The following is a 110,495-nucleotide window of genomic DNA, read 5'->3' on the forward strand; positions in this document are numbered from 1 at the left end:
TCGGAGTACGAGCAACTCCGGCTCGGGCAATCGGTCGCGGAGGTCGAGGCGCTCCTGCCGGCGATGCAGATGCTGGACGCACCCAGTGACAGCCTGCCGGCGGCTGACAGTTGGTCCTGCCGCTACTACCGGCCGGACGCGCCGTTCTCGACCAACTATGCCTATCGGTTGTGCTTCGCGGACGGCGTACTGGTGGCGAAGGACGTCGTCCAGACGGGTTCGGTCGAGCCGACGGAAGAGGGAACTCCGCGATGATCAGGGTCTTGCTGGCCGACGACGAGGCGATGGTCCGGGCCGGGGTCCGCGCGATCCTCGGCTCGGACGACACGATCGAGGTCGTTGCCGAGGCAGCCGACGGGCAGGAAGCCGTCGAGGCGGCCCAGCGGCATCGGCCGGACGTCGCGGTACTGGACATCCGGATGCCGCGGATGGACGGGCTGGCAGCCGGCGCCGAGATCCGGCGGACCGTGCCGGAGACGGCGGTGGTGATGCTGACGACCTTCTCCGAGGACGCGTACATCGCGAAGGCGCTGGGCGACGGGGCGAGCGGCTTCCTGCTGAAGTCGGGGGATCCGCGGGAGTTGATCGCGGGGCTGAAGGCTGTCGCCGAAGGTGCGGCCTATCTGTCGCCGAAGATCGCCCAGCGGGTGATCGCGGAGCTCAGCGCGGGCTCCGGGGGTGGACGGATGTCGCGGGCCGCGGCGGCCAAGGAGCAGGTCGACGCGCTCACTCCCCGGGAACTGGAAGTGCTCTCGCTGGTCGGGGCCGGGTTGTCGAACGCGGAGATCGCGCGGCGGCTGTTCCTGGTCGAGGGAACGGTCAAGGCGTACGTGAGTGCGATCCTGACCCGGCTCCAGGTGAAGAACCGGGTGCAGGCCGCGATCGTCGCCTACGAAGCCGGTCTGGTCACGGACTGATGCTCCTGGGAGCACCCGCTGGCCGGTTGCTGTCAGTCAGGGGCCCGGCAGGTCGTCCGGAAGGCAGGATTCCAGTGACCGGACGACGCTCCGGCGGGTGACATCGCGTGGACACCCGGTCATGGGATAGTGGTGCCTCCCAGGTGGAGTGTGCCTGGGATGTATCCAGCAAACCCCAGGGGAGCGGCAGCCCCGCCCCCTCTCACAGAATCGGGGGATCTAGGTCGTGACCGACTCGCACAACTCCGGACAGCACAAGGACCGGGAAGCGGCGGCCGCCGAGGTCCGGAGGATGTGGCAGCCGACCCCGTCCTGGACCCAGCCGGATCCCAATAACCAGCCTCCCGCGCCCAGTCACGCGGCGCCACCGCCGCCGCCGAGCAGCCGGGCCACGCCTGACCCCGAGTTCGAAGAAGAGCATGACGTCACCGAGGAAGAGCAGCCTGACGCTCTGTCGGAGGACTTCCCCGGTGACTCGTGGTCACAACCGGCTCCTGCCCAGCAGGCGGCCGCCGACCCGTGGGCCCAGCCGGCTCCCGAGCCCGAGCGGGCCGAGTCGCACGGCACGGCGCAGCAGCTGTCGCCGGCCGCCCAGCATTTCTTCCCGCAGGGCATCCCGGGCCAGCACGCGCCGCAGCCCGAGCGGCAGGTGTCCTACCGGGCCGACGAGCTGTTGCAGGCCCTGCCGTTGCCCCGGGAAGCTCCGGCCGAGAAGGGTGTCCGAAGTGTCCTGCGGTTGCGCCCGGGCACGGCCGAGAGGCTCGAGCGGATCGCCCGGGCGACCGCGGCGACCGCATTCCGGCGTCCGGTGACCATCACCATCGCCAACCCCAAGGGTGGCTCGGGCAAGACGCCGACCACGCTGCTGCTCGCCGGTGCGCTCGGTCAGGCCCGCGGTGGCGGGGTAGTGGCCTGGGACAACAACGAGCTGCGCGGCAACATGCACCTGCGCACGCACGACACGAACAGCCGGTCCACGGTGACGGATCTGCTGCAGGCCATGCAGATGCTCACCCAGCCGGATGCCCGTCTCGGTGACGTCGGCGCGTACCTGCGGCACCAGGTCTCGGGTCAGTACGACGTGCTGACGTCGGCGACCACGACGTACGCGCAGATCGAGGCCAGGGACTTCGACCAGATCCACCGGCTGCTGAGCCGCTTCTACAAGGTGCTGGTGATCGACACCGGCAACAACGAGGGCTCCAGCAACTGGCGCGAGGCGATGAAGGCCTCGGACGTCCTGGTCATCCCGATCAAGTGGAAGAGCCTGTCCTGCGCCGCCGCCGTGCAGATGCTGGAGGAGCTCGACCACCAGGGTCCGGATGCGCAGCGGTTGATCAGGCGTGCGGTGATCGCCGTGAGCAACGGTCCTGGCGATGTGAACAAGGAGGTCGAGAAGCAGCTCCGCCCGTACTTCGAGTCGCGGGCCGCCGCCGTCGTCGACATCCCGACCGATCCCCACATCGCCGCCGAGGGTCCGCTCGACCACTCGGCCCTCCAGCCCTCGACCCGTCGTGCGGCGCTCGAACTGGCCGCCAAGGTCGCCGAGCAGGTAACCATCGCCCTGAACGTCCCGCGCTGACCTAACCGACAAGTCCCCGGCCTCGAGCGATCGAGGCCGGGGACTTGTTCGTGCTGGGACTTCGATGGTGAACCTGAGGACGCGGCCCGGCTCAGGCGTCGCGGCGTTGGAGAACCTTCAGGCCGAATGCGAGCCCGCCGACGGCCCACGCGATGAGCACGATGAAGCTGAGGGTCGGAGACAACGGATCGGTCGACCCGGACAGGAAGTCCTGACCGGCTCCACCGGGGAGGAACGCCGCTAGCCAGACCAGTGCGCGCAGACTGCTCTGCCCGAGCATCATCGGCAGCACCAGCAGCATCAGGAATGCCGCCGTCAACGTCCCCGCCGTACTCCGGATGACGAACGCGATCCCGAGGGTGAACAAACCCCCGAGCGTGAGGTAGGCGGCGATCGAGACCAGGTCGACCACCAGCGTGGCGAGGTCCCAGTCGGCCCATTCGCCCATCGCGAGTCCGCCGCTCACCGCCGCGATCGCCCCGAGCAGCAGCCCATAGGCGAACAACACCGGCCCGAGCACGACGGCTTTCCCGAGCACCACGTTCCGGCGCACCGGGGTCCACTGCAGCGTGGAGCGGATGCTGCCGGTCGAGTACTCCGACGTCACCTGGAGGAGCGCGAACGCCGCGACCACCACCTGCACGATGATCATCGCGCTCACGCCGACACTGCCGACGGCAGCCTGCTCGGCAACGTGTCCTGGCCGGAGGTGGGTGTTGTCGTAGGCGGTGCTGAAGCCGAACTGCACTCCGAGCAACGCCGTCAGCAGAGCCGCGGCGACGATGTTCAGCCAGCTGGAGCGGACCGACCACACCTTGGTCCACTCCGACGAGACCGCCCCCGCGAGTCCGCCGTGGCTCGACCTCTGCCCGACCGTGATGGTTGCCGTGGTCATCTTTCTCCTGCCTTCATCAGTTCGGCCTCAGCCTCGAGCTGAGGTTCAGGGGTACGGCGTTTGCGGCGCTGGTGCCGGACGACCTCGACGATCAACGTCACGGTCAGGGCGAGACCGATGCCGAGCGCGACGCCTTTGAGCGGGTTGTCCTCGAACGCCTTGCCGCCGAGGTAGCCGACGAGGGAGCAGTAGAGGCCCCAGGAGATGGCCGCGAGTCCGGCGAAGAGGGAGAAGTTGCGCGCCGGGTAGCGAACCGCGCCCATCGTGAGCGTCACCGCGGTACGACCGCCCGGGAGGTAGCGGGCGACCACCAGGACCAGGCCGCCCCGTTCGGCAAGGGCGTTGCGGGCCCAGACGGTCATGGCGTGCCGCTTGGTGCCCGGCTCGAACCGGTCGAGCAGGCGACCGCCCGCGCCTCGGCCGAGTACGTAGGAGACGTGGTCCCCGACGAAGGCGCCGGCCGCGGCGATCGCGATCACGCCGTACAGGTTGGGCTCGCCGGTCGCGGCGAACACTCCGGCCGTGACGACGAGGGTCTCGCTCGGAATCGCCGGGAAGAAGCCGTCGAGCGCTGCGAACCCGAAGAGGGCGAGATAGATCCACCACGACGACATGAGTTCCTGGGTGAAGTGCAGGATCGCCTCGCTCACGACGCCGCCGCCACGCCGTACTGGACGCTGTCGGCGGTGAGCTCCATGTACGCCTCTTCGAGCGACGCCCGCTCGGTGTAGAGCTCATGCAGCCGTACTCCGAGCTCGTGCGCGAGGTCGCCGACCCGCTCTGCGGACAGTCCGGTCACGATCAGCTGGTCAGCCGCCTGTCCGGGTGGAGCCAGCGCTGACACCGACTCGACTTGCTCAGCCTCTTCCGCGAGCCGCTCCCGCAGTACTGCGAGGTCGGCGCGCACGGGGACTCGTACGCGGACAGTGGTGCGGGACGAGCCGGCGATCACTTCCGCGATCGGGGCGTCGGCGATCAGCTTGCCGCGGCCGATCACCACGAGTTGGTCGGCGGTCAGCTGCATCTCACTCATCAGGTGACTGGACACGAACACCGTGCGCCCCTCCGCCGCCAGGGAACGCATCAACTGACGGACCCAGCGGACGCCGTCCGGGTCAAGGCCGTTCACGGGTTCGTCGAACATCAGCACCTCGGGATCGCCGAGCAGGGCGCCCGCGATGCCGAGCCGCTGGCCCATGCCGAGGGAGAACTGGCCGGCCTTCTTCTGGCGGACCGTGTCAAGGCCCACGATCGCGAGCACCTCGTCGACCCGGCTGACGGGGATCCCGTTGCTGCGGGCCATCGCGATCAGGTGGTTGCGCGCCGTCCTGCGCGGGTGGAGAGCCTTCGCGTCGAGCAGCGCTCCCACCTTGGCGAGCGGAACGGGCCACGCGGAGTACGGGCGTCCGTCGACGAGCGCGGAGCCCTCGGTCGGGGTGTCGAGGCCGAGGATCATCCGCATGGTGGTGGACTTGCCGGCGCCGTTCGGGCCGAGGAAGCCCGTCACCCGGCCGGGGGAGACGGTCAGGTCGAGCGCGTCGACGGCACGGGTCTCGCCGTAGCGCTTGCTGAGTCGTTCGAGGGTGATCACACGGAGCCTTCCTGGTTCGGAGTGTGACTACGAACCTAGGAATCCGGGCGGTGCGGCACATCGGACTTCCGGCGTCACCGACCCCCGACTTTCGTCAGGTCCTGGGGTCGCGCGAACCGGCCTCCGAGGGGTTGACCCCCGAGGCGCAGGGTTGCCCCGTCGGGGGCTCAGGGGGCTACCCCCAAGCTCGGAGGTCAACCCCTCGAAGGGCAGGGGCTTCCGGGGGGCTGTGGATGGGCTGCGCGGGTGCGGAGCGCGAGTCGATACCATCTGCGGTGTGATGGCCCGCGCACGGCGGGTCGGCGTACTCGAGGAGTGAACGTGTCGGAAGTCAAGGTCCATCTGATCGGCGTCGAGGGCGAGGCTGAGCGGAGTGTGACCGAGACGACGACCGTCGGGGAGCTGTTCACCGAGATCTTCGGTCAGGACCGCTCCGCGATCGCCGCCAGGGTCAACGGAGAGCTCCGCGACCTGGCCCGGGTGGTGTCCGACGGCGACGAGATCGAGCCGGTGAAGGCATCGTCCCTGGACGGGCTGGCGATCATCCGGCACTCGACCGCGCACGTCCTCGCGCAGGCGGTGCAGGACCTGTTCCCCGATGCCAAGCTGGGCATCGGCCCGCCGGTCGAGAACGGCTTCTACTACGACTTCGATGTGGAGACTCCGTTCACCCCGGAGGACCTGACGAAGATCGAGAAGAAGATGCAGCAGATCATCAAGGAGCGGCAGCGGTTCAGCCGCCGGGTGGTCTCGGACGACGACGCCCGTGCGGAGCTGGCCGACGAGCCGTACAAGCTCGAGCTGATCGGGATCAAGGGGTCGGCGTCGGCGGACGCCGCCGAGGGTGCGTCGGTCGAGGTCGGCGCCGGCGAGCTGACGATCTACGACAACATCCGGCGCGACGACTCAGTGGCCTGGAAGGACCTGTGCCGCGGGCCGCACGTGCCCGCCACGGGGTATCTGGGCAACTTCAAGCTGATGCGAGTCGCCGCGGCGTACTGGCGGGGGAGCGAGAAGAACCCGCAGCTGCAGCGGATCTACGGGACCGCGTGGGACACCCGCGACGCGCTGAAGGCGTACCTGACCCGCCTGGAGGAGGCCGCCAAGCGCGACCACCGCAAGCTCGGCACCGAGCTCGACCTGTTCAGCTTCCCCGACGAGATCGGCTCCGGCCTCGCGGTCTTCCACCCCAAGGGTGGCGTGCTCCGCAAGGTGATGGAGGACTACTCGCGCCAGCGCCACGTCGAGGACGGGTACGAGTTCGTCTACACCCCGCACATCACCAAGGCGCACCTGTTCAAGACCTCGGGCCACCTGGACTGGTACGCCGACGGCATGTACCCGCCCATGCACCTGGACGAGGAGCGCGGGCCGGACGGGGAGCTCCGCAAGCAGGGCCAGGACTACTACCTGAAGCCGATGAACTGCCCGATGCACAACCTGATCTTCGCCGCGCGCGGTAGGTCTTATCGGGAGTTGCCGCTGCGGTTGTTCGAGTTCGGCACCGTGTACCGGCTGGAGAAGTCCGGCGTCGTCCACGGCATGACCCGGGCCCGTGGCTTCACCCAGGACGACGCGCACATCTACTGCACCCGCGAGCAGATGCGCGACGAGCTGCGCGACCTGCTGACCTTCGTGCTCGGCCTGCTCGCCGACTACGGGCTGGACGACTTCTACCTCGAGCTCTCGACCAAGAACCCGGACAAGTTCGTCGGGTCGGACGAGGTCTGGGAGGAGGCCACCGAGACGCTGCGCGAGGTCGCCGAGGGGTCGGGGCTGGAGCTCGTGCCCGATCCGGGCGGCGCGGCGTTCTACGGGCCGAAGATCTCCGTGCAGACGCGCGACGCGATCGGCCGGACCTGGCAGATGTCGACGATCCAGCTGGACTTCAACCTGCCGGAGCGGTTCGAGCTGGAGTACACCGCGTCCGACGGCTCCCGGCAGCGTCCGGTGATGATCCACCGCGCGCTGTTCGGCTCGATCGAGCGGTTCGTCGCGGTCCTGACCGAGCACTACGCCGGCGCCTTCCCGCCCTGGCTCGCGCCGGTCCAAGTGATCGGCATCCCGATCACCGACGGCCATGTGGATTATCTGTACGAGGTCGCCGCGCAGCTCAAGGCGCACGGGATCCGGGTCGAGATCGACTCGTCCGACGACCGGATGCAGAAGAAGATCCGCAACGCCCAGAAGTCGAAGGTGCCGTACATGCTGATCGCCGGCGACGAGGACATGGCCGCCGGCTCGGTCTCCTTCCGTTACCGCGACGGCACCCAGAAGAACGGCATCCCGATCGCCGAAGCCGTCGCCGAGATCGTCGACACAGTTCAGAAGCGCGCCCAGGTATGACCGACCTCCCCGGCGACAACCCGCCCGGCCCGGGCGGGTCTGCCGACGCGGGCGGCTCGGCCGGCGGTGCCGTCGGTGGTTCGGCGGGTGCGGCCGGCGGGGCGGGTTCGGCGCCGGCGGGTTCGCCGTACGAACCGGAGGAGCTGGTGCAGCAGGACGGGATGGGCGTGCCCGACCCGTTCCTGCGGCTCTGGACCCCGCACCGGATGGCGTACATCGCCGGGGAGAACAAGCCGACCAGCACGTCGTCGGGTGACGACTGCCCGTTCTGCCGGATTCCGAGCCTGCCCGACGCCGACGGCCTGATCGTCCACCGCGGCCCGGCGGCGTACGCGGTACTGAACCTGTACCCGTACAACCCCGGCCACCTGATGGTCGTCCCGTACCGCCACGTCGCCGACTACACCGACCTCACCCCCGAGGAAGTCTCCGACGTAGCCAGCCTCACCCAGCAGGCCATGCAGGCAGTCCGCATCGCCTCAGCGGCCCACGGCTTCAACATCGGCATGAACCAGGGCGAAATAGCCGGCGCAGGCATAGCCGCCCACCTCCACCAACACGTAGTCCCACGCTGGGGCGGCGACACCAACTTCATGCCAGTAGTAGCCCAAACCAAAGTCCTCCCCCAACTCCTGACAGACACCCGAGCCCTCCTATCCAAATCCTGGCCAACCCCCTGACCGAAGCCACCAACGGAGGCCCGAGCGGCGGCGAGTTGCCGGGGGCACCAGTTGGGGCTCAGCCGGTCGCTACCTCGACAACTGCTGCGGTCGTTCGTGGCTTCTTCAGGCAGCTAGACGCGGGGGCTGATGCGGGGTTTCTGGGCGGTGCGTTGCCAGATGTCGTGCCAGTGGGTGCCGGCTTGGGTGCTGAGGCCGGTTGGCAGGGGAGCGGCCGGGCCGCGGGGGTCGACACCGCAGGCTGTGCAGTAGGCGTCGACCGGCCGGGGAGTTCCGCAGACGGCGCAGGTCGGTTGGGGTTGCGGGTTGGAGAGATTGGCGTCGACCAGGCGGTGGAGCACGGTGACCAACCGCTCCTCGGGATGACGCTGCGGATCGGGGCAGTAGGCAAGCGTCTGCTCGGTGAGCCAACGGTCGGCAAGAGTTGGTTGCCGTTGGCCCGCAGCCTTTTCCCGCCGACGACGAGCGGCGAACGTCGCCTGAAGAAGACGCCAGTGCTGCCGGGCTTCCTCGAGCTCATCGATCGCACGGATCAGAGACTCAGGATCCTCGGAAAGTTGCTGCGGCACCCCAGCCCTCACGGTCAGGTGATGCCAGGTGGCGCGAAACCCGTACAACGGGAAATGAAGCGAGCATTCCCGCAGCGCCCAGAAGCGAATGACAGGGTCCTCCGCACTGTCACGCACTCGTCTCGCGGCCGCTGGAAAGCTGCTCACAATCGCAATGTAGCGTGCAAACTCCCGTTTCCACCTCCCCTGAACACCCACTGATTTGATCAAACCCCGCGTTCGGCCCCGACTCAGGCCCGTCGACGGGCCTTTGATGAAGCGGCCGGTCCGTCGGCGGGCCCCTTTGATGAAGCGGCGGGCTATTTGATGAACAGGGGAAGCATCGGTTCGACGATGTCCAGCAGGGTTTCCATCGGGACTACGCGGGCCGGGTTGGTCAGACCTGTCACGCGGACTACTCGACGGCCCTTGCGGAAGACGAGTTCACCCTGGTCGGGGAGGTAGTAGCCGGGGCTGCCGATCGGTGCCGGCTTGGCCGCGGGAGACTGCTTCGCCTCCGGGATGGTGTCCGTGTGGAAGGACTCGACGATCGAGACGGTCGCGTCGAAGGTCCCCCAGATGCAGGTCAGCGCCCCGTTCACCCGGTAGTCCCGCCGCAGTTGCACAAGCGCCCCGACGAACCGCTCGGCCGCCGAGTTGGACAGCTGGCACGCCGCGTCAGACTGCCGCGAGTTGCGCACAGCCCTCGGTACGACGTCGCGCACGGCCCGGCTGATCGCGACGGCCTTGATCCGGTCGATGCCATCGGGATAGCCGAGGTTGATGCCGCCCGCCGAGCTGACCCGGACGACCCGGTCGCCCACCGGGAACACGACGCGCGAAGTACTGAGCCTTGCTTCGGGGCCGAGTTCGGGGAGGAGCTCGATCTGGCCGGAACCGGCGATCAGCCGATCCAGGGAGTCGGGCTGTCTGGGGAGTGCGGTGACTCCGACAACGACCGGGCGATCGTCGAGGACCAACGTGCACAGGTCGAGCACGGGCAGGCCGCCGTCGCTCCAGGAGTTCGGCTTGGCCGTGACGGTGAACCCGAGTTCCTTGCTCAGCCTTTCCGTCACCAGCGAACACACCTGCGGCCCGGGCGCTCCGGCGGTACCGTCCAGCCCTTCCGCCTGAGGAGGCGCCACCGCGGTAGGCATCACCGCGGGCGGCGCAGGCGGCGTCGGCCGAGCCTCGTTCGCCTTCCGAGCCACCGAACACCCCGCCACCAACGAAATCACCACCACCCCACCGACCACGGCCCGAAACCCCGCGCGTGCCCGCTCGAGGAGGGGCGGACGTCCAGCACTCATCAACTGCTGCTGGTTGGGGCTCACCAGGCGTTGCGAGCGGCGCCGGCCACTGGAATCCGCCGGTTGGTGAGTGGTGGCGGTCCGGAGGATCAGCCGACGGACATCGCTGGAGGTAGTCCGGCGGTGGGTGGCGGGCGTGATCAGGCGGTGAAGGGTGGCGGGGAGGTTCGCTAGCGCGGCGAGGTGGTGGAGGGTGGTCCGGAGATGGGCTAGTGCGGCGAGGTGGGGGTGGAGGGTGGTCCGGGGGGTGGTCATTGGACCTCCCTTCGGCGGTGGGGGAGACCGGATCGGTGAGGCCATGGTGCGGCACCGGCGGGGGCACGCGGAACCCTTCCGGGTGGCGCTGTCACCCGATGGTGATCCGGCTGGACTACGATCGCGTCGCCATGCTTAACAGATTCCGGCAGTTCTGGACCAAGGTGATCTCGCCGATCGCCAACCTCCTGCTCAGGCTCGGTGTGAGCGCCGACGCCGTCACGCTGGTCGGCACCATCGGCGTCTGCGCCGGTGCGTTGATCTTCTTCCCACGCGGCCACATCTGGCTCGGCGTGGTCGTGATCACGTGCTTCGTCTTCTCCGACCTGATCGACGGCTACATGGCCCGCACCTCGGGCACGTCGTCGAAGTGGGGCTCCTACCTGGACTCCACCCTGGACCGCCTCGGCGACGGCGCGATCTTCGGCGGCCTCGTCCTGTACTACGCGGGCAGCGCGGGCGACACCCCGTGGATGGCGGCCGTCACGCTGTGGGCGCTGGTGATGGGCGCGACCACGTCGTACGCGCGGGCGAAGGCCGAGAGCCTCGGCCTGCAGGCGAGCGGCGGTATCGCGGAACGCTCGGACCGGCTGGTATCGGTGCTGGTCATCGGGTTCTTCTCCGACGTGCTGAACCTCCCGATCCTGCTGGAGATCGTGCTCTGCGCGCTCGCCGTCGCCAGCACCATCACGGTCGTCCAGCGCACCCTCTCCGTCCGCAAGCAGGTCCTCGCCGACCCCGCCAACGCCGGCCTCACCCCGCCGACCACCCCAGGTACGGCGACCCCGGGCGCGGCGACCCCGCCGACCTCGGAAACCCCGGGAACGGGTACGGCCGGCACAGGCACGACCGGCACGGGCACAACCGGGACCAGTACGACCGGGCCGGACTCCCAGGGCGGGGCTGACGTGCCGCCCGCGACGTCCTGAGTCGTGGAGGGTCTGCGGCAGCGGGCGGTTGATCTGGCGTTCGCGGGCGCCTGGGCGCTGGTACGGCGGTTGCCGGAGCGGGTGGTCACCTGGATCTTCCAGCACGCGGCCGACTTCGTAGCACGGCGCGACGGGCGGGGGGTACAACGCCTGCGCTCCAATCTGGCGGTGGTCCGCCCGACAGCCAGCCCTGCCGAGCTCGACGCGCTGACGCGAGCGGGACTGCGGTCGTACCTGCGCTACTGGCAGGAGGCGTTCCGGCTGCCCGAGTGGGACGACGAGCGCATCGTCGGCCGGGTGCGGACGGTCAACGAGGAGGTACTCCGCGACGCCCACCGCGCCGGCAAGGGAGTGATCTGCGCCCTCCCACACCTGGCGAACTACGACCACGCGGGCGCCTGGGCGGGCCGGACCGGGATGCCGGTGTCGACCGTGGCGGAGCGACTGCGCCCCGAATCCTTGTTCGACCGATTCGTGGCCTACCGTGCGAAACTCGGCATGGAGGTGCTTCCACTCACCGGAAGCGACGAGCACGTGTTCGGAGTACTGGCGGAGCGGCTCCGCGCGGGCGGATTCGTCTGCCTGGTCGCGGACCGGGATCTGTCGGAGCGAGGAGTGCCGGTGAAGTTCTTCGACCGGCACTCGCGGATGCCGGCCGGCCCCGCGGCTCTCAGCGTCCGCACTGGAGCGCCGCTGATCCCCGCGACGCTGCACTACGACGGTCCCGAGCTGGTGATCACGTTCCATCAGCCGATCGACCGGGCCGGGGGACCGGCGCAGATGACGCAGCGCTGCGCCGACGCCTTCGCCCAGGGCATCGCGGAACACCCGCAGGACTGGCACATGCTGCAGCGAATCTTCCTGGACTGATGAAGATCGGCTTGGTCTGCCCGTACTCGCTGGGCACCCCCGGCGGGGTCCAGAACCACGTCCGCGACCTCGCCGAGGCGCTCCTGGCCCGCGGCCACCAGGTCTCGGTCCTTGCCCCGGTCGACGACAACGAGGCCCCGCCGTACGTCGTCTCTGCGGGTCACGCCGTCGGGGTTCCCTACAACGGCTCGGTGGCCCGGGTGACGTTCGGGCCGCGTACGGCGGCTCGGGTGAGATCGTGGCTGGCGGACGGCGCCTTCGACGTGGTCCACGTGCACGAGCCGATGACCCCGAGTGCCTCGATCATCGCGCTGTGGGCGGGTGATGGGCCTTTCGTGGCGACCTTCCATACCTGGCAGGTCCGCTCGCGGGCGATGAGCGCCGCGGCCGGTCTCCTGCGCCCCGCGCTCGAGAAGCTCGACGCGCGCATCGCCGTCTCGGAGAACGCGCGCTCGATGATGGTCCAGCACATCGGCGGCGAAGCCGTGGTGATCCCGAACGGCCTCTACACGAAGCGCTTCGCCGGCCGGATCCGTCCGGACTGGCAGGGCAGCGACGGCACGATCAGCTTCCTCGGCCGGATGGACGAGCCGCGCAAGGGCCTCGGCGTACTGCTCTCCGCCGTGCCGCGACTGGTGGCCGAAAGGCCTGGCCTGAAGGTGCTCGTGGCAGGCACCGGTCAAGCGGACGACGTACGCCGGTCGTTGCCCTCGTCGTGCCGGGACAACGTGCTGTTCCTGGGCGAGATCGATGACGCGGCGCGGGCGGACATGCTCACCGGTTCGGACGTGTACGTCGCGCCGCATCTGGGCGGCGAGAGCTTCGGCATCGTGCTGCTTGAAGCGATGGCCGCGGGCGCCCCGGTGCTCGCGAGCGACCTGGCAGCGTTCCGACAGGTGCTCGACGGTGGGCGGCTGGGGGAACTCTTCGAGCCCGGCAACGCGACGGCACTCGCTGACCAAGCTCTGCGGCTTCTCGGCTCGATCGACGAGCGCGACAAACTGCGTGCGACAGGGCTCAGCGCAGTACTGCGGTATGACTGGGACGCGCTGATCGACGAGATCCTGGCGGTTTACGACCTGGTCGCACGCTGAGACTCAGGTCTGCGAGCGGAAGGCGTCGAGGAGGGCTGTGCGGGTGGTTGGGGAGATGGAGTCGGCCGGAAGCCCCTCGAGGGCCTGCACTGTCTGGCGGACCTGGTCGAGGTAGCGGTCGCAGCCGTCGCACAGCGCGAGGTGGTCGATGAAGCGCTGCTCGGCGTCGGGGCCGAGGTCGCCCTCGAGGAAGGACGTCACCTGCTCGACGAACTGCTGGCAGTCGAGATCGTTCACGGGGTCGCCTCCTGGGTGTAGTACTCCTCCAGTTTGCCTCGGACGAACGCCCGGGCGCGGTGCAGCAGCACCCGCTGGTTCGCCGCCGAGATTTCGAGCAGCTCGCAGACCTCCTCGGCCGCGTAGCCCTCGACGTCGCGCAGCGTGATCACCAGTCGCTGCCGATCGGGCAGAGCAGCGAGCGCCTCGGCCAGCAACGCCCGTACCTCGGTGCCGAGCAGGCCTTGCTCCGGGTTCGGCCAGGCCGGCGGGAACTCCCACCAGTGACCGGAATACGGCTCACCCGCCGGGCGGAACCGGGCCGGGTCCACCGTCGGCCCGGTGTCGTCCACGCTGCTCAGCGGTACGACGCGATGCTCGCGGGTGCCCCGGCGCTTGGCGGTGTTCGTGAGGATCCGGTAGACCCAGGTCTTCAGCGAGGACCGTCCCTCGAACCGCCCGATGCCCTCGATCACCGCCAGCCAGGTCTCCTGGACCACCTCGGCGGCGGACTCCTCGGTCGACACGAACGACCTCGCCAGCCGCAGCATGCCGCCGGACCAGCTGTCCAGGAGCAGCGCGAACGCGGTCTCGTCACCCTGCCGCAGCCGAGGGTTGAGCACCTCGTCCGGCGGGAGCCCCTCCATCGGCTCAGAGTAGTCACGGAGCGGGCCGTGCGCCGTACATGCGCGCAGTCCTTCACTGCCGGTACGCCGGGTCGGCACGAGCAGGCCGATCGTCATTTCCGGACCGGGCGGAGGACGACCCACAGCAGCGCGGCTCCGGCGAGAGCGGTGGCGGCGGTGATCATCCAGCCGGAGACATAGACGCCGGACTGCTTGCTCACGGCACCGAAACCCAGCGCGAACGGCAGGAACAGCATCCACGACACCGCGCTGATCCCGGAGGCGACGCCCGTCCGGATCGTCGAAGGCACCGCGTCGTGCATCAGCTTGCTGACATGGATCCCGGCGACCAGGACGAGCAGAGTGAGCAGGATCATCGCGATCGTCACCACCAGCAGGTTGTGGCTGGTGGTCAGCGTGAAGCAGGCGCCGAGCATCACGATCACGACGACCACGACGGTGATCGGCCGGTCCAGCCGGAGCCGACCGGCGAGGAGTCCGCCGAGACCGAGCGTCGAGACCAGGCCGGCCCAGAACGGTCCGTAGAGCACCGCGGACGCAGACAGCGCGATCAGCCAGAGCGGCCCGAACTCGAAGACCGCCTGGACGATCATCGCGGACATGATCGAGGCGGCCGCGATCGGGATCAGCCGGCCGCGGTGCACAATCGCGCCGTACGTGGTCCTGAGGTGTTCCCACAGCGGAGAGCGCTCACTCGTTTCGTGCAAGCGCGGCTCGCGGAAGCGGCTGAGGACAATCAGCGAGACCACGATGAACGGCACGGTCAGGAAGTAGGTCAGGCGGGTCGACGTCGCGCCGGCGATCCAGCCGCCGGCCAACGCGCTGAGGACCAGGGCGACCGCCTCGATCGAGCGAACGCGACCGATCTGGCGCTCGTACGCGTCACTGCCGCCGGACTCCTCGAGCACAGTGTCGTAGACGATCGCCTCGACAGTGCCGGAGTACATCGCGAAGTAGATACCGAGGATCAATGCGGCCGCGATGTAGGTGATGACGTTGTGGCTGAAGCCGCCGATCAGGACGCTGACGAGCATCGCGAGACAGGCGGTCATCAGCACGGCGCGCCTCGACCAGCGATCCGCCAGCACGCCGGAGACGACCTCGACGAGCGGTACCACGGCGGCGTACGCGGCGGCCATGATGCCGATGGTGGCGGCGTCGAAGCCGATCTCGGTCATGAACAGCTTCTCGATCGGCACCCAGAAGCCGACCCCCTGCAGGAAGATCCCCACTTGCAGCGGCAACAACCGCCGCCCCAGCGCCGGCCGTACTCCGGCCGGCAGCTGGTGCCCGTTCCCGGTACCGCGAGCGTCGGTCTCGGGCCTGAGATCCGTCGCGCAGGTGGGCTTGGCGGCCGGGACAGCCGCGGTGGCGGGCTGCTCGCTGGCGGGTGCGGCTGTAGCGTTCGGCATGATAACCCCAGGTGCTCTCGGCGAAATCCTTCCGCCCCTGCAGTGTCACGAGCCCCCGCGGCGTTACACCGCCAGGCTCACTCCGGCGCTCCGATCACTCTCGCGGTTCGGTCGTTTCGGCGACGCGCGCGATCAGCGGAGTTCGGCCGCGGTGGCCGTGATGGCGTCGGCGTCGCCCGAGGTGGGGTGCCAGGGGAGTTGGAGCGGGTCGTCCTTGTAGCGGGGGATGACATGCAGGTGGGTGTGGAAGACGCTCTGCCAGGCGTCGGCGCCGATGCAGCTGAGCAGGTTCGCGCCGTCGGCATCCAAGCGCTCGATCACGCGGCCGACCAGGGACTGGGCCAGCAGGGTCGCGGCGATGAGATCCTCGGGAGCGCTCTCCCGCAGATCCGTCGCGTGCTCGCGGGGAACCACCAGCAGATGTCCACGGGTGGCCGGATTGATGTCCATGAAGGCGATCGCCCGCTCGTTCGAGGCGACCTGCTCCGACGGAATGGCCCCGGCCACGATCCCGCAGAACAGACAGTTTTCACTCATCGGGCCAGCCTAGTGGTGCGCCCTCCGGCGCCGATCCCATCCTTGCGTCCGCTGGGGAGCAGCCTCTGCTCAGAGACCTTCGGATCCCAGGTAGTGGGGGACAACGGGGTGGGGGCTGGCCTAAGATGCGCGGGCCTGATCAATTGAGGGAGCCACATGCCGGACGAACTGCTGCGCCCGACCATCGGCGCCGGCGTCGACATGTCCGCGCGGCCCTGGCGGTTGGTGTCTCAGACGTACGTCGCGTTCTTCGGCGGCGTGATCGCCTCCACGGTGATCGCCTTCCTCAACGCCCGGCGCCTCGGAGTCCCGACCGACAAGCGCAGGCTGATCCTGGTCATCGGCGCGATCGGCCTGGTCCTGGCCGCCGTCGTGATCACGTTGCTCGCCGACGACACCTCCACCTCCTCCGGCATCCGAGTGGCGGTCCGCCTGGTCGCGGTGGTCGCCTGCCTCGCCCAACTGCGGATCCAGCAGCCGATGGACCGGGCGTTCCAGTTGCGCGGCAGCGAGTACGGCTCGCTCTGGGGTCCGGGGATCGCCGCGGTGATCGGACTCGGCCTGCTCGAAGCGCTCCTGCTCGCGCTCGTGGTGGTGGCACTGTGACCGAACCAGCCGATGCAAGACTGCAAATGGCCGGTCACTGGCTGCAGATCGGACACCCCGAGCGCACCCTCGACGAACTCCAGGGCCTCTGGGGCGACGCCGCCCTCGACTACCGGGCGTACCTGTTCCGCGGTGCCGCCCTCCACGCGCTGAACCGCCACGCAGAGGCAGCCGACGTACTGCGGGACGGCTTGTCCCACCACGGCCCGTTCCTCCCGCTGCTCCAGGTTCTGGGCTCAAGCCTTCGCGCGGTGGGGAATCTCCCCGAGGCCGAGGCGGCGTACCTCCAAGGCCTCAGCCTCGACCCGAACGACCCGGACCTGCTGATCGGTTACGCGATGGTGTGCCTCGCGGCGGGGCAGACCGAGAAGGCCGCCGCCCTCGTCGAGCGCGCCGCCTCCCAGGCTCCGGAGAGCGCCGCTGTCTCCGCGGCCCGGGCGCAGATCGCGTTCGCCCAGGGCCGGCACAAGGACATGCACCGGCACAGCCAGGAAGCGCTCTCTTACGATCCCGAGGATCCGGGCGCCAGGGCACTGCACGGAGCGTCGTCGATGCTGACCGGCGACTCCAAGTCGGGATACCGCTCTCTCGCGTCCGCGGCGTCCTCGCATCCGGGCGACCAGGACCTGCGCGAGGCCGCACGCGAGGCGAAGCTGATCAACCACCCGCTGCTGCGGCCGCTCCGCCCGTTTCAGCGGTTCAACCCGCTCGTGATCTGGGTCTGCGCGGTCGCCGTGATCTACGGCTTCCGTATCGCAGGGCTCGGCCCGTTGGCTGCGGTGGTTGCCGTCGGCTGGTTCGCGTTCTGCGTGTACTCGTGGGTGGCGCCGCCCCTGGTCCGCCGCTGGATCAACCGGAAGTGGGGTTCATGAGCAACGACCGGATCTCCGCGCTGCGCAAGGCGGTCGAGGCCAGCCCGGACGACGTACTGCTCCGGCTCGTGCTGGCCGAGTCACTCGTCGCCGCCGGTGAGACCGAGCCCGCGCTCGACCAGTACGTCGTACTGCTCGATCAGCAGGGGCTGCCGGATGATCAGCTGGTGGTCGTCGGTGAGCTGGCGGCGGTGAACGGCCGGCTCGCGTTGCTGCGGAGCTGTCTGGAAGCCGCGCGGCAGGCAGGCGTCGTCGAGGGCACCGGGCGACTGCAGCAACTGGCGGACGAGCTGATCGCCGAGCGCAGCGGCGTCAAGATCAAGGTCGGCCCCGAGGACGAGGCTCCGTTCGAGTTCGACACCCCGAAGGAGTCGACCACCTTCGACCAGGTCGGCGGGATGGACGAGATCAAGCGGGTCATCCACCGGATGGTGATCCTGCCGCTGAGCCGCCCTGAGCTGTACCAGAAGTACGGGCGGAAGTCCGGCGGCGGCGTGATGCTCTACGGACCGCCCGGCTGCGGCAAGACGCTGCTGGCCCGGGCGACCGCGGGGGAGTGCGGGCTGCCGTTCGTCAACGTGCGCATCGAAGACGTGATGGACCCCTACCTCGGGGTCTCCGAGCGGAACCTGCACGCCGCCTTCGAGCGAGCCCGGGCGAACGCGCCCTGCGTGTTGTTCCTCGACGAGCTGGACGCGCTGGCCTTCGCCCGGCACAAGCACGGCGGCTCGGAATCACGCCGGCTGGTCGACGTACTGCTGCAGGAGCTCGACGCGATCGGCTCCGAGAACGAGGGTCTGCTGGTCCTGGCGGCGACCAACGCGCCGTGGGACGTGGACGAGGCGATGCTGCGGCCCGGGCGGTTCGACCGGGTGATCTTCGTGCCGCCGCCGGACGAGCCGGCCCGCGCCGACATCCTCTCGGTGCTGGTGAAGGAGGTGCCGTCCGCGGGGCTGGACCTCAAGGCGCTGGCGAACCAGACGCCGATGTTCAGCGGCGCGGATCTGCGCGCGCTGGTCGAGCGGGGGGTGGATCGGGTGATCGACGAGGCGCTCACATCCGGCGGAGAGCCGCCTCTGTCGATGCAGCACCTGACGACGGCGCTCCCGACGGTGAAGCCGTCCACGCTCGACTGGCTGCACCGGGTCCGCTCGTACATCGAGTTCGCCAACCAGTCCGAGCGGTACGACGACGTGGCCGCCTATCTCCGCAGCAAGGACATCCGCCGCCGGCTCAGCTAGGGGCCGGCGGTGCCGATGTCGTGTCGGTGGCGGTCGCGGTGCCGCCGTCGGTGTCTGTCGCGTTCGCCTTCGTGGCGTAGCCCATGTAGGAGATGTCGGTGCGGTCCACCTGGCCGACGTTCATCCTTCGGCTCAGCTCGCCGAAGGTGATCCGGCCGAGGCGCTGCTGTACGTAGTACCGGAGCAGCCTCGCCATACTCGCTCGGGGGCCGAGGCCGACGATCTCGTCGAGGCTCAGCCGATGCCGCCGCAGGTGGGCGCCGAGCTCGGACGGCGTGATGAACATGTCCCAGTTGTGCAGATCGGTGTCGATGACCCTGGTCAGCCGCCACTTCTGCAGCAGGCTGATGGCGAAGATCTGGCTGGCGGCAGTGTGGTTGATCGTGTCGAACAGGTAGAGACCGCCCGGCTTGAGCACCCGGGCCGATTCGCGGATCACCAGCTCGACGTCGGCGACGTGCTCGAGGACATCGCAGCAATAGGCGAGATCGAAGAACGCGCTCTCCAGCGGGAGGTGCTCGCCGGACGCGACGACGTACTCGATCTTCAGATCGGACGACGTGGCGTGGCGCCGGGCGGTCGCGATGGACACTCGCGAGGGGTCGACCCCGACGACCTGGCAGCCGAGCCTGGCGAACTCCTCGGCCAGGAAGCCACCGCCGCAGCCGACGTCCAGGGCTCGCAGTCCGGCCGGGTCCCGCCCGGTGCGTTCGAGCACCTCACGGAAGTAGGCGAGCCGCCCGGGCGTGAAGCTTCCGTGCAGCACGTTGAGCGGGTTGTCCTCGTCCCACCAGGTGCCGCCGAGGCGGTCGTAGATCTCGTTGTCGATGTGGTTGTCGATGGTCATTGCGGACACCTTCGGCCGGCACCGCAGTACGGAAGGTCAGGCCGTGGACTTCATCCGGGCGGCGGCCGACTCGGGCATCGCCTCGTAGCGGGCGAAGCTGCGGGTGAAGGACGCGGCGCCGTGGGACAGCGAGCGCAGGTCGATCGCGTAGCGGGTGATCTCCACCTGCGGGACCTCCGCCTTCACCAGCGTGCGGTCCTCGCCGACGCGCTCGGTGCCGAGCAGTCTGCCGCGACGGCCGGACAGGTCGCTCATCACCGCGCCGACCAGGTCGTCCGGCGTCAGGACGGAGACGAGATCGACCGGCTCGAGCAGGTTCACCTTGGTCGCGGTGGCGGCCTCGCGGAGAGCGAGTCCACCCGCCATCTGGAACGCCATGTCCGACGAGTCGACGCTGTGCGCCTTGCCGTCGAGCAGGGTGACCCGGATGTTCACCATCGGATAGCCCGCGCCGACCCCCTTCTCCATCTGCGCGCGGATCCCCTTCTCCACGCTCGGGATGAACTGCCGCGGCACCGCGCCGCCGACCACCTTGTCGACGAACTCGAACTCCATGCCCTCCGGCAGCGGCTCCACCTCGATGTCGCAGACGGCGTACTGGCCGTGGCCGCCGGACTGCTTCACGTGCCGGCCGTGGCCCTTCGCCTTGCCACCGAAGGTCTCCCGCAGCGGCACGCGCAGTTCCACGGTGTCCACCGTCACGCCGTACCGGTTCGCCAGTGCGTCGAGCACGACGTCGGAATGCGCCTCGCCCATGCACCACAGGACGATCTGGTGGGTCTCGGGGTTCTGCTCGATCCGGAGCGTCGGGTCTTCCGCGGCCAGCCGCTGCAACCCGACCGACAGTTTGTCCTCGTCCGTCTTCGCATGAGCCTGTACTGCGACCGGAAGGAGCGGCTCGGGCATCGTCCAGGGCTTGAGCAGGAGTGGATCCATCCTGTCGGACAGGGTGTCGCCGGTCTCCGCGCGAGTGAGCCGCCCGATCGCGCACAGATCACCCGCGACGACCGTGGTGGCGGGTCGCTGTTGCCGGCCCAGGGGGAACGACAGCGTGCCGATGCGCTCGTCCTCGTCGTGGTCCGCGTGGCTGTTGCCCTCACCGAAGAAGGACGTGAAATGGCCCGACACGTGAACCGTCGTGTCGGGCCTGATGGTGCCGGAGAACACCCGCACCAGGCTGACCCTGCCGACGTACGGGTCCGACGTCGTCTTCACCACCTCGGCGAGCAGTGGTCCCGAGGGATCGGTGGCCAGCTTGTTGCGCGGTACGCCGTGCGGGGTGAACACCTCGGGCAGCGGGTGCTCCAGTGGCGACGGGAAGCCGCTGGTCGCGACCTCGAGCAGTTCGTGGGTGCCGAGGCCGGTGCCGCTGCAGACCGGGATCACCGGGAAGAAGGAACCACGGGCGACCGCTCTCTCCAGGTCCTCGATCAGCACCGCCTGGTCGATCTCCTCGCCGCCGAGATAGCGCTCCATCAGCGACTCGTCCTCGGACTCCTCGATGATCCCCTCGATCAGGATGCCGCGGAGTTCCTCGATCTGATCGGCGTACTGCGGGTCCGGGGCGTGCGTGCTGCGGTTGCCGCCGTCGTACTCGTAGTACGTCTGGGAGAGCAGGCCGATCAGCCCCTTGCCGGCCGGGAGGTAGAGCGGCAGGACCTTGTCGCCGAACGCGTTCTGCGCCGTGGAGAGCGCATTCTCGTAGTTCGCGCGAGCGTGGTCCAGCTTGGTGATCACGACAGCCCGGGGCATCCCGACCCGGTCGCACTCCTGCCACAACGCCTTGGTCGGCTCATCCACGGCCTCGTTCGCCGCGACCACGAAGAGAGCGCAGTCCGCCGCGCGCAGGCCGGCCCGGAGCTCGCCGACGAAGTCTGCGTACCCGGGGGTGTCGATCAGGTTCACCTTGATGCCGTCGTGCTGCAGAGGCGCCAGCGCCAGTCCGACCGAGCGTTGCTGCCGGATCTCCGCGTCGTCGCAGTCGCACACCGTCGTACCGTCCACGACGCTGCCCGGTCTTGTGAGCACGCCGGAGGCGACCAGCAAGGCCTCGACGAGGGTGGTCTTGCCCGCACCCGACGGGCCGACGAGCACCACGTTACGGATGGCGGCCGGGCTCTCCGCGACAGGAGCAGCACCGGCGCCCTGGGAAGTATTCGTCTTGTCTGCCATGACGTTCCTCCTGGTTAAGCCACCATTCCCCCAACCCCCGCCCCAGCACAACCCCAACCCGCCGACAACCCCGCCTGAGCGGACTCTCCCGGGGCGCGCGGCCCTGGCCCCGCCCGCGAGCCGCTCGGCGCGCTGGCCCGCCGGTGTGGCTGGCCGCAGCCGGTACCACGCGGAGGTTGCTGCCGCGATGCCAGCAGCAGCCGGTACTGCGCGGAGGTTGCTGGTGTGGACTGGCAGCGGCCGGTACTGCGTGGCAGCCGGTGGGGTGGCCAGCGGCGGAGAGTGTTGGCGTGGTGCTTGCAGAGAGGGCTGTGACAGCCGGGTGGGGTGGCTACGGGGTGGAGGGGGTTGGCGTGGTGCTCGCAGCTAGGGCTGTGACTACTGCGTGGAGGTCGTCGGGGTGGAGGCGTCGGTCGCGTGTCCGCTCGGCGGCCAGTTCAGCGCGCAGTACTTCGAGGTCGGCTCGCCGCTCGGCCTCGCCGGCTCGAGCAGCGTCGCGCTCGGCTGTGCCTAGCTCAACCGCGGCCGCCAATCTCCGGAGCTCATTCTCAACATCTGCCTGCGTCTTGCGGGCATCGGCCTCGGCAGCTGCAAGCGCCTCGGCTGCCTCTGCCCTCGCGGCGGCTACAGCCCCCTGTCCCGCCCGCTCGGCGGCGGCGACGGCTTGCTGGGCCTCGTGTTGGGCGGCGGCTACCGCTTCCTGCTTCTCGCGGTTGGCGGTGGTGAGGGCTTCGCGAGTCAGGTGCTCGGCGGCTGCAAGTGCTTGGCGGGCCTGGTCCTCGACGGCTGTGGCGCGTTCTGATTCTCGGGTCAGCTGTACTTCGGCGGCTTGGCGGGCGGCGATCGCGTCCTGAGCCTGTTGCCGGGCGGCTCCCAGAGCCTCGGTGGCTTCGAGGGCCTGTCGCGCCGCAGCGTTCGCCCGCTCGACAGCCTCGGCGCGCTCCTTGGCAGCACGCTCAGCGGTGGTGACGCTCTGCCGGGTCCGGTGTTCGGCGGTCGCCCGGGCTTCCTCGGCAGCGACCCGGGCTCTCTCGGCCTCGGCGACCTGGGTGTGAGCAGCCTCGACAGCTCCCACAGCAGCCGCCTCAACCTCGTCCAGCCGCGTTGTCACCGCATGGAGTGCAGCCGTCAGCGCGTCCACCGGCCCGCGGATCGTGTCGAGGTGCTCCCGCAGCCGCTCCGCATCCAGCCGGAAGGTGCTGCTCCCGGCATCCAGCCCGAGCGCTCCCAGCGCTTCCCGCTCAGCCCGCGCCAGCTGCGCACAGGTCCGCCCGCCCTCCCACCGCGTATCCCGGCAGAAACTTCGCGGCCGCCCACCCTGCACCCCAGGTCCCGGCAACTCCGCCCGGCACTTGCTGTATCCGCACCGTCCAGCGTCCTCACTCATGCCCGTGAGCGTAGAAGTTAGCGGTATCAAAACCTGGTAACTGATTCGGCGTTTCCAAAACCAAACCTAAACCCCACGAAACCTGTGTTTTGTTGGACAGTTTGGGTTGCTTGCCCCGGAGCTTTCCCTTGGCTTTGGCCACGGCCATCCCTTCTCGGGTCCGCAACCGCAGCAGGTCGACTTCGAACTCGGCGAAAGTGGCATGCGCGGATGGTTGGGCGGTAGCGGCGCACCCGGCAACGAGGCAGGCGTCGCGTCCACTGCAGCGGGCGGCTCAGCGACGACCGGATTCCATGTACTTCTTGAGCCCAACCCAGTTCCGGCGCTCCCAACCGGGGCCGAAGAAGCTCAGCACCGGGGACAGCACCCGCATCGGGCCGAGCAGAACCATGTCCCAGTCCCACCTCAGGCGCGTCCCGCCCTCGACCCCGTCGAATGTCAGCGTTCCGTCGACCCGCAGGTACGACGAGCGCACGACATTGTGAAGGCCATGCGGTCTGTCGTACTCCACGATCTCCAGGGCCATCTCGCCCTTCGCGCCCATGCCCTTGGGCGCGGCTACGAATCGCGAGCCGATGCCGATCGGTCCTTCGCTCACCTTCTCGGCACGCACGATCCGAGGGTTGTACCTCGGCTCGTTCCGCTCATCGGCGACCAGGTCGAAAACCTCGTCGACTGGCGCGTCGATAGTGACCTCTCCGTAAATGTGAGTCATCGCGATGCCCTCCCCGGTCGCGGTTGCCCTCGCGGACCACCATGCTGACTCGCAAGAAGGCGGACGAACCAGGGCCGTTGGTCAGGATCGGCTACTGGCGAATGTCCCCTCGATCGCGGCGCGGGTTCGGAGGCAGAGCAAGGGTGGGTGCCGTTCGACCGCTCATCGGCTGACCGGACGTGTGGCACTTCAGCAGCGGTCCTATCGGCCCGCTTTGAGGCGGTGCGGGACACAACGACCCCTCGCACGTTGGGAGCACGCGGCGCACACGGCTCCAGTCGAACCCCCTAGAGGTTCTTCTCCCGGATGTAGTAGATGAGCCAGTAGACGAGAGCCGCAGGTGGTGAGGTGCACAACAGGATGATGAGTAGGCGGGAGTCGATTTCATACGTGGGTGACGCAGCTGCTTTCGGCTCGCCCGGCAGATCGCTCACGAGGGCATCGAGTTGCTCGCGGGTTCGTGCTTCGTGAGCCCCGGCCACGCGTTCTTCGAGCTCGGGCAGGGTCAGCCGGCCAACCGCGTAGTGGTGTTGCAGCTGCGCCGCGACCTGGTCGCGCTCGGCGTCCGAGGCCCGTACCGCAGGGCTGTTCGCGCGCTCCTCGCTGCCATTCAAGACGACCTCGCTGCTGTTCGTGACGGCCTCGCTGTTGTTCGTGCCGGCCTCTCTGTTGTTCATGGCGACCTCTCAGACTCGGGTGCGACGGCGTCCGCAGACGGGCGGTCTTGCAGGTCGACTACCGCGACGACCAGTCGCGTCCAGACGCCGGGGGCATCTTGGTCCGCGAACCGGGTGGTGAGCCGTTCGACGTCGTCGCGCAGTTCGGCGAGCGCCTCCTCGGTCAGCCGCAGCACACCGCGGTACAGATCGACCTCCCGCCGGCCGCCGGCCTGCTTGGACCGATAGGCGGCGTTGATGTCGGCCCGGGTGGCATCCAGCATCGAGCCGAGGAACTCGGCCATCTCCTCGGGGCTCACGGCATCGTCGGGGGGTTCGGTGACCGCGGGGGCGTAGACCCGCTCGACCTTGCCGCGGGCTAGCGGCCGGTATTCGGCGATCTCGATCAGCCCGGCCTTCTCAAGCTGACCTAGGTGGTAGTAGAGCCGGTCAGCCGGAACATCGGTGCGTCCGGCGAGCTCACGTGCGGACTGCGGCAGCTCCCACAGCACCTCCAGGAGCCGGATGCGCAGGGGATCGGCGAGTGCCTTGTGCACGCCCTGCCATCGCCGGGGCGACGCACCAGAGCCGTGTGTACTCATCGACCGACCACCGTTCATTGCACTGATTTCCGTTGGTTGGAAGATTTTACAATCAAAAGGGTGCATGCGGCCGGTTGGACCAGGGCGCGCATCCGGCCGAACGCCTTCGAGCGTTCCGTCGCTCAGGACCCCTGGCGGGCGCGAGTCGGTCCGGAACGGCGCGGCGTGGGAGCCCCAGAGCTCCTGCCGAGTGGACGAAAATCAGCAGATGCCGCCGTCGGAACCGCCGCCCTCGGAGACGTCGCCCTCGGCACTGCCAGCCGTGGAGAAGGCGCCTGCGGAGTTGGCCGACTCGTCAGCGCGAATGCCCGCCCACGGCTCCGACGCGCTAGCAGTCCTGGAGGCCGCGCGAGCAGCAATCACAAGCGCACGAGTTCCGGCGATGGTTGGCCCAACAGGTGGCCGCCGCCCAGGCACGGCACCCGGCACGGCCGACGGATCCGGCGCGGACGAGGGGTCGTGGCCGGGGGTCGTGGATCCGGAGGGGTTGCGAGAGCAACTTGCTGACTGGCTCAGCCAGTACGCGAACGCCGGCACTCGCCGGACCTACGCCTACGCACTCGGCCTCCCCGTCGAGTGGGTCGACTCCCTGGGACGCGCCGGCAGCGCCGAGCGGACGCCTGGCCATGCATCTGGCCCGCCAGACCCAGTACCGGGCGATGCACCCGGCCGGGCGCCAGGTCAAGCACCAGGTCAGGTGCCAGTCGGCAAGACGGGGCCGCTACACCAACTGGCGTGGTTCAGGTGGTGTGCGGGCCGAGGGCTGGATCCGCGGGCGGCTACTGGCAACGAGGTGAAGGCGTGGCTGCATCAGCTGGACGCGGCCGGAGCCGAGAAGCGGACCAGGCAGCGGATGCTGTCCACCCTCTCCGCCTTCTACGGCCACCTCACTGAGACCGGCGTTGTCCCAGCCAACCCGGCCGCCCTCAACAGGAGCCGCCTCGGCCTTGGCAGCACCGCCCGCGACGCCTCGCCGACCATCCGGCTCACAGCGAGCCAACTGCGTGCACTTCTAGACGCAGCAGCCCGACTGCCCAACCGCACACGCCACCGCGACCTGTACTCCGCCCGCGCGGTGGCCGTGGTCGCGCTGCTGACCCTAGGCCTCCGAGTCTCCGAACTGGTCGGCCTGGACCGCGAGAGCCTCGTCGTGTCCGGGGGAGAGCCGATGCTGCGAGTCCTCGGCAAGGGCGGCGTCCACCGCGAGGTCTACCTGACCCAGCTAGCAGCCAACGCCCTCCGCGACTACCTGACCGAGCGGGACCGCACCAGCGAAGCATCCACCCCAGCCCTCCGCGGCCGAACCAGCGCCGGACGAACACCCCTGATCGCCACGCGCGACGGAGGACGCTGCTCCCGCTTCGACGTCAACACGCTGCTCCGGCGGATCGCAGTACAGGCCGGTCCTGCGCTAGCGGATGTCGCCGACCGCGTACACCCGCACGCCCTGCGGCATGCCTACGTGACCATTGCCCTCGAGCAGGACGCCCGCATCCAGCACGTCCAGGCGGACGTCGGCCACGCCACCATCTCCACCACCCAGTACTACGACCGAGGCCGCCGCACCAGGGACACCACAGCCGCGGATCTGGTCGAAGCCGCCATCAACGCGGCCGGCGACGTACCGCCGAGCTCAGGTTGACCGCCGCGGACCCCCGGCATCGGTACATTCGCCGCATGCGTAGGGGATTCTTCACCGCCATCGTCTCGATCTTCGTCGGGTTCGTGCTGGCCGGGTTCGCGGTACCGACGGTCGCCGCCTCGTCGCTCAGCGACGACGTGATCGATTCGATGCGGTTCACCTACGAAGTGACTCCGGACGGTGTGCTGCAGGTGCGCGAGGAGATCGTCTACCGCTTCGGGCCGAGCTCCGGCCGGCACGGCATCGTCCGGGATCTCGTCACCCGCGAGCCGTACGTCGACGACGACTCGAAGGACCAGCGCTACGACATCTCGAACGTGCGGGTGTCCAGCCCGTCCGGTGACAGCGCCGAGTTCACCCAGACCGTGAACAAGACGAACAACGACCGCGACCAGAGCCTGCAGCTGAAGATCGGCTCGGCGAACCGGACGGTCACCAACCCGACGGCGACGTACGTGATCGAGTACGAGGTGCGTGGCTCGTTGCGGCACTTCGACGACCACAGCGAGCTGTACTGGGACGCCACCGGCACGCTCACCGAGGCGGTCACCAAGAACGTCTCAGTCAGCGTGACCGTCCCGCAGGGCGTGCAGGCGGCCACTTGCTTCGCCGGTCCGCAGGGATCGACGACACCTTGCGACAGCGCGACGGTGTCGGGTGGAGTCGGTCAGTACAGGCAGGCACTGCTGGACTCGCGCAACGGACTGACGGTCGTCGCGTCGATTACGGCCGGTGCGGTCACCAACGACACCCCGCTCCTGTCCGATGCGCCAGGGTTGCTCGAACGCCAAGGGCTCACGGTCGGCGGGCTCATCGGCTCCGGCGTCGTCACCATCGGGGCGATCATCGCGGCGGTGCTCTACGGCAGGAACGGCAACAAGGACCAACGCTTCGCCGGTATGCCGCCGGGCACCTTCCCGCCCGACGGGATGGCCGCCCAGGTGGTCACGGACGACCTGAGGGAGGACCAGATCCCGGTAGCGTTCTCGCCGCCGCGCATCCCGGTCGCCGAAGGTGGTCTGCTGATCGACGCGAAGGCGAACACGACCGAGACCGCGGCGACGCTGATCGACCTCGCGGTACGCGGCGCCGTCCGGATCGACAACAACGGCCCGGAGCAGAAGGCCGTGCTGCTGAACCCGGCCGCCGCCACCGTCCCGCACGAACAGGTACTGATGCAGGGGCTGTTCCCGACCCTGCAGCCGGGTTCGGAGATCGTCCTCGAGCGCAGGCCGACCGGCGACACCTCCATGCGCCAGGCCCACGACGCGATGATCGGCCAGTTACGTCAGCAGATCCAGCAGCGCCAGTGGTACCTGCGGATGCCTCGCGCAGGCGGTGGTTCCAGCTTCGCCAGCGGCGCTCGCTGCGCATGTATCGCGATGGTCGGCTTCTGGGTGTTCGGTGCAGGCTTCGCCGGTACTGCGATCGCGGCCGCCACAGGTGGTCTGGGTCGTGCCGCGAGCATCGCGATCCCGGTGCTGGCGGTGATCGTCGCCATCGGGCTGTGGATCGGCAAGCGGTCGCAGGGCCAGCGCAACCCGGCCGGCCGGGCGGTGACGGATCAGCTGATCGGGTTCCGGACCTATCTCGCCACGGCCGAGGCCGACCAGCTCCGGTTCGAGGAGGGCGAGGACATCTTCAGCAAGTACTTGCCCTGGGCAATCGCCTTCGGGCTGGCGGACCGCTGGCAGCGGGTCTGCGCGCAGCTGGTCGCCGCCGGCCGGATCACGCCGGATCCCTACTGGTACTCCGGTCCCGCGTACTACAGCTCGGGATTCGCGGCCGGAAGCATCAGCCAGACCGTGGCGAACACCTTCGACCCACCCCCGGCACCGGCCGGCAGCGGCGGGGGAGGCGGCAGCTCGTCCGGCTTCAGCGGCGGATCCTCCGGCGGAGGCGGCGGAGGCGGCGGCACCAGCTCCTGGTAACGCCGGCGGCCAACCGGGCCCGCCGTACACACGGCGCCCGCTCGTGGTGACCGTTGGGCGCGCGGCCGGGCCGCCGCGCGCATCGCTGCGGCCCGGAGTGCGGCGGTGGCGCCGGTCAGACGGAGCCGGTGGTGCGGGTCAGACGGAGCCGCCGGCCGCGGTAGGGGCGGTGGGGTCCGCGCCGTTGTCACCCACCGTCTCGCGGGCGAGGAAGTCCTCCAGGTGGAAGAGGTTGTCGCCGGCGCGCTTGGCGACGTTGACGAGCGTGGTCATCGCGGCCACTTCCTCGACCTGCTCCTTGAGGAACCACTGCATGAACTGCTCGCCGACGTAGTCGCCGTCGTCGCGCGCGGTCCTGGCCAGCGTCTCGACCTGCTTGGTGACGGTGATCTCCTGCTGCAGCGCGAGTTCGAGCGGCTCCAGCGCGGTGTCGAAGTCGTTCACCACGTCGCCGACACCCGGGATGTTCGGCCGGATGTCCTTGTCGAGCAGGTACTGAACCATCATCATCGCGTGGTTGCGCTCTTCCAGGGACTGCTTGTAGAAGTGCGACGCGAGTTGGGGCAGATCCTGATCGTCGAACCAGACAGCCACTGCCGTGTACTGCTGTGACGCCGTGAATTCGTTGCGAATCTGTTCTTGAAGGAGTTTCTGGTACGTGCTCATCAGGTCAATGTAGTGCTCGAACGCCCCGATAACATCGTTGGTGAGCCTGACCTGACGGCGTGTCACCGACCACCCTGCACATGCGAACGGATCGCGGGCAGGTTGCCGAGCGGAGCGAAATAGCCGGCCACTCCGTGGTCGAAGGTGATCGCCGCGATGCCCTGCTGCAACCACACCGGTGCCTGGGCTACCGCGTCCTCGGGAGCCAGCGCGAGCACCTGGACCTCGGCGTCCGCGGGCACGAGCCCGTTGTCGATCGCGAATCCCCGGGCCCGTTGCGCGGAGGTGAAGGCCATCAGGAACGGCTGGTCCTGGTGCACGCCGACGAACGGCTGCGGGTTACCAGGCTCACCGCGCTGGACGAAGTACCAGCGGTCCAGCAAGAACGTTGCCTCCCACAACTTCTCCTGGTTCTCGGTGCTGGGATCGGCCGCCACCGCCTGGGCCAGCGCGTCGGTGACACTGGGTTCGAGTGCTTCGGTCATACCTAGACCGTACGAGATCAGTGGTCCCCGAGGCGCACTGTCTCAGTGTCGTCACCGGGGAATGTGATCGTGATCTCGTGCCCGGCGACGGCGACCTGGATTCCCTCGGCGAGTGCCTCGGGGCGGATCGCGTCACGGGTCAGCAACACCGCGTGAACGAGCACCAGCGGCTCACCTCCGTGGCTCACCGTCAGGTACGGCGTGGCGGAGTGCGGGCCGAACGGGTTCGCCCCGAGATCGCGGTGCAGGCCGGCCTCGTCGTACCCGTGCAGGTTGACGACGGCGGACATCAGCCCGTCCGCGTTCCGCGCCGCGGACCAGGCGGGCGACCCGCCGACGGTTGCTGTAGGCAAGGAATCCCCGGCGACGGCGTACCCGCCGCTGCGGACCAGCGCGCCGGCCGGTCCTTCGACCAGCGAGCAGCGGATCTCCCAGCCGCCGTGCACGACCGAGGCGGTCTCGATCCGCCACGGTCCCTCGCTGCCGAGCCACGCCTTGTGCCAGGACGCCGCCGACCGCGTGCCGACCCCGAGGCGGCGGATCCGGCCGCGGTGGCTGGACCTGCCGTGCTGATCGACGAGCGAGGTGAGGTTGTCGACCCGCTGCAGTGACGCCGCGTCGGAGATCTCCGGCCCCGCATGGTTCGCGTACGCCAGGCGGTCGTAGTGCGGGTCAGCCGCGGGCTCCACACCTTCCGGCTCGGCGGGCGGTGCGTGGTCGGCGCCGTGGTTGATCAGCCGCACCACCTGATCGTGCCGGCTCGCGTGCACGAGCCAGCCGGGCACGGGCATCGCCCGGACCTGGTCCGCCTCGTCGAGCGGCACCGTCTCCTCGGAAGCCGTCCACACCGCGTGCTCCGGCGGCAGCAGCAACCCGATGAACCCCTTGCTGGCCCAGTACGGCGAACCGGGCCCGGAGTACGCCTGAGTCGTCGGCAGGAACGTGTCATACCACCCGAGCGTCAGCAGCCCGCGCTCATCCGGTACGCCGTGCTGCACGAAGTGCCGCGCGATCCCCGAGCACAGCCGCCGGGTCTGGCCCGGGGACAGGGGAGTGGCGTCGAGCACGGCCCCCATCCAGTACGGCGCGGCCGCAGCCATCCGGTACGTGAGCGACCTCCCCTGGTAGACGGGTGCCCCGTCGTTCCCGACCAGGTGCACCGCGTCCTCCAGGAAGAGGCTCAGCCGCTCCCGGTAGACCTTCAGACGATCGTCGTACTCCGTACCGGAGGTTGCGGCGGCCATCCGGGTCCACAGGCCCGGGTAGAGGTGCATGGCCCAGCCGATGTAGTTGTCGAAGTTCTGCCCGTCGCCGTCGGAGTACCAGCCGTCGCCGACGTACCAGTCCTCTATCCGGTCAAGGCCGCCCTCGATGTCGTCCTTGGAGTACGGCGCGCCCACGGACGCCAGGAACTGCTCGCTGACGACCTGGAACAACCGCCAGTTGTTGTCGTGCGTGGTGGACCCGATGAACCCGCCCAGCCACTCCGCGACGTGCTCCTGGGCGCGGGTGTCCAGCCGGTCCCAGATCCACTCGCGGGACTCGTGCAGCGCGACCGCAATCGCGGCGGCCTCCACCATCTGCTGCGAGCGCGGGGTGAGCCGCAGCCACGCCTCGGGGTGGTCCGGGTTCGCGCCGTTGGCGACACCGCGGGCATACCGCTCGATCAGCTTGTCGCAGCCCTCGCCACGGACGCCCGCGATCCGGAAGGCGGCGAGCATGAAGGAGCGTGCGAACCCCTCGAGTTCGTCCGAGTCGGTGCCGGACCGGCTCGGCCGCCCGGGCAGCACGACGCGGGCGGCGCCGGGGGAGAAGTACGGCACCAGGGAGTCGAGCAGGTGGTCGGCGAGCGCCTCCCAATGCCCACGAGTCCAGCCGGTTTGACGGGACAGCACGCGGTCGGTGTCGGGCAGGACGAGGCGGGTCATGCGATTCTCCCAAGCTCGGCGGCGGTGATGACGTGATGAAGAGGGGCCCCGGCGGCAAAACGTTCCAGCTCACCCACGGCCAATTCGCCCAATCTCGCGACCTCGTTGCCGACCGCACCGGCCAGGTGCGGCGTGAGGAACACGTTGGGCAGTTCCAGCAGCGGTGAATCGGGCAGCAGCGGTTCCGGATCGGTCACGTCGAGCACCGCGTCGATGCGCCCCGAGCGGCATTCGGCAATGAGCGCGTCCGCGTCGATGATCCGGCCGCGGGCGGTGTTGATCAGGACCGAGCCGTCCCGCAGCAGTCCGAGCAACCGCGCATCGACCAGGCCGACGGTCTCGGGTAGCAGCGGCGCGTGCACGCTCAGGATGTCGCTGCGGGTGAACAGTGTGTCCAGGTCGACCAGGCTCGCGCCAAGCTCAGCCGCCTCGGCCTCGGACAGATACGGATCACTGATCAGTACTTCGAGGTCGAACGCCCGGAGTCGCTCAGCCACCATCCGGCCGATCCGCGACGCGCCCAGCAGGCCGACCGTGCTGCCGTAGTTGCCCGACACGTTGCTCGGATCCGGCCGGTGCTTGCTCAGCTTGTACTCCGCGCCGAGGCGGAACGCCCGCTTCCCGCTCAGGATGATCGTGGCGACGGTGAACTCGGCCACCGGCAGCGCGTTCGCCACGACGGCCGAGGACACCTGGATCCCGCGTTCGAAGGCGGCCGGGTCGACGAAATGCTTGACCGAGCCTGCCGCGTGGATGATCGCCCGGAGCCTGGGGGCAGCGTCCAGCACCTCGGGGGTGATCGACGGGCAGCCCCAGCCGGTGAGCAGGGCGTCGACCTCGCCGAGCGCCTTCCGGACCTCGGGATCGGCGAGGAAGGCGTCGCCGGGGCCGACCGGGAGCACGGTGGCGACGCGCTCCAGACGGTCGCGCACCTGGGGGACGAGTACCCGGGCCCGGCTGGACTCGTTCATCGCAAGCATCACGGTCGGCTGGGCGGCGGTGGTGGAGGCCATGGTGGAGCCTAGGGCAGTCGGTTCGGATTCGGTGCGCACAGGAGCACGCTAGCAAGCGCTTTCCGAATCCGCTCGTCCTCCCCGCGTCGTGTCTGGATCCGGACACCCGCGGGCCGGCCTGGACTCACGCCGCAGGCCTGCTTGGACTCACCCGGCTGCCGGGCTGTGCGACGCCTGGTGGCTTGTAAGGCGTCATCGGTCGAACCACCCGGCAGCGAGCGGCGTACCGAGAAAAGATCTCGCGGAGCGGAATTACTGCCCAGCGAGGTGACGTTCTCATTGGAGAAGGCAGGATAGAGGGGCCTACCCGCCTGTTGGCCAGTGAGAAGGAGACGAAGATGCTGCGACCGGACGACCTCTACGAGATCGTCGACGAGTCGGTGGCGACCGGCCCGGCGGCGACGCCGAAGGTGCTGGTGCATTCGCTTGACGGGTTCATGGACGCCGGCCAGGCGGGCCGAGTGACGGCCGACCACTTGCTGGAGGTGCTGGACCACCGCCTGCTGGCCAGGTTCGACGTGGACCTGTTGCACGACTACCGGGCCCGCCGTCCCGAGGTGACCTTCGCCGAGGACCGGTTCATCGACTACACCCCGCCGCAGCTGTCCCTTCACCTGATGAAGGACGACGCCGGCGTGGAGTTCCTGCTGCTCGAGGGTGTCGAGCCCGACAACCACTGGAACCGGTTCGCCGGCGCAGTACGGCAGCTGATCGAGCGCTACAACGTCACGCTGACGGTCGGCGTTCACGGCATCCCGATGGGCGTTCCGCACACCCGGCCGCTGGGCCTCACGGCGCACGCCACCCGGCCCGAGCTGGTGACGCGGTCGAACATCTGGGACGGCGAGATGCGCCTCCCGGCGAGCGCCGCCACCATGCTGCAGGTTCGCCTCGGCGAAGCCGGCAAGGACGCGATGGGCTTCGCGGTCCACGTGCCGCACTACCTGGCCGAGAACCGCTTCCCGGGCGCAGCGCTGGCTCTGGTGCACGCGATCTCCGCGGCGACTGGCCTGCTGCTCCCTAGCAAGGCGCTCCTCGACGAGGCTGCCGTCACCGGTCGCCTGGTGGACGAGCAGGTGGAGGCCTCTGAGGATGCGTCCGCCGTGGTGAACGCCCTCGAAACGCAGTACGACGCCGCGGCTGGTTCGGTCAGCCGGGGGAGTCTGCTGGCGGGGTCGACGCCGTCGGCTGAGGAGCTCGGCGCTGAGGTCGAGCAGTTCCTCGCGGAGCTGAACCGCGACGACGACAACTGATCCGCGACCTAACAGCAACGCCCGAAGAGCCTCAGGGTTCTTCGGGCGTTGCTGTTCGTACGGTCAGGCCGTGGCGTAGTGGGTGATTCGTGCGGTTGATGGGAGCGTTCATCGAGTTACCGAGTGCGACCGAAAGCTCTCCTAAACAGCTGAGGTGACAACAACCACATCCCGTACGCCGGTTGGCCGCCGCCCGGGTGACCCGTCTTGACAGCTGAAGCTGTCAGGATGAGACATGCCTGAGTCGCTGGAGGATCTGGTCGAGCTGCTCGACCTGGAGATGATCGACGTCGACCTGTTCCGTGGCCGGCAACCGCAGACCTCCGCACAGCGGGTGTTCGGCGGGCAGGTGCTCGGCCAGGCGCTGGTGGCGGCCAGCCGGACGGTAGATCCCGAGCGGATCGTGCACTCGCTGCACGGGTACTTCCTGCGCCCAGGCGACACCTCGGTACCGATCGTCTACAAGCCCGAGCTGATCCGCGACGGGCGGTCGTTCAGCAGCCGACGGGTGGTCGCGTCGCAGAACGGCAAGACCATCTTCTACATGTCCGCCTCCTACCAGGTGCCGGAGCCAGGGCTGGACCACTCGGACCCGATGCCGACGGACCTCCTCCCGCCGGACGAGGCGCCGACCCTCGCGTCGGTCTTCGAGGCAGCGTCAGGGCGCAAGGCCGAGGACTGGAACAAGGAGTGGGCCGCGCTCGACGTACGGCTGGCCGGGCTCACCGGGCGGCAGTTCTGGATCCGGGCCGCAGGCAAGCTTCCGGACGAGCCGGCCTTGCACGCTTGCGTTCTGGCCTATGCGAGTGACCTGACGTTGCTCGGGGCAAGCTTGCTCCCGCACGGCATCATCATCGGCGACCGCCGCATCCAGCCGGCCTCCATCGACCACGCCCTCTGGTTCCACCGCGACTTCCGCGCCGACGAGTGGCTCCTGTACGACCAGGTCTCCCCGTCCGCCTCGGGCGCCCGAGGATTCGCTACCGGCCGCCTCTTCAGCCAAGACGGCCGCTTGGTCGCCTCAGTAGCCCAGGAAGGCCTTATCCGCCCCGTCGGCCTGGACCTGGACGACTAGTTCCAGACCCGCGAAACGCCTCGCCTGATCCACCCACCGCCGCATGTCACAGGTGGCCGTGCTGTCTCGTCTCGGGTGTCGAAGACAGGTTCTGAGAAGAACACACCACCTGATAGCAAGGACTGGTCATGAGTGAGAACACCCACCAGAAGATCGCGCTGGTCACCGGGGCAAACAAGGGGATCGGCCGTGGGGCTGCCGAGCAACTCGCTGAGCTGGGGATGACGGTTCTGATCGGCGCCAGGGACCCGCGGCGCGGCGAGGAGGCTGCCGCGGCGCTGCGCGCGGCCGGCGACGTGCACGCGGTCACCCTGGACGTCACCGACCCGTCCACCGTGCAGGAGGCTGCGAAGCAGGTCGAGGAGCGCTTCGGCCACCTCGACGTGCTGATCAACAACGCCGGCATCACCGGTTCCGGGCAGGTCTCGCCCCAGGACGCCTACGATCAGGTCCCCAGCTCCGTCGACCTGGACATGGTCCGGGCGGTGTTCGAGACCAACGTCTTCGGCGTGATCGCGGTGACCAATGCCATGTTGCCGCTGCTGCGGCGGTCGCCGGCGCCGCGCATCGTCAACGTCAGCAGTCATGCCGCGTCGCTGACCATCACCAGCGACCCGGACGGCCCGATGGCATCACTGCTGTCGTCGGCCGCGTATTCGCCGTCCAAGACCGCGCTGAGCGCGCTGACCGTGCAGTACGCCAACGAGCTGCGGAAGGACGGCATCCTCGTCAACGCCGTCGCCCCCGGCTACGTCGACACGGACAGCAACAACCACACCGGGTTCCTCACGGTCGCGCAGGGCGCCGAGGTCTTGGTGCGCCTGGCCACACTCGGCGCTGATGGACCGACCGCCGGGTTCTTCAGCGCGGAGGGCCCCCTGCCCTGGTGATGCCGGCCCTGATGTCACAGCTGGGAGGGGCTGTCTCGTCTCGGGTTCGAAGGCAGTTCTGAGATCTGGAAAGGTGATGGTCATGCGGGTGTTCGTGGCTGGTGGGTCCGGGGTTCTGGGGCGGCGGCTGGTGCCCCAGCTGGTTGCCCGTGGCCACCAGGTGACGGCAACGACGACGAGCTCGGCCAAGCTGGGTCTGGTGGAGCAGCTGGGCGCCGAGGCGGTCGTGATGGATGGGCTGGATGCGGCATCGGTCGGTGAGGCGGTGGCCAAGGCCCGGCCAGAGGTGATCGTGCACCAGATGACCGCGATCTCCGTGGCGCATGCCGGCAAGCCCGACATGAAGCACATGGATCAGTGGTTCGCCGGCACCAACCGGCTGCGCCTCGAGGGGACGGACCACCTGCTGGCCGCCGCCGAGGCGACCGGCGTGACCAACTTCGTCGCGCAGAGCTACGCCGCTTGGAACGGCATCCGTGAGGGCGGCTGGGTGAAGACCGAGCAGGACCCGACCGACCCGATGACGGGGACGCCGGCGGAACCCGGGATGAAGGCGATCGGTCACGTCGAGGACGTGGTCCTGAAGGCCGGCGGCGCAGTACTGCGGTACGGCTGGTTCTACGGGCCAGGCGCCACCGACGACCTGGTCGAGCCCGTGCGCAAGCGGCAGTTCCCGATTGTCGGGGGCGGCGCCGGATACTGCTCATGGGTGCATCTCGACGACGCGGCGAGCGCTACCGTTCTGGCCGTGGAGAAGGAGGCCAGGGGTGTGTTCAACATCGTCGACGATGAACCGGCCCCGGCCGACGAGTGGCTGCCCTACCTGGCCGCATGCGCGGGAGCGAGGCGGCCGATGCGGGTCCCCACCTGGCTAGCGCGACCGCTGGCCGGGGAAGTGGCGGTGACGATGATGACCGAGGGGCGTGGCTTCTCGAACGCCAAAGCCAAGCGGGAGCTCGGCTGGGAGCTGCAGTACCCGTCGTGGCGGCAGGGATTCAAGGCTGAGCTGGCATGACCCGCACCGAGGAGTTCGAAGACCTGCGGCCGCTGCTCTTCTCGATCGCCTACCGGATCCTGGGCAGTGTGGCCGAGGCCGAAGACGCGGTCCAGGAGACCTGGCTGCGCTACGAGGCCTCCCCGACACAGCCCGCCTCGGCCAAAGCCTTTCTGTCGGCCGTGGTGACCAGAATCTCGATCGATGTACTGCGGTCGGCCCGCGTCCGGCGGGAGGAGTACGTCGGGCCGTGGTTCCCGGAGCCGCTGCTGACCGACCCCTACCAGGACCCGGAGCGTTCGGCGGAGCTGGCCGACTCGCTGTCGATGGCGGCCCTGTTGTTGCTGGAGCGGCTCAGCCCGCTCGAACGGGCGGTCTTCGTATTGCGGGAGGTGTTCGGTTTCGGCTTCGGTGAGGTCGCGTCGGCGGTGGGGCGCTCTGAGGCGGCGTGCCGCCAGCTCGCCGTACGAGCGCGCCGACACATGGACGCGGGCCGACCCCGGTTCGATGCCGACCGAACCGAGCGCGAGGAGCTCGCCGGGCGATTCCTCGACGCCTTCCGGGACGGGGATGTCGACGGGCTGACCGAGTTGCTGGCCGCCGACGTACAGCTGGTCGCCGACGGTGGCGGCAAGGCCCCGCAATGGGCCGACCGCTTCAGCGGTACCGAAAGCGTGGCCCGGGTGCTCGCCAGGCTCGTCTCGCTGTTCGTTCGGATCGGAGCGAAGGTGGAGCCGCACGAGGTGAACGGCCAGCCGGGCGCGATCTTCCGCGACCGGGACGGCAAGATCCTCAGCACCTGGGCGCTCGACGTCCTCGACGGACAGATCCAGACGATCCGCACAGTCAACAACCCCGACAAGCTGGGCCATGTGGGTCCCGGGGCGGACCCCTGGGCGGCCCTCCGCGAAGCGAACCAGGCCCGCCGTCCCACAGACCCGGAATAAATCGGTTCCCTCGTCTGCTAACTTATTCATCATGATCAAGCGCGTAGTGGTGACGACGACGTCGGAGTTTGTCCCGGCGCGCTGACAGCTGACTGTTGATCGAAGCCCCGGGGCGAGTGCCCCGGGGCTTCGTCGTGTGGGCACTCGTCTCGACCATCTGAGGAGTGTTCACATGTACGACCATCGCAAGCTCGGCCGGGAGCTCGGCCTGTTCGACTCGGACCCGTTGATCGGTGCCGGTCTTCCGTACTGGCTGCCTGCTGGTGCGGCGATCCGGCAGGCGATCGAGCGGTACATCGTCGACGTCGAACGACGAGCCGGCTACCAGCAGGTGTATTCACCCGTGCTCGGCAAGCGCGAGCTCTACGAGATCTCCGGCCACTGGGCGAAGTACAACGAGGATATGTATCCGCCCATGGACGTCGGGGGAGAGCAGGTGGTGCTGCGGCCGAGCCTGTGTCCGCACCACGCGCTGATGTTCCGATCGCGGGCGCACAGCTATCGCGAACTGCCGCTGCGGATGTCCGAGCTCGGCGGGATGTACCGCTCGGAGCTGTCCGGTGTTCTCGGTGGGTTGACCAGAGTTCGGGCGATCCAGCTCAACGACGGGCACATCTTCTGCAGCCTGGACCAGGTTGCCGAAGAGGCTGGTGCGGCGCTCGCGTTGATCAACCAGGCCTATCGCGATCTGGGTATCAGCGCCTCCCGCTATCTGTTGTCGCTGCCTGCCGAGGACGCGAAGTTCGGCGATCCGGCCAGCAAGTACGTCGGGGACGCCGAGAGCTGGGAGCGAGCCTCCAGCCTGCTGAGGGATGTCCTCGACGGTGCGGGAATCGCGTATGAGGAAGCGCCGGGGGAGGCCGCGTTCTACGGACCGAAGATCGACATCCAGGTCGAGGACTCGGCCGGTCGCGAGTCCAGTCTGTCGACCATTCAGGTGGACTTCCACCAGCCGGCCGCGTTCGGGCTCGAGTTCATGGGTGCCGATGGCAACAAGCATCGCCCGGTGATGGTGCACCGCGCGATCGTCGGCAGCATCGAGCGCGCCGTCGCCCAGTTGATCGAAGTACACGGCGGCGCGTTCCCGTCCTGGCTCGCCCCGGTCCAGCTCGTCGTACTCCCGATCTCTGACAAGGAGGAGGAAGCAGCCGCCAAGGTTCTCCGGCAGGCGGTTGACCTCGGTCTTCGAGCAGAGATCGCGTACGCCGAGGAGGGCAGCCTGGGCGCGCGGATTCGCCAGAACCGGCTGGTCCCGCATCTGGCGGTCATCGGTCCACGCGAGGCTGCTGCCGGCGAGATCGCCATCCGCGACCGTGACGGAAGCCAGCACCCCGCGGCACCCGCGGCCGCAGTACTGCGAGATCTCGCGGCGAGCGCTGATCCGCTGCGGAGGGGTGAACCTCCACGCCATCAATTGCCCGCGCCCAGCCCGGGGCCGAGCGTGCCGCAGCCCGGGGAGGCCGCGATTGATGGCCTGGACGTCCGGTCAGCGGGGCTGGAGTTGGCCGATGAGGTGGGTGACGGTGTGGTCGTCGTTGTAGAGCGCGAAGTCCACGGCCTCGCCGGTCCGCTGGTTGCCGAACTGGACCCGCGACGGGAGTAGCAGCGGTTTCCGGAAGTCGACGCGGACCGTGTAGGCGTCGGGCAGACCGCCGCCGCGCTGGATCGACGCGAGCGACGCCGCCTTCGCCCACATCCCGTGGGCGATCTGGCGCGGGAACCCGAAGGCCTGCGCCGAGAGCTTCCAGAGATGGATCGGATTGCGGTCACCGGAAGCAGCGGCGTACCGGCGGCCGAGGTTGCCGTGCAGGTCCCAGAACGCCGACGGCTCCAGCGAAAGGTCCGGCAGTAGATCGGTGTGCGCGGACGGGGTGCCCGAGGACCGGCTGAGCAAGGTGGTGGAGTCAGTCCACACCACCTCGTCGTCCACCCGCACTTCGCTGATCACGTCGAAGATGGTGCCCTTCGGGTGCGGGCGCTCCGGACTGCTGTGCACGCGGATCGCGTAGTCCGCGTGCATCGGCAGCGGCTTCAGTTGGGTGATGGTGTTCGCCAGGTGAACGATGCCCATCGGCTTGTACGGGAACGACGGGTCCGACATCAGGTCCAGGTGCAGCGGGAACGCCAGAACATGCGGATACGTGACCGGCAGGGCGGGTCCCGCGCTGAACCCCGTCACCTCCCGGTACGCCGTGAGATGGTCCTGGTCGATCGCCGCGTGCGGCAGTTCCAGCGTCAGGCCGTCGGTGTCGGGCTCGTACTCCGCCTTGCGCAAGGTCGCCTTCACCGTGCGGGCGTACAGCGAACCGAACCCGGGGGTGTCGTCGTACCGTCGGGTGGGCATCTCAGGCTCCGAGCACGCTCTGGCCGCAGACGCGGACCACGTTGCCGGTGACTCCCGCGGAGGCCGGATCCGCGAACCACGCGATCGTCTCGGCGACGTCCACGGGTAGCCCGCCCTGCTGCAACGAGTTGATCCGGCGGCCGACCTCGCGGATCGCGAACGGTACCCTCGCGGTCATCTCGGTCTCGATGAACCCGGGTGCGACCGCGTTGATCCTGATCTGCCGATCGCCAAGCCGCGGCGCGAGCGACTGGACCAGACCGATCACACCGGCCTTGGAGGTCGCGTAGTTCGTCTGGCCGTTGTTGCCCGCGATCCCGGCGATCGAGGCGACGCCGACCACCGAGCCGCCATCGTTCAATGCGCCCGACTCCAGCAGCTGCGCCGTGATCCGCTCGGGCGCGCGCAGGTTGACATCGAGCACCGCGTCCCAGGCGTCCGTCCGCATGTTCGCGAGCCGCTTGTCCCGGGTGATGCCGGCGTTGTGGACGACGATGTCGAGGCCGCCGAGCTCCGCGCCGGCCGCCGCGATCCGTTGCGGGGCGTCGATCGAGGTGACATCGAGCAGCAACTCGCTGCCGCCGATCGAGGACATCACCTTGCGCAGGTCGTTGGCGTTCTGCGGTACGTCGACGCCGAGCACGGTGGCTCCGTCGCGAGCCAGGGTCTTGGCGATCGCGGCCCCGATACCCCGAGCTGCTCCGGTGACGAGGGCGACCTTGTCCGCGAGCGGCGCGGCAGGGCCGTTCCCGACGAGCGGACCCGCGCCGATTCGGGCCACCTGGCCGCTCACGTACGCCGACTTGGGCGACAGGAAGAACCGCAAGGTCGAGTCGAGCTGGTCGTGGGCGTCAGGTGCGACGTAGACCAGGTTGACCGTGGCTCCGCGCTTCACCTCCTTGCCGAGCGACCGGGTGAATCCCTCCAGCGCACGCTGGGCGACCTGCTGCTCGGGCGCCGCCGACAGCTCCGGAGTCCGTCCGACCACGATCACCCGGCCCGCAGTACCGAGCTGGCGGATGACGGGGGAGAAGAACCGCTGCAGCGAGGTGAGGTCCGCGGTGGAGGTGGCGCCTGTCGCGTCGAACACGAGGGCCTTGGGGCGCAACTCACTCGAGGCGACGCCCTCGGCCGCAGTACTGAAGGTGGCTCCGATGTCTCGCAGCAGGGCCTGGATCGCTTTGCCGGTGTCGGTCTCGCTGATCGCGCCGAATACCACCGGGCCGTCGATCACCGACGAACCCTCGGTCCAGCGCGGCAGCGGGGTCGGGTCGGGCAGGCCCAGGTTCTTGACCAGCGTCCGGCCCAGCGGCGTCCGGGTGAAAGTCTGGTAGCGGTCCGTCATCAGTTGCTCCTGCTTCTTCACTTCTCGAGGATGGCGACGACGCCCTGGCCACCGGCGGCGCAGATCGAGATCAGGCCACGGCCACCGCCGTTCTCGTCCAGCTGCTTGGCCAGTGCGGCCACGATCCGGCCGCCGGTCGCGGCGAACGGGTGCCCGGCCGCCAGCGAACTGCCGTTCACGTTCAGCTTGGACCGGTCGATCTCGCCCAGTGGGGCGTCCAGGCCGAGCCGTTCCTTGCAGAAGATCGGGTCCTCCCACGCCTTCAGGGTCGCCAGCACCTGCGATGCGAACGCCTCGTGGATCTCGTAGTAGTCGAAATCCTGCAGGGTCAGACCCGCGCGCGCCAGCATCCGGGGTACGGCGTACGCGGGAGCCATCAGCAGGCCCTCGGCACCCTTCACGTAGTCGACGGCAGCCGTCTGTGAGTGGGTCAAGTAGGCCAGGGGGCGCAGCCCGCGCTCGGCGGCCCACTCGTCGGTGGACAGCAGCACCATGGACGCGCCGTCGGTCAGGGGAGTGGAGTTGCCCGCCGTCATCGTCGCGGTCTCGCCCTTGCCGAAGACCGGCTTCAGCTTGGCGAGCTTCTCGACCGTGGTGTCCGGGCGGAGGTTCTGGTCCTTCTCGAGACCCAGGTACGGCGTGATGAGGTCGTCCTGGAAGCCCCGGTCGTACGCCGCGGCGAGGTTCATGTGGGAGCGGTACGCGAGCTCGTCCTGCGCCTCGCGGGTGATGCCCCACTCGAGTGCGGTGAGGGCGGCGTGCTCACCCATCGACTTGCGGGTCCGCGGCTCGGCGTTGCGCGGGATCTCCGGGATGATCGCCTTCGGCCGGACGCGCGTGAGCACCTTCAGCCGGTCCTGCAGGCTCTTGGCGCGGTTGAGGTCGAGCAGGATGTTGCGCAGGTCGTCGTTGACCGCGACCGGCGCGTCGGAGGCGGTGTCGACACCACCCGCGATGCCGGCCTCGATCTGGCCGAGCGCGATCTTGTTGCCGACCAGGATCGCCGCCTCCAGCCCGGTACCGCAGGCCTGCTGGATGTCGTACGCCGGGGTGGTGGCCGCGAGCTTCGATCCGAGGACCACCTCGCGGACCATGTTCCAGTCGCGCGCGTGCTTCAGCACTGCGCCGGCGACCACCTCGCCGAGCTCCTGGCCGCCTAGTCCGGTGCGGTCGACCAGACCGTTGAGGGCGGCCGTGAGCATGTCGGAGTTGGAGGCGTGCCGGTACGTCGTGTCCTGCCTGGCGAAGGGGATGCGGTTGCCGGCGACAACGGCCACCTTGCGGGTCTCGGTCACGGGTTCTCTCCTGCTGTTCGTGAGGTGGAGCGCCGGGCGGTGGCCTTGACGGTCTTGCCGGTCTTCGTGGTTTCTTCGGCCTTGGTGCTGACCTTGCCGTTTGGGGCGGACCTGGTCGGCCTGCTGCCCGGCGTACCGGCGAAAGCGAGGCGGCCGACGGCGGTGGCGAGGGTCGCGGTGATCGCGGTGGACCGGACGGTGGCGATGTCGGCCTGGTGCACCACCGGGTGACCCGGGATCTTGTCCGGGCCCGGCCCGGTGCGGGACACGATCAGGCCCATCCGGGCCATGTGCATCGCGCCGAGGGTCTGGGTGTAGAGGTGGTTGGCCAGGTAGTCGGTGTCGACCTCGTCGAACACGCCCGCCTTCTGCCCGGCCTTCAGGATGGCCGAGATCCGCTCGAGCGCGGTGGCCATCGCAGTACCGAGCTTGGTCATCACCGGCTCGGTGATCTCGCCGAACAGCTCCTCGCCGGTGCGCCGGAGCAGGCTCATCGCGCAGTCCGCGAAGGCCGGATACTCCAGGCAGAAGTCGACGAAGACCTCGCTGAGTGAGCGCAACCGGTTCATCGGCGCCCGGCGCGGCCCGTCAACGGCCTGCAGCCGCTCGTCCAGCTCGCCGAGGTAGTCGACCAGGGTGAGCGCGAACAGTTCTTCCTTGCCGGCGAAGTGCCGGTAGATCAGCGCCTTGTTGATGCCGACGCGCTTGGCGATGTCGTCGATCTGGGCGTCGATCGTGCCGCGCTCGTCGAACAATTCGCGGGTGGCGCGGATGATGTCCCGCTCCCGGTCGCGCCGACGCTCCGCCGTGGTCCGGCGGCGTCCGATCGCGAGCAGCGCGGAGCTCATGCACCGATCTTAGACACACCGGTACCCCTCGGTGCAAACGATAGTTACACTCGTGGGTAACATCTCTGCCGAACGATCACCCTGCAGCTCGCTCCGGAGGAATCGATGACCATGACCGAGTCTTCGTCAACCAACTCATCTGCGGCCGGTGGCTCTGCCGGCACCGGTGGTGCTGGTGCGGCGCCGGGTGCCGTCGGTGCCGAGGCGGTGTCGGCGGATGTGATGGGTATGGCGGGCGAGCTCGCGGCCGAGCGGTCGAAGCCGGAGTGGCAGTCCTTCAACCTGAACCTCAACGACGAGCAGCGGGAGATCCGTGACTGGGCGCACGAGTTCGCCGCCTCGGTGATCCGGCCCGCCGCGTCCGAGTGGGACGAGCGCGAGGAAACCCCGTGGCCGGTGATCCAGGAGGCCGCGAAGATCGGCCTCTACGGCATGGACGCCAGCATCAACCTCTTCATCGACCCGTCGGGCTTGCTGATGCCGCTCGTCCAGGAGGAGCTCTTCTGGGGTGATGCGGGCATCGGCATGTCCCTGGTCGGTACCGGGCTGGCGAGCTCCGCGGTGTTCTCCAACGGCACGCCCGAGCAGTGGAGCCAATGGTTGCCCCGTTGCTACGGAACGCCCGATGACGTTCGTGTCGCCGCCTTCTGTTCGTCGGAGCCCGGTGCCGGTTCGGACGTATCCGCCATCCGCACGAAGGCGACGTACGACGAGAAGACCGACGAGTGGGTGATCAACGGGCAGAAGGCCTGGGCCACGAACGGTGGAATCGCCGACATCCACGTGGTCGTCGCCAGCGTCGACCCTTCACTCGGCAGCCGGGGCCAGGCGGCGTTCGTAGTACCGAAGTCCGAGGTTCGCGGGCTGGAGCAGGGGACCAAGCTGAAGAAGCACGGGCTGCGCGCGTCGCACACCGCAGACGTGTTCTTCGACAACGTGCGGATCCCGGCAGCCAACGTCCTTGGTGGCAAGGAGAAGTTGGACGCTCGGCTGGCGAAGGCGCGCGAGAACAACGGCTCGGCCTCGCGTGGCAACGCCTCGATGGCGACCTTCGAGATGACCCGGCACATCGTTGGCTCCCAGGCGATCGGCATCGCGCGAGCGGCGTACGAGTTCGCGCTGGACTACGCCAAGGACCGCGAGCAGTTCGGCCGCCCGATCATCGACAACCAGGGCATCGCCTTCAAACTCGCCGACATGGCCACCGAGATTGACGCCGCCCGCCTCCTCGTCTGGCGCGCCGCCTTCATGTCCGCCGCCCTGATGCGCGGCCAGCAACCCGACTACCGCAACGGCGAGGGCTCGATGGCCAAGCTGAAGGCGTCCGAGGTCGCAGTCAAGGCCACCGAAGAAGCCATCCAAATCCTTGGCGGCAACGGCTACACCCGCGAATACCCGGTAGAACGCATGCACCGAGACTCAAAGATCTACACCATCTTCGAAGGCACCTCAGAAATCCAGCGCCTGGTCATCTCCCGGGCGATCTCAGGTATGCGCATTCGCTGACGTTTCCGCAGGTCAGAGGCCCATTCCAAGGTCTTCGGGATGCGGCCCGCCGTCCGACTCCCTGGTGTGAATAGGGGAGCGGCCGGCGGCCTGTTCCGTCACAGTTCCGTGAGAGGGAATGGAGAAGAGGCGAGCCAGCCGGGCATCCACCGCCTTCCGCGCCCGCTCGTGGGAGGACGGGAGCATGTGGGTGTACAGGCGGAGGGTAAAGCCAGGATCTCCGTGGCCTAGGTACTCGGCGAGTTCTTTGATGTTGACGCCGTCGGCCAGGGTGATGCTCGCGTAGTAGTGCCGCAGCGCGTGCATGCCGGTGTCGCGGTTGGTTTTGTAGTGACGCCGGCCGCGTGCGTCCTTCGTCGGCATCGGGATTACGCCCGCCTTGGCGAGCGCTGGCTTCCAGACCAGCTCGTCGTACGTGCGAGCGCGGAGGTGTTGGTCGTCCGTCCACCGGAACAGAAGCTTCACCGTGAGCGGCTTCCCGTCCAGCTTCTCCCACGGCAGGGTGTACGGCCGGGGTTTGGCTGCCTCGATGTGTTCTTTGAGTGCCAGAGCCGTCCCTTCAGACATCGGCACTGGCCGCTCGGTGTCATTCTTCGGCAGCGCGAACACGAAGTCCCTGCCTAGCTTCTTCACTTGCCGGCGTACGTAGATGACCATCTCGGCGAAGTCGATGTCTTGCGTGGCAAGTCCGAAGAGCTCGCCCTGACGTAGCCCACATGCCGCGCCGACGGACGCGATCGGCCGGTCTAGCGGTGGATGGCATTCGACGATCCTGAACACGGTCTCATCGCTCCACGCAACGACCCTCCCGGTCTTCTCCGCTGGGACCTTCACGACTCCTGCCTTGGCTGGATTCCGTTTGATCGACTCGTCGTCGACCGCGAGTTCCAACGTGCCGTGCAGAACGATGAACGCGGTGCGTGCCGTCGATGATCCGAAGCGCGCGTCCAGATCCGCGATCCACCCGGCGATCTCCGACGGCTTGATACTCCTCAACTGCCGCGGCCCGAAGACCGGAGCAACGTGTAGCCGCAGCGATGACTCATACCTGATCGCGCTGGCCGGATCTATCACGCGCGACTTCAGCCATCGTTCGGCAACCACCTCGAACCGGACCTTGCCGGCGTTCGGATCGATGTACTCCCCACGCGCCCGATCCGTCTCCATCGCCGCCGTATGGCGCTCGGCAGCCACCTTGGTGCTGAACACCTGTGTCCGCTCGTTCCGCTCCGGATCCAGCCATCCAGCCATCCACCGCTTCCCCCGCCCCCACCTCTTGCTCCGCTCCCGCACGACCGTGCCATCCGCCTGCTTCACCGGATGGGTCCACAGATCCTTCACATAAGCCATCGCCCTCGCGCCTTCCAGCCGACTGCTCAACCCTTGAGGCTCAACGTGTGGGCAGCTTGCGGAAGGAACCCTGACTGGCTAGCCGTGAAGCTGGACGCTCACCAGGCATGTCCGACCTGACGCACCGACTGAAGACAACCGCGGATGGAGACACGCCTGAGTCGCGCATCTGGGTCCGGAGGTGCTCTGACCGGAGCGATGGCACCGCAAGAGTGGGAGCAGTGGTCAGCGCGCCGTCGCTGACACATCACACGCCACGCAGGCCCTCGGCGCGGCGGTCGTTCGTGGGCCCCGCCGACAGGAGATCCAGAGCCGCCTTTTAGAGAATTGAGTGCCTGACCTGCATGTTTGTGTGGTGCCCCGGCAGGATTCGAACGTGCGACGCACGGTTTAGGAAACCGACGCACCACACCGACATGCGCCCCTCCAGGTGTAACCAGGCAACTGCAGTTCGGTCGATCTTGACTTCAGTCGACTCCGATCGACAGCTCTTTGTTCCCACGGCGTTCCCACGCTGAGCTGCTGAGCCGGAGCCCAGTTCACGCCGCTCTGAGATGCGGCTGAATCGGGACGAGAGGGGTGGTCATCCTGCACGCGGGCATCGCCGCCTGAGTCCAGGGATCGACGCCGAGATCGCGTCGTATCTGCTTGACGAAGGCGGCGGACAACCTGATGTGACCACCCTCGTGGTCGTCGGGCTTGTCGCCGCGCATGCCAGCGCTGAGCCAGGCGTACATCGCCTCGGTGATTCGTGTGGCCTCTGGCGTCCCATAGACGTTGAACGTCATCGGCACCGTGGGGCGGAGGACAATTGCCTGTAGGTGTGGCTCGTTCGAGTGCGCCCCGGCGTAAGGGGGTGACGCCATGGTGGCTCACTTCGGCATCGGTCTTCGCTTGATGGCGGCGGCATCGACGGTTCTCGCGGTGGGCTGCACCTCGGCTGGTGAACACGCGGCACCGCCTTCCGGGTCGGCGGCCACCGTCGCCCTGGGGGTCGCGTCTCGGTTTCCCGACCCGGCAGCCAGCCCGTTCCCCGCGGAGAGAGTTGCCGCGTTGCAGGCCGTTTTGGACCGGGTCGTCAGCGACCACGCCTTCTTCGCCGGCAAAGGTGCCCCCGGGCTGACCGCGGCGGTGTTGACCGACGAGGGTTCCTGGATGGGTGCGGCCGGCAGGGGCGGCGACGGGCGGCTGCTGGTGCCGGAGGCGATGATGGGGATCGCCAGTATCTCCAAGACCTTCACCGCGGCCGAGGTACTGCACCTGGCCGCCGCCGGGAGGTCGACCTGAACGCGCCCATGTCCACCTACGTCGAGCACCGGTTGACCGGCAACGGCGCAACCGTCCGCCAGGCGCTCGACATGCAAAGCGGCATCCGCTACCACGAGCCTGACACCCTGGCGCTGCTCGCCGCGGTCATGGCCGCTCCCGGTCGGGACTGGACGCCGCAAGACTCCCTGGCCTCTCAGAAGGGCAAACCTTCGGCACCCAGTGGTGGCCCCGCCTACAGCGACGCCAACTACTGGTTGCTGGGCCTTCTGGTCGAGAAGGTCACCGGGCGATCGTTGGCCGAGGCGCTGCGCGCCGACCTGCTCGACCCGGCAGGTCTTGACCGCGTGGCGGTGCAAGACGTCGAACGACCCACGCCACCGCTGGTTGCGCCACCCGGCCGCCTGCGCCTGAGACCTGACGGCTACCTGCCGTGCCGGGCGCTCGCCACCGCGGGGGGCGCCGCAGGAGGCATGGCCGCTGACGCGCCCACCCTGGCGCGCTGGGGCTACCGCTGTACGGGGCGCGGCTGCTACCAGCCGAGACGGTGCACGCGATGATGACACAAGACACTCCCGGCACCGTCTTCCCAGAGGTGGGCTACGGCCTCGGCACGATGCTGTTCCTCACAGACCTGACCCAGACCACCGTCGGACACACCGGAAGATCGCCGGCCTACAGCACCATGCTGGCCGTCATCCCATCCCGACACCTCGCGGCCGCCATCCTGATACCCGACCAAGACCGCAATACCGAGGCCATCATGCAGGATCTCTTCGCGGCCCCTCGGTAGGCGCCTTGGAGCCCGTCTTCCGCGAACGTCCGCTACTAGCCGCGATCCGGTGTAGTTACCCCAATGCTCGGTTACCAACCGGACCGCCTTGGCCTTGGTCTGCTCGTCGTACTTGCTCGGCATGAATGCCACCTTCCCAACGAAGGACGCGTGCATCAAACCCGGGGTGGTTCAGTTCCCGCTGTGATGACAGGTCGCGAAGTCAGCCGACGATGCAATCGGCGGTGTGCAGTGGTCCTGTGAGTCCCTGTGCCGAAGGGTGGGGCCGACCAGGAACACCCGGTGGATCTCGCGGTCTGTACAGCGGTTTGATCGCGGTCCTCAGCCCACGTGGATGCCTGGTCTCCGGGCGGGGTCCGATTCGTGCTGGCGGATGATCTCGCGTACGACGGGCGCGGTGTCACCGCGGCCAAGGATGAGGTAGCGCAGCAGGTGGCTGAGCGGATTGCCTTCGGACCACTCGAAATGACATTGCGGCATCACTTCAGTGGTGTCGCGCAGTGCGAGGAGGATCGCGGCGATGGCGTTGGGCACGGCGGGGCTGTCGGCCCGCAGTACGCGGTGACCATCGACCTCGACCCCCTTCACCCGCAGCACGTCACTGAAGGTGGAGGGGTCGACTACGTCAATCTCGAGGAACAAGATGTCTGTGCGGTGGGGGACTGGGTCCGTGGCGCGGACGTCGCCCTCTTTCGCGGCGTACTCGGCTGCGTCGCCGGCCTGCCGCTGGTTGGCGATCAGGTTGAGGATGCCATCGTGGCGATCGAGTCGGTGAGGAATCCGCGGGCCGCGTCGTCGAATTCGATCCGATCAGCGCGCAGTTCGGTGGTGCGCGAGACCCGCGAGATCAGCGAGACGGTGATGATGCCCGCGATGAACAGGCCGGAGATGGCGATGCCGTCGGGCTTCTCGATGATGTTCTCGACCAGCGCATAGAGCAGGATCAGGGTGAGGACGGCGAAGGCCAGGGCCGCGCGCCGTTGCCCACGCCGCACGGCAGAGATGGTGACCGCGACGGCGCCGGAGACCATCATCACCAGGATTCCCGTGGCGTACGCGCCTGCCTGGGCGTCGACGTCGGCCCCGAATGCGATCGTGATGGCGACACTGATGGCGGTGTAGACCAGCACCACAGGGCGTACGGCTCGGCCCCATTCGGGCGCCATTCCGTAGGCCGGGAGGTAGCGGGGGCACGATGTTGATCAGGCCGGCCATGGCCGAGGCGCCCGCGAACCACAAGATCAGCACGCTGCTGATGTCGTAGGCGGTGCCGAAGACTTCGCCAAGCTTCTCGTGCGCGAGGTAGGCCAGGGCCCGGCCGTTCGCCGCGCCGCCGGGCTCGAACTCCTCGGCCGGGATGAGCACGGTCGTGATGAAGCTCGTCGCCAGCAGATAGACGCTCATGATGAGTGCCGCGGCGGTCAGCAACTTCTTCGTGTTGCGGATCCGGTTGGCCAGCCGCTCTTTCGCGTCCTGGCCGTCGGCGGCGACCAGCGGCATCATGCTGACCCCGGTCTCGAAACCGGACAGGCCCAACACGAGCAGGGGAAAGGCCACGACGGCAGGTCCGACGACTCCGCCGAATCCTTCGCGGCCCTCGGTGAGCGCGTCGACCCAACCGGAGAACGCGCCGGGAACGGTGGCGACGTCGTAGAGGCCGACAGCCACGACGACGGCGTTGAGGCCGAGGAAGATCGCGACGAGAGGTATCGCGACGCCGACTGCCTCGCTGAAACCCATCAGGAACACGGCGCCGAGGATCAGCAGCAGCACCACGGTGACGGCGACTTCCTGGCCGTGCAGGAAGTCCGGTGTGTAGGGGTTCTCGATCAGATGGACGGTCGCGTCAGCTGAGGAGAGCGTGATGGTGATGATCCAGGAGGTGGCAACGAAGCCGAGCAGAATCAGGACGAACAGCTTGCCCCGCCAGAACGGAAGCAGATGCTCCAGCATCGCGATCGAGCCCTGGCCGTGAGGGCTCTCCTTGGCCACTCGCCGATACATCGGCAGCATGCCCAGGAGGGTCAAGGCGACGACCAACAGGGTTGCCAGCGGGGACAAGGCACCGGCGGCAAGTGCGGCGATCCCGGGCAGATAGGACAGTGTCGAGAAGTAGTCGACACCAGTCAGGCACATCACCTTCCACCATGCGTGTGGGGTCGCGTGCCCTTCGCCCGCCTCCGGGCCGACTGGCTGCACGCGGTGCTCCAGGAGCCAGCTGGCCGGCCCGCGGGTATTGGCACATGGCTCGCGCGACCCTTGGACGGTGGCCGGCACGATGTACTTCTCTGGTGTCGTCACGCGAGCAGGATGCATGACTTGCGGGCCAGGTCGTAGTCGGTGTTAGAGACTTGTGAGAAGGCCGCCGGTTCGGGCAAGCAGCGGCTATATTCCGGCGGTGCGCATAGGAGTGACGCTCTGGATCATCGCCATGATGCTCACCGTCACAGGTCTGGTTTCAGCTCTGCGCTATCGAGTCGTCGTCGGCGCCATCCTCATTGGCACTGGCCTCGCACTTGGCCTGTTGAGCAGCGGCTATCTGGGCTGAGAACGGGCGAGGTGGAGTTCGCTGCGGATCAGGGTGTCGAGTCGCCGCCAGGCTGGGGAAGAGGCGTTGACCGCGCCTTGGATCAGTTGGGGGATGTCTGATCCGGTGTCGAGGCCAGGCAACTCGCCGGTTCCGTATCTGCGTGCCGTCGCCTGAACGATGTGCCGGGCGAGGTCGACGAGGTACGGATCGCGCGGATCGAGGTCATGGGCATCATCACGCTGCTGTTCAGGGCCGGCGTGGACGCGCAGGGTGGCCGAGGGGAACCCGTTCCACTTCCTCTTCCGCTACTTGAACTCCGGCGAGGGCGATGTACCACCAGTCACCCGCGAAGTCCTCCGCCGCGCCGAACCCAACCGCTCCAAGCGCCCCTGGGTCCACGTGGGCTGACGACCTGCGACAGGCCGTCAAGGCCGCGTCAAGATCGGTGGCCCTGGTGTTAGAAAGGCGTCAAGACAGGAACTGCGTCGCACCCGGTCGGGTTGGCTTGGGGTTGTGAGTAGTCGGATCCTTCAGGTGCCCAAGCGTCTTCTGGTGGGTCGCCCGATCCGCAGCGCGCTGAGCAGCGAGCAACTGCTGCCCAAGAGGCTCGCCATGCCGGTCTTCTGCAGTGACCCGCTGTCGTCGAACGCCTACGCGACCGAAGAGATCCTGTTGATGCTCAGCCTCGGCGGGCTGGCGTTGTTCCATCTGACCTGGTGGGTGGCCGGGGCAGTCATCGTGCTGCTGCTCGTGGTCGTCGCGTCGTACCGGCAGACCTGTCACGCTTATCCGAACGGTGGTGGCGCCTACGCGGTGGCCGGCGCGAACCTCGGCCGAGACGCTTCGCTGATCGCCGCGAGCGCGCTCCTGGTCGACTATGTGCTGACTGTCGCGGTGTCAGTCGCCGCGGGCGTCGCGAACATCGTGTCGGCCTTCCCGGCACTGGTGCCACACGCGGTCTCGGTGTCGATCGGGCTGGTCGCCGTACTGGCGTTGATCAACCTGCGCGGCGTCCGTGAGTCGGGCACGATATTCGCGATCCCGACATACGGCTTCGTGATCAGCGTCTTCATCATGATCGCTATGGGCCTGGCCCGGATGGCCGGCGGTGACACGCCCGCGGCGGAGTCGGCGTCGTATGGAATCCGGCCGGATCACCAGGCGACTGGGCTGCTGCTGGTAGCCCTTGTGCTGCGGTCGTTCGCCTCCGGCTGTACTGCGCTGACCGGCGTCGAGGCGGTGAGCAACGGTGTACCGCACTTCAAGAAGCCCAAGAGCGACAACGCGGCCAACACGCTGGCGATCATGGGCGGGCTGACCGTCACCATGTTCGCCGGGCTCACCGCGCTCGCGCTCGCCACCCACGTGCATGTCGTGGACGACACCGCCCGGCTGATCGGTGCGCCCGACGACTACTCCCAGCGGACCGTGATCGCCCAGCTGGGTGCGGCTGTGTTCGGCGGCGACTCGATCTTGTTCTACGTCGTCCAGGTGTTCACTGCGGCGATCCTGGTGCTTGCGGCGAACACCGCGTTCAACGGGTTCCCGATCCTCGCGTCGATCCTGGGCGGCGACGGCTACCTGCCGCGGCAGTTGCACCGGCGCGGGGACCGGCTCGTGTTCAGCAACGGCATCGTCATCCTCGCCGCGCTGGCCGGCCTGTTGATCTGGGCGTTCGACTCGAGTACGACGCGGCTGATCCAGCTGTACATCATCGGTGTATTCGTGTCCTTCACGCTCAGCCAGTGGGGCATGATCCGGCACTGGACGGCCCGGCTCAGGCCATCCGACGGCAGCCTCGCACCGAGCGGGGCCGCTCGGCGATCGATGCACCGCGCCCGGCTCATCAACGGCGTCGGTGCGGTCGTCACCGGCCTGGTGCTGATCGTCGTACTCGTCACCAAGTTCACCCACGGGGCGTACATCGTGGTGATCGCGATGCCGTCGCTGTACCTGCTGATGCGCGGGATCCAGCGCCACTACGGCCGGATCGCGATCGAGACCAGGCCGAGGCCGGGCGGGGTGACGCTGCCGGCGCGGATCCATGGCGTCGTCCTGGTGTCGAAGCTGCACGAGCCCACCCTGCGCGCCCTGGCATTCGCCCGCGCCACCCGCCCGACCACCCTGACGGCGGTGACCGTGGACCAGAACCCCGACGAGACCGAGGCCCTGGTCCGGGAGTGGGATGAGCGGCAAATCCCGGTTCCGCTCAAGATCCTCAACTCGCCGTACCGCGACATCACCGGACCGGTGCTTGCCTATGTCAAAGACATCGGCACGAAGAGCCCTCGCGACGTGGTGTGCGTCTTCATCCCCGAGTACGTCGTAGGTCATTGGTGGGAGCAACTACTGCACAATCAGAGCGCACTGCGACTCAAAGCACGGCTGCTGTTCCAGCCGGGCGTGATGGTCACCAACGTTCCATGGCAGATGGGCTCCTCCGGGGCTGTGCGAGGGCGTTCGGAAGCGAATGCTCAGGTGGTGTCCGCTGGGGGTGGCCAGGCGAGCGACACCCCGAAGTCTGCTGTGTCACGCTAAGCAATGTGGCGCAGAGGGACAGTACAGACTCCGCTGGTGGTCGGAGAGCGTTGCCGCGCCTGGCGACCGGTTTGTCCCCGGTACGGCGATCAGCCGGACTCGCGGCAGGCGTTGTCGGGCTACCGATCGTCACTACCGTCCTCGTCGAACTCCGCTCGCAGCTGTCCCTCGAAAGCGTGCTACTGCTGTACCTGCTCGCGGTCGTCCTCGTCGCCGTCATCGGTGGCATCCTGCCGGCCGTTGTCGCCGCTGTCCTGTCGGTCCTGCTGGCCAACTACTTCTTCACGCCGCCCTTTCACACGCTCTTCGTGGAACAGCGCGACAGCGTGGTCGCGCTGATCGTGTTCGTACTCGTCGCGCTCACTGTCAGCGTCACGGTGGACCTCGCCGCACGACGACGAGTGGCTGCCGTCCGAAGCCGCATGGAGGCGCAGATGCTCTCCGACCTCGCCGCACAGCCTGTGACGAAACGATCGCTGGAAGGCGTCCTGGAACAGGTGCGCGACACGTTCGCGATGACGTCGGTGGCGTTGCTGGTACGGCGCGGCGAGCACGACGAGATCGGCGCGATCGTCGGCCCACCTCTGCACGGCCATCCCACCATCACCGCCGCAGCAGGGCAAGGCCTCCGCCTCGTTGCTGAAGGCCCCGAACTGTTCGCCGAGGACCGCGGCCTGCTGAACAGGTTGGCGATCGCCGCGGCACGAGCTTGGGACACCCAGCAGCTCGCCGGCGAGGCCCGCGGACTGGCAGAGATCGACCGGCTGCGCACCGCACTGCTCGCCGCGGTCGGCCACGATCTGCGCACGCCGCTGGCCGGAATCAAGGCGGCCGCGTCCACGCTGCGGCAGAAGGACGTCGCCTGGACGGAGGCGGAGCGGGCCGAGCTGTACGAGACCATCGAGGAGTCCGCCGACCGGCTCGACGATCTGATCTCCAACCTGCTGGCGATGAGCCGCCTGCAGGCCGGTGCAGTTTCGGTCCACCTCGTCGCGACCGCCCTCGACGAGGTCGTCGCCAGGGCACTGATCCACCTCCACGGCGACGGTGTGCAGGTCGACGTGCCCGATGATCTGCCCCTTGCGCTGATCGATCCCGGACTGCTCGAGCGTGTCATCGCCAATCTGGTAGACAATGCGCGCCGCTACTCACCGCGCGGCACCGCGGTCCACGTGCACGCGTCGGTCGAAGGGCCAGGATCGGTTCTGCTGCGCATCGTCGACTCAGGCCCTGGCGTCGCCGCCAAGGACCGGGACCGAATGTTCGCGCCGTTCCAGCGGCTCGACGACCGATCCGCGGGCGGAGTCGGCCTCGGACTGGCCTTGGCCCGCGGCTTCACCGAGGCGATGGGCGGCAGCATCACGCCCTCGGACACGCCCGGTGGCGGACTCACCATGACCCTTTCATTGCCGGTGGCAACATGAGCCGGGTACTGGTCGTCGAGGACGACGCGCAGTTGCTGCGGGCTCTCAGGATCAATCTGCGCGCCCGGCAGTACGACGTCGACGTCGCCCCCGACGGAGCAACCGCGCTGTCCGTCGCGGCCCGCTTTCCACCGGACCTTGTGATCCTGGACCTCGGGCTGCCCGACATGGACGGCGTCGAGGTCGTGCACGCCCTGCGCGGCTGGTCCTCGGCGCCGATCCTGGTGCTGTCTGCACGCGGCGCACAGGCGGAGAAGGTGACCGCGCTCGACGCCGGCGCCGACGACTACGTCACCAAGCCCTTCGGCATGGACGAACTACTCGCCCGCATCCGCTCCGCGCTGCGCCGCGCAGCCCCGGCCGACACCGCCCCGATCATCCGTACGGACGCGTTCACCATCGATCTCCCCGCCAGACGGCTGACCACCGACGAAGGCGAGGTCCGGCTGACACCGACAGAGTGGCACCTGCTCGAGATCCTGGTCCGCAACCCCAACAAGCTCCTCAGCCAGCGACACCTGCTCAACGAGGTGTGGGGACCGTCCTACGAGACCGAGACCAACTACCTGCGCGTCTACATCGCACAACTGCGGCGCAAGCTCGAGCCCGATCCCTCCCGCCCCAGACACCTCCTTACCGAACCCGGCATGGGCTACCGCTTCCAACCGTGACGAACTGCCTTCGCCCCAGTCCGGCGGCGCAGCAGGATCTAGTCGAGCAGCCGATGCAGCTCGTCCCCCGCCTCGTCGTACCCGGCATCCCGGATCCGCCGCAGTTCCAGGGATCCCCAGTTCGTCATAGCCCCATCGTCCACGATTGCCGCTAGGACAAGGTCAAGAATGTCCTCATGCTCATAGGACAGCTGGCTGGAGACGATTATCGCCTCGGCCGGGGTATCCGGGAAAGCAGGTCAGGCTTCCACCGCTGATGAATGCTGCCCGACGGACCGGGCTGCGTGTTGACTCTGCCGGCACTCGCTCGACGCGGGTCCAGCCCCGCCAGCGGGGTGAAGTTCTTCAACTGGATCGGCACCATGTGGGGCGGCTCGATCTCGTTCGACACCCCGATGCTGTGGTCCGTAGGGTTCCTCACCACCTTCCTGTTCGGCGGCCTGACCGGCGTCATCCTCGCCTCGCCCTCGCTGGACTACCAAGTCTCTGACACGTACTTCGTGGTCGCGCACTTCCACTACGTCGTCTTCGGGACCGTGGTGTTCGCGATGTTCGCGGGCTTCTACTTCTGGTGGCCGAAGATGACCGGCCGGATGCTCGACGAGAAGCTGGGCAAAGTGCACTTTTGGTTGCTATTCATCGGCTTCCACACCACGTTCCTCGTGCAGCACTGGCTGGGCGTGGAAGGCATGCCGCGCCGCTACGCGACGTACGGCGCCGACGAGGGGTTCACCACCTTGCATGAGGTGTCCAGCGTCGGGGCGTTCCTGCTCGGCGCGTCCACACTCCCGTTCCTCTACAACGTCTACAAGTCGCGCAAGTCGCCGCTCGTCGCCGTCGACGATCCGTGGGGCTGGGGCCGGTCGCTGGAATGGGCCACCTCTTCGCCTCCGCCGCGGCACAACTTCGCCGCGCTGCCGCGGATCCGATCCGAGAGCCCTGCCTTCGACCTGCACCACCCACACGTCGCGATGTCGGAATACCCGGACAGCGGCGCGCCGCCAGACAACCTGCTGGACGCAGGAGAAGACGAAGGCCGACTCGAGAACCTGAAACAGTCAAAGGACGACCAGTAGGCGTCAGTTCGGTAGAGCGCGTGCTGCCAGTCAAAGGTCAGGGAGAGCGGGTTCGGCGATGGACAGCCTCACATTCGGCGGTACCGCCACGACTCTGTTGCGGCTGGGAGCGTTCACCGTCTTGACCGACCCCAACTTCCTGCACCGTGGGCAACGTGCGTAATTGGGTAAGGGCCTGCGGAGCCGGCGCCTGACCGAGCCAGCAATGCAGCCGGGCCGACCTTCCGCGACTCGACGCCGTCGTCCTGTCCCAACTGCACGGTGATCATTTCGATCGGATAGCACGCCGGGAGCTGGATCATTCGGTGCCGCTGGTGACCACCGTCCACGCTGCCACCCGGCTGAAGCGGTACGGGTTCGCGGCTCAGGGACTGCTGCCGTGGCAGGTCCATGAGCTGAGGCGAGGCGAAGAGGTGCTAACGATCGAAGCCCTCCCCGCCATCCACGCGCGGGGTCTGCTGGCGGGCCTGCTGCCTCCGGTGATGGGCTCGCTGCTGGTCCATCGGACCGGCGGATCTGTGCGCCGACGGATCTACCTGAGTGGAGACACTCTGACCGGAGACCACCTGGACGAGATCCGGAAACGCCACCCGGACATCGACACGGTGGTGATGCACCTTGGTGGCACCCGTTTCCTTTTCCACACCGTGACGATGGACGCCGCACAAAGCGTGGACATTCTCCGGCGAGTTCGTCCCCGGTTAGCCGTGCCCGTGCACTACGACGACTACCGCGTCTTCAAGTCCTCGTTGTCGGACTTCCTCGCGAGCGTCGAGATGGATGACGAGAACTGGTGCATCTCGGCTCCTGGCCGCGGCGAAACCTTGCGACTGCCCGATGTCACCCGAGGCAGCTAGATTCCTGACGGCCGGGTGGGTTGGCCGTTGTATCCGCGACTATGCACGCTTTGGCGCGCGACAGTCGAGAGTGCCATGCGGAGGGCGCAGGATGTACTCGCTGAGCGCTCGGCACAGGTGCCCCACGCAGCCATATGGATGACTGTTGCTCGGGGGGCTTCGTCCCTCCTACCGCCCTCAGCGCTTTCGCGCGCGCTTAGCCTTTTTCTTGGCGGCTGTCTTCTTCCCGTCCGCTTTCTTGCTGCCTGACTTCTTTGTCGTCCGCGCGGTGACGTTCTTTTTGGCGGCTCGTGCTTTCGCTTTCACTGTGCCTTTGACGTCCTGGACGGTCGAGTAGGTACCGAACAGCGCCGGGTCCGGAGCAGGAGCGGTGCCCGGCCCACCCAGTGGTTCGGGATCGATTAGGTATTCCAGTGGATCGTCGCCTTCGGTCCATCCGCCTTTCGGTCCTTCGGTGCCGTCGGACAGACCCCAGATGGTGTGGTTGTGAACTTGGTCTTCCTCATCGAAGAAGGCGTTGGGGACGATCGGGGTCTCGAGCCCGTCGGTCTCGAGTTCCTCGATCGCTTTCAGCCACTGCTTCTGGTGGACGGTGTCGCGGGCGAGGTTGAACTGGAGCATCGCCTTGACGCCCGGATCGTCCGTCATGTTGTACAGCCGCGCGGTCTGCAGCCGCCCCTGTGCCTCGGCGGCCGCGTTGGCCCTGAAGTCGGCAAGCAGGTTGCCGCTGGCCACGATATAACCGCCGTTCCAGGGCACTCCCTGGCAGTTCGCCGGGAGTGCACCGCCGCCGGCCATGATCGCTTGCAGCGGATCCATCCCACCCAGCATGGCGGCCATCACCGGATCCTGGACCGCCTCGGCAGTCATCGTGGCCGGTGCGCCTTCGAGCAACCGGGCCACCATCGTCGCCAGCATCTCGACGTGGCCGATCTCCTCGGTCGCCGTGTCCATCAACAGATCCTTGTACTTACCCTCCATCCGGCAGTTCCAGCCCTGGAACAAGTACTGCATCGTCACGCTCATCTCGCCGAACGCGCCACCGATCAGCTCCTGCAACTTGCGTGCGTACACCGGATCCGGACGCTCTGGCTTTGCCTCGAATTGCAACCGCTTGGTGTGCCGGAACATGGAGACTCCTCGGTCGAGAACACCGTGCACCACGAGGTCGTGACCACGGTCGGTTCGGCCCCCGGTACCCCCGGGATCTCCGTCAACACGACGGGCCAAGACTCAAAGACGGTTTGTTTCGCGCCGGGCGACATCGTCGGCTGACCGGAGAGTCGTGGTACGACTCGATTCTGGTCGACGCCCTGGGCGAAGCATCAGGGTTGACTTCGAACCACCCAGATCAACCCAGCGCGTTCCCTGGGTCCTTGAACGCCCGGACGCGGCTTCGTCGACAACCTGGTGACCGTCGCCTCGCCCTGAGCCCTCGATGCTCAGCGCGACATCGGTGTGGATCCCCGCGCGGTGTGGTGTGTCGCTGTGACTCCGGCCACGTCCATCAAAGCGAGCGCGGCGAACAAGGCCAGCACCAGGTCAGCAACGCCATCTCTGCGGACACGGACTTCCCCGTCAGCTATCGCAGGATCGGACCTGCGAGCTCTGTTCCCCGTGACGGTGCGCGATCGACGGTTGTTTCGGCTACGTGAGTACGCCTATGCAGTTCGAGCACCTGATACTCAGCAAGCTGCAAGGGGCTCGCACCGTTAGCGCCTGGTCGGCGTCGCTGCAGTCGGAAGTCGCATCGGTCACCGGTGACGACGCGGCCATGTCGGTGATGGGCGTGGGCGCCGCGCCCCGGGCAACCCCGGGCAGACGGCGGGGCCCGGCGCTGAAGGGGATCAGTGGCCACTCGCCGTCGGAGCGTCCGTCCAACCAGATCTCGGGCTCGAAGTGGTTCGCGAATTCCAGCGCCTGGTCGTCGCGATGGAACACCGAGGTGACGATCGCGAACTCGGTCCCGGCGGGCGCAGTACCGGCAGCCCACTCGGTCGGCGCGACGCTCTCTCGCAGTACGACGAGTGTGGTCGGCCACAGGCGCAGGGATTCCTATACTGCGGCGCCCGCGTGGGCGAGCAGCGGCGACTCCTGCGGGTGCTGGGCTTCCTGGACGATGGGATCGGCGTACTCCGGACGCGCTGCGAGCAACGCGAACAACCGCCAAAGGGCTATTCCTGCTGCGTCGAAGGCGAACAGCCAGTGCGGAACCTGACCCGCCGGGTCGAGGTCTCCGCCTGGGAGTTGGGTGAGAGCGCCGGCGAGGCTGCCTGGTTCGGCCCGGTTGACGTACTCGTCCAACCGGGCCTGAAAGCGGCGCCGAGCCGAGGCGTCTCTCAGGTGGAGCTCGGCCCAGTTGGCGTCTGGGCGCAGGGAAGTCGAGCAGCCGGGTCAGCTCGAGGTCGTCGGCCGCCGAGTCGCCAATCACGATCCGGCGGACGATCGGCGACCAGATCGCCCGGAACTCCGTCCAGCCCAGGGTCGCCTCGAGCCGATCCAGCTCTTCAGCGATCACTTCAACCATCTGGTGGCCGTTGCGGTGTACCGGCTGGTGGGAGTCGAGGACCTGCTCGTTGAGCTGCCGGCGCGCGCCACGGAGGGGGGATCGGTAACGAGTACTGCGTGAGGCTGGAAGCGCCGGAGGTCGCCGACCTTCTCGGTGGCTGCCGCAGAACTCGGTCATCGTCCAAGTCGCTCGGCCAGCCGCGGACGGCGGAGGATCGGGCCTTGGGCCACCACCGGGAGAAAGATGTCACGAACAGCGCGCCCGGTGTCCGCGATCGAGGCAGTCGGCAAGCTGGATGACATGCAGTTCTGGTGCCCCTCGTCGCGATCGGGCAAACCGGTTTCGCGGGGTGGGGCGAGGGTACCGGCGGCGCATTGTCGGCGAAGGGACTGGACCATGGGTGACTACGAGGCGTCGACCACGGTGGATGTCGCCGCCAATGTGTTGTTCGAGTACCTGGTGGACGTCGAGCGGTTGCCCGAGTACCTGCCGCAGATGACCGAAGCGCACCGGAGCGGTGGGGACAAGGTTGCGGTCGAGGCGGTGATCCACCCTGAGGGGGAGCCTGAGCGAAAGGTGTCGGGCGAGGCATGGGTGGAGGTTGTCGAGGACGGGAAGAAGTTGCGTTGGGGTGCACCTGGGCCGCATGAGTACCACGGTGAGCTGGACGTCGACTTTGTTGCCGACGGCACCTCGACGCTCACGGTTCGGCTGCACACGGATCATGCCGAGGGCTCGTCCATCGAGGACGATCTCGAGCACACGCTCGCCGGGATCAAGTCCACCGTCGAGAAGGAGGCGGCGAAGCCGTCCGCGTAGGAGGTGCGGTCTTCATGCGACTTGGGTTCAAGCTGATCGCGGAGGCGTTCTCGCCGACCGAGATCGTCGATCAGGCCGTCCGCGCCGAAGCGGCCGGGTTCGATTTCGTCGAGGTCAGCGACCACTTCCAAACGTGGGTGTCGGAGCACGAACACTCCGGCTTCGACTTCTCGATGCTCACTGCCATTGCGGTTCGTACGTCGCGGATCGAGCTCGCGACGGGTGTGACGTGCCCGTTCATCCGCTTTGGTGAAGCGCGTCGATGTTGACGACCGCAAGATCTATGTTCGATTGCACCAAGGCGGCGGCCAGGTCTGGCGCGGTGGCCGGTGTTAGTCACCTCGCGGCCGGGCTGTCGTGGCTTGTTCGGCGGCCGGTGTCTTGGCTGCCGAGGCGCGTTGGGCGTTGATTTCGGCGCCGAGGAGGACGGCGAGGGAGGACAGGTAGAAGAACAGCAGAGCGGCCATCGGTGTGGCCACCGGCCCGTACACGCTGACAGTGCGGAACGCGAAGGCGAGGTAGGCCCGGAGCGCGATGCTCCCGACCAGCCACAGGGACATCGCGACCATGGCGCCGGGCAGGTGCGCACGCCACCGGGTGCGAGTCGGTACGGCGAGGTGGTACATCGTGGTGAGGAGCAGGACGGACAGTGCGGCGATCCCGGGCCAGTACGCCACGGCGAGGCTGGTCTGCACCAGGTCGTGAGCGCCGCCCGGGACGATCCGCAGCAGGACCCGCGGTCCGGCCACCAGCAACGGCAGGAACACCGCCCCGACGACCAGTGCCGCCAGGTAGAGACCGAGCGCCAGCAGCCGGCTATGGACGGCGCCGCGGTGGCTGCGTTGACCGTAGGCGATGGCCAGGGCGTTCACGTAGCTGCTAATCGCCGTCGAGCCGGACAACAAAGCCAGCAGGAAACCGAACGAGGCGACGTCTGCCCGGCCGACGGTCAACACGTCATGCACGACCGGCCGGATCAGGGTCGTTACGGCGTCTTCGGTGACCACACGGGCGGCGACGTCGAGCACCTGCTGTTCCACCGCCGGGACCAGCCCGGGATCGAGCGGGGTGGTCAGGTAGCCGACCAGGCCGAGCAGGCACAGCAGCAGCGGCGGCATGGACAGCAGCGTCCAGAACCCGGTCTCCGCGGCCAGGCCCAGCACCCGATGCCGCCAGGCGCTCGCCGCGGCCCGCCGGGGCAACGCCGCGGCCCGGCCGACCCGCGCCACCACCGGCTCCGCCCACCGCGACCACCACAGTCGGAGGATTGGCAGAACCTCGCGCGCGCCGCGCGCCGTACGGTCACGCTGGTGGGCGGCGAACCGCCGCACCGAGCTCACCGGGTGCATCGCCGAGGCGCCTATCGCGCTGCTGTCGGTGGCGTGGGCGGTGAGCCCGGATCACCGGATGGGTGTTCGGGCTCGGCGGGTCGCCGAGACCGACCCCCCCACCGCCGCCGCAGTTGTCTGCCGACGCCGGATGCCCAGGCAATGCCTCGAGAGCCCGCCGAGCCGGGAGTGCCCGCGGTCGCCGCGGTGCCGTTGCCGGCTGGCTGGGCGCGTAGCACCGCGGCGGTGGGGGTCCCCCAGGGTTCCATCAGCAGGTGACGGCGCAGATAGATCACGGTTTCGCGGGCGATAGCGGCAAGCGGCAAAGCGACCAGAGCACCGGTAATGCCGTGCAGGTGTCCGCCGAGCAGGAGCGCGAAGATCACCACCAGCGGGTTGATCCGCAGGCTGTGGCTGAAGACCTGCGGCGCCACCACGTGGCCCTCGAGCTGTTGCAGGACGACGAACAGCAGCACCAGCCACAGCGCCGTCAGCGGCTCGCCCTGCAACAGCGCAACCAGTACCGCCGGCGCCGCACCCAGAACCGGCCCGAGATAGGGGATCAGCTCCATCAGGCCGTAGAACACGCCGAAGAACACCGCGTAGGTCTTCCCGGCGGGAAAGATCCCGAACGCACCGAGCAGCCACAGCGCGGCCCCGGCCGACAGCCCCATGATGAAACTGAACGTGAGCTGTCCACGGACGTAGCCAGAGACCGCGCGCTGGACCCGCGTCGGATAGTCATCCTCGGCGCCGCCGGCGCCCGGAGGCATCAGGTTGCGGGCCAGCGCACCGATCTGCTGACCGTAGAGCAGCATGTAGATCACGATCACCAGAATCAAAATCAGCACGAAACCGGCCTCGACGATCGTCGTGACCAGGTCGCGGGTGAACGCGACCACATCACCGGAGCCCTGCAGGATCGAGGCCTGCAAGGTATCCAGCGCGGTCTCGCCGGGGCGTTTGATCTGGATCCCGATGCCGCGCTCGTCCAGCCATCGCTGCAGATCCGCCAGGGACGCGTTCGCCGAGCCAATCAACTGGGGCAGGTCGGCCTGGAACTCCGACACCTGCGCGGCCACTGGCCGCACCAGCAACGCCACCGCACCGGCCAGGGCGGCGAAGAACGCCACGAACATGACAGCGATCGCGATCCCACGCGGCACCCGGACCCGCTCCAGCAGGATGACCAGCGGGTTGACGATCAAGGCAATCACCGCTGCGATCAGAAAGATCATCAATACCGGCGCGGCTGCCCTCGCCAGAGCCGCCAAAGCGAACAGCGCGACGGCGACGACGATCGCCTGCACCCACCGCGGCACTACCACCGGCTCGACCCGGACCGTTGCCGAGGCGTCTTCGGGCGGGGCCGACGCGTCTTCGGGCGGGACCGACGCAGCGCCCTCCTGCGAGAGGGCCTTCTGGGACTGCTCGATCTGGGAATGGGTGGCCTGAGAATCCTGGCCGGGGAGCCGCGGCGACGCCGTATCGCCCAAGGGCCTGTCGTGCTCACTAGTCATCGCATCCACCACCACACCTCTTGGCCCCAGCGGGTGCCGCGACCCAGCGTCCCGGTACCCACCCCAGATGGCTGCGTACCCGGTCACCAGGCCACGGGGCGAACCGCGCCGAGGCGACCTCAGTCCGGCTCCAAACGAAGCCGCAGCAGGCGCTGCGCTCCCCGCGTGGCGGCCACCGATCATCCATTCCAGCGACTAGTGACGTATGCAGTTCGTCGGGCACACACTGAAAGAGATCGACCTCACCAGCGCCGATCAGCTTCTCGGCCGGGAGGTAGCGATGTATCGCAGGCATTCGGACAGGCGCCAAGAGATCGCCGAACCAGCACAGAGTCGGCGAGGACGGTCCAGAAAACGATCGCCCATTCCGGTCGAGGAACAAGAAGCGCAGCTCGATCGCCGACTTGTCCTCGCCCGAATCCGGGCCTGGAGCCGCGTTAGGTAGAAGAGGCAAGCCGCGATCAGGGGCCAGGACACGTTCTGCGGTGACCGGCCGTCTCCGCCGGGCCGTTGGTAGCTCGGCCGAGAGGGCCATTCACCGCCTCGGGGGACGGTCGCTCATCCCTCAGGTGGAGGTGGTCGGACGAGCCGCCGGCTCCCCTCATGGATCGGGGCCGCCCGACCACCAGCTGCGGAGGAGGCGCGTTGTGGCCTGTGCCGCTGGATTCCATCAGCGGCCGTACGGTGGGACGGGCCGCTCGGCGATGCCCCCTCAGGCCGCCAACAGCCCGCCCTAACACTGGAGGAATCGCGGGTGGCTCGACATTGAGGCCGTGCACCCTGGCCGCCGCCCCTCGCGGGGACCATCCCTCCGCTGGATTAACCGTGCCCAGGCTGCGCGATACCAACCCTTGGCGGTCGATAATCGGTGTCCGCGTCGTCAGATGCGGTCTGGGTACAGGGAGGGATGGCGGTGGTGCCTGGTGACGGCAGCCGCTGGGCGATTCCCGGCCTCAACCCCTCCATCCCAACCGAGGCTGGGAACCGCACGTGCGCTTTCCATCTCGCCCGGGTCGGTCACGCCGGGCAAAGCGATGAGGGAGGTGTAGGCGTGGACCTGACGATCAGCAGTGTGGCCCTGGCCGGCCGCGTCGTGCTCACGTTGGCCGGAGCGGCCGCAGAGGAGACCTTGGAGGGCCTGCGGGACCTGGTAAACGGGTTTCTGAGCGCGGGCCACCGAGACCTTGTGATTGACGTGAACGAGGTGGACTTCATCGACTGCAGCGCGATCGGCGTACTGGTCTGCAGCCAGACCCGCGCCCGCCGGGCGGGTGGATCCTTGGTGGTGGTCTGTGCCCGGCCCCCCACGCTGAGGCTGTTCGACCTGACCGGCCTGACCCACGCCTTCGAGATCCACCCCGACGTCGAAACTGCTCTACACGCCGTAGACCATCCCGCGAAAGTCGTCACCATCTCCGCCGCCATCGCGGTCACCATGGCCGGGCTGGTCACTGCGGCGTGGGTGCTGGGATTCATTGCCGGGCTCTAGTAGCGGTCATGTCGCCGCCGGTGACAGGTGCCGTGTGGCGCGTGCACCGCGACTACTCTGCTGGTGGTCCGACTCCGTCGGTCGACATCATCGATGTCGTTCGACCAGCACCTGATCGAACAGATCCTGCCTGTCTGCGTGAGCGCCGAGGAGCCTCCCAGGGGCCAACAGTGCCAGCAGTGGCGATGGCGCTGGGAGCCGGCCGAACTCGCCTCGATGCCGGACGCTGAACTGTCTGGCCTGGCGGGCCAGCTATCCGCCCGCAGAAGCAACCCGGCCCCGATCAGGCTGTGCTGGTGTCGATCGGGCGCTGTGCGGGACGAACCGCAGACCCGCCATCCGGTCTCCATCGCATCCTGGATCAACAACGGTGCGCGCGCCGCCAGGGACCCTGCCCGCTATCTCCCAGCCCGGCAGGAACCGGTCGACAGCAATCGCCCGACGCGGGACACCAACTTGTTGAACGCGGTCCTGTACCCGCCGTGTGTGGTCACGCGGCCGGTGACGCGCACTCCCGACCGGAAGGGGTGTGTGGATGCCCGAACCCGGACCCTGAGCAGTGCAATTGCCAGCTCAGCGAGTGCGCCACGCCTTACCGGCGTGCAGATTGACGACTCTGCTGCCGGGTACCGCTGAGGCATGTTTCCTGCAGAGAACCTACGCGACTGGCAAGGCCAGAAGGTCATCGACCACGACGGCGACAAAGTCGGCGAGTTGGAGGCGGTCTACGTCGATACCTCCACCGACCAACCAGCTTTCGTGACAGTCAAGGTCGGCATGGTCGGGCGCCATCGGCTGGTGTTCGTGCCCGTGGAGGGCGCCACTGTCACCCCCACCACAGTCCGGGTGCGCTACCCCAAGAAGGTCATCCAGGACGCGCCGTCCATCGACACCGACGGGGAGCTGACCGGCGCCGACGAACCCAAGGTCTTCGCCCATTACGACCTTCCCTACACCGCAACCACCGTCGGCGAGCGCCGCCTAGGCCGACGCTGAGGGCCACCTTCCACTGCGGAGACCCTGAGCCCGGCCTCGGAGTGCCACCGCGCGACGCGACATCCATGACGCTTGGGCAATCTAGCCATTCGTAGAAGCAGACGGGGTATCACTCATGCCGTCACGCAGCCGCCTGTCGACAGGCGCGGCAGACCGCAAGGAAGCTCAACGTGGGACGACCGCCTCCGAGCGCGAACACGCCGTCGAAGCCCGGGTTGTCGAACTCGTCCGAGCAGGGATGGAGCTTCAGCCCGCGGGCCACGGCGGTGAGGCAGCGATCCGCCTCGGCGACCCCGTCGGCGGGGATGAGGCGGGCGAAGATCGTCACGCGGTCGCGCTGGGCCGAGGCCAGGTTGAGCACGGCGTCATTCGCCTCGCGGTAGCCGACGAGGTCCGACACCGGGAACACGATGCCGCGTGCGCCGGCGCCTCGAGCGCATCAAGGGCTTCGGCAGCGTCGCCGGGAACCCGCTCGGATCGGTGGCCTGGCGTGGACGTGACCGTCGACATCTCCAGGTCGGACACAGCTCGGCGGAGCGCGTTGACTCCGACGCCAACACCCCGCGCCCACAGGTCAGTGGACCGGTGGGGCGGTCGCCCGGATGAGTACCACGTCCTCCTCGTCGACGTCGGAGGGGATCGTCCCTGCGGTTTGCTGCGCTCGCATCAGCGGGCCCAGCGGGCCCGCTCGCACGCTCGCACTTCGACGTCGACCAGGCCGGCCCGTTGTAGCCGTTCCAAGGTGGCGTCGGTGCCGATGAGGGACGAGTGCACGAGGAGGAGCGCCCCGCCGGGGCGCAGGTGGGCGGGGGCCTCGTCGCACAGCGCGTCGAGGACGATCCGGCCGTCGTGGCCTGCCTCCCACGCCCGGCTCGCGCCCTGGCGGGGCACGTCGGGCCTCGGTGACGGCACGTAGGGCGGGTTGCTGACGATCAGGTCGAACTGCTCGCCGGCGACGCGTGCGAACGTTCGGCCCCGGAGCGTTCGGACGCGGAGGCCGTGCCGGATCGCGTTGAGCGGAACGGTGAGCAGCGCTCGCCGGGAGACGTCGATCGCGGTCGTGGTCGCGCCGCACTCCGCCGCGGCGAGCGCGAGGACACCGCTCCCAGTGCAGACGTCGAGCGCCTGCGAGCCCGGGCCGATAGCCTCCTGGCGGATGGCGTCGGCCAGCATCCACGAGTCGGAGATAGGGACGAAGACACCCGGAAGGGTCAGCAGCTTCATGCGGTGAAAACCTCTGCGAGCCACGGCACCACGCGCTCGGGGCCGAGCGCTCGGAGGTGCTCCACGGATGGGTCCTCCACGATCGCTCGTACGTCGTCCAGGCCGCCCTGCGCGTAGGGCTCGGCCGCGTCGATGAGGTCGTGAAGGCAGCGGCTGGTGGGTCGGGCTTCACCGGTGCGGAGGTCGAGGAGCTCCCCGCGGACGCCGTCGCGGAGCGCGGCCCACCGGTTCTCCGCGATCCTCCAGGTCGGGGCCGGCGGTTGGAGCTCGCCGAGGTGGTGCAGCTCGGTGAGCCTCAGGGCGAGCGCGTGCACGAGCTGGGCGATCGCGCTGGTCCGAGCAGTGGTCGCCTGCACGTCGAGGACCCGCAGCTCGAGCGTGCCGTAACGCAGGTGCGGTCGGAGCTCCCACCACCATTCCGACGCATCGGCCACGGCGCCCCCTCGGACCGCCCAGGCGAGGTCGTCGGCGAACTGCTCCCAGGAGGTGATTATCGGGGGCACGCCCTGCCGGGGCAGCAAGGAAGCGATCACCGGACGCACCGAGCACAGGCCGGTGTCCCGTCCGGCGGCGAAGGGGGCGGCCCCTGCCAGTGCGGCCAGCTCCGGGAGGAGGTCCCGCAGCGCGTGGTAGACGCCCAGCGTGCAGTCGGCCTCGCCGAAGGTCAGATGCACCTGCAACGAGGAGACAAGCTGCCGGCCGATGACCTCCCGGTAGCGGGCGCCGAGCCCGTCGGCCCGCTCCGTGGGCGATAATGCGGCGGGTCCGTCGAGGAGGGGGTGGACGGGTGCGGCGATCGCGGCCAGGTCGGGGCCGCAGGCGGCGGCGATCAGTGCTCGACACGAGCGCAACTCCTCGACGGCGCCCGCCACGTCCTCGTGGACGGAGGTCGCGATCTCGAGCTGGCACGCCAGCAGCTCCGGCTTCACCCGTGGGTCGCCGATGCGGGCCACCACGGTGGCGGCATCCGCGGGCAGCCAGCTGCCCCGGTGCACCAGTAGGAGCTCTTCTTCGAACCCAATGGTCCCGGGGACGGTGCTCGAGAACAACGACCGGAGCAGTGCGGCGTCGAGGGGCGCGCCAACCGACCGGCCGGACGGCAGAGCGCCGGTGGACCTTTGGAATCCGCTCTGTTCGATCACGGGCGGCCCACCACCGGATGGACAATTCCCAGCCCGGCTGCGGGGTGGACGGACTTGGCGTCGGTCACGGATACCCCTCTTCCGTGCCGGGCGCTGCACGCGCCCCGGCGTTCCTGAGGCTCCCCTCCGAACCCGGACCCTCAGTACCCCCTGACACGTCAGCCAACCCTCGGCAGCGCGCCTGCCGTCACTGAGCTGTGTATCCGCCGTCGACGGGAAGTGCGACCCGATGACGAAGCTCATTGTCAGCAAGTCGCGTGTCCACCAACGTCCCCGGCGCAGGAGACGACGGTGGATACAGCCGAGCCCCGAGCTCGAGCTCCAGCACGACGCGGGGCTAGCGCCTGATCACCCCGCTGACGGACTGGCGAGCTAGGTTGCTGGCAGGGGTGAACTCGTCCGCAGTCAGCCATAGATGCCGCCGAAACTTTTGTGCAGTCTGTCGTTTGCCGGTGATGTACCCGGGTACCGATTGCGCGGGAGCAGCTGGCTGCTGAGGGGCAGATACCTGTGGTCTCGAAGTTGCCCCGGACCCTGGCAGCCACTCCATCAGCAGACGGCGCCCAGAGGGGATCCGCGATGACGGCAACGAGTTCCAGTGCAGTGCATAAGACAGCGTGTGTGGCAACCATGCGTGGCTGCCGTGCTTACGGCGGCCCGGCCCACGGGTGTTTCTGGGTGATCGGGGCAGGGGCGGCACCGCCCGCTGCGGTCGACGTGGGGGGCGAGAGCAACGTCGTCTACCGGCTGATCGGCCATCCGAGGACTGGTGCGCCGGCCATGGACCATCTAGGCAACTACCTGTACATGCCGGTGGTTCCCGGGGCGACCTCGATTGGATCCGCCCACGAAGCAGACGCGCCTGTTCATATGGTCAGCGGGGCTTTCGTAGGGTCGGAGCTGACTCCGAAGGTGGACGGCGAGATCTGGACCGTCACACCCGGCCGCCTTGGCGTGCGTGGCTCACACCTCGCCCAGCACGCAGCTCGGCTCGGGGCACAGCCGTCCAGTTTCGATTACGCGCGGGTCCGCGCTGGGGCTCGGCCGTTCCGCAAGACCGCGTACTGACCTAGGCCGCGGCGACAAGTACGCCAGTTGGCCACTCAACAGCCCCGGTGGGCCGCCGATGCGACGGGGTAACCCGGCGGCCCACCGGACCAGCCCGACCACACCGAGCAGGAGATCCGATGAAGGCCAGTCGGCGGTTCGGCAGCACGAGCGATTTGTCGAGGGAGGCTGTGCCAGACCTGCGCACCGCGCCCCGACAGGAAATGCGTCCGTTGCGGGAACCAGCGTCCCGCACACGCCAACACCGGCGAGGGACCGGTCTGCCAAGGCTGCTACACGGGGCCCACTCGTCTTTGCGGTCGCTGCGGCGAGGTCCGCCCGATCAGAGCCCGCGCGACCGAGGGACAACCTGACCTCTGCGCCAATTGCTACTGGGGACCTATCGGTGAATGCACCCGTGTGTGGCCGGCATCGGCCCGGCCACCACGTGAGCGAACGAGGAGGCGCCTTCCAATGCCGGACGTGTCAGCCGCGGCCGCGCCGGCGGTGCAGTGACTGCGGTCGCGAGCAGCAAGTGCGAGCCAACTGGCCGATCGGCCCGGTCTGCGATGCCTGCTACGCACGGCGCAAGCGCAACCCGCGGCCCTGCACACGCTGCCACGCCTCCCAGGTCCTCGTCGGCCGCACCGACGAGAACCGCGATCTGTGCGGACCCTGCAGCGGCACGGACATCGCCTTCGTCTGCAACCGCTGTGGCTTCCCCGGCGACATCTATGCGGACGGAGCATGCACCCGCTGCGTCGTCGGGGACCGCGTCCGGGACCTGCTGAGCCACGACGAGAAAGGCGGCATCGCCCCGGCACTACGACCCCTTGCGGACGGGCTTATAGCGCTACACCCTCCGGTGACCGTGCTGAGGTGGCTGCAGAAATGTGCCGGCCCGAGAGTCCTGGCCCAGCTCGTCTCCCAGCGCACCGAGATCTCTCACGCGTCGCTGGACGTACTGCCCCAAGATCTAACGACTCGCCATGTCAGGGAAATACTTGTTGCCACCGGCATCCTGCCGCAGCGCCAGGAGAACCTGGCCCGCCTGGAACTCTGGCTCGACAACATCCTCAAGCAGCTGCCGCCGCGCCAGAAGCAATTCATCGCCCCCTTCGCCGAGTGGAGCATCGTTCGCGACGCTCGACGCCGCGCCGCCCGCGGCCGATACACAACCCGCGCCTGCACGCATGACCGCGCCGACATCCGCATCGCCATCAAGTTCCTGACCTGGCTCGACGAGAACCAGCTCGACCTGGCCGCCGTGGGCCAGGAGGACCTCGATCTCTGGCTCACCACCCACCCCACACTGCACCGCTCGATCGGCTCCTTCATCCGCTGGACCACCGCCCGACACCTCACCGGCCAGATCACCATCCCCACAAGACGATCGGGCCTGCCCGCCCGGTTCCTCGGGGAACGGGAACACCACGAGCAACTGAAACGGTGCCTCAACGACGAGGACCTGCCACTCGAAGTACGGATCACGGGCGCACTGATCGGGCTCTACGCCCTACCTGTCACCCGCCTCGTCGAACCGACCACCGACCGTTTCCACCGCGACCAGGGGAGTGCTTACCTGTCGATCGACCGCAATCCCGTATTGCTTCCACCCAAGCTGGCCAGGCTGATCGATCGACAGATCGCGCGAGTGGCATTCATCTCCATGCTCCGGCAACCGCACAATGACGGCCCTCGCTTCCTGCTACCCGGACTACCTCCCACCCGGCCGCTCAGCGCGGGACGGGTCCAGGTCCTGATGAAGCGGCACGGTCTCGCGGTGATCGCTGCGCGCAACACCGCGCGGATCGAAGCGGTGGCCGACCTCCCGCCGATCGTGATCAGCGACCTGTTCGGGATCTCTCCGAGAACCGCATACGCCTGGGCGCAGTACGCACAAGACAGCTGGGCAGACTATTTGGCCGTCAGCCAGGACGCCGAATAGTGAACGAGCTAGCGGGCTCGCCGGATGAGAATGGGCGTTGCAGCGCAAGCACCAGGGTTGGCTACCGCGCGGGCCGTCCCGCGGCGGAGCCGGTGTAGCCGCGCCCGCGGAAGCGGCAGCCACCGCATGGTGGCCCGGCTGGACGAGCTCAACCGGTGATCAGCTCCCAACTACAGAGCCGGTATCAGGGGCCGCGGCGACTGCCCAGACCTTCTCAGTGCCGAGGCACGATGTCGCGTGTGCGACCGATGCCAGGACATAACCGCCACCCAGTGACACCGAATCACCCAATTTGGCAAACGTCTGTCCAGTAGCGTCGACCAGCGCGATCGAGCCATCGCGGAGGGCTACGGACCATCCTGGTGGCCAGGCAACATCGATGTGACGTCCAGCCTTATCGACGACCAGGCAATTTGCAGCCTCATCCAGCACAAGGGTTCCCGGCAGCCGCGCTGCCATGTTGCGCGCCGGGCGAGTGCCGCCAGGCTCTGACCGATGACGGTCCTTGTGGTCCGAGATCTAAGAGGTTCTGCGCCATTTCTGAGGGAGTGCGCTGGATGTGGCTGCGGGCATGTGAGCCGACCGTGAAAGAGAGCGGCGATCCCGCCGCGTCGACCTCACGGAGGAATCATGAACCGCAGGTATTCCGCCCTCGCACTGTCGGCAGTCGCGATGGGCGCCGTGGTCCTCACCACGACCGAAGCGTCGGCCATGGGGAAAGACCCTGAAGCCGCGTCCGCGTCTCAAAGCGTGCCCGCGCCTCCCGAGTGGCCGGACGAAGGGACCGGCTACCCGGCATCCGAGGGCAAGAGCCCGGAGTACAACTACCCGAACTACGACCCGAAGTACGAAGTCGCGCCTGTGCAGGCGGCGACGGTGGGCCAGAGCCGGTCGGACGACAGCGGGGTCGAGGCTCTGCAGGCTGGTGCCTCCGCACTCGGTGGTGCGGCCGTCGCCTTTTCCGGCATGTGGCTGTACCGGCGCCGCCACGCACTGGCCGGTTAGCCCCGGCCTTCGGGTTTCTCTGCGAGAGAAGTCGGCACCCGCACGCCGCTAGAGGTGGGCCGGCGCGCCGGTTGGCTGGGACCCGTTCTCCCGTCCCTGTCAGTCGACGCGCTGGCTGCCCAGCCGCTCGGCAAGTGCTGCCGCTTCCACCCGACTCGACGTACCGGTCTTTCGCAGGATGTTGGAGACATGGACGCTGACAGTCGTGTAGCTGATGACGAGTGCCTTCGCGATCTCACCGTTCGATCGTCCGGCCACCAGGAAGGCCAGGATCTCCCGTTCGCGCGGGGTGAGGCCGCCTAGCGCTGTCGGACCTTCAGGCATACTCGGCATCGAGACGGGTTCACGAAGCGAGACGCGGGCCATCCGTGCGAGCGACTCGACCTCCTCCTGCAACGGCTGCGCGCCGAGCTCGACAGCAGTCAGGTGAGCCTGCCGCAACAGATCACTCACAGCTGATCCGCGAGATCCGGCAGCCAGCATGGCCTCCGCCCGGCGCAGGCGCGAGACCGCTTCCTCCCAAGGCACACCAGCCGTATGACAAGCCTCGATCGCATGCCGCCACAGGTCCGCCTGACCCGTCTGGCCCCTGCAGCGCGCCACCTCGGCATCGAACAGTGCCTTGAACATCGCCACATCCACGGCATCCGGCCGCTCCGCCGTGAACGATTCCGCTGGCCACTTGGCGATCAGGTCGTCAAGCGTGGCGACCGCCTGTGCGACACCGTCCGCATCGCCGGCGTCTCGGGCGGCCCGGGCGGTCTCCGCGGCGGCGTGCGCGAATTCCACGAGGATGTCCTCGCTGTAGTGGGGTCTCGCTGCGTTCGGCACGACGATCCGGCGTTTGAGCCACCGCAGCGCCTTCTGCGGTTCACCGGACGCCAGGAAGACTTCTGCGCCGGCGAGGGTCAGGTCTCCGCGGAGTCCGGCGAAGTCCTCGGAGATCAGGTTCAGAGCCCGGTCCAGGTGCAGCTTGGCCTCTGCAATGCGCCCGGACCGGGCGGCCAGCTGTGCCGCCGTTAGTCGAACCGATGCTCCTGCGATGCCTCCGCAGCGCGCTGCCAGCGCCGTCCGAAGCAGCTCGCGACAATCGTTCCAACGCCCCTGCCACAGGAGCCCTTCCGCGGCGTGTGAGGCGAGGAAATACGCCCACTCCGACCCCGCCGCGAGCACCTCTTGGAACGCCTCTTGAGCCACCGCAGTGGCCTCGTTGACCCGGCCGAGATGTTTCAAGCACCTGACCTGCCAGATCGCTGCCTCCTCCAGCCAGTCCGTGGAACCGCACGACCGAGCAAGCCGCACGGCCTCTTCCGTGTCCGCCAGTGGGTTCGACGCGACGTCGTGAAGATGTACGAAAGCGCGCGTGCTGAGGGCGGCTGCCAGCGCCAGTTCCGACCCGGATCTCCGTGCGGCCTGCACGGCTTCCTCTGCGTGTGCCGCCGCGCTGTCGTACGACTTGTCCCAGCGCTCGGCAAAGGCCAACCCCGCCAACGCCAAGGCACGCTCGGGGTTGTCGGGGTAGGCCTGGGTCAGCTGAACCGCCTCGACGAGCTCGTCGACACCCGCCTTCATGGGCGCCGAGCCGCGATATGTCGCCTCGCACCACGCGAGCAACAAGGTGCTGGTCAGGAGCGGCTCGGAATCCCGGTCGACCACGCCCAACGCCTCTCTCACCAAGTTGACAGCAGAGTCGAGTCGGCCGGCTCGTCCGCAGACGCGGCTCGCCCGGCGGAGCAAATCGACATGTCCAACTCGTGAGCCTCGGACGTCCGGCGAGATCTGGTCCCACAACGAGCAGGCACGCTCCAGGTGGATGGCCTCCTCGGATGTGGCACACAGCTCGGCTGCGTGGCCCGCAGCGGTAAGCGACCACCGGTAGGAATCGTCGACTCTCCCGGCGTGATGGTTGTGGACTGCCAGGTCGGCCGCCACGCGACCGTCTTGCCCACCCGGCATGCCCTCGAGCACGCGCACGTAGGTCGCGTGCACCTTTACCCTCTCGCCGGGTGGCATGCCGTCGTACAGGACCTCGGCGAGAAGCGGGTGGCGGAACCAGGGCCGGCCGTCACCGTCGGGTCGTACGACGCCGTGGTCCTGGGCCTCGGTCAGGCAGCCGGAGAGTAAGCCGGGTTCGACGCCGTGTTCGGCGGCCACGCCGGCAAGCACCGCGAGGTCGGTCGGGCGGCCGCCGACCGCGAGTACCCGGGTCGCCTGGCGCGCGGCCGCGGACAGACCGTGCCAGCTGGCCAGCAGCGCGTCGCGGAGCGCCGCGGGTGCAGTGGCCTGGAGTCTTGGCTCGTCCCCGGACAGGCCACCGACCAGGAGTTCGGTGAGGTAGGGGTTACCGGCCGAGCGCTCGTAGATCTGGGCTGCGAGGTCGATGTCCAGAGCACGGCCGAGCATGTCCTGGATCTGGGTCTCGGTTGCTGCCAGGTCGAGTCGGTCCAGGTGGATCTCGCTGAACAGCGGCATCCGGCGCATGTCGGCGAGCCAGCCGTGCAGCGGATGGCCCTCGCCACGGTGCTCCTCGCGACACGTCGCCAGCAGCGCCAGGTGCTGGTCGCGGAACCCGGTGATCAGATAGGCCAGAACGTCCAGCGAAGTGCGGTCCGCCCACTGCAGATCGTCGATCACCACCACGGTCGGACGCCGGTCGGCGATGCGGTTGACCACCAGGTCGATCAACGGCAGCAGCCGTCCCGGTTCGCCCGGCGAGGCGTCGCCGAGTGCGGGCAGCACCGTGCCCAGCTCGTCGGCCCCGGCCAGAACCTCGGCGCGCTCCTGAGCGTCCGCCTGTGCCAGCCAGGACTGGAGCGCACCGGTCACCGGCGCGAACGGAACGGACGCCTCACCGAAGTGCACGCAGGTTCCCCACAGCACCTGGATCTCGGCACCGAAAGCGTCGCAGACTTCCCGGACCAGTCGTGTCTTCCCTGCGCCTGCCTCGCCGTGCACCATCACTGCACACGGGCGACCACCCGCGGTCGCCTTCAAGGCATCCGCGAGAAGTCGCTCCTCGACCCCTCGGCCAACGAGCCGAGGACTCGGCCGTGCTTGCACTGCCCCCATCCACTCAGTGTCCACCTGCCGGTCCGGCTCGGATAGGCCATCCAAACTCGACGACCGCGACGGGGCGCCCAGCCAGACGGGTACGACCAACGCCGGAATGCCATTGCCACCGACAACGCCAAGTGGCGCGCAGAAGAGTTCAGTCAACTAGTCGGGCCAGCATCATCCACCGCGGAGAACAGGCACGGATCTGGTCGCGGCAACGCAAAGACCTCACTGGTCGCTTCCCCGACATCGCCGCCGCAGCCGCGCGGCAACTGCCGGACGGCTGCGTGCTAGACGGCCAACTCGTCATCCTCGGCGCGGACGGCCGGCTCAGCTTCGACGCCCTGCAGCGGCGCCTCGTCACCTCACCGGCCAAAGAGCGCAACCTGGTCACCACCGTGCCGGCCTCCTACGTCGCGTTCGACTTACTGGCGATCGGCGGCGTCGACCTACGCACCCAGCGGTGGACGGTTCACCGGCGGCGTCTTGAGCAGTTGACCGCAGTTTGGACGCTACCGCTACAGGTCTCGCAGGTAACAGCTGACCTCGAGGACGCCAAGGAGTGGTTCGACGTACTCCCAGCGGCGCTGGGCGTCGAGGGCCTGGTAGTGAAGGGCACAAGCTCCCGGTACGTCGGGGGCCGGCGCGAGTGGCTGAAGGTGAATTCTGTTGGGGTGGACAGTGTTCGCGCGGCTCCGCGAGAACACGTCGTCCGAGGTCAAGGGCGGTCTGGCTGTTGCGGTGCGCGACAGGTGTCGTGGACGTGTGGTGGTGGGCTGACGGCAGAGCCTGGTCTAGGCCTCGTGGGGCCTGGTGGAGTTGAAGCTCGCCTTCGATCGGCGACCAGGATGCTCCGCCGCGACAGTTCGCCCGGGCTGCTGGCTGGTCTCCTGAGTAAACGCGGTGGCAGTCCCGAGCGGTGCCGTAGGCGGCGGCGAAAAGCGGTGGCCGAGGAAGCCCACCACCACGCTCTCGATCGCCGCCGGCGGTCTCGACGCCGTCGAGGCCTTGGGCGCAATGGCGACCGGGGACGGAGCCGGGGAGGGGAGGCCGCGGCCGAGTTCGCCGCGCGACGCTCACGAGTTGGCGCGCCGGTGCGCGGCACGCCTCACCGTCGCCCGGGCCGCGGAACGGCTCGGCGCCACCCAGGCCTGGACGAGCCCATTGTCGAGCTATATCGACGGGTCGTGTGGGTGATCACGATGTGCAGGACCATGTCACGGGACGGGAATGGCCCTGTGCGTCTGCGCTGATGCCCGCGGCGGTGTTGTTGTTGGTGGCCACCGTGGCAGACGTGGAGAAGGGGTAGCCGGCGGCGAGCGCGGGGAGCGGTTGCTCGTGGTCACCGACCCAGATCACCGCACCGAGGTCGGCGTCGAACCCCACCACCGTTCCGTGGTCGTTCACCGCGTTGGGCTGGGTCCCCGGCAGGGCACGTGGCCCGGTCGGTGCCCACACGACCGCGCTCCCCAGGTCCTCGGATCCGCCGGTCAGTACGGCAGAACCGACGATGTAGGGACCTGCGGCGGCGCGTGCGACCGAGTTGGTGCCGGGCACGGGGCCGGGCAGCGTCGTCAGCCCTTCGCGGACCGTGCCCGCGATGGCCTGCTGCCTGAACTCTTCGCCGGCCGTCTCGGTCCACCCCACGACGGCGCCCTGCTGCGTGACGTCGGTGAGGTAGGCCGAGCCTGCCATCACGCCGAGATCCTGGATCGACTGCGGGGAGTTCGCGGACCAGGCGACGGCGTGGCTGGTCTCCCCGCCTGCCGCGTAGCCGACGATCAGGCCGGCGTCGTTGATCGCCGTCGGCACGGCGAAGCCGCCGCCAGGCAGCAACGGGAGGTCGATGACCTGGCCACCGCGCCAGAGGACTCCGTGTGTCGGGGTGTCCACATCTTGGGTGGCGCCGACCACGTCGCCGTGGCTGTTCACGTCCTGCGCGACCGCGCCCACGCCGCCCGGAGCGGCGAGCACGGTCACATCGCCGTCGTGCCACACCAACGGGCGCGTCCTGCCGTCCACATCGACGCCGTAGCCGGCAAACGAGTCGTGGCGGTCGCTGTTGTACACGTACCCGGCGCTCCACCCGGCCGGTAGCGGGAGCTCGTTGATCACCCAGGTACAGCCGACCGTCCCATCCAGGGTGCTTAGCTGCTCCGCCGCCGCGGCCGGAGGCGGCATCTGCATCACCGTCGCCGCGATAACCGCAACGAGACCGGCAAGCTGCGGCAAGCATCGAAAGCGGCGCACTGAACACACCATTTGTCCCCACCTTTTCAACGACGGATGCGCCACTATAGAGGCCGGAACGGCTCAGATGCGGAAATGCGTGACCTGCCCTGGTGGCCGCACCGGAGGCGGCGGGCGTTAACGGGGCCCGACTTGTGTGAGCGGCAACGAGAGTCGAAACGACGTCTATCCAGGTGTGCTCACCAGCCGCGGTCCTGCGCCACGTGTACGGACGGCGATAACGACCGTTCCCGCGCACCGCCGCCGCCCACCGGTTTCGCACGGCTTATGTCCCGGCGCGTCCAACCTAGGCATCCCACCAGCGGCCAGGTCCGCATCTCCATGTGGGTGTCGCGCACAGACTGCCGACCAGCCGCAATGCGACAGTCCGCGACACCTCTAGGGCCCCAATGAAAAGTCAAGCACCGCGAAACCGTGGACGCGTCGGCGGCGTTCTCGGCCCGCTTCGTCACCCGGAGGTTGTGATCGCCGGCTGCTACACAGACGATGGCGAGCTCGTCATCGTCGGCCGCACGGTAGTGCTCACGGCGGCGCAGTCGGCCGAGCTCGGTGCTGTACTGAAACCGGCGCGTCACGGCCATCCGTGGCCGGACGGGATCAGCTCGCAGCGGTGGGGCGGCCGCGATGCGCGCAAGCCGCTCACCAAGGTGGAACCGCTGGTCGTGATCGACGTGCTGGCCGATGCCGCGATGCAGGCTGGGCAATGGCGGCATGGGCTGCGATACGCCCGGCACCGTCCAGATCTGACTCCTGACGACGTGCCGACCCTCGCAGCACCCGCTGCCACATGACTGGACGCGCTCATTGACCGGACCCGGCGTAGCGCGGACGGTATTCCTATATACCGGCCAAAGGGGGTGGGCGGCGTGACTGAGCCGGATTCGGGTGCGTCCAGTCCTGTCAGCGCGGATAGCAGGGAGGACAAGCTGCGGAAGGACCTGGGCATCGAGTACTACGCCATCCTCGACGTGGTCACCGACTACGACCGGCGGCTGGTGACCGTGAAGGGCTGGTCGGTCACCCTCTCACTGGCCCTCCTGGGGCTGGGCTTCGAGAAGTCGCACTACGCGCTGTTCGGGCTGGCGGCATTCAGCGCAGCTGCGTTCTGGATGATCGACGCGCTGAACAAGGAGTTCCAGATGGCCTACTACTCGCGGATGCGGGACATCGAGGTGGCCGCCTACTACCTCAACAAGGTGCCGATGCCGGAGTTCGGGGAGATGTCGGCGCCGCGCATCGACTGGTACTGGAGCTACAAGGGTCACCGGGGTGCCGACGATCCCCGGTACGACAAGAAGTACGTCGGCCGCCACCCGATCCGCACCCCTTCGACTGGCGGCACCGCCAGCCGTGGCGGCGGACGGCGCCCGAAATCCGCAACCTGCTCCGTCGGCCGCGCAGGATCCTGTCACAGCGCCGGCCGCCGAGAGAGGACCCGTCCGCGCGGCCACAGAAGGTAATGTGGCAGGTCGCTCTGCCGCATGTGATTGTTGTCGTCGTCGGCCTGGTCCTGTTCGTCGCCGCCCTCGCCGGCCTACCGGTGATACACGAACATCGTCCCTAGCTTGTGATCCCGACCCGACGAGTGAGCTGAGGTGTCGCCGCGTCGTGGCAGCCTGGGCTGCATGTGTGGACGCTACGCATCAGCAGCCAGCCGGGCGAACCTGCTCGAGCAGTTCGTGGTCGACGAGCAGAACGCGGACGAGCTCCGCGGGCCCGACTACAACGTCGCGCCGACGAAGCAGGCGCCGGTCGTCATCGCGCGGGCGCTGAAAGACGCTCCGGACGATGAGGATCCAGTTCGGCAGCTTCGCAGCTTCCGGTGAGGGCTGGTCCCGTTCTGGGCGAAGGACCTGAGGATCGGGTCGAGGCTGGTCAACGCTCGCGCGGAGACGGTTCACGACAAGCCGTCGTTCCGGGCGGCGTTCAAGTCCCGGCGGGCACTGATCCCGGTCGACGCGTTCTATGAGTGGCTGGAGACCGAGCAGATCAGCGAGAGCAGCGGCAAGCCGCTGAAGCAGCCGTTCGCGCTGCGCCCAGCCGGCGGGGAGAGCCTGGCGCTCGCCGGTCTCTACGAGTTCTGGCGGGACAAGTCCAAGCCCGACGACGACCCGGACGCGTGGGTGCCGACGTACACGATCATCGCCATCACCGCGACCGATGAGGTCGGCCGGATCCACGATCGGATGCCGATGGCGATCGCCAAGGCGCACTGGGACGACTGGCTGGACCCCCGCAATCAGGCCACCGACGACCTGCTGGCGCTGATGGCGCCACCGCTGGATGGGAGCTGAAGGTCCTAGTGGAACACCGGCCACTTCCATCAGGCCGTCATGCAGGCCGCGATCCGCGTCAACGCAGAGACACAGGCCAAGTTGGGCCGGATGGACGTGTCCGAGACGGAACTCTTCAATCAGGCGTTCACGTTGGACTCGCCGAAGAGAGGAGCGGCTCGGCTCCGGCTGGCGGATGACGACGGCAACAAGACCTACCAGAACCTCCGCCGCGGCGCACTGGCGTTCGCGGAGGGCCTCTACACCGCGATCCGAAACCCCGGCATGCACACACCGCAACCGAGCGGCGGAGGAGAGGAGCAACTCGCTCTTGAGCAGCTAGCGGCGTTCAGCTTGCTGGCTCGGTGGGTCGACCAAGCAATTGTCGACGAGCTCTGACTATGGGAACGCGTCAATGACGTCGCACTCCCTCTGAGCGGACGACGTCGCCTCCGGTCAACTGCAGGCTGCGGGGTTGTGTCGATCCGCATCCTCGCCGCGGTAGTGCACCATGCTGTGCACTGCCGGCACGCTAACAAAGAGAGAGGCGACCAGTGGCCCAGAGAGTGGAAATCCTGCTCACAGACGACCTCGACGGCCGCGATCTCCCTGCCGGCAAGGGAGAGACCGTGACCTTCGCGCTCCACGGCAGCTCCTACGAGATCGACCTCGGCACCAAGAACGCCGCAGCACTCCGCAAGGCGCTGGCTGTCTACATCGAAGCGGCGCGGCCGATCCGGAACAGGCGAGCCAAGAAGGTCACCCGCTCGACTATCGGCGCTGATGCTCGCACCGTGAAGGCGTGGGCTCGCGCCAACGGCTACGAGGTCAACGACCGCGGACGAGTCCCGGCCGACATCAGGAATGCCTTCGAGGCTGCCAACTAGATTTCACCCTCGCGGACTGCCGGATTCGCGTGGTACAGGCCGGAGCGGATGGCGCTCAGCTCGCCCTGGCCGCGCCGCAGCAGTTCGTGGTAGGCCGCAACCGCGCGCTGCGGGTCGCCTAAGCAGGAGACGAGGGCCTCGTTGTCGGTCCTGACGAATCCAAGCATGACCTCAGTCTCGAGCCACACCAGGAAGCCCGGCAAAGGGATTCCCCATACGCCGAGGGAAGCGCACACCGACAGGCGCGTGACTGATCGTCCGCGCCTACTCAGCGATGACGCGATGCTCGACGCGTGGTTCGGGATCCTTACCGATCCTGCCCGCTGACCGCTGCTGATCCGACGATTCAGGGCTCGTTCGTTGCCTCGGACAGCAACTCGATTCGTCGATGAAGGCGCTTGGGCCAGTACCACAGGCCCCACAACCAGACGAGGGCGAACAGGATGTTCGAGCTATGCCAGGCCGAGGTCGTCACGACTTGGCCCACGCCGGAGATCAACAGGAGCACGCCCAGGGCAACGGTCAGTTTGTGTACGCGGCGGAAGCGGTGCAGCTGCTCGGCGGCGAGGCGTAGAGCCGCCGCCCGGGTTTCTGGATCGGCCGGGATCGGGCCGCGATCGACCGCGCGTCGGGCTGCCTTCGACTTGTCCGCCGGCAGGTCGCCGATGGCCGCGCGCACCATACGTCGCCGCATGTCGATCGCGAAAGCCACTGGGAGGCCGAATGCCACCGCGCCGATGAGTCCTCCGACAGCAGCGGCGGTCCAACCCTCCGGCCCGGCGATTTTGAGGGTGACCGCAATCGCGATCCCGAAGGGGAGGCCGGTAGCCAAGGCGAGGGCCCACCTCGGAAGGTTGGCCAGGTAGCTGCGCACCTGCGCATCATCTCCCATCACCACGACATCGCGCATGAGGCCGCTGGTGGTTCCTACTGCACGTCACGCACTTGCTCCACGTCGGCCGGTTGAAGGTCTGCTCGGTGGGACGCCGGCCACAGCCTTCTGCGGCCGCTGTCGGCCACCGGCTGCAGAGGTGGGGCTCCGGATCGGACGAGGGCTCTCCTGAGACGTCGATGTTCGGAAAACCGTTCGAAACTGCTCTACGGCTCGTTCCCTGGAGGAGCCCGCCCTGTCGCCGGAGCAGGGTGTTCTGCTTCGGCGACCGGCGAAGCAGGCGTGTTAGCCGGTGATCGTCTTATAGGCCAGTTCCGCCAGGGCGGTGGCGGCGGAACAGCCGGGCCGCTGTAGGCCGCAGACGGATGACCAGCGAATCGCTGCTTGTTGTACCAGAGCGCGGAGGCGCCGGACTAGAGTGATTCCTCCAGCATCGCTGACGGCGTCCGAGGCGCGTGGCAGGCTGGCGAGTATATGTGGTCGATACGCGTCGGTGGCCAGCCGTGCCGATCTGCTCGACGCCTGGCGAGGACGCTGACCCGGTGCGGCAACTGGGGGCGAGGGGAGAGATCAGGTGCCCAGGATGAGGACGTCGACCGCTTTCGGGGTCGACATCGGCGGCAGCGGGATCAAGGGCGCCATCGTCGACCTGGAGACGGGCGACCTGGCCGCGGAGCGGGTGAAGTACCTGACGCCCAACCCGTCCACTCCGGAGCCCGTCGCCGAGGTCGTGGCCCGGCTGGTCAAGGAGGTCGAGTGGACCGGTGAGCTGGGTGCGACATTCCCGGCCGTGATCAAGAACGGGGTGGCCAAGACCGCCGCGAACGTCGACAAGAGCTGGATCGGGACCGACGTCGAGAAGGTCTTCACCGACATCACCCACTGCGACGTGACCGTGCTCAACGATGCCGACGCGGCCGGTATCGCCGAGGCCCGGTTCGGCGCGGCCAAGGGCGTCGACGGCGTGGTCATCCTGCTCACCTTCGGCACCGGTATCGGCAGCGCGCAGCTGCTCGACGGCCAGCTCGTGCCCAACACCGAGCTCGGTCACCTCGAGCTGGACGGGTACGACGCGGAGAAGAAGGCCTCCTCGGCGGCGAAGGACAACGAGGGCCTGTCGTACAAACAGTGGGCCAAGCGGGTGCAGCGATACCTTCGGCACGTGGAGAACCTGTTCACCCCCGACCTGTTCGTGGTCGGCGGCGGGGTCAGCAAGTACGCCGACAAGTGGGTGCCGCTGCTCGAGATCTCCACCCCGGTGAAGCCGGCTCAGCTGCTCAACAACGCCGGCATCGTCGGCGCGGCGATGGCCGCGCACGAGAAGTTCACCGAGTAGGCCGGGCTACAACCCGGCGCCGGTGTCGGCGGCGGGTCGCCCGTCGTACCGCTAGCGTGCGCGGCCGCCGGTAGCTCGAGGGGAGCTGCGGCGGCAGTCAGCGCGGGTGAGCTCAGCTCGGGGACGTACTTGTAGATGGTGGCGCGGCTGACGCCGAGCAGCCGCGCGATCGAGGACACCGTGTTGTCGGGTTTGCCGAGCAGATCGCGGGCGTGCTGGATCTGCTCGGTGGTCATCGCCGGTGGCCGACCGAGACGGGTTCCGCGGGCGCGGGCCGCGTCCAGGCCTCCACGGCCCAGAACTCCCGAGGCTGTCACGAAGTGACAAGTAGCTGACCGTCTCTGGCGTGTCGGTGCCTTGGGTCCCAACGGTTCATCATCGTGCGCGCCGAGTGGTCGACCGAGGATCTCGTGGGTTCGTGGACTCTGGTCGACGAGGACTGGCGACTAGTGGGGAACAAGTTCGGCCCGACCCGATTCGGGTTCGCGCTGCTGCTGAGGTTCTTCGAGCTGGAATCACTCACGGGCCTTGATCGCCTGGAGGTTCTGGACACCGCCTTGGTTGACCACGTCGGTCGCAAGGTCTCGGACCTGATCGAGGAAATCGGACTCGCCGATGTCAGTCCGGACACTGGCCATCACCGGGGCGTAGCGAGGCAGAGGTATCGAACCTTCGTCGTACGGGTACCCGTTGCCGTCGACCGTTTCGATGATGAGCGGCTCGTCACCCGTCCACTCGACTCCTATCTTCACCTCGTAGTCGCGCGTGCCGTGGTGCTCGGCCGAGGTGCTAAGGAGCGCCATCAGCGACGCTGTGAATCGCTCCATGCGGTCGGAGCGCAGCCGACTTCCCGGTGCGAATTCGTCGCGCGTGATGGGGTGGCCGCCGATCGCCGCAGCTAGAGACACGGAGCCATCGCCGTGCACGCTGGCCCAGATCTCCTTCGATCTGCCGCGATCTGTGTCAACCGTCGAACGACTGACCCAGCGGCGCAGACCTGGGCGAGGGTTGTGTGTATCGAGGTCGTCGAGCGGGACAGGATGGTTCGGATCTTTGTAGTAGGTGATGGCAGCACCGCGGGCCGCCTGCAGAATCGAGGTGGCGTCGCCATGGGTCAGTCGTCGACGGTCGGCAGCGAGTATGCGTGGCCGGGCTACGCCGATCATCCAGGCGCGCTCAGCGATGGGTCGGCCTGCGGCGAGCTCGCGGTAGAGCGAGTCGAGGGCCTCATGAGTGTTCCGCTGCTCCTCGAACCTCGCCCGATACATCGCCTCGATCTGCCGCTCCCGCATCCACACCGTGTCAGCATCATTCCGGACCGGCGCGCCGAAGCGGTCATCTCGATAGATCAGGTGAGGTCCGTCCACGCTGGCGGGGACCACGACGGCGAGCGCCCGCTGATCCGGGTCCCCGAGCCGGTGAACGCCCAGCCCGAAGACCGGTGGGCTGATCGCGGTGACGGCCGCACTTCGAAGCGTCCGCTCGTACGCCTCGTCCACCTCACCGATGTCGTGGTGGCCGGTGGCGGCTTTCTGGTTCTCGGTGATGCCGTAGACGATGACACCGCCACCCCTGTTCGCCATCGCCGCGACGTCCTTGGGGAAGTCTGTATTGGGAAGCCCCTTCGAGGGCGTGGTTCCTTCTTCCAGTCCAAGTCGTCGGTTTCTCCAAGCCCCTCTGCGATGGCGTCATCGAGCAGTCGGCGGTCAGCGGCCCCGGCTGCCGACCGAGCAGCCGATGAAGAGCAGTGAAATCCATTCTCAGACCGTACCGACGTCTCTCGAGGTTTGCCGCTGGTGACCAGCCGCCACGTTGGACGGGATCCCGATCGGGGGCTGCTATTGAGGCGGGGTTGTGCCGGTGGCACCCGTTAGAGGTTCGCAACGGTGAGGCCTAGACGCCAGGTTGCTGGTCTGTCGGCTCGGTGAGTCCGGCGGAGATCCGTGGGTCGGCCACCATGCGTTGCTCACCCAGGGTGGGATCGATGGTGTCGGCCTCGCTGTCCGTTGGCCCCTGCGGCGCGGGGTCACTCACCGGGCGGCCTCGGCGTGGCCGCCGCAGTACCAGTTGCCGCGGTGCTGTCGCCAGCCGTTCGCGGGCGAGCCAGGTCACCGCCAGCCGGGGGAGCGGCGCGGGTTCCGCGACAACCAGATCGTCACCAAGCATCACGGTCGTGTCGAACAGCCCGCACATGACGATGCGCGCCCGGTGCGGCTGGCAGCGTTCGCAGTGCCGCCGCTCGACGATCCGCCCGGCGTGGTCGGGGTCGAGGGGTCAGCCAGATCGTGGCGAGACCGTCGCGGTGCAGCTCGAGCTCGCGGGAGTCGGTCGGCCGGTAGCCGCAGGTCGGACATGCCGGTCCGCGCCCGGCCGGTGCGGGCTCACTCGCCGGCTGAGCTGGCTGTCAATGTTCGAAGTCGTCCGCACAGATGTCCGAATTCGTCTGCACAGCCGACATGGGTCGGAGCGATGCTGCAAGTTGGGTCAGTACAGCCTTGAGGAGTGGGGAGCCTTGGGCGCCTTCTTGTACTGCGGCGAACAGATGCCGGCGCGGCTGTTGCCCGGCGACCGGGTGAACTGTCAGGGCGGGTGGGAGGGTCTGCTGGGCCAGCCGGGGAAGGAGCGTGACTCCCTGGCCGAGCGCGACCAGTTGTGTCACAGCCAGCCAGTCGTCGACCTGGTGGCGAACGTCCGGGGTGAACCCGGCCGCGGCGCAGGCGGTGGCCGTGATGGAGGCGCAGCAACCGCCAGGAGACCCAGTGATCCATGGGTCCTTGGCGAGCTCTCGTAGGTCGATCGCGGAGTCTCCGGCACGTGGATGATCAGCTGGTACTGCGATGTCCAGCACGTCGGCGCCCAACTCGACCCGGTCGTAGCGCGGGTCGCCGACGGTCGGGGAGCCGTCGAAGGCGACCGCGATTGCGACGTCCAAGCGGCCGGCGTCCACCGCGTCGAACAGTTGTGGCGGCTCGCTCTGGCGGACCGTGACGACCAGGTCGGGATGCTTGGTGGCGAGGCTGCTCAAGGTCGCCGGCAACAGGCCTGCCAGGGCGGTGGAGAAGGCGCCGATGCGTACGGTGCCGCGGAGCGTCTCATCGAAGGTCTGTAGGTCGTGGCGGGCGTGCTCGAGCTGGGCGAAGACCGCGTCGGCGTGGGCCAGCAGGGCCTCGCCGCGGGGCGTCAGCGCGATCCGGCGGCCGTCCTTGCGCGTGACCGCGAACCCGAGGTCGTGGGACAGACCGGCGAGTTGCTGGGACACCGCCGACGGGGTCAGGTGCAACGCCCCGGCGGTCGCGGTGACCGTGCCACGTTCGCGAAACTCCCGGAGTACGCGGAGTCTCCGCAGATCATCCATGAAGTCATGGCTTAACGGTTTCATGTACAAAGAGTAGATGGACCGGAAGGTCTTTGCCGCAACAGACTGATCGGCATGACCACACCACCGATCCGCCTCGGCATCGTCGGCCTCGGCGCGATGGGGCGGCATTTGCTGGCCGACGCGCTCGGCCACCCGGATTTCACCGTCACTCACGCGGTCGATCTCGCGCCGGAGACCATCGCCTTACTCCAGGCCGAACACCTGGGCGTCAACTTCAGTACTTCGATCGCTGACGTGATCGGTGCCGACGATGTCGACGCGGTCTACCTCGCGACGCCACCCGCGACCCACGCGGCGCTGGCAGTGCCGGCGTTCGAGGCCGGTCAGGCGGTGTTCTGTGAGAAACCGCTGGCCGTGTCAGACACCGATGCGGCGGCGATGCTCGCGGCGGCAGCCAAGGCGGGGCAGGCGGCGGGGGTGAACTTCGTGATGTCCGATCGGCTGTCGACCCGGTACGTCGAACAGGCGATTGCCGACGGCCAGGTCGGCGAAGTACTCGGACTCGAGATCAGGTTGGCGTTTCCGGTCTGGCCGCGAGGCTTCCAGGCGGAGGCGACCTGGGTCGGCGAGCGGGCGCAGGGCGGGTTCGTGCGCGAGGTGTTCTCGCACTTCGCCTATCTCACCGACCGGCTGATCGGCCCGTTGCGCGCGGTGCACACGGAGTTGGAGCACCGGAGCGTGGCGAGCGAGACAGCTGCTTACGGGCTGCTGAAGGCAGGGAAAGTCCCGGTCCAGCTGAGCGGGATCGTCGGGGCTGCCGGCCCGGAGACCTACGAGTGGATCCTGCGCGGAACCAAGCAGTCCTACAAGCTCACCGCCTGGCGCGACCTGTTCGTTGCCGAGGGCAATACTTGGCGTCCGGTCGAGCTGACCGGCGCGCCCGGCTCCGAAACCACCCGGCTGACGCTGTTCGCGCAGGCCATCCGTGGTGACCACTCACCGGACCTGGCAGGCTTCGCGGCGGCCGAACGCGTCCGGCAGGCCGTCGAAGCGTTCCACCGGTGAAGGTGATCGAGGCGGTCGACCGGGACACCCTGCGTCTGGTCGAGCGGGCGTCGATCCCTTTGCAAGCAGGCGAAGTGCGGATCGCGGTGGTGGCGGCCGGCGTCAACTACCTCGACATCCAGGAGCGTACGGGCGCCTATCCGCGCGAGTTCCCGTACGTCCCCGGCGGCGAGGGCAGCGGCGTGGTCACCGAGGTCGCGCCGGACGTCTCCACGCCGATGGTCGGCCAACGCGTCTGCTGGCAAGGTGTCCAGGCGTCGTACGCCGACGAGGCGGTGGCGCCGGCCTGGAAGGTGATCCCGCTGCCGGCCGAGGTCAGCCATCAGCAGGCCGCTGCGATCTTGCTGCAGGGGCTGACCGCGCAGTACCTGACCAAAGACTCGTATGCCGTCCAGCCAGGCGACCTGATCGTCGTCCACGCGGGCGCCGGTGGTGTCGGCCTGCTCCTCACCCAACTGGCCAAATCCCTTGGCGCAAAGGTCATCACCACCGTCTCCACCCAGCAGAAGGCAGCCCTGTCCCAGGCCGCCGGTGCCGACCAGGCAGTCGCCTACGAAGACCTCCGGTCCACGGTCGCCGGCCGAGCCGCAGCCGTCTACGACAGCGTCGGCCGGACCACCTTCGAAGACTCCCTCCACGCCCTGACCCCGAGAGGCACCCTCATCCTCTACGGCCAATCCAGCGGCCCAGTCCCACCCTTCGATCTGTCCCGCCTAGGCCCCATCGGCTCCCTGACCATCACCCGCCCCACCCTCCGCCACTTCGTCAGCACCCCCGCCTCCCTCCACAGCCAAGCCGCCCTCCTGTTCGACCACCTGAAAACCGGCACCCTCACCCCACCCATCACCACCACCTACCCACTGGCTGACGCGGCCGAAGCCCACGAGGCGCTCCAGTCCCGCAGCACCACCGGCAAGCTCCTCCTGCTGCCAGCCCCCACAACTCTTGCCGCTCCGGATCGGCCTCCCAGACCAGCCCCCGAATAGACGAGAGGGCGCACACGCACCCCCCGACTCGCGTGTGCGCCCTCTCTTTCCAACCCGTTCACCGCCGAGCCCACACCCAGGCCATCGGCTCGCCGCCCCTGCCCGCCTGACCAGCTCGACCCCACCACCGGAGATCATCATGGAACTCACACCGTCATCCACCGCGTTCATCGCGGTCCACCTGCAGCACGACATCATCGGTACCGACGGGGCTTTCGGCGGAGTCTTCGCCGCCCAGGCCGCTGAACGTGGAGTCGTCGCAGTCACCGCGGAACTGCTCGACGCGGCGCGCAGCGCCAAAGCCACCGTCGTCTACCTGAGGGTCGCGTAGCGCGTCGACTACTCCGACCTGGTCGCGAACTCGCCGCTGCTCGGCATGGTCACGCAGGCGAAGTGCCTGGTCGACGGCAGCCCCAAGGCCGAGATCGTGCCGAAGTCGCCCCCAGCCCCGGCGACCGGACCGATCGACCCGGTGACGGGCGAGCCGAACTTCGACCTGGCCAAGGTCGCGTTCGAGAGGTTCAGCTGCCATGACCCGGTCTGGAGTGCTCAGCTCGCGGGTACCCGCTCGGCGTGCTCGCGAACTCCGACGAAGTCGACCGGCTGCGGTCACTCCTGCACCCGGACTTCCACTGGACCTCGCATCTGAGTGAGGAGTTCGATCGCGAGCGATACGTGTCGTCGAACACGGGCGGATCGTTGGCCTGGAACGCTCAATCGTTGACCGGAACCGAGGTGGTGGTGGTCGGCGACGCTGCCACACTGCGATGTGTGGTGACCGATCACGTCGACGCGGGGGGTGGTGCCGAGTCGTTCCGGATGCCGATGACGCAGACCTGGGTGCGGGTAGCCGATCGTTGGCTGTGTCTGGCTGGGCATGCAGGACCGCGTCTGGTGGATTGAGCTGGCCCGACCGGCGGATGACGGCACCGATGACCACGCCCGGCATGGTCTCGCGAGCGCCAGTCGGTCAGTGGTCTGCCCAGCCGTACGGCGCGGTACCTGCAACTGTCGGAAACGTCTTCTGCTGCGAGTCCGATCTGATCGTTTGGGAGTAGGCGTTATCTCAACCTTGCGCTATTCCTGGCGTTGAGTTGCGGCAGCCGGCGTTCCGGTCTATCCCAGAGCTCCTGGCCTCGGCGGGGCCGGCTGCTCAGGCATCGGTGTGCAGGCGGGGACTGTCGATTGGTTGGTTAGCCTGTTGGATGGGATCACGTCGGGTGTATCCCGGGGGATGAGATGAACAGCGGCGAACGAGGATTTGGGCGTCTCGCCAGGGCCGCAGCCGCCACTGGCGTGCTGCCGGACGGTTCGCTGTACTACCCCAGCCGACCACTGCCAGGTATGCCCGGGGGCGGTCCGCGGCGACCGGAGGTGGGCTGGGGGCCCGAGTTCGGCGGCGGTGAGGGCTGCACCTCAAGCACGGTGGCCCGCCGAGGAGGCGGCAGAACGGCCTGGTAGCTGGCCTGCTGGTGCCAGTGCCGTGGCCATGCTCTTGGTAGTCGCCGCAATGGCGCTTCGCGAGGGCGATGCGACGACGGTATCGCCCGCACCAGATGCCAGCCAGGCGACCCCGAGCCGGGTGGACGACCTCACGCCCTCGCCTGAGCCGACCGGACCGCCTGGCCCCGCCCGCCCGACGAAGGGCAGTGCCCAGATCGTCGCGGCCGACGCGTTCTACTCCAACGGTCCCCACGCCTCGGTCGGCTGCCGTGAGCCGCAGGTTGCACTGACTACCCGGGCGGCGTTGCAGGCCTACTACACCAACCTGGTCGGGTGTCTGAACCAGGCCTGGGGCCCGAAGGTGCGGGCGGCGCAGGACACGTTCATGCCGCCCCGGGTGGTGTTTTGGGGCGGCTACGTGCAATCGCCCTGCGCCGGTGGATAGCCGGTGTCGTTCTACTGCCGGGCCAATCGGACGCTGTACCTCAGGTACGACGACACCACACATAAACCGTCACCTCGCGGCGCTGGCCTCGTCTTGCTGTCGTAATCTTCTTCGCTGTGTCCACCGCCAGCGCCCGGCGCGGGAGCTGGCGGGGCGAGTTCCCCCGGTAGGCCTAGTGGCAGTGGAAGAACTCGTTGACCGTGCCGTCGGGTCGGACATTGAAGTGATCGACTTGATGGGTGTTGATCGTCGATCCGTCCGAGCCGGTGGCGTGGAGGTTGAACGTGAACGTTCCGTTCACGGTCGCCCCGTTGGCGTTGAAGCCTCCCCAGATCGTGACCTTTCCGGTGTAGCTCGGCAGAGTCGGGTCCTCGAGCGGCACCGCGACGAAGGTGCCGGTCTGGGTGAAGGTTTCGTGCACGCGGCCGTCATCGAAGGTGGTCGTGTGCTCTATCAGGTTGGTTGTGGTGGTGATGGTGTAGAGCGGTCCTTCTTCCACGCAGTTGGAGTTGGGAACAATGTCGACGAAGGTCTCGACGAGGTTCTTGTGGGTAGTGGTCTCGGTGACCGGTGGCGCGCCGAACGCGGGCGCTCCGGTGAACAACAAGCCCGCGATCAGCAGGCCGACCATCAGCAGCAGGCGACGAAGCATTCCATGCCCCCTCTTGCGATATGGAGCTCTGTGCGCCGGGCGGTTGTGACGTTACTCCCGCCAGGCCGAGGGAACCAGCGCTGAATCGGGGGCGAGCCGCGGCCTGTCGGAAGTCCACCGGACCATTCCACACGAGTGCAGACCTCTCGGAGGCTGAGTATCGCCCACTGTCGATCACCCCTCAATCACGCCGAGTCGAATCGCGTCACTTGCAGCGCTTACCTACCTGCGGTGCTGCGCCTGTGAGAACCCACGTTTCGGAGGGCTCGATGTCCCCCGAGCGGCAACGCCGTCTTGGTCGCCCCGTGCCCCCTCCGGGTGTCCGAGCGTGTGCCGCGAACCCCCGTGCCGCGCCCCAGTCGGTCGGCGGTCCACCCCTTCCAGCCAGCGTCACACCGCCGCACCGCCAAGTCCTGCCCACCTACCCGAACAACAAATGCCGGCCCGCGGGTGCGCCGACTGACCCTACGGCGCTACGCACTCGTACCCGACCCCGGTCACGGCGGCGTCGCCGGTCAGCAGGTCGACCGGCAGGTCCTTGGTCAGCACCACCGTCACCGTCCCGGCACACGAAGCGACGAGCGCGACGATGGCGAAGACAGAGCCGGCTATCGCGGCCGCGGCGTACTTGCCGGCAAGGAACCGACCGCGGTGGGGCGTGACAAGCAACGAGCCGGTGATCGTGTGGTGCCGGTACTCACTCGCCGACGACAGCACTCCGAGAATGAAGACGATCCCGGCAACCAGGAGGCCTGGCACCGCGAGCAGACCCCGCAAGTCGTCTCGGCCGAGCGGTGCGGAGCCATGGGTACCGGCCACGATGGAGATCGCTGTGGTGAGGCCAGCTGCCAGTACCGTCGCGAGGGCCAGCAAAACCCAGGTCAGACGAAGGCCGAGATGCTTGATCAGCTCGGCCTGTATCAGTGCGGTCATGACGGCGTCTCCTCGGTGGTGAGCTCGAGAAAGCGGGTCTCGAGACTGGTTGTCGCGTTGTCACGGACGGCGATGACGTCTCCGGCCAGCACTTCGACGTTGCGTTGCCGGCGCAGCACGTCCCGGATAGGCGGCGCGAGGTCGCCCTCGGACAGGATCCCGGTCGCGACCTGGTAGAGCGGCGGCTGGAACAGGTGATGGTTGGTGTGGTCGATGACGGTGACGTCGACGTCAGCACGTCGCAGCGCCTTGGCGGCGGACAGACGGAACGGGGCGAGCCCCGCCGCGATGCGCGGCGGGGCTCGCTACCTGGACGGTCTAGTGGGTGATCGGCGCCGGCTCGCGATGGCCGGTGTCGACGGCGAGGTCACCGACGTAGTTCTCGCGCAGGGCGAAACGATCCCGACTGTTGGCCTTCACCCAGTCCGCGGCCTTTGCGGTGGCTGCGTCAGCCTGCGCCCGGGTCTCCCAGGTGCTGAGCGAGACGAAAGCGGCCTTGTCGATCTGGGCAATTCCGTAGGACACGAAGCCGTTGCTGTCCTTGAACAAGGGAACCATCCCAGACTTCGCCTGGCTGACTACCTCGTCGAAAGTGCCGGTCTTGATGTCGTAGAGAGCGACGCGCGTGCAGCGCATGGTGTGCCTTCCTGTGGTGGAGCGACTTGCGTTAACCCGTAAGCCAGTTCCACAACTGAACCTACGCTAGAACTCCAATACTGGCAATAGAGTTCCTAGATCTAGACATCCAGTATGCTCTGTGTCATGGCTTGGGGATTCCTGACGAACCACGCGCGGGCGCTGCTGTGCATCGCCCACGACCCGGGCGTGCGGCTGCGGGAGATCGCGACCACGCTCGGCATCACCGACCGCGCGGCATTCGGCATCGTCACCGATCTGGTGGTAGCCGGATACGTGGTCAAGGGCAAGAACGGCCGCCGTAACCGCTACGAAGTCCAGGTCGACAAACCCCTGCCAGAGGCTCTGCTGCGACAGCGAACGGTCGGCCAGTTGGTGGACCTCCTCGCCCACACCGAACTGGGCACCCGCGACCACGCCTGAGTTCGCTGACATGCCGTCATGTGGGAGAGTCAGCGACGTCTCAGCGGCCTGTGGCCGCGTGTTCACGCCCGCAGGTAACGACCGCGCTCAGGTCGAGCCCGTAGGTCGAACCGTCGCCCGCGTCGAAGTTTTCTGGGACGTCCTGACGGCCATCGGGACGCTCGCAGCGGTGGTCGTGGCGCTGGGGGTTCGGGATCCAGGCCGAGCGCAGGCTGCAGTCCAACAAGCGCAGGGGACAGGCCTCATTGGTGTCCGCGTGGTTGAGCAATGAGCCCAGAGGCGTAAGAACTGCGGACGGCAGGGTGGACCTGTTCCTCGGCAACGAGCGCCTTGTCGTCGTCCGCAACGGATCCCCGCTGCTGGTCTACGACGTGCTGGTCTGGCAGGACTACGAGGACACTCCGCCCGTGGTGCGGAGCCTGCCGACCGTTCCGCCACAGGAGGGCCGGAAGGTGTCAGGTGGAGAGTTCCTCGGAGAGGTGGGGGACACCGTGTTCATCTTGGAGTTCACTGATGCTGCCGGGCGTCGGTGGAGGCGCATGCCGAACGGCCTGCTGATCGAACAGTCCAAGCGAACGCAGCGTAAGAATCCTGCTCCGCTGGACACGCAAGTGATGTCTTGACGCGATGCCACGTGGTGCCGCCGTCTTCCCAGCGACCGTCCGCCGACCGGATGCGCGCCGACGGAGTCGGCTCGATCTCCCGGCCTTGGCCGGCCTGATCATGTCTGTCGGGCGTCGCCGATCTGCCGCTCAGCTCTCGAGCAATTGCCGCCGTTGCCTGACCGCGCGACGTACCCGCTCGGCCCGATCGCCTACTACGGCACGAACATGGTCCTCAAGAACCAGTCCGAACTTGTTGCTGGCAAGGCGACCCCGTCGCCCAATTTGTGCCAGCCGGCGGCGAGGGCATCTACCTGCTCCCCATCCCATTCACCGAACGCCCAGCCAGGTAAATCCCGCCGCGGCACAGCGACCAAGGCCGACGCCTGCTGTCAGGTGCGTCTCATGAACGATCGATTCTCGACACAAGCGGCCTGCTTCGGACACTCGAACACCTGTCCGATAGCCAGCACGGTCAACGGGGTCGAGCGAGCGAACGTCATCTGGTCGGCGACAGGGACCGCCTCGAGAAGTCGACCTGCTGTCAGCTGATGCGCTGCCAGGGTTTGCTGGCCCAGACGTAGGCGAAGTCGGCGACGCTCACGGCAGTCCAACTGAGGGTGCGGCCCTGGGCGGTCCAGCGGGCCGACCACGTGGGCGGCGCGCAACCGCCGCCGTCGTACTTGGTGGTGGTGGTGAACCAGGCCGTGTTGCCTTGGACGTCGTACCACCCCTCGCACGTGGTGTACGCACCCGGGCGGTTGAGGCCGCTGATGGCGGGTTTCCAGACGTAGTGCCAGCGCCCGGCCTGCAGGGTCCAGGTCGTCACGCCGGCGTTGTTCTCGGCGTCGTGCTGGTCGAGTCCGCGGGCCAGCAGTTCGTCCACGCTGAACGCGTACCGATAGCTGCCCGGCGGCAGATCCCCTGAGGCGGCCGGGCCTGTAAGGGTGCGCCCGGGTTGCGCTATGCGCGCCTCATCGCCCGGGTGGTGGGTGCACGCGGCCGGCACGGGGGCGGTGACTGCCTGGCCTGCGGATCGGACCAGGGTCTCGATCCGGGTCAGGGTTTTCGCGAGGGCCGGGTCGGCGCGCAAGGATACGTAAACCGGCTCGGCGGCCGCGCGGAGGGCATCGACCTGGGCCGGCGTCGCGGTCGCGATTCGTACTCCCTGGCCGCAGACCTGCTGGATCTGCCTGGACACCTGGTCGCTCGCGTGGACCGCGGACCAGGTCGATGCGTCAGCGGCGGCGCGCGCGACCCAGTCCCGCGTCGTCGCGTCGAGCCGGCCCAGGCGGTCGGTGTTGGCGAAGACTGCCACGGTGCGCGGCCACAGCATGACGTTGGCGGTGACGAACGGCACCCACTCGTGCTGGGCCTTGTCCTGGTAGGTCCACCACATGGTCTCCAGGGCACCCAGCCCGTCGGTGTCCGGCGGCCCCAGAAACGCGATCGTGACCGGCTCCGCGCCCAGCGCGCGCAGCCCTTGCACCTGGATGGTCGAGGCGACGGTCCCGAACCGAAGTCCCCGGAAGTCGGCCGGGGTGAGCAGCGGTCTGGCCGCCGCGGCCGGCATCCGAAGCTGGTCGGCGGCCAGGGCCAGACCGGTCAACCCTTTCGCGTCCAGGCCGCTGAGCATGTCGCGCGCAACGCCGTCCTCGACCACCGCGGCTTGGGCGGCGTAGGAGTTCACCAGGAACGGCGCGTGCAACGGCTGGAACGCGGTGACCCCGACGGTGTCGAACGCACGGGTGCCGCTCCAGCCGAGATCGGCCTTGCCGGCCGCCACGTCCCGGATGACCCGCGCCTCGCTGCCCCCACCCTGCCAGCTCGGTACGACGCGCACGGTCAGCCGGCCACCCGAGACCTCTCGAACCCGATCGACGAACCGGGCCACCGCCGGGGCACCGATCAGGCTCTCGCCGTCGTTGCTGGCCATGACGAGGACCCGCGGCTGCGCCGGACCGCCGGACTTGTCATCGGCCGCCGGGTCGCAGCCGGCCGAGAGCAACGACACCGCCAACAGCGCCGCCGTGGTGAATCGTCTCCGGTTCATCGCTCTCCTTCGAGGAGTGGCGTCAGCATCGTCCTTCTAGACGCCGAGCGCGGTGCAGACCTTGGCGAACTCCACGGCCGGATCCCCGAGCGCGATGTCCCACCGACCCTTGAAGTCGAAGTCGTCGCCCTGGGACGTGGTCTTCTTCTGACCCACGTCCAACACCAGGAGACCAGCGTTCGGCGACTTGAAGAAGGTGTCGATGCCCTGCTTCTGCGTGAGGCGCGTGTCGAGATCGCCCGGGGTGCCGAACGTCGTGATCCACGTCATGGTCAGCCGCCCCGTGACCACATTCGTGGCGCTCGGGTCGGCTAGCGGTGTGAGCGACTCGTTCGACGCGAGGTGGATGAGCCGTCTGACCTCCAGGTAGTCGCCGGTCGCGGCGTTGTAGCTGTAGTACCGGGTCTGGCTTCGGGTGAAGGTTCCGTTGATGCTGTACAGCGGGACGGAGCACCAGTCGCCGGGGCCGTCGGTCAGGTCCCACGAGATCGAAAGCGCGCCGTCGCACTGGACGTCGCTGCCGGTCATCTGGCAAGACCACGCGGTCCCCTCGTCCGAGGACGCGATCGGATTCGGCACCAGCCGTGGATCAGCAGGGCTGATCGTGGTGGACGCCCCCGCGGCGTTTCCCGCCGTCAGGACCAGCAGCGCGGTGGTGGCGATCAGCAATAGCACGCGACGACGACGCAGAGATCGCATGGTGGTTCCCTTCTGGGTGTGGCTGACGTTTGGTCGCCTCTCACACTGGCGGCTCAGCCCCGCGGCGTCGTCGGGAGCAGCCCCGACAAGGGCATCAGGGTGCGCCCTTACGCAGGTAGGCCAGGACGGCGAGGACCCGGCGGTGTCCCTCGGCCTCCTCGGACAGGCCGAGCTTGGTGAAGACCCGGCTGATATGGGTCTCCACGGTCTTGGGCTGCAGCGACAGCATCCGGCAGATCGTGGCGTTCGACCGTCCCTCGGCCATCAATGCCAGTACCTCCCGTTCGCGCGCGGTCAGGTCGTCCAGGGGGTTGTGGCGCCGGGCGCGTGACAGCAGCCTGCTCACGATCGCCGGATCGATCACGCACTCACCGGCCACCACCCGATGTAGCGCGTCGGCAAGGGTCGCGGCATGGGCGATCCGGTCCTTCAGCAGGTATCCGACGCTCGCCGGGTTCTCCTCGGCAAGCCGGATCGCGTAAGAGGAGTCGAGGTACTGCGAGAGCACCAGAACAGCGACTCCTGGATGCTCCGTGCGGATCCGGCGCGCCGCGAGGATACCCTCGTCGGAATGCGTCGGCGGCATTCGGATGTCGATCACGGCGGCATCCGGCTGCGTCCGGCTCACCAGCCGCAACAACTCCTCGGCGTCAGCGGCCTGCCCGACGGTCTCTATGCCCGCCTCCGCCAGCAGCGCCGAAAGTCCGGAACGAATCAGCATCGCGTCGTCGGCGATCACGACCCGCACGGAAGCTCCAGCCGGACCCGGGTGCCGCCGCTGTTCTCCGGCTCGACCGTGAGCTCACCGGCGAGCGCGCGTACCTGGTCGGCGAGCTCGGTGACGGTTGGACGGAGACCAGGCGTCGCGTCGTCCCGGACGTCGATGACCAGCCGGCCGTCGCGCTCGTGCCCGGACACGCTCACCTGCGTCGCATCCCTGCGGCGCGCCTCGGCGATCGCCGCCGCGATCACCAGGTACGCCGTGGTCTCCACGGGTCCGGTGTACTGGCCCGCGGGCAGTGTGTCCAGGCTGACCGGCAGGTCGGTGGAGGACTCGGCCAGGTCGAGCACGGCGCCGGACAGTCCGGCGTCGGCCAGCACCGCCGGGTAGATGCCCCGAGCCACGCGCCGCAACTCTTCGACGGTGGCTCGGGTCAGCGCCTCCGCTCGTGCGGCCGGACCGGGCTGCCCATCTCCGTTCAGGCGCTGCCCGAGCATCCGGACAAGCAGCGCCAGCGACACCACTCGCTGCTGGGCGCCATCGTGGAGGTTGCGCTCCAGCCGACGCCGCTCGAGCTGGGCCCGCTCCACGATCCGGGACCGGGACAGCTGCAGCTCGCGCAACTCGGCCAGGGCCGCCGCCCGTAACTGCTCATTCTCCAGGGCCAGCCGCAGCGCAGCCCCCAGCGCCTGGTCCAGGCCCTCGCCGTTCACCGCCTCGGAGTGCATGAGCGCCGCGACCGGTTGCCCGCGCCGCCTCACGGGGGTCACCTGCCTGTCACCAGCCGTCGTCGCCTCCGCCGCTTCCCCCTCGGCGTTCACGTACCAGGCCCTCGCAGGCGCCCAGTACCGCACCTGCAGTCCATGGTCAGCGACGGCGTCACGCAACGCCCCAGCCAGCGCGCCCGGCGCCGGCGCCGACTCCAGCTCACCCGCCAGCCGGGCCAGCCGCCTGCTCAACCGCCGCTGCCCCAAGCGGTCCCGGATCAGCACGAGCGCGAGGGCGACGGCGCCCGCCTGGGCGAGCAGGAAGCAGACCAGGTACGCCGAGTCGGCGGCCGCCTCGGGCCGGACAAGTCGCAGTATCCCCGGCACGATCAGCCCCGCCGCAAGCGCCGACGCGCCGACGAACCAAGGCAGTTCGTGGAGCAGACGGCCGCGTCCCCGGGAAAGGCAGACCCCGGCCGCCCACAGCGCGCCGGATACGGTCAGGACGACGCCGGCGGCCTCCAGCCACCGGCCGGGTCCTGTCATGCCGGGGATCAGCACCGGATTGTGGTCGCACCGGCGCCAGCAGTCCGGATCGAGGAAGGGGTCGACGAGCAGCAGCCGGGCTGCCGCCCCCAGCAATCCACCCGCCGCCACGAGCACGACCGCAGCCCGCGACGACGCCAGCAGCCCGATCACGATCAACGCCGGAAGAAGGCGGGACCAGGCATCGGCCACCGCGCTCAGTACGGCCGGGCCGGACGTCCAGCCCGCCAACTCGGGGACGAGCCAGGTGGCGCCGGACACCGCAACCGCGAGCCCGCCGACGCCGAGCGGCCGCAGCGCGGCCACCGTGAGCAGGGCCAACGCCGCCGCGACCTCCGACCACAGCAGCCACCACGCCGAGCCGCCGTAGGTGGTGTCCGGCAGCCGCCGGGTCAAAGGCGCGGTAAACGCGAGCAGACCCAGCCCCAGCGGCCACACGAGCAGACGAAACGCCCTCATCTCAGCGGCACCCGGATCCGCACTTCTGTGCCGCCGCCAGGAGCGGGTCGCACCGCCACCGCGCCACCGACCGCGGCGAGCCGATCCACCAAGCCGGCCAGGCCCCCGCCGGGCACGATCCGCGCCCCGCCCAACCCGTCGTCTCGTACGGTGGCCACCAACTCCTGCGGGCCGGCCCGGACGTTGACCGTGGCCTGCGTGGCCCGCGCATGCTTGGTCAGGTTGGTCAGTGCCTCGGTGCACGCGTACCACAGCGCTGTCTCGGCCGGCATCGGGAAACGGCCCTCCGGTGCGGACACCGCGGTCGGCACAGCGCTGCGCGCGGCAAGTTCGGTCAGCGCCGTTGCCAAGCCATGTGCCGCCAGGGTTCGCGGATGCAGCCCGCGCGCCAACTGGTCGAGGTCCTCACGGACGTGGGCCACCCCGTCGACGCAGGCGGCTGTCAGCTCGCGGGTCGTGCCGTCGGCGGCGCGGCCGAGCGCACCCAGCACGGAAGTGAGCTCATCGAGATAGGCCAACGCGCCGTCCGCGAGGATCCGCTCCAGCCTTCGCCGTTCGTTCTCAGCGGTCTCCACCAAACGGGTCCGGGAGGCTCGCACCTCCTCGACCTTGGCGCGGAGGTCGGCGTGCAACGCGGCGTTGGACTCCAGCAGCGCCACTGCGGAATTCAGGGCGGCGCGATCCCCCGGGTGGGTGGACGTACTCGCCTCGCCGCGCAGCGCCGCCAGGGTCTCGCCTGGCGTCGCGTCGGACAGTTCGATCACGGCGTCGGTCTCCCTCGACCACGAACGCAGCACCAGTCCGTTCACCAACACCGCTCCGGCTACCACGACCAGCCCCGTGTACCCGGCGATCAGCACATCGGCGCCTACCGCGCCCGGCCACCATCCCAACCGCACCACCGCAGGTGCGGCCAGGCTCAGCGCGAGCACCGCGACGGCCCGCGACGAGGTGCGGCTTGCCACCGTTCGGCCCCACGCCGGACGAGACCACCGGCGCCACCCCTCGACCGCGATCAGCCCGGCCAGCGCCAGGGCCAGGCCCGGCGATCCGCCGACCGGCGGCACGAGCGCGGCGACCCACGAGGCAGCCAGCAGGAACCGTGCGTAGCGGCCGGGGACACGACCGTCCGGATAAGCAAGCGCGGCGTGCAGCATCAGCGGCCGGTGGATCAGCAGCAGATGGCTGTCGAGATTCCCGGCGAACCAGCCGACCGCGGCCAACGCGGCCAGGACCGCGAACCGGCGCGAACTCCGCCACCCGGCAACGGCCACCGCCAGCCAGGAGATCCCGGCAACAGCGTCCAGCCAGGCCAGCATCGTCCCTCACCTGATGAGCTCGGTCACGGCTGCACCTGACAGCTCATGCTTGGCCAGAAACCCAGCCGCTGGGCTGTCCCGAACCCGCCGGCGCAGATCGGCGATCGGCCGGCTGGAGATCAGCACCACCACAGGCGGCCCAGGCATCTGCGCCAGGAGCTCGGCGACGGCGAACCCGTCCATGTCCGGCAGGTGCACGTCGAGCAGGACGATACGCGGTCGCAACCGGGCGACAGCGGAAACGGCGTCACCGCCGTCGACCGCGTCACCGACGACGTCGAAGCCCTCGCTCTCCAGCATGGCCCGGGCAATCGCGCGGAACCCGTCGTGATCATCCACGATCAGAATCCGCGAGCGCATACACGCATCCTCGCCCCTGACCTGACGAGCCGTCATCAGGGCTGGCCCGGACGGCTCCGATCCCCCCGCTGTCATCGGCTGGACCTGCCGGACCTAGCAAGGAGCGCCCCGGTGTGGACACTGGCCGGGATCACGTCATCTGAACCGTCATCCGGCCAACCGGAGGGCGTGTGTGGCTAGCGTGCAGACCCTCCTCGGACACCCATCACCGGCCCTCCCGAACAGCCCGGCCGCCGGGCTGGCGCCGAGCTACTGATGAACACGTTGGCGCTCCATCCCGATCGAGTGTCGAGAAACGATCGATTCTCAACACCCCAATCTCATCGTGCCGGTTGCGCAGTACTCACGTCCAACTGCACCGCCGCGCGGAAGTCGCCGATCTCGTCGGCGACGTCGACGACGGCCAGGACCATCGCCAGTCGATCAAGCTGGTCACCCAGGTTGGCAGCGATGGTCAGCGACTCGGCCGAGCGCTCAAAAGACTGCTCGACCCGAGCTCGAATCCTGATCGATTCCGGCGACCAACTCCTTGTGTACGCCGCGACAGCCCAACCGCTGGAATCAGCGTTTGCGGTAGGTGGCGGTGTAGGTGGTGTTGACGGCGGGGGCGGTGATGGTGTGGCTTTGCGGGCCGCCGTCGGACCAGGAGGTGAACCAATAGGTGGACTTGTTGAAGGGTTGTGGGGACGGGGCGCTGACGGAGTTGGCGGAGCCGACGACGACCGTGACGGAGAACGGGGTCGAGCGGGGCGCCTCGTTGACGACAAGGTTGGTGAGGTTGAGGCCGCCAGGCGTGGTCTTGAACGTGAGTACGACGGTTCGCGGGTTCAACCGGAGACTGGTTGTCGACGTCAGTCCGGATGAGTCCCTCTCGGTCAACGTCAGTTCGATCCAGCACGGGTATGCATGGTCGGGCGCGGTGAACGAACCACTGGCGACGCCGTTGATCGTCTGCAGGAGATGCGCGTGGCAGTCGGTCGGGGTGATGCAGTGATTCATGTTCACGGCCCAGCTCAACGAAGACGCCGGAAGCGTTCCGTCCTGTACGTCGGTTGCGTGGCCGGTGAACGGGATCGGGTCGCCGACCTTCCAGGTGAGTGACGCCGCGGGCGAATCGATCACAACGGTCGGCGCGGTATTGCCAGCCGTGACGGTCACCGACGTGGTGTCGCTCGCGCCTTGGTCATCCGTCACCCGAAGCGCTGGATGATAGACGCCCGAAGACGAATAGGTGTACGACGTCGTCGTACCGGTCGCGTCACCAAAGGTCCCGTCGCCGTTGAGATCCCACGAGTACGTGAGCGGACGGCCTTCCGGGTCGGATGAGCTGGTGCCGTCGAAGTTGACCGTCAGTGGGACCGCGCCACTGGCCGGGTTTGCGGTGAAGGCAGCATTCGGCGCCTGGTTGGCGGCGGTGAAGGTGATCCGGTGGACCGAACCGTTCTCCATGTCGACGTAGAACAGGTCGCCACCGGGGCCGATCTTCAGGTCGACCGGATGCCCGGCCGCGCCGCCGGCCGCGTCGACACCCACGAACGACTGCAGTCTGGCCGGATCAGGCAGTCCGTTCGTACCAGGCAGCATCGCCCAGATTTCGTTGCGCGAGTGGTCGGCGAAGAAGAGTGCGCCGTTGTACTGCGCCGGATACGACCCGCTTTGGTAGAACGCGATGCCCGTGATCGACGAACCACCGGTGCGGCAGCCGGTGTAGTTCACCACGCAGGCGTTGTGGTTATAGGCGTAGTACGGCGCAACGACCGAGCCAGGCGTCGAGTAGAGCGATTGGCACGAGGTGAGGCCGGCACCCTGGTAGCCGCTCTGAGCGCCTGAGCCTTCGTAGCACGGCCAGCCGAAGTTGGTGGCCGTGGTCGGTGACACCACCCGGTTGATCTCTTCCCAAGCGCTCCAGCCGACGTCGCCGACCCACAGTTCGTCAGTGCCCGGGCGTTGAGTCATCCGGAACGGATTGCGTACTCCGTAGGACACGATGCGCCGCGCGTTCGGGTCGGTCGACGAGAAGAACGGGTTTCCGGGTACGCCGGCACCGGTCGCCGGGTCGAGGCGCAGGATCGCTCCGTCGAGCGTCGCCGGCCCGGTGGGACGCCGTACGCTCTGACTCCGCAGCGCTCCACCTTGCGCTCCGGGCGGGCTCAGCGCAGTACCAACCGCACCTGGCGGATCGCCACACGGGTTGGCCTGATCGCCGGCGTACGTCGCGCCGTACTGCCCGTAGTCGACATTGTTGAAGCTGGCACCGTCGCCGGCGCTGGCGTACAGGTAGCCGTCGCGTCCGAACAGGAGCGTGCCGACGGAGTGGCTCGGGTACTGCTGGCACCAGTCGTTGATGAGGACCTGTTCGCTGCCCGTCATGACGTTTCCGCTGATCTGGAGTCGCGACAGGCGCGCCGACACCAGGCATCCGTCGGTGGTCGGGCCGGGTGGTGTCGGACAGGCGTCGTTCCAGGTCGGCGCCGTACTGCCGATTGGCGCTTCGTACGCGTAAAGCACGTAAACAAAGGGGTTTGCCGGGAAGTTGGGCGGGATCGCGAAGCCGAGGAGGCCGCGGTCCCAGTAGTCGTTGACCTGTGTCCTGAGGTCGGCCACCGTCACCGGGTTCGTGTCCGTCAGGCTCTGGAAGACCTTGATCACGCCGTTCTTCTGGCCGACGAAGATCCGCCCGTCGGGTGCGAACTGCAGCACCGTCGGGTTGGTCAACCCGCTCAGTACGACGCTGTCGCGGAACCCGGTCGGCAACGTCGAAGCCCCTGCCGGACCGGTCCCGACCTGCGTGAGCAACGCGGCGCCCAGCAACATCGCCGCGACCGCGCTGACCAGCCCGCGCCTACGCGTGGCAAATCCCAGACGCACCATGGATGCCCCCACCCCTTGTTACCCCCGGCTCGCGGACCCCACCGCACGCCCTGTGCTTCGCATTCTGCGCGCTCAACACCTGCTGGTTAAGAGCTTCGGGCAACCGTATTCGCTGCGTGCTCACACGCTGGCGGTGAGCTAACGGCTCGTGTCAGGAATCCGTCTGTACGACGCGGATCGCGTAAGCGGTCGTGAGGTCCAGAGCGACGGACGCGCCGTCGTGGACGACGTCGATCGTGCCGGTGACGTCGTGGCGGCGGTTCACCGTGAGCGTCGTACCGATGGTGAATGCCGAGCTGGTCGAGCTGCCGGAGGAGCTCGGGGTCGCTGTCGGAGACGCGGGCGACTCGGGCGCGGACGCCTTCATCGACGGTGTCGAGTCGGAGCTGGTCGTCGTCCGGGAGCGTGCCGTCCGAGCGGGGGATGGGGTCGCCGTGGGGGTCGTGGTCGGGTTCGCCGAGGCGGCCGGCCAGGCGGTCGAGAGTTCCGGCCCGCACTAGTCGTCGTGCAAACGATCGATTCTCAACACCGTGCTGCTGGATCACAGATCTTGGAGGGACGCGATGCAGGAGCGCTACCCCACCTGGCCGATCGAGGCCGATGCCTACTGACGGCGCAGTTCGCCGACGACGTGAGTGACTTCGCTACTTTGGCGTCGCCGTCTTCGCTGCCCCGGCCACCGCGCGCCGGCGCGCCCGCGTCGACTGGCCCTCGATCGGCGGCGTCTCAATCTCCCTGGCGGGCTTCCTCACCAGCAGCTTGGCCCGCCGCGCGTTGAGTCCCATCCCGGTATCCATGGTCACCAGCCGGACTGCAGTGCCGGCCAGCGTCTGAACCGCGATCGCCCGATCGATGATCTCCGCGTCGGGATCCGAAAGTGGCCGGTGCGCCGGATCGTCGTAGAACACCCGCAACTCGACCCCGCCCCGAGGCATCTCTCCACGCGCGGCCACTGCATCCCAGTCGGCGTCCTTGAGCCGGATCGGCACCGTGCCGTACGGGTCGTCCAGCAGCTTGTCGATGACGGCCAGCGTCACCGAGGCCCGATAGCGCGTCGTCTGGTTCCCCGACTCCTTGAGCCGGTCGAATTCGCGGATCACCACTTCGGGAAGTACAAGCAGGACGTCCTCGAATCCGGCGCCGAGTTCCTCGGGCCACGGGATGCTCGCGATGACCGCGGTCGGGTCGTCGTCCTGAGTCCATGCGGGGTGGGACAGGAAGACGCTGGTATCCACCACTGCCAGGACCTTGCCCGCCGCGGCGGTCCACGTGCCGATTTGCTTTTGGAGCGTCTCGACGGCGGCAGTGAGCAGGGCCTGCCGATCGGACATCTCGGCTTCGAGCAACTGGCGACCCTGCGGCGTACCCATCATCACCGGGTCGACGAGGCGGTAGAAGGCCGGTGTGAGCAGGAGTTGGGTCAGGTCGGCCCGGGCGATCTGACCGCGCAGCGTCCGGGCGGTGTCCATCACCCATCGCACGTAGCCGTCCTGGTCGTGATTGTTGCTGATCTCGACGGAGGCTTTCCGGAGCAGTTCGAGGACGCGATCGCGGTCGACGCCAGGGGTCAGGGTGAGGAGCATGGCGAAATCCTGGCAGGCCGTCGCTTGGCTAGGTCCAGCCAGGTCGACGTGTCGACGTGTCGACGAGAAGGTTCAGCATCCTCGGCAGAGTAGCCGCGATCCCTGGGGCATGCGCAGAGATCGTTTCTCGGATCCGGCTGATCGACACCCCACGCTTGCCAGTTAGCTAGATGGCGGGTGTTTGCACGTAGCTACCTCACCGCGCCGTTGACCGTGATGGTTTCGCGATTGCTCGGACGAGTTGCACCACGATCGGCGCGAGCTGCAGGACGTACTCGCGGCGTTCTCTCGGCAGGGCGAGCGAGATCAGCATGATGAGTGCGAACAACGCGATGAGCAGCGTGATCGGTATCGCGCCGATCACGATCCGGACCGCACCGACCGGTGTGGTCAGGGGCAGCATGTTGCTGCCTCGGTTTCTGGGCGTGCCTGGCCCGATACCCAATTGGGTTCGAAGAGGCCCCGATCCGCGACTTCATACCCCTCTTCGTCGAGCGCGGCGCCAAGCACCGCCTCCGCCAGTTGGTCGACTGAGCCAAAGCAGAAGGTCCGCGAGGCAGAATTGTTCGCGCGGTGTTCACTCGATGTTGCTGGCGTCTGGCAGTCGGCACGGTCCTATCTTGAAGGCCGACGTAGCGCTGGGCGTTCGGGTCAGGGGCCGATACACTCAGCGCTACGCCGGTCACCTAGCGCGAGGGCTCGCACCGGCAGATGCTGGTCCGCGGCAGAGCAGTGCCCAGTGTCCTCACCTGAGCTCGGCGAGCCGCCGGCGTGCTGCAGTGAGGTGCTTGGCGGCGGCGTTCAGGGACGTCTGGGCTGACCGTAGATCGTCGTCGGCCAGGTGGAGTTGTTTGTCCGGTTTGAGGTCATCGCCCGGTGCGTCCGGGTCCTGAGGGGCAGGAGGAATGGACCGCGTACGCGCTGGCCCATCCACCCGCGATCGACCCGCGCGATCCGGAGATCGAGCTGCTTCGGCGCCACTCGGCAGTTCTTGTCCCCGATAACCGGGTCTCACGCGGCGTAGGCGACATCAGCCGCGCCGCACATTCGACCGGTTACGTAGGAGCCCCGGTGATGATGCGTGGGAACGTGACTGGGACATTGTTCGCCGATCGAACCTTCTCTGCTCAAACCGTCGACACGGTGACGCGAGACGTTGTCGGCCTCTTCACCGAGGGCCTCAGCTACGCGCTCGAGCGCACGCTGCTGCTGGACCGCATGCGCGATCAGATCGGCAAGATCAAAGAGATCATGGCGGCGGCCGATATGACGCTCGAAGACATGTACGCCGCCGGCATGTCGATTCGGCGCGACGCAGTCACGGGAGATATCGACATCGTGGGCCTTGGGCCGGTCATGCCGTCCGACGACGCGTACCGGTTGATGGGCCTGCTGACGCGGCGCGAGATCGAGGTAATCGAACTGATGTCGCAAGGTGCCAGCAACGCCGGCATTGCCCGCGAACTGGTCGTCGCTGAGAGCACGGCCACGTCGCACGTCAAGCACATTCTCCGCAAGTTGCGTTCTGCCAACCGCGCCCAGGCGGTGGCGTCTTACCTGCATCTGCAGGCGCTCGCCAAGAACTGATGCGTTGAAAGTGCCGCTCGCGGTGTCGAGTTTTGAGTGTTGGCGGCGATACGAGTGTGTCCCGCGGCAGTCCGTTCAGGCGCAGCCTCGTTGATGCAGCGCGAGTCCGGGGATCTCGAGTGGTGGCCTCGCAGCTGGGCCGGCGTCTGCGCAGTGACTGGAGCGTCGCGTAGATCTTCTACGAAGAGCTGCGGCGGCCTCGTCAGGCAGGCATGCACGTCGAGCGCCGTGACTCCTCCGAACGGGGGACGGATATGCCCGCCGCGGGCGAAGCGCTCCACGTCCCACATTGAAACCCTCGTGAGAAACCCATCGACGTCCTCAAGAGGAGGCACTCACATGGCAATCACGGTTGGGTCGGCGAACGTCGACAGCGCGGCAGTACGTCCATTTCGAGTCGAGGTTCCCGAGGCTGACCTGGAGGATCTCCGCGCCCGCATCCGCGCAACTCGCTGGCCCGAGAAGGAGACCGTGGACGATCAGTCCCAGGGCCCGCAGCTGGCGACCATGCACGCTCTGGCCAGGTACTGGCTCGAGGAATACGACTGGCGCAAGTGCGAGGCCCGGATGAACGCGTTCGAGCAGTTCATCACCGAGATCGACGGCCTCGACATCCACTTCATCCATGCCCGTTCCCAGCACGAGGACGCACTGCCGCTCATCGTCACCCACGGGTGGCCGGGCTCGGTCGTTGAGCAGCTCAAGATCATCGAGCCGCTGACCAACCCCACCGCGCACGGCGGCAGCGCGTCTGATGCATTCCACGTCGTCGTCCCGTCGATGCCGGGCTACGGATACTCCGGCAAACCAACCAGCAAGGGCTGGGGCCCGGACCACATCGCCCGGGCCTGGGATGTCCTGATGAAGCGTCTCGGCTATACCCGTTACGTTGCACAGGGCGGCGACTGGGGCGCAGTTGTCACGGACTTGCTCGGCGTGAACGAGCCCGAAGGGCTGGCCGGCATCCACACCAACATGCCCGGGGTGATCCCTGCGGAGATCGACGCCATGTTCTTCAAGAACCTCCTGGGCGCGGCCCCGGTGCTCGACTCGCTCCCCGCCGACCTCACCGACGAGGAGCGTCGGACGTGCGAGCAGCTCGATCCCGTGTGGAACGGCGGCGTCAGCTACGCTCTCCAGATGGCCTTCCGGCCGCAGGTTCTGACGGGGATCGCCGACTCGCCGGTCGGACTGGCCTCGTACTTGCTCGATCACGACGCGAAGAGCCTGGCGCTGATCTCCCGCTCCTTCGCAGGTGTGCCCGAGGGCCTCACGCGCGACGACGTCCTCGACAACGTCACGCACTTCTGGCTGACGAACACCGGCGTCTCAGCGGGCCGGCTCTACGCGGAGAACCCGTACTCGTTCTTCGGCGTCAAGGGCGTCACCAACGTACCTGTCGCGGTCAGCGTGTTCCCAGACGAGCTTTACGAGGCTCCCGAGACCTGGTCGCGCCAGGCCTACCCCAATCTCATCCACTACAACCGGCTTCCCAAGGGCGGCCACTTCGCGGCCTGGGAGCAGCCGACCCTCCTGGTCGACGAACTGCGAACTGCCTTCCGGTCCGTCCGCTAGGCCGCATCTTCGGCACCTACCAGCCGGCGACACCTGATCACGGGTTGCCCATGCTGCTGGGCAACCCGTGATCAGGCGCTTCTCGGACCCGCACCAAACCCACACAGCTGTTCGGAGATTCACCATGTCCGAGTCGCCTAGCGGCAGGTCGCCAGCTTGAGTTCTACATGACTTTGAATCGCCCCGGGTTTCGTGGAGGCTCGGTTACTTGGATCGGGCCTCGGTGAGGACGGGGGTTTCAGGGTAGTGCTCTGGGTCGATGTGGACCCAGTGGTTGGCCTCGAACTCGGCGGGCGGGATGAGTCCGATCGCGCCGTGGAGCCTGCGGTGGTTGAACCAGTCGATGTACTCGGCGACGGCGATCTCGACGTCCGCGACCGAGGTCCAGCCGTCCTTGGGTCGCATGACGGGGTTGCGGATGCACTCGGCCTTGAACAGCGAGTTGAACGCCTCGGCCATGGCGTTGTCGTATGAATCGCCCTTGCTGCCAACGGATGCGACGGCCTCGGCCTCGGCGAGCCGTTCGGTGTAGCGGATGGCTCGATATTGCACTCCGCGGTCGCTGTGATGTGTGAGGTCGGTGACGTCTTGGCCGGCCCGCTGCCGAGACCACAGCCCCATGTCGAGGGCATCGAGGGTCAGGTCGGTGCGCAAGCTGGTCGACACCTGCCACGACCATGCGGGAGAACACGTCGAGGATGAACGCGGCCTAGACCCAACCCGAGTGCGTGCGGACATCGGTCAGGTCCGCCACCCACAGTTGGTTGGGAGCCTGGGCGGCGAACTGGCGCTCGACCAGGTCGGCCGGGGGCTCGGTCTCGGCGCCGTCGCTGTCGTGGTCTTGCGGGTCTTGTCCCGGCTGATCCCGCGCAGCCCTGCGGCTTTCATCAGCCGTTCGACGGTGCACCGGGCTACCTTCGTGCCCTTGCGGTTGACCTCGGCGTGGACCTTGCGAGCGCCGTAGACGCCGATGTTGTCCTTGTGGACCTGGCCGATCACGAGCACCAGCTCGGCGTCGCGCACGGCGCGCGCCGACGGTGGCCTGGTCTTCGCGGCGTAGTAGGTGCTCGGGGCGATCTTGGTCCCAGCAGACTCCAGGACTTCACAGATCGGCTCGACCCCGAACCGGTCGCGGTGCTGATCGATGTAGTCGACCAGCACCGCCGTCGGCACCGCTACTTGATCTTGCGGTCGAGCTCCGCGGCCGCGAAAAACGCTGACGCCGTTCGCAGGATCTCGTTGGCCCGCTTCAGCTCGCGGTTCTCCCGCTCGAGGTCCGCGATCCGCTTCGAGTCGTCACTGGTCGTGCCGGGCCGGACTCCGCCGTCGACTTCGGCCTGCCAGACCCACCCTCGCAACGTCTCGGGGTGCATGCCCAATTGCTCCGCGATCCGACCGACAGCTCCCGACCGCGTCGCCGGGTCCTTGCGTGCCTCCACCGCCATCCGGGTGGCCCGCTCACGCAACTCCTCGCCGTACTTCCTTGGTGCCGCCATGACTCTCATCCTCCATGGATTGAGAGCCTCCATCAGACCCGGGGCGATTCACTTGGCGGGGCCGAGCAGCTTCGGGCCTCGGTCCCGCCGAATTCCACAATCTCGCACAGGAGAGGCCTGTCATGAACACACAACCGTCTGATCGCCACCGGCTGCCCGTCCATGGTGAGATGCCGTCCTTCACCCGTGCGACGGGATGGCTTAACTCGCTTCCTCTGACGGCGGAAGGCCTACGCGGCAAAGTCGTCTTGGTCAATTTCTGGACCTACACCTGCATCAACTGGATGCGCCAACTGCCGTACCTGCGAGCGTGGGCCGCGCGGTACACCAATCAAGGGCTGGTCGTAGTCGGCGTTCACACCCCCGAGTTCGGATTCGAGGCTGACCTCGACAATGTCGTACGGGCCGTTCGGGAGCTGAAGGTCGAGTATCCAGTCGCAATCGACAGCGACTACGCAACCTGGTCCGCGTTCGGCAATCACTACTGGCCGGCCTTGTACTTCGGTGATGCCGACGGCTTAATCCGGCAACGTCACTTCGGTGAAGGCAAGTACGAGGTGTCGGAGCAAGTCATCCAATATCTGCTCACCGAGGGCGGCTCCACCGAGGTCAAGTCCAGCGGAGTGGTGTAGCGGTCGTGTCGCGTGATCCTTGGGTTGGTTAGGCGCTGAGCGCCTTCAGGTCGGTGTCGGTGTGCGCCTC

106 protein-coding genes, 5 pseudogenes and 1 other annotated feature (1 of these 112 running past the window's edge) are annotated in these 110,495 nt (G+C 68.0%); of the genes and pseudogenes, 53 read left to right on the forward strand and 58 right to left on the reverse strand.

From position 1 onward, the window contains the following. The 3 genes from EV648_RS28455 to EV648_RS28465 form a co-directional block, all read left to right on the forward strand. Positions 1–255: the final stretch of a sensor histidine kinase gene (locus EV648_RS28455; protein ID WP_132298171.1), read on the forward strand. 1,338 nt of this gene lie to the left of the window's left edge; the window shows 255 of its 1,593 coding nt (coding positions 1,339–1,593); its start codon lies off the left edge, out of view; its stop codon occupies positions 253–255. Next, positions 252–917: a response regulator transcription factor gene (locus EV648_RS28460; protein ID WP_132298173.1), complete on the forward strand. Its 666-nt coding sequence runs from the start codon at positions 252–254 to the stop codon at positions 915–917. Before EV648_RS28455 ends, EV648_RS28460 begins: the two co-directional genes overlap by 4 nt. A gap of 226 nt (positions 918–1,143) precedes the next feature. Next, positions 1,144–2,499 carry an AAA family ATPase gene (locus EV648_RS28465; protein WP_132298175.1) on the forward strand — a complete coding sequence of 452 codons (1,356 nt, stop codon included), beginning with the start codon at positions 1,144–1,146 and terminating at the stop codon, positions 2,497–2,499. Positions 2,500–2,590: 91 nt separating this feature from the next. Here the strand turns inward: EV648_RS28465 and EV648_RS28470 are convergent, their stop codons facing one another. Genes EV648_RS28470 through EV648_RS28480 form a run of 3 tightly spaced genes read right to left on the reverse strand, consistent with a single transcriptional unit; the run spans position 2,591 to position 4,985 of the window. After that, entirely contained in the window at positions 2,591–3,394 is an 804-nt protein-coding gene (locus EV648_RS28470; RefSeq protein ID WP_132298177.1) for an ABC transporter permease, read from the reverse strand. After that, entirely contained in the window at positions 3,391–4,044 is a 654-nt protein-coding gene (locus EV648_RS28475) for a DedA family protein (protein ID WP_199234869.1), read from the reverse strand. Before EV648_RS28475 ends, EV648_RS28470 begins: the two co-directional genes overlap by 4 nt. Then, positions 4,041–4,985 (reverse strand): ATP-binding cassette domain-containing protein, encoded by a 945-nt coding sequence (locus EV648_RS28480; RefSeq protein ID WP_132298179.1) that lies wholly within the window; start codon positions 4,983–4,985, stop codon positions 4,041–4,043. The genes EV648_RS28475 and EV648_RS28480 overlap by 4 nt, the downstream gene beginning before the upstream one ends. 321 nt (positions 4,986–5,306) lie before the next feature. Here EV648_RS28480 and thrS (EV648_RS28485) point away from each other — a divergent pair, with 321 nt between their 5' ends. Together thrS (EV648_RS28485) and EV648_RS28490 are read left to right on the forward strand one after the other, a co-directional pair. After that, a complete protein-coding gene (thrS, locus tag EV648_RS28485; protein ID WP_132298181.1) occupies positions 5,307–7,331 on the forward strand; it encodes a threonine--tRNA ligase in 2,025 nt (674 codons plus the stop codon). A 161-nt stretch (positions 7,332–7,492) separates the two neighbouring features. Then, positions 7,493–8,011, forward strand: a complete 519-nt coding sequence (locus EV648_RS28490; RefSeq protein ID WP_132298304.1) for an HIT domain-containing protein — start codon at positions 7,493–7,495, stop codon at positions 8,009–8,011. A gap of 113 nt (positions 8,012–8,124) precedes the next feature. Here the strand turns inward: EV648_RS28490 and EV648_RS28495 are convergent, their stop codons facing one another. Next, positions 8,125–8,778 (reverse strand): hypothetical protein, encoded by a 654-nt coding sequence (locus tag EV648_RS28495; RefSeq protein ID WP_132298183.1) that lies wholly within the window; start codon positions 8,776–8,778, stop codon positions 8,125–8,127. Between the two features lie 101 nt (positions 8,779–8,879). Next, on the reverse strand, positions 8,880–10,124 hold the full coding sequence (locus EV648_RS44310; RefSeq protein WP_241995657.1) for a hypothetical protein: 1,245 nt from the start codon (positions 10,122–10,124) through the stop codon (positions 8,880–8,882). A 131-nt stretch (positions 10,125–10,255) separates the two neighbouring features. On the opposite strand from EV648_RS44310, the gene pgsA reads away from it, so the two are divergent. Genes pgsA through EV648_RS28515 form a run of 3 tightly spaced genes read left to right on the forward strand, consistent with a single transcriptional unit; the run spans position 10,256 to position 13,017 of the window. Further along, positions 10,256–11,053 carry a phosphatidylinositol phosphate synthase gene (gene pgsA / locus EV648_RS28505; RefSeq protein ID WP_370452746.1) on the forward strand — a complete coding sequence of 266 codons (798 nt, stop codon included), beginning with the start codon at positions 10,256–10,258 and terminating at the stop codon, positions 11,051–11,053. 3 nt (positions 11,054–11,056) lie between these two features. After that, positions 11,057–11,923, forward strand: coding sequence for a phosphatidylinositol mannoside acyltransferase (locus EV648_RS28510; protein ID WP_132298185.1), 867 nt, complete (start codon positions 11,057–11,059; stop codon positions 11,921–11,923). Next, positions 11,923–13,017, forward strand: a complete 1,095-nt coding sequence (locus tag EV648_RS28515; protein ID WP_132298187.1) for a glycosyltransferase family 4 protein — start codon at positions 11,923–11,925, stop codon at positions 13,015–13,017. Before EV648_RS28510 ends, EV648_RS28515 begins: the two co-directional genes overlap by 1 nt. A gap of 3 nt (positions 13,018–13,020) precedes the next feature. Here EV648_RS28515 and EV648_RS28520 read toward each other — a convergent pair whose 3' ends face one another. From EV648_RS28520 to EV648_RS28535, 4 genes are all read right to left on the reverse strand, one after another. Then, on the reverse strand, positions 13,021–13,254 hold the full coding sequence (locus EV648_RS28520; RefSeq protein ID WP_132298189.1) for an anti-sigma factor: 234 nt from the start codon (positions 13,252–13,254) through the stop codon (positions 13,021–13,023). Further along, on the reverse strand, positions 13,251–13,880 hold the full coding sequence (locus EV648_RS28525; protein WP_132298190.1) for an RNA polymerase sigma factor: 630 nt from the start codon (positions 13,878–13,880) through the stop codon (positions 13,251–13,253). Before EV648_RS28525 ends, EV648_RS28520 begins: the two co-directional genes overlap by 4 nt. Before the next feature lie 92 nt (positions 13,881–13,972). After that, on the reverse strand, positions 13,973–15,292 hold the full coding sequence (locus tag EV648_RS28530; protein WP_132298192.1) for an MFS transporter: 1,320 nt from the start codon (positions 15,290–15,292) through the stop codon (positions 13,973–13,975). A gap of 132 nt (positions 15,293–15,424) precedes the next feature. After that, complete coding sequence (locus EV648_RS28535; RefSeq protein WP_132298194.1) at positions 15,425–15,829, reverse strand: HIT family protein; 405 nt, start codon at positions 15,827–15,829, stop codon at positions 15,425–15,427. 156 nt (positions 15,830–15,985) lie between these two features. Here EV648_RS28535 and EV648_RS28540 point away from each other — a divergent pair, with 156 nt between their 5' ends. From EV648_RS28540 to EV648_RS28550, 3 genes are read left to right on the forward strand one after another with little or no spacing between them, the layout of a single operon-like run. Beyond that, on the forward strand, positions 15,986–16,435 hold the full coding sequence (locus tag EV648_RS28540; protein WP_132298196.1) for a hypothetical protein: 450 nt from the start codon (positions 15,986–15,988) through the stop codon (positions 16,433–16,435). Then, positions 16,432–17,307 carry a tetratricopeptide repeat protein gene (locus tag EV648_RS28545; protein WP_132298198.1) on the forward strand — a complete coding sequence of 292 codons (876 nt, stop codon included), beginning with the start codon at positions 16,432–16,434 and terminating at the stop codon, positions 17,305–17,307. The genes EV648_RS28540 and EV648_RS28545 overlap by 4 nt, the downstream gene beginning before the upstream one ends. Beyond that, positions 17,304–18,548: a tetratricopeptide repeat protein gene (locus EV648_RS28550; RefSeq protein WP_132298200.1), complete on the forward strand. Its 1,245-nt coding sequence runs from the start codon at positions 17,304–17,306 to the stop codon at positions 18,546–18,548. Before EV648_RS28545 ends, EV648_RS28550 begins: the two co-directional genes overlap by 4 nt. Here the strand turns inward: EV648_RS28550 and ubiG are convergent. The 6 genes from ubiG to EV648_RS28585 form a co-directional block, all read right to left on the reverse strand. After that, positions 18,541–19,395: a bifunctional 2-polyprenyl-6-hydroxyphenol methylase/3-demethylubiquinol 3-O-methyltransferase UbiG gene (gene ubiG, locus EV648_RS28555; protein ID WP_132298202.1), complete on the reverse strand. Its 855-nt coding sequence runs from the start codon at positions 19,393–19,395 to the stop codon at positions 18,541–18,543. The two genes, EV648_RS28550 and ubiG, sit on opposite strands and share 8 nt — an antisense overlap. A gap of 36 nt (positions 19,396–19,431) precedes the next feature. Further along, positions 19,432–21,567 (reverse strand): elongation factor G-like protein EF-G2, encoded by a 2,136-nt coding sequence (locus tag EV648_RS28560; protein ID WP_132298204.1) that lies wholly within the window; start codon positions 21,565–21,567, stop codon positions 19,432–19,434. Positions 21,568–21,898: 331 nt separating this feature from the next. Further along, positions 21,899–22,954 (reverse strand): response regulator receiver protein, encoded by a 1,056-nt coding sequence (locus EV648_RS28565; protein ID WP_132298206.1) that lies wholly within the window; start codon positions 22,952–22,954, stop codon positions 21,899–21,901. 274 nt (positions 22,955–23,228) lie between these two features. Next, on the reverse strand, positions 23,229–23,669 hold the full coding sequence (locus EV648_RS28575) for an SRPBCC family protein (RefSeq protein ID WP_132298208.1): 441 nt from the start codon (positions 23,667–23,669) through the stop codon (positions 23,229–23,231). Positions 23,670–23,956: 287 nt separating this feature from the next. Further along, positions 23,957–24,346, reverse strand: coding sequence for a DUF1707 domain-containing protein (locus EV648_RS28580; RefSeq protein WP_132298210.1), 390 nt, complete (start codon positions 24,344–24,346; stop codon positions 23,957–23,959). Beyond that, entirely contained in the window at positions 24,343–24,927 is a 585-nt protein-coding gene (locus EV648_RS28585) for a winged helix-turn-helix domain-containing protein (protein WP_158294088.1), read from the reverse strand. Before EV648_RS28585 ends, EV648_RS28580 begins: the two co-directional genes overlap by 4 nt. 793 nt (positions 24,928–25,720) lie before the next feature. On the opposite strand from EV648_RS28585, the gene EV648_RS28590 reads away from it, so the two are divergent. Together EV648_RS28590 and EV648_RS28595 are read left to right on the forward strand one after the other, a co-directional pair. Continuing rightward, entirely contained in the window at positions 25,721–26,569 is an 849-nt protein-coding gene (locus EV648_RS28590) for a tyrosine-type recombinase/integrase (protein WP_241995658.1), read from the forward strand. Between the two features lie 35 nt (positions 26,570–26,604). Next, positions 26,605–28,500 carry a DUF2207 domain-containing protein gene (locus tag EV648_RS28595; protein WP_132298216.1) on the forward strand — a complete coding sequence of 632 codons (1,896 nt, stop codon included), beginning with the start codon at positions 26,605–26,607 and terminating at the stop codon, positions 28,498–28,500. 138 nt (positions 28,501–28,638) lie between these two features. Here the strand turns inward: EV648_RS28595 and EV648_RS28600 are convergent, their stop codons facing one another. The 4 genes from EV648_RS28600 to EV648_RS28615 form a co-directional block, all read right to left on the reverse strand. Further along, entirely contained in the window at positions 28,639–29,166 is a 528-nt protein-coding gene (locus EV648_RS28600; protein WP_132298218.1) for a ferritin, read from the reverse strand. Between the two features lie 62 nt (positions 29,167–29,228). After that, positions 29,229–29,651: a hypothetical protein gene (locus tag EV648_RS28605; protein WP_132298220.1), complete on the reverse strand. Its 423-nt coding sequence runs from the start codon at positions 29,649–29,651 to the stop codon at positions 29,229–29,231. 17 nt (positions 29,652–29,668) lie between these two features. Then, positions 29,669–31,579 (reverse strand): DUF2264 domain-containing protein, encoded by a 1,911-nt coding sequence (locus EV648_RS28610; RefSeq protein WP_132298222.1) that lies wholly within the window; start codon positions 31,577–31,579, stop codon positions 29,669–29,671. Further along, positions 31,576–32,631, reverse strand: coding sequence for a hydroxyacid dehydrogenase (locus EV648_RS28615; RefSeq protein WP_241995659.1), 1,056 nt, complete (start codon positions 32,629–32,631; stop codon positions 31,576–31,578). Before EV648_RS28615 ends, EV648_RS28610 begins: the two co-directional genes overlap by 4 nt. Before the next feature lie 299 nt (positions 32,632–32,930). Here EV648_RS28615 and EV648_RS28620 point away from each other — a divergent pair, with 299 nt between their 5' ends. From EV648_RS28620 to thrS (EV648_RS28645), 6 genes are all read left to right on the forward strand, one after another. After that, positions 32,931–33,845, forward strand: a complete 915-nt coding sequence (locus EV648_RS28620) for a proteasome assembly chaperone family protein (RefSeq protein WP_132298224.1) — start codon at positions 32,931–32,933, stop codon at positions 33,843–33,845. A gap of 235 nt (positions 33,846–34,080) precedes the next feature. Next, entirely contained in the window at positions 34,081–34,920 is an 840-nt protein-coding gene (locus EV648_RS28625) for an acyl-CoA thioesterase II (protein WP_132298226.1), read from the forward strand. Between the two features lie 128 nt (positions 34,921–35,048). Beyond that, positions 35,049–35,810, forward strand: coding sequence for an SDR family oxidoreductase (locus EV648_RS28630; protein WP_132298228.1), 762 nt, complete (start codon positions 35,049–35,051; stop codon positions 35,808–35,810). Positions 35,811–35,892: 82 nt separating this feature from the next. Further along, positions 35,893–36,825 carry an NAD(P)-dependent oxidoreductase gene (locus EV648_RS28635; RefSeq protein WP_132298230.1) on the forward strand — a complete coding sequence of 311 codons (933 nt, stop codon included), beginning with the start codon at positions 35,893–35,895 and terminating at the stop codon, positions 36,823–36,825. Beyond that, the gene (locus tag EV648_RS28640) at positions 36,822–37,751 is read left to right on the forward strand and encodes an RNA polymerase sigma-70 factor (protein ID WP_132298231.1); all 930 of its coding nucleotides are present in this window, start codon (positions 36,822–36,824) and stop codon (positions 37,749–37,751) included. The genes EV648_RS28635 and EV648_RS28640 overlap by 4 nt, the downstream gene beginning before the upstream one ends. A 136-nt stretch (positions 37,752–37,887) precedes the next feature. Further along, complete coding sequence (gene thrS, locus EV648_RS28645) at positions 37,888–39,354, forward strand: threonine--tRNA ligase (protein ID WP_255512879.1); 1,467 nt, start codon at positions 37,888–37,890, stop codon at positions 39,352–39,354. Here the strand turns inward: thrS (EV648_RS28645) and EV648_RS28650 are convergent. From EV648_RS28650 to EV648_RS28665, 4 genes are read right to left on the reverse strand one after another with little or no spacing between them, the layout of a single operon-like run. Further along, positions 39,238–40,095 (reverse strand): MaoC/PaaZ C-terminal domain-containing protein, encoded by an 858-nt coding sequence (locus EV648_RS28650; protein ID WP_132298232.1) that lies wholly within the window; start codon positions 40,093–40,095, stop codon positions 39,238–39,240. The two genes, thrS (EV648_RS28645) and EV648_RS28650, sit on opposite strands and share 117 nt — an antisense overlap. A gap of 1 nt (position 40,096) precedes the next feature. Continuing rightward, positions 40,097–41,461 (reverse strand): 3-oxoacyl-ACP reductase, encoded by a 1,365-nt coding sequence (locus EV648_RS28655; protein ID WP_370452747.1) that lies wholly within the window; start codon positions 41,459–41,461, stop codon positions 40,097–40,099. After that, positions 41,458–42,735: an acetyl-CoA C-acetyltransferase gene (locus EV648_RS28660; protein ID WP_132298233.1), complete on the reverse strand. Its 1,278-nt coding sequence runs from the start codon at positions 42,733–42,735 to the stop codon at positions 41,458–41,460. The genes EV648_RS28655 and EV648_RS28660 overlap by 4 nt, the downstream gene beginning before the upstream one ends. After that, positions 42,732–43,583: a TetR/AcrR family transcriptional regulator gene (locus EV648_RS28665; RefSeq protein WP_132298234.1), complete on the reverse strand. Its 852-nt coding sequence runs from the start codon at positions 43,581–43,583 to the stop codon at positions 42,732–42,734. Before EV648_RS28665 ends, EV648_RS28660 begins: the two co-directional genes overlap by 4 nt. A 111-nt stretch (positions 43,584–43,694) precedes the next feature. On the opposite strand from EV648_RS28665, the gene EV648_RS28670 reads away from it, so the two are divergent. Next, the gene (locus EV648_RS28670) at positions 43,695–45,089 is read left to right on the forward strand and encodes an acyl-CoA dehydrogenase family protein (RefSeq protein ID WP_241995661.1); all 1,395 of its coding nucleotides are present in this window, start codon (positions 43,695–43,697) and stop codon (positions 45,087–45,089) included. Positions 45,090–45,101: 12 nt separating this feature from the next. Here EV648_RS28670 and EV648_RS28675 read toward each other — a convergent pair whose 3' ends face one another. Next, positions 45,102–46,382 (reverse strand): site-specific integrase, encoded by a 1,281-nt coding sequence (locus EV648_RS28675; RefSeq protein WP_158294089.1) that lies wholly within the window; start codon positions 46,380–46,382, stop codon positions 45,102–45,104. Between the two features lie 596 nt (positions 46,383–46,978). Then, complete coding sequence (locus EV648_RS28685; RefSeq protein ID WP_132298236.1) at positions 46,979–47,227, reverse strand: hypothetical protein; 249 nt, start codon at positions 47,225–47,227, stop codon at positions 46,979–46,981. A 76-nt stretch (positions 47,228–47,303) separates the two neighbouring features. On the opposite strand from EV648_RS28685, the gene EV648_RS45310 reads away from it, so the two are divergent. The 3 genes from EV648_RS45310 to EV648_RS44830 are packed head-to-tail and all read left to right on the forward strand — an operon-like array spanning position 47,304 to position 48,498. Beyond that, positions 47,304–47,726: a serine hydrolase gene (locus EV648_RS45310; RefSeq protein WP_132298237.1), complete on the forward strand. Its 423-nt coding sequence runs from the start codon at positions 47,304–47,306 to the stop codon at positions 47,724–47,726. Between the two features lie 8 nt (positions 47,727–47,734). Next, a complete protein-coding gene (locus EV648_RS44315) occupies positions 47,735–48,265 on the forward strand; it encodes a serine hydrolase (RefSeq protein ID WP_132298238.1) in 531 nt (176 codons plus the stop codon). Then, positions 48,262–48,498, forward strand: a complete 237-nt coding sequence (locus tag EV648_RS44830; protein WP_132298239.1) for a serine hydrolase — start codon at positions 48,262–48,264, stop codon at positions 48,496–48,498. The genes EV648_RS44315 and EV648_RS44830 overlap by 4 nt, the downstream gene beginning before the upstream one ends. A gap of 810 nt (positions 48,499–49,308) precedes the next feature. Here the strand turns inward: EV648_RS44830 and EV648_RS28705 are convergent. Next, on the reverse strand, positions 49,309–50,799 hold the full coding sequence (locus EV648_RS28705; protein WP_241995662.1) for a hypothetical protein: 1,491 nt from the start codon (positions 50,797–50,799) through the stop codon (positions 49,309–49,311). A 97-nt stretch (positions 50,800–50,896) separates the two neighbouring features. Here EV648_RS28705 and EV648_RS42750 point away from each other — a divergent pair, with 97 nt between their 5' ends. The 6 genes and pseudogenes from EV648_RS42750 (at position 50,897) to EV648_RS28740 (ending at position 57,594) form a co-directional block, all read left to right on the forward strand. After that, positions 50,897–51,046 (forward strand): hypothetical protein, encoded by a 150-nt coding sequence (locus tag EV648_RS42750; protein WP_158294090.1) that lies wholly within the window; start codon positions 50,897–50,899, stop codon positions 51,044–51,046. A 516-nt stretch (positions 51,047–51,562) separates the two neighbouring features. Further along, on the forward strand, positions 51,563–53,566 hold the full coding sequence (locus EV648_RS28720) for an APC family permease (RefSeq protein ID WP_199234870.1): 2,004 nt from the start codon (positions 51,563–51,565) through the stop codon (positions 53,564–53,566). Continuing rightward, on the forward strand, positions 53,452–54,990 hold the full coding sequence (locus EV648_RS28725; RefSeq protein ID WP_132298240.1) for an ATP-binding protein: 1,539 nt from the start codon (positions 53,452–53,454) through the stop codon (positions 54,988–54,990). Before EV648_RS28720 ends, EV648_RS28725 begins: the two co-directional genes overlap by 115 nt. Continuing rightward, positions 54,987–55,661 carry a response regulator gene (locus EV648_RS28730; RefSeq protein WP_132298241.1) on the forward strand — a complete coding sequence of 225 codons (675 nt, stop codon included), beginning with the start codon at positions 54,987–54,989 and terminating at the stop codon, positions 55,659–55,661. The genes EV648_RS28725 and EV648_RS28730 overlap by 4 nt, the downstream gene beginning before the upstream one ends. A 329-nt stretch (positions 55,662–55,990) precedes the next feature. Further along, a pseudogene (locus tag EV648_RS28735) lies at positions 55,991–56,737 on the forward strand (cbb3-type cytochrome c oxidase subunit I); the annotation flags it as partial. Between the two features lie 254 nt (positions 56,738–56,991). Then, positions 56,992–57,594, forward strand: coding sequence for an MBL fold metallo-hydrolase (locus EV648_RS28740; RefSeq protein ID WP_241995676.1), 603 nt, complete (start codon positions 56,992–56,994; stop codon positions 57,592–57,594). Between the two features lie 177 nt (positions 57,595–57,771). On the opposite strand, the gene EV648_RS28745 is transcribed toward EV648_RS28740, so the two are convergent. From EV648_RS28745 to EV648_RS28755, 3 genes are all read right to left on the reverse strand, one after another. Beyond that, complete coding sequence (locus EV648_RS28745; protein WP_132298242.1) at positions 57,772–58,725, reverse strand: manganese catalase family protein; 954 nt, start codon at positions 58,723–58,725, stop codon at positions 57,772–57,774. A gap of 516 nt (positions 58,726–59,241) precedes the next feature. Continuing rightward, the gene (locus EV648_RS45315) at positions 59,242–59,643 is read right to left on the reverse strand and encodes a cytochrome P450 (RefSeq protein ID WP_132298310.1); all 402 of its coding nucleotides are present in this window, start codon (positions 59,641–59,643) and stop codon (positions 59,242–59,244) included. Between the two features lie 6 nt (positions 59,644–59,649). Then, a complete protein-coding gene (locus EV648_RS28755) occupies positions 59,650–59,898 on the reverse strand; it encodes a hypothetical protein (protein ID WP_132298243.1) in 249 nt (82 codons plus the stop codon). Positions 59,899–60,499: 601 nt separating this feature from the next. Here EV648_RS28755 and EV648_RS28760 point away from each other — a divergent pair. Together EV648_RS28760 and EV648_RS28765 are read left to right on the forward strand one after the other, a co-directional pair. Further along, the gene (locus tag EV648_RS28760) at positions 60,500–60,922 is read left to right on the forward strand and encodes an SRPBCC family protein (RefSeq protein ID WP_132298244.1); all 423 of its coding nucleotides are present in this window, start codon (positions 60,500–60,502) and stop codon (positions 60,920–60,922) included. A gap of 14 nt (positions 60,923–60,936) precedes the next feature. Next, positions 60,937–61,191 (forward strand): LLM class flavin-dependent oxidoreductase, encoded by a 255-nt coding sequence (locus EV648_RS28765; RefSeq protein WP_241995663.1) that lies wholly within the window; start codon positions 60,937–60,939, stop codon positions 61,189–61,191. Positions 61,192–61,254: 63 nt separating this feature from the next. Here EV648_RS28765 and EV648_RS28770 read toward each other — a convergent pair whose 3' ends face one another. Both EV648_RS28770 and EV648_RS28775 read right to left on the reverse strand, forming a co-directional pair. After that, a complete protein-coding gene (locus EV648_RS28770; RefSeq protein WP_132298245.1) occupies positions 61,255–62,271 on the reverse strand; it encodes a YihY/virulence factor BrkB family protein in 1,017 nt (338 codons plus the stop codon). A gap of 11 nt (positions 62,272–62,282) precedes the next feature. Continuing rightward, a complete protein-coding gene (locus EV648_RS28775) occupies positions 62,283–63,770 on the reverse strand; it encodes an AI-2E family transporter (protein ID WP_241995677.1) in 1,488 nt (495 codons plus the stop codon). A gap of 1,051 nt (positions 63,771–64,821) precedes the next feature. Here EV648_RS28775 and EV648_RS28780 point away from each other — a divergent pair. Both EV648_RS28780 and EV648_RS28785 read left to right on the forward strand, forming a co-directional pair. Next, positions 64,822–65,259, forward strand: coding sequence for an STAS domain-containing protein (locus EV648_RS28780; RefSeq protein WP_158294094.1), 438 nt, complete (start codon positions 64,822–64,824; stop codon positions 65,257–65,259). 639 nt (positions 65,260–65,898) lie between these two features. Further along, positions 65,899–66,255 carry a PRC-barrel domain-containing protein gene (locus tag EV648_RS28785; RefSeq protein ID WP_132298248.1) on the forward strand — a complete coding sequence of 119 codons (357 nt, stop codon included), beginning with the start codon at positions 65,899–65,901 and terminating at the stop codon, positions 66,253–66,255. 121 nt (positions 66,256–66,376) lie between these two features. Here the strand turns inward: EV648_RS28785 and EV648_RS28790 are convergent, their stop codons facing one another. The 3 genes from EV648_RS28790 to EV648_RS28800 form a co-directional block, all read right to left on the reverse strand. Further along, complete coding sequence (locus EV648_RS28790; RefSeq protein ID WP_132298249.1) at positions 66,377–66,655, reverse strand: hypothetical protein; 279 nt, start codon at positions 66,653–66,655, stop codon at positions 66,377–66,379. A gap of 266 nt (positions 66,656–66,921) precedes the next feature. Further along, positions 66,922–67,479 (reverse strand): HemK2/MTQ2 family protein methyltransferase, encoded by a 558-nt coding sequence (locus tag EV648_RS28795; protein WP_132298250.1) that lies wholly within the window; start codon positions 67,477–67,479, stop codon positions 66,922–66,924. Continuing rightward, a complete protein-coding gene (locus EV648_RS28800) occupies positions 67,476–68,621 on the reverse strand; it encodes a YbdK family carboxylate-amine ligase (RefSeq protein WP_158294095.1) in 1,146 nt (381 codons plus the stop codon). Before EV648_RS28800 ends, EV648_RS28795 begins: the two co-directional genes overlap by 4 nt. 1,582 nt (positions 68,622–70,203) lie before the next feature. Here EV648_RS28800 and EV648_RS28805 point away from each other — a divergent pair. After that, complete coding sequence (locus EV648_RS28805; RefSeq protein ID WP_199234872.1) at positions 70,204–71,616, forward strand: hypothetical protein; 1,413 nt, start codon at positions 70,204–70,206, stop codon at positions 71,614–71,616. A gap of 630 nt (positions 71,617–72,246) precedes the next feature. Beyond that, complete coding sequence (locus tag EV648_RS28810) at positions 72,247–72,621, forward strand: hypothetical protein (RefSeq protein ID WP_132298252.1); 375 nt, start codon at positions 72,247–72,249, stop codon at positions 72,619–72,621. Positions 72,622–72,720: 99 nt separating this feature from the next. On the opposite strand, the gene EV648_RS28815 is transcribed toward EV648_RS28810, so the two are convergent. Further along, a complete protein-coding gene (locus EV648_RS28815) occupies positions 72,721–75,690 on the reverse strand; it encodes an AAA family ATPase (RefSeq protein WP_132298253.1) in 2,970 nt (989 codons plus the stop codon). 122 nt (positions 75,691–75,812) lie between these two features. On the opposite strand from EV648_RS28815, the gene EV648_RS45320 reads away from it, so the two are divergent. Beyond that, positions 75,813–76,928: a hypothetical protein gene (locus EV648_RS45320; RefSeq protein WP_199234873.1), complete on the forward strand. Its 1,116-nt coding sequence runs from the start codon at positions 75,813–75,815 to the stop codon at positions 76,926–76,928. Here EV648_RS45320 and EV648_RS28825 read toward each other — a convergent pair. Beyond that, positions 76,873–77,856: a hypothetical protein gene (locus EV648_RS28825; protein ID WP_132298254.1), complete on the reverse strand. Its 984-nt coding sequence runs from the start codon at positions 77,854–77,856 to the stop codon at positions 76,873–76,875. The two genes, EV648_RS45320 and EV648_RS28825, sit on opposite strands and share 56 nt — an antisense overlap. A gap of 530 nt (positions 77,857–78,386) precedes the next feature. Here EV648_RS28825 and EV648_RS28830 point away from each other — a divergent pair. The 5 genes and pseudogenes from EV648_RS28830 to EV648_RS28855 all read left to right on the forward strand — a co-directional run bounded on the left by EV648_RS28830 (position 78,387) and on the right by EV648_RS28855 (position 81,085). After that, on the forward strand, positions 78,387–78,716 hold the full coding sequence (locus EV648_RS28830; protein WP_132298255.1) for a hypothetical protein: 330 nt from the start codon (positions 78,387–78,389) through the stop codon (positions 78,714–78,716). A gap of 75 nt (positions 78,717–78,791) precedes the next feature. Beyond that, on the forward strand, positions 78,792–79,385 hold the full coding sequence (locus EV648_RS28835; protein ID WP_132298256.1) for a hypothetical protein: 594 nt from the start codon (positions 78,792–78,794) through the stop codon (positions 79,383–79,385). A gap of 165 nt (positions 79,386–79,550) precedes the next feature. Beyond that, a pseudogene (locus tag EV648_RS28845) lies at positions 79,551–80,219 on the forward strand (SOS response-associated peptidase). 21 nt (positions 80,220–80,240) lie between these two features. Further along, a pseudogene (locus EV648_RS28850) lies at positions 80,241–80,597 on the forward strand (TIGR02391 family protein); the annotation flags it as partial. 155 nt (positions 80,598–80,752) lie between these two features. Next, positions 80,753–81,085: an Lsr2 family protein gene (locus tag EV648_RS28855; RefSeq protein ID WP_132298260.1), complete on the forward strand. Its 333-nt coding sequence runs from the start codon at positions 80,753–80,755 to the stop codon at positions 81,083–81,085. On the opposite strand, the gene EV648_RS28860 is transcribed toward EV648_RS28855, so the two are convergent. Further along, a complete protein-coding gene (locus EV648_RS28860; RefSeq protein ID WP_199234874.1) occupies positions 81,082–81,252 on the reverse strand; it encodes a hypothetical protein in 171 nt (56 codons plus the stop codon). The two genes, EV648_RS28855 and EV648_RS28860, sit on opposite strands and share 4 nt — an antisense overlap. Before the next feature lie 179 nt (positions 81,253–81,431). Beyond that, a complete protein-coding gene (locus tag EV648_RS28865; RefSeq protein ID WP_132298261.1) occupies positions 81,432–81,995 on the reverse strand; it encodes a hypothetical protein in 564 nt (187 codons plus the stop codon). 565 nt (positions 81,996–82,560) lie between these two features. Here EV648_RS28865 and ppgK point away from each other — a divergent pair. Then, a complete protein-coding gene (gene ppgK / locus EV648_RS28870; RefSeq protein ID WP_132298262.1) occupies positions 82,561–83,313 on the forward strand; it encodes a polyphosphate--glucose phosphotransferase in 753 nt (250 codons plus the stop codon). Here ppgK and EV648_RS28875 read toward each other — a convergent pair. From EV648_RS28875 to EV648_RS28890, 4 genes are all read right to left on the reverse strand, one after another. Further along, positions 83,247–83,630 (reverse strand): helix-turn-helix domain-containing protein, encoded by a 384-nt coding sequence (locus EV648_RS28875; RefSeq protein ID WP_255512880.1) that lies wholly within the window; start codon positions 83,628–83,630, stop codon positions 83,247–83,249. The genes ppgK and EV648_RS28875 overlap by 67 nt on opposite strands. Positions 83,631–83,828: 198 nt before the next feature. Next, on the reverse strand, positions 83,829–84,962 hold the full coding sequence (locus EV648_RS28880) for a helix-turn-helix domain-containing protein (protein WP_370452751.1): 1,134 nt from the start codon (positions 84,960–84,962) through the stop codon (positions 83,829–83,831). Between the two features lie 244 nt (positions 84,963–85,206). Beyond that, positions 85,207–85,506 (reverse strand): hypothetical protein, encoded by a 300-nt coding sequence (locus EV648_RS28885; RefSeq protein ID WP_206751954.1) that lies wholly within the window; start codon positions 85,504–85,506, stop codon positions 85,207–85,209. Positions 85,507–85,717: 211 nt separating this feature from the next. Beyond that, a complete protein-coding gene (locus EV648_RS28890) occupies positions 85,718–86,692 on the reverse strand; it encodes a LysR family transcriptional regulator (protein WP_241995664.1) in 975 nt (324 codons plus the stop codon). A gap of 51 nt (positions 86,693–86,743) precedes the next feature. On the opposite strand from EV648_RS28890, the gene EV648_RS28895 reads away from it, so the two are divergent. The 3 genes from EV648_RS28895 (at position 86,744) to EV648_RS28905 (ending at position 89,014) form a co-directional block, all read left to right on the forward strand. Continuing rightward, positions 86,744–87,697, forward strand: a complete 954-nt coding sequence (locus EV648_RS28895; RefSeq protein WP_132298265.1) for a Gfo/Idh/MocA family protein — start codon at positions 86,744–86,746, stop codon at positions 87,695–87,697. Continuing rightward, the gene (locus EV648_RS28900) at positions 87,694–88,683 is read left to right on the forward strand and encodes a quinone oxidoreductase (protein WP_132298266.1); all 990 of its coding nucleotides are present in this window, start codon (positions 87,694–87,696) and stop codon (positions 88,681–88,683) included. Before EV648_RS28895 ends, EV648_RS28900 begins: the two co-directional genes overlap by 4 nt. Positions 88,684–88,822: 139 nt before the next feature. Further along, positions 88,823–89,014: a hypothetical protein gene (locus EV648_RS28905; protein ID WP_132298267.1), complete on the forward strand. Its 192-nt coding sequence runs from the start codon at positions 88,823–88,825 to the stop codon at positions 89,012–89,014. Between the two features lie 8 nt (positions 89,015–89,022). Here EV648_RS28905 and EV648_RS42755 read toward each other — a convergent pair whose 3' ends face one another. After that, positions 89,023–89,187 carry a hypothetical protein gene (locus EV648_RS42755; protein ID WP_158294096.1) on the reverse strand — a complete coding sequence of 55 codons (165 nt, stop codon included), beginning with the start codon at positions 89,185–89,187 and terminating at the stop codon, positions 89,023–89,025. A 69-nt stretch (positions 89,188–89,256) separates the two neighbouring features. On the opposite strand from EV648_RS42755, the gene EV648_RS28910 reads away from it, so the two are divergent. Both EV648_RS28910 and EV648_RS28915 read left to right on the forward strand, forming a co-directional pair. Further along, the gene (locus tag EV648_RS28910; protein ID WP_158294097.1) at positions 89,257–89,586 is read left to right on the forward strand and encodes a nuclear transport factor 2 family protein; all 330 of its coding nucleotides are present in this window, start codon (positions 89,257–89,259) and stop codon (positions 89,584–89,586) included. A gap of 586 nt (positions 89,587–90,172) precedes the next feature. Beyond that, complete coding sequence (locus EV648_RS28915) at positions 90,173–90,571, forward strand: hypothetical protein (protein WP_132298269.1); 399 nt, start codon at positions 90,173–90,175, stop codon at positions 90,569–90,571. 172 nt (positions 90,572–90,743) lie between these two features. Here the strand turns inward: EV648_RS28915 and EV648_RS28920 are convergent, their stop codons facing one another. The 4 genes from EV648_RS28920 to EV648_RS28935 all read right to left on the reverse strand — a co-directional run bounded on the left by EV648_RS28920 (position 90,744) and on the right by EV648_RS28935 (position 92,792). Then, positions 90,744–91,223, reverse strand: a complete 480-nt coding sequence (locus tag EV648_RS28920; protein WP_132298270.1) for a hypothetical protein — start codon at positions 91,221–91,223, stop codon at positions 90,744–90,746. Positions 91,224–91,688: 465 nt separating this feature from the next. Next, positions 91,689–92,156, reverse strand: a complete 468-nt coding sequence (locus tag EV648_RS28925) for a hypothetical protein (RefSeq protein ID WP_132298271.1) — start codon at positions 92,154–92,156, stop codon at positions 91,689–91,691. After that, on the reverse strand, positions 92,153–92,275 hold the full coding sequence (locus EV648_RS45325) for a hypothetical protein (RefSeq protein ID WP_370452748.1): 123 nt from the start codon (positions 92,273–92,275) through the stop codon (positions 92,153–92,155). Before EV648_RS45325 ends, EV648_RS28925 begins: the two co-directional genes overlap by 4 nt. Before the next feature lie 199 nt (positions 92,276–92,474). Next, positions 92,475–92,792, reverse strand: coding sequence for a hypothetical protein (locus EV648_RS28935; RefSeq protein WP_132298272.1), 318 nt, complete (start codon positions 92,790–92,792; stop codon positions 92,475–92,477). Positions 92,793–92,918: 126 nt separating this feature from the next. Here EV648_RS28935 and EV648_RS28940 point away from each other — a divergent pair, with 126 nt between their 5' ends. Together EV648_RS28940 and EV648_RS28945 are read left to right on the forward strand one after the other, a co-directional pair. Next, entirely contained in the window at positions 92,919–93,215 is a 297-nt protein-coding gene (locus EV648_RS28940) for a helix-turn-helix domain-containing protein (protein WP_199234876.1), read from the forward strand. 260 nt (positions 93,216–93,475) lie between these two features. After that, complete coding sequence (locus EV648_RS28945; protein WP_132298274.1) at positions 93,476–93,838, forward strand: hypothetical protein; 363 nt, start codon at positions 93,476–93,478, stop codon at positions 93,836–93,838. Positions 93,839–94,361: 523 nt separating this feature from the next. Here EV648_RS28945 and EV648_RS28950 read toward each other — a convergent pair. The 10 genes and pseudogenes from EV648_RS28950 to EV648_RS28995 form a co-directional block, all read right to left on the reverse strand. Next, the gene (locus tag EV648_RS28950) at positions 94,362–95,870 is read right to left on the reverse strand and encodes a TRAP transporter substrate-binding protein (RefSeq protein ID WP_132298275.1); all 1,509 of its coding nucleotides are present in this window, start codon (positions 95,868–95,870) and stop codon (positions 94,362–94,364) included. A 36-nt stretch (positions 95,871–95,906) separates the two neighbouring features. Then, positions 95,907–96,569 carry a hypothetical protein gene (locus EV648_RS28955; RefSeq protein ID WP_132298276.1) on the reverse strand — a complete coding sequence of 221 codons (663 nt, stop codon included), beginning with the start codon at positions 96,567–96,569 and terminating at the stop codon, positions 95,907–95,909. Positions 96,570–96,663: 94 nt separating this feature from the next. After that, a complete protein-coding gene (locus EV648_RS28960; RefSeq protein WP_132298277.1) occupies positions 96,664–97,317 on the reverse strand; it encodes a response regulator transcription factor in 654 nt (217 codons plus the stop codon). Next, on the reverse strand, positions 97,305–99,002 hold the full coding sequence (locus EV648_RS28965) for a histidine kinase (protein ID WP_132298278.1): 1,698 nt from the start codon (positions 99,000–99,002) through the stop codon (positions 97,305–97,307). Before EV648_RS28965 ends, EV648_RS28960 begins: the two co-directional genes overlap by 13 nt. Then, positions 98,999–100,321: a sensor histidine kinase gene (locus EV648_RS28970; protein ID WP_132298279.1), complete on the reverse strand. Its 1,323-nt coding sequence runs from the start codon at positions 100,319–100,321 to the stop codon at positions 98,999–99,001. Before EV648_RS28970 ends, EV648_RS28965 begins: the two co-directional genes overlap by 4 nt. A 6-nt stretch (positions 100,322–100,327) precedes the next feature. Continuing rightward, positions 100,328–100,681, reverse strand: coding sequence for a response regulator transcription factor (locus tag EV648_RS28975; protein WP_132298280.1), 354 nt, complete (start codon positions 100,679–100,681; stop codon positions 100,328–100,330). Between the two features lie 561 nt (positions 100,682–101,242). Then, the gene (locus EV648_RS28980) at positions 101,243–103,552 is read right to left on the reverse strand and encodes a PQQ-dependent sugar dehydrogenase (RefSeq protein ID WP_199234877.1); all 2,310 of its coding nucleotides are present in this window, start codon (positions 103,550–103,552) and stop codon (positions 101,243–101,245) included. A gap of 329 nt (positions 103,553–103,881) precedes the next feature. Next, positions 103,882–104,097 (reverse strand): annotated as a pseudogene (locus EV648_RS45330) (hypothetical protein); the annotation flags it as partial. A 99-nt stretch (positions 104,098–104,196) separates the two neighbouring features. Continuing rightward, the gene (locus EV648_RS28990) at positions 104,197–105,021 is read right to left on the reverse strand and encodes a PIN domain-containing protein (RefSeq protein ID WP_241995680.1); all 825 of its coding nucleotides are present in this window, start codon (positions 105,019–105,021) and stop codon (positions 104,197–104,199) included. 310 nt (positions 105,022–105,331) lie between these two features. Beyond that, positions 105,332–105,538: a hypothetical protein gene (locus EV648_RS28995; RefSeq protein ID WP_132298282.1), complete on the reverse strand. Its 207-nt coding sequence runs from the start codon at positions 105,536–105,538 to the stop codon at positions 105,332–105,334. Here EV648_RS28995 and EV648_RS45335 point away from each other — a divergent pair. The 3 genes from EV648_RS45335 (at position 105,520) to EV648_RS29005 (ending at position 108,297) form a co-directional block, all read left to right on the forward strand. Continuing rightward, positions 105,520–105,669 carry a three-helix bundle dimerization domain-containing protein gene (locus EV648_RS45335; protein WP_370452749.1) on the forward strand — a complete coding sequence of 50 codons (150 nt, stop codon included), beginning with the start codon at positions 105,520–105,522 and terminating at the stop codon, positions 105,667–105,669. The two genes, EV648_RS28995 and EV648_RS45335, sit on opposite strands and share 19 nt — an antisense overlap. 342 nt (positions 105,670–106,011) lie before the next feature. Next, positions 106,012–106,722: a helix-turn-helix transcriptional regulator gene (locus EV648_RS29000; RefSeq protein WP_132298283.1), complete on the forward strand. Its 711-nt coding sequence runs from the start codon at positions 106,012–106,014 to the stop codon at positions 106,720–106,722. A gap of 339 nt (positions 106,723–107,061) precedes the next feature. Next, positions 107,062–108,297 (forward strand): epoxide hydrolase family protein, encoded by a 1,236-nt coding sequence (locus tag EV648_RS29005; RefSeq protein WP_132298284.1) that lies wholly within the window; start codon positions 107,062–107,064, stop codon positions 108,295–108,297. Between the two features lie 204 nt (positions 108,298–108,501). On the opposite strand, the pseudogene EV648_RS29010 reads toward EV648_RS29005, so the two are convergent. Beyond that, a pseudogene (locus tag EV648_RS29010) lies at positions 108,502–109,793 on the reverse strand (IS3 family transposase). Beyond that, positions 109,366–109,515, reverse strand: a sequence feature (AL1L pseudoknot). (Overlaps the previous pseudogene by 150 nt.) A 122-nt stretch (positions 109,794–109,915) precedes the next feature. On the opposite strand from EV648_RS29010, the gene EV648_RS29015 reads away from it, so the two are divergent. Continuing rightward, complete coding sequence (locus EV648_RS29015; protein WP_132298285.1) at positions 109,916–110,425, forward strand: redoxin domain-containing protein; 510 nt, start codon at positions 109,916–109,918, stop codon at positions 110,423–110,425. Positions 110,426–110,495 lie beyond the last annotated feature (70 nt).

Origin of the sequence: Kribbella sp. VKM Ac-2568, assembly GCF_004345365.1 — a bacterium.
GTDB lineage: Bacteria > Actinomycetota > Actinomycetes > Propionibacteriales > Kribbellaceae > Kribbella > Kribbella orskensis.

What these genes read in the sequence shown, in the direction of transcription:
- EV648_RS28975 (WP_132298280.1), bottom strand. Translation starts at nt 100,681, where the DNA reads ATGCGCTCGCGGATTCTGATCGTGGATGATCACGACGGGTTCCGCGCG.
- EV648_RS28955 (WP_132298276.1), bottom strand. Translation starts at nt 96,569, where the DNA reads ATGCGATCTCTGCGTCGTCGTCGCGTGCTATTGCTGATCGCCACCACC.
- EV648_RS28490 (WP_132298304.1), top strand. Translation starts at nt 7,493, where the DNA reads ATGGGCGTGCCCGACCCGTTCCTGCGGCTCTGGACCCCGCACCGGATG.
- EV648_RS28550 (WP_132298200.1), top strand. Translation starts at nt 17,304, where the DNA reads ATGAGCAACGACCGGATCTCCGCGCTGCGCAAGGCGGTCGAGGCCAGC.
- EV648_RS28565 (WP_132298206.1), bottom strand. Translation starts at nt 22,954, where the DNA reads ATGAGTGAGGACGCTGGACGGTGCGGATACAGCAAGTGCCGGGCGGAG.
- EV648_RS28760 (WP_132298244.1), top strand. Translation starts at nt 60,500, where the DNA reads ATGGGTGACTACGAGGCGTCGACCACGGTGGATGTCGCCGCCAATGTG.
- EV648_RS29005 (WP_132298284.1), top strand. Translation starts at nt 107,062, where the DNA reads ATGGCAATCACGGTTGGGTCGGCGAACGTCGACAGCGCGGCAGTACGT.
- EV648_RS28825 (WP_132298254.1), bottom strand. Translation starts at nt 77,856, where the DNA reads ATGCCGCCTCCGGCCGCGGCGGCGGAGCAGCTAAGCACCCTGGATGGG.
- EV648_RS28865 (WP_132298261.1), bottom strand. Translation starts at nt 81,995, where the DNA reads ATGCGCGATGTCGTGGTGATGGGAGATGATGCGCAGGTGCGCAGCTAC.
- EV648_RS28765 (WP_241995663.1), top strand. Translation starts at nt 60,937, where the DNA reads ATGCGACTTGGGTTCAAGCTGATCGCGGAGGCGTTCTCGCCGACCGAG.
- EV648_RS28585 (WP_158294088.1), bottom strand. Translation starts at nt 24,927, where the DNA reads ATGAGTACACACGGCTCTGGTGCGTCGCCCCGGCGATGGCAGGGCGTG.
- ppgK (WP_132298262.1), top strand. Translation starts at nt 82,561, where the DNA reads ATGAGGACGTCGACCGCTTTCGGGGTCGACATCGGCGGCAGCGGGATC.
- EV648_RS28815 (WP_132298253.1), bottom strand. Translation starts at nt 75,690, where the DNA reads ATGGGGGCAGTGCAAGCACGGCCGAGTCCTCGGCTCGTTGGCCGAGGG.
- EV648_RS28605 (WP_132298220.1), bottom strand. Translation starts at nt 29,651, where the DNA reads ATGACCGAAGCACTCGAACCCAGTGTCACCGACGCGCTGGCCCAGGCG.
- EV648_RS28640 (WP_132298231.1), top strand. Translation starts at nt 36,822, where the DNA reads ATGACCCGCACCGAGGAGTTCGAAGACCTGCGGCCGCTGCTCTTCTCG.
- EV648_RS28950 (WP_132298275.1), bottom strand. Translation starts at nt 95,870, where the DNA reads ATGAACCGGAGACGATTCACCACGGCGGCGCTGTTGGCGGTGTCGTTG.
- EV648_RS28810 (WP_132298252.1), top strand. Translation starts at nt 72,247, where the DNA reads ATGAACCGCAGGTATTCCGCCCTCGCACTGTCGGCAGTCGCGATGGGC.
- EV648_RS28890 (WP_241995664.1), bottom strand. Translation starts at nt 86,692, where the DNA reads ATGAAACCGTTAAGCCATGACTTCATGGATGATCTGCGGAGACTCCGC.
- EV648_RS28515 (WP_132298187.1), top strand. Translation starts at nt 11,923, where the DNA reads ATGAAGATCGGCTTGGTCTGCCCGTACTCGCTGGGCACCCCCGGCGGG.
- EV648_RS28885 (WP_206751954.1), bottom strand. Translation starts at nt 85,506, where the DNA reads ATGTGCGGGCTGTTCGACACGACCGTGATGCTTGGTGACGATCTGGTT.
- EV648_RS28595 (WP_132298216.1), top strand. Translation starts at nt 26,605, where the DNA reads ATGCGTAGGGGATTCTTCACCGCCATCGTCTCGATCTTCGTCGGGTTC.
- EV648_RS44310 (WP_241995657.1), bottom strand. Translation starts at nt 10,124, where the DNA reads ATGACCACCCCCCGGACCACCCTCCACCCCCACCTCGCCGCACTAGCC.
- EV648_RS28725 (WP_132298240.1), top strand. Translation starts at nt 53,452, where the DNA reads ATGGCAGATGGGCTCCTCCGGGGCTGTGCGAGGGCGTTCGGAAGCGAA.
- EV648_RS44830 (WP_132298239.1), top strand. Translation starts at nt 48,262, where the DNA reads ATGATGACACAAGACACTCCCGGCACCGTCTTCCCAGAGGTGGGCTAC.
- ubiG (WP_132298202.1), bottom strand. Translation starts at nt 19,395, where the DNA reads ATGACCATCGACAACCACATCGACAACGAGATCTACGACCGCCTCGGC.
- EV648_RS28795 (WP_132298250.1), bottom strand. Translation starts at nt 67,479, where the DNA reads ATGAAGCTGCTGACCCTTCCGGGTGTCTTCGTCCCTATCTCCGACTCG.
- EV648_RS28670 (WP_241995661.1), top strand. Translation starts at nt 43,695, where the DNA reads ATGACCGAGTCTTCGTCAACCAACTCATCTGCGGCCGGTGGCTCTGCC.
- EV648_RS45310 (WP_132298237.1), top strand. Translation starts at nt 47,304, where the DNA reads ATGGTGGCTCACTTCGGCATCGGTCTTCGCTTGATGGCGGCGGCATCG.
- EV648_RS44315 (WP_132298238.1), top strand. Translation starts at nt 47,735, where the DNA reads ATGTCCACCTACGTCGAGCACCGGTTGACCGGCAACGGCGCAACCGTC.
- EV648_RS29015 (WP_132298285.1), top strand. Translation starts at nt 109,916, where the DNA reads ATGAACACACAACCGTCTGATCGCCACCGGCTGCCCGTCCATGGTGAG.
- EV648_RS28775 (WP_241995677.1), bottom strand. Translation starts at nt 63,770, where the DNA reads ATGACTAGTGAGCACGACAGGCCCTTGGGCGATACGGCGTCGCCGCGG.
- EV648_RS28980 (WP_199234877.1), bottom strand. Translation starts at nt 103,552, where the DNA reads ATGGTGCGTCTGGGATTTGCCACGCGTAGGCGCGGGCTGGTCAGCGCG.
- EV648_RS28905 (WP_132298267.1), top strand. Translation starts at nt 88,823, where the DNA reads ATGGAACTCACACCGTCATCCACCGCGTTCATCGCGGTCCACCTGCAG.
- EV648_RS28940 (WP_199234876.1), top strand. Translation starts at nt 92,919, where the DNA reads ATGGCTTGGGGATTCCTGACGAACCACGCGCGGGCGCTGCTGTGCATC.
- EV648_RS28920 (WP_132298270.1), bottom strand. Translation starts at nt 91,223, where the DNA reads ATGCTTCGTCGCCTGCTGCTGATGGTCGGCCTGCTGATCGCGGGCTTG.
- EV648_RS28665 (WP_132298234.1), bottom strand. Translation starts at nt 43,583, where the DNA reads ATGAGCTCCGCGCTGCTCGCGATCGGACGCCGCCGGACCACGGCGGAG.
- EV648_RS28530 (WP_132298192.1), bottom strand. Translation starts at nt 15,292, where the DNA reads ATGCCGAACGCTACAGCCGCACCCGCCAGCGAGCAGCCCGCCACCGCG.
- EV648_RS28745 (WP_132298242.1), bottom strand. Translation starts at nt 58,725, where the DNA reads ATGTTCCGGCACACCAAGCGGTTGCAATTCGAGGCAAAGCCAGAGCGT.
- EV648_RS28995 (WP_132298282.1), bottom strand. Translation starts at nt 105,538, where the DNA reads ATGCTGCCCCTGACCACACCGGTCGGTGCGGTCCGGATCGTGATCGGC.
- EV648_RS28915 (WP_132298269.1), top strand. Translation starts at nt 90,173, where the DNA reads ATGCTCTTGGTAGTCGCCGCAATGGCGCTTCGCGAGGGCGATGCGACG.
- EV648_RS28580 (WP_132298210.1), bottom strand. Translation starts at nt 24,346, where the DNA reads ATGAACAACAGAGAGGCCGGCACGAACAACAGCGAGGCCGTCACGAAC.
- EV648_RS28625 (WP_132298226.1), top strand. Translation starts at nt 34,081, where the DNA reads ATGCCTGAGTCGCTGGAGGATCTGGTCGAGCTGCTCGACCTGGAGATG.
- EV648_RS28560 (WP_132298204.1), bottom strand. Translation starts at nt 21,567, where the DNA reads ATGGCAGACAAGACGAATACTTCCCAGGGCGCCGGTGCTGCTCCTGTC.
- EV648_RS28610 (WP_132298222.1), bottom strand. Translation starts at nt 31,579, where the DNA reads ATGACCCGCCTCGTCCTGCCCGACACCGACCGCGTGCTGTCCCGTCAA.
- EV648_RS28730 (WP_132298241.1), top strand. Translation starts at nt 54,987, where the DNA reads ATGAGCCGGGTACTGGTCGTCGAGGACGACGCGCAGTTGCTGCGGGCT.
- EV648_RS28630 (WP_132298228.1), top strand. Translation starts at nt 35,049, where the DNA reads ATGAGTGAGAACACCCACCAGAAGATCGCGCTGGTCACCGGGGCAAAC.
- EV648_RS28925 (WP_132298271.1), bottom strand. Translation starts at nt 92,156, where the DNA reads ATGACCGCACTGATACAGGCCGAGCTGATCAAGCATCTCGGCCTTCGT.
- EV648_RS28785 (WP_132298248.1), top strand. Translation starts at nt 65,899, where the DNA reads ATGTTTCCTGCAGAGAACCTACGCGACTGGCAAGGCCAGAAGGTCATC.
- EV648_RS28895 (WP_132298265.1), top strand. Translation starts at nt 86,744, where the DNA reads ATGACCACACCACCGATCCGCCTCGGCATCGTCGGCCTCGGCGCGATG.
- pgsA (WP_370452746.1), top strand. Translation starts at nt 10,256, where the DNA reads ATGCTTAACAGATTCCGGCAGTTCTGGACCAAGGTGATCTCGCCGATC.
- EV648_RS28470 (WP_132298177.1), bottom strand. Translation starts at nt 3,394, where the DNA reads ATGACCACGGCAACCATCACGGTCGGGCAGAGGTCGAGCCACGGCGGA.
- EV648_RS28970 (WP_132298279.1), bottom strand. Translation starts at nt 100,321, where the DNA reads ATGCTGGCCTGGCTGGACGCTGTTGCCGGGATCTCCTGGCTGGCGGTG.
- EV648_RS28575 (WP_132298208.1), bottom strand. Translation starts at nt 23,669, where the DNA reads ATGACTCACATTTACGGAGAGGTCACTATCGACGCGCCAGTCGACGAG.
- EV648_RS28990 (WP_241995680.1), bottom strand. Translation starts at nt 105,021, where the DNA reads ATGGACACCGCCCGGACGCTGCGCGGTCAGATCGCCCGGGCCGACCTG.
- EV648_RS28685 (WP_132298236.1), bottom strand. Translation starts at nt 47,227, where the DNA reads ATGACGTTCAACGTCTATGGGACGCCAGAGGCCACACGAATCACCGAG.
- EV648_RS28535 (WP_132298194.1), bottom strand. Translation starts at nt 15,829, where the DNA reads ATGAGTGAAAACTGTCTGTTCTGCGGGATCGTGGCCGGGGCCATTCCG.
- EV648_RS28620 (WP_132298224.1), top strand. Translation starts at nt 32,931, where the DNA reads ATGCTGCGACCGGACGACCTCTACGAGATCGTCGACGAGTCGGTGGCG.
- EV648_RS28540 (WP_132298196.1), top strand. Translation starts at nt 15,986, where the DNA reads ATGCCGGACGAACTGCTGCGCCCGACCATCGGCGCCGGCGTCGACATG.
- EV648_RS28965 (WP_132298278.1), bottom strand. Translation starts at nt 99,002, where the DNA reads ATGAGGGCGTTTCGTCTGCTCGTGTGGCCGCTGGGGCTGGGTCTGCTC.
- EV648_RS28770 (WP_132298245.1), bottom strand. Translation starts at nt 62,271, where the DNA reads ATGCACCCGGTGAGCTCGGTGCGGCGGTTCGCCGCCCACCAGCGTGAC.
- EV648_RS28635 (WP_132298230.1), top strand. Translation starts at nt 35,893, where the DNA reads ATGCGGGTGTTCGTGGCTGGTGGGTCCGGGGTTCTGGGGCGGCGGCTG.
- EV648_RS28600 (WP_132298218.1), bottom strand. Translation starts at nt 29,166, where the DNA reads ATGAGCACGTACCAGAAACTCCTTCAAGAACAGATTCGCAACGAATTC.
- EV648_RS28650 (WP_132298232.1), bottom strand. Translation starts at nt 40,095, where the DNA reads ATGCCCACCCGACGGTACGACGACACCCCCGGGTTCGGTTCGCTGTAC.
- EV648_RS28460 (WP_132298173.1), top strand. Translation starts at nt 252, where the DNA reads ATGATCAGGGTCTTGCTGGCCGACGACGAGGCGATGGTCCGGGCCGGG.
- EV648_RS28525 (WP_132298190.1), bottom strand. Translation starts at nt 13,880, where the DNA reads ATGGAGGGGCTCCCGCCGGACGAGGTGCTCAACCCTCGGCTGCGGCAG.
- EV648_RS28860 (WP_199234874.1), bottom strand. Translation starts at nt 81,252, where the DNA reads ATGCTTGGATTCGTCAGGACCGACAACGAGGCCCTCGTCTCCTGCTTA.
- EV648_RS28935 (WP_132298272.1), bottom strand. Translation starts at nt 92,792, where the DNA reads ATGCGCTGCACGCGCGTCGCTCTCTACGACATCAAGACCGGCACTTTC.